Source organism: Nocardia sp. CA-135398, assembly GCF_050955845.1.
In the GTDB taxonomy this organism is placed as follows: domain Bacteria; phylum Actinomycetota; class Actinomycetes; order Mycobacteriales; family Mycobacteriaceae; genus Nocardia.
In genome coordinates this window covers 57,672-173,014 of sequence record NZ_CP192084.1, presented here as the reverse complement: position 1 = coordinate 173,014, position 115,343 = coordinate 57,672, and the positions used below count along the sequence as shown (strand labels likewise).

Genomic DNA, 115,343 nt, shown 5'->3' with positions numbered 1-115,343 from the left:
CTCCAGAGTCTTGTCCTCTGGGACCCAGTCCTTCCGGCGAATGACGACCGATATAACCCGCGGATCGAGCATTGCATCCCCCTGACTGCCACTGCCGAACGCAAGAAGCCTACAGTCCGAGGAATCTCTTCGTCTTCCATTGCGGCACTTTGCTTTTAGAACAGCAAGCTGGCCGCAGCCGTCACCGCGCCGCCACGCTCGATCCGGCCCAGCGCTATGAAAGAGACTGCAAGCAACGATAATTCGTGCATTCTCAAGTTACCGAAGCCGGGCGGAGACTGATCGGAATGGGAGGGACCGGTGAGACCGAAGGTCACAGTCGAGGGGATGAACAGCGAGTGGATCATTGCCTTCAGCCGAGCCGACCACGACCTTCTCAACCTGATGAAAGAGGCGGTTCCCCAGTCTGGCCGCCGATACGACGGCAAGAATCAGCTTTGGCAAATCACCGCCAACGCCCGAGTCATGGCGGACCTATGCACAACATTCGAGCAGCTCGGGGCAGCCGTCGCCAAGCCCGACACGCTGACCCGAAACCGACCCGATGACAGCGATCACGGTGCCGCCGAGCACTGGCAAAAACGGTTCCGAGCCATGGAAGAAGCCGCCCGTTGGCAGCACGAGCGGATCCAGCAACTCGAAGATGAACGCGATGATCTCGCGAAGAAGCTGAAGACAGCAACCAGCCAATCGACTGCCGCGAACAGCTGGGCAGAAATGCTGTTCGCCGCTGTCGGACCAGCCCTGAGCGAGTCTGTCTTCAGGGCCCTCACCAAGTGCCTGCACCCCGACGTGTCAGGAGCGGACCGCACCCTGCAACAGCAACTGAACGCCGCTCGGGAAAGGAGGCGTTCTTGACGACGGGACACGGCTCGGAGGGTGAAACAGAAGGCGGCTCCACGGGTCTCTAACCCGGTTTAGCGCTTCACGATTCGCCTGTTCATTAGCCTGAGCTAACCCACATATTGGGCGCCAACAGACACCGTCGTCGGCGCACCCCCACGACGTTTGGATTCTGAGCCGGGTCGTCCGACAACAGCGGCGATGAGCATCGAGAATGGCTGGCCGCCAACGGGTTCAGAGCATCTGCGAGTGTCAGACACACGGCACGTCCGCCGCAGAGCTAACGGGGGTTCCGCGGAGCCGGCCCCCTGCACGTTGTCGACGACTCGCTACAGCATTGAGTTCGTTGGATCAGTCGGTTGGGGCAGGATCGTCGTTGTCTCGGCCTGGGAGCAACTTGACGTTGGTAGGTTCAGTCAGCGCGCATTCGTCGGCGGCGGGCACGGTGACACCATACGCTTCGCCGTTGCTGTTCAGGATCCCGCGGTTGCGCTACAGATCCAGCAGCCCGAACTCTGATTGGTGACCACCGTCGCCGTGCTTCTCGACGTCCTGGTGGGTTTTGCATCGCCCACCTCCGGTAGCGATTGCGCATGGCCGTCCCTTCGTTGTCATCGCGCCACACTGTAAGGCCGGGTCATGTACATGGCACAGCCCCGATTGACCAGCTGACGTCTGGCAGCGCACTCCGGCCCGCGTAAGCGCGTTGCATTGCACGCCGACTTTCGCGGACTGCTCGCGGACGATTGGACCGCGCGCTATGGGCTTACCGGGCTGTTGTGCGGATCCGCCTGCCTCGAGCACGCCACGTACAGCCAGCCGATCGGCCCGCTCGTTCTGTGGATGCCCGGCATGCCCCTTGACCCACTCCCACTCGACGTCATGGCCTGCACATGCGTCGGCGAGTCTCTGCCACAGATCAGCGTTCTTGACCGGCTCCCTCTTCTTCGTAACCCAGCCGTTGGCTTGCCATTTCGGCAGCCATGAGGTGATCCCGTCTCGGACGTACATGCTGTCGGTGTAAACCCGCACCTTCGATGGCCGTGTCAGAGCTTCCAGTGCTCTAATCGGCGCCATCAGCTCCATCCGATTATTCGTTGTAGGGCCTGGATCACCCCCATAGATTTCTCTTTCGCGCGGTCCGTATCGCAGCACCGCACCCCACCCGCCGGGCCCAGGATTAGGACTGCAAGCCCCATCGGTATAGATCTCCACCTCCACCCCGCGAGATTAGCCCCGCAGCTGTCCACTGCCCAGCGAGGAAGTCAGAAAGCATGTCCTTCTCAGGCCCTCGGCATCGACGAGCGCTTTTGGTATCCCCGGAGCAGTCACTCCCTGCTGGACTGGTGGTTTCATCAACAGCGGCGCCTCTAACGACCACCGTGATCGATGGCTGACTGGCGAGCGCGCCCGGAATTGTTCTCCTGCAATGCCGGTCCCGGCCGGGATCAACGTGTAGCTCGCCGCCACCGGCGAGGGGAAGCTGCTGGCAGCGGCCCGACTCAGGCGGCCCGGCGGCCGCCACGCCGCCAACAGCGTTCGCGGCCTCGGACGTGGCTGAGGTGGCTCTGTCCAGCGGGCATATCCTGGCTGACATCCATCGTCTCGGTGTCGACGGGATCGCTCTGACCACAATTCTCAGTGCATCGCATCGGTGCTTGTGTCGGGCGGACGCCCGTATCAACCGAACCTGGTCTGCGCAGCGAGCGCCCGTGAAATCAGCAGTGGCACAGTTGAATCCGGCGCCTCCTCAATGAGCAAGGTGGACGCTACCGCCCACCGGTTGAAACATTCGCCAGCACATTGCAGGCCCTCATTGGACTGCACTTCTTCAGCACCTGTGAATTGAGCACCCGCGGCGGGCAAACGAATCGCGGAGTTGGCTGCAGCACTTTGAATCCCCCGGCATGTCGGGAGACTTTGATGTTCCCCGGGTTTTTCGGAGTCGCCGGGGGATTCACTTCACCGTTCGTGTCCCGCTCTGTTGAACATACCGCACTGCGTCAGATGGAAATCGAGACCACTCGGACGTTCACCCCCAGATTCCGCAGTAGGTCGTACTGCCGGAACAGGTTCACCTTGGAGAACGTGAACAGGGTGTTCGTCGTTACCGGTTTAGGGCTCGCGATGGCCAGCACGACCTCGGTGGCCGTAGCGTCCAACACCGCTCCGCCTGATACCGATTCGATCTTTCGCATCCATGCTTCGCGGGCACACTCATCATGTGCGAGGGCTTCGGCGGATACCAATGCCTGGGCGAGCAGATGGCTGATGGCGGCAGATTTATCGGCTCGCTTGACGTGTATGAGGATGCCGGGCGGAACGAAGATATCGCACGACTCTATGCCACGCGGGTGGAGCGGCGTATGAATCATCTTCTTGTCCAATAGATATCCGCCGATGACATCCGCGGCGCGAATATTGTAGTCACCTTCCGTTTCCCCCGGGCCCCAGGCGGGCAGCACGATGCTGGCCGGTTGCAACAGAATGTCGTCCGTCCGTTGATCAACGCGTTCGAGATTCCGAGTATCCATGCGATACCAGGCGCCGTTGTGCAGGCAGTAGCGCTGAGCGCCGTCGCGCAGCTCGAATGCGAGCCAGTTCCGGATGGTGACCGGCCACGACACCGCCGAGGTTTTGGTCGGATTCGTTTCACAGTGGAGCTGCAGGGTGATCGAGCGAAGGCGATGCCGAACCGCTTCCGGCGATTGCCCTACGAACCACTTTTGCACGTCGCCGATGTCAGGCGTGCCGTCGAAGACCCGGACTTGGCGGTCACCGAATCCCATTACCTTGCAGCTCACCACTGGACCGTGCACGCCGAGGCGCTCGTGGGGCCAGCTGAGACCGATCGGCTCGTCGGAGGTTCCGAGTAACCGGCTGACGAGACGCTCATGCAACTGGGGCACCTGCGGATGATTGGCTTTCAGTGCCACCAGCTGTTCAATCCCCTCCAGCCCGGGCAGGATCGGGCCGTTACGCATTCCCTGCAGCGTGTTGAGGTCTGAGACCAAACCGGATGCCGTCTTTGCCAGCGGAAGGCTGAGAGAGTCGGCCGCCCGAAGCTGAATATCCTTGTCGCCAACCGTCAATCCATCGATTTGCGCTGTGGCCTCGATGTGGCTGATCACCTCGCAGTACCCATCGACGCCAAGATCCCACATGTTGCTGCCACTCGGCAGCGTTGTCTGATCGGTGCGCGCGCGATGATCGAGGACGGTCTTGGTGACGGACTTGACCTTGTTCGCGCGGGCGGTGCGGGCGACCACTCCGGATCCGAAACGAAAGTCGATCTTGTCCCGGTTGAGTAGTTGGAAACCCACTCCCCAGACCAACGCCCAGAGGTCTGTCGGAGAGGTCTGAACCAGTAGAACAGCTCCCGGTAGTTGGACCTGCAGCGAGACGTGTTCGTCGGTTAGCACCGTCAGATCACCCGCCCATTTGCTGGGGGACTTGAAGTGGCCGGACACCATTAGACCACTCACCGGGCCAATACTCACGTGTCGCCTGCGAAATCCCCGCGGCAGCTTGCACAAGGCCTCTGCGGGTGTGGTTCCTTCCGCGAAGCGGTACAGCGTCGTTCGCTTGGTGGCCGATGTACGGGATGTCATCGAAGTGCCTTCCTTGTCTCTTTCGCTCCTACCCCAACCGCGTTAATAAATCTGCTGCGACATTATCTTGTTAACTCGATCAACACAAGATTCTGTTGACATTCGACTAACGCGGCAGATACGGTCGGCTATGTGACCACGACTGAGAAGCCCCTCGTATCCCTGGTCGACATCTCTGAACTGGCGGGAGTTACGCGGGCGGCCGTCTCGAATTGGCGGCGCCGCTACCCTGACTTCCCCGATCGCATTGAGGGAACAGCGTTAGCCCCGCTGTTCTCGTTATCCGAGGTCAAAGAGTGGTTGCGGCGCACCGGACGCGGGCGAGATGTCTCCGATGAGGTGGGACTATGGCAAGAATTGCGGGCCCAGTTCGGCGACGACATGGTGGCTGGCTTCGCGGCAGTGGGGCGGGAACTTCGAGATACAGGTGAAGGCGGGTTGTCCACTGCCGCAACAACACTGGTGCGGCAACTCGCCAAAGATCGCGGTCCGCTGGAACTTCTATCCGACCTCGCCACACGGTACGCAGGATCCGTCGGGCGCAGCAGCGGAGAGATCGTCTCCACTCCGCTTCTGGTCAGCGTGATAACTCAACTGGCTGGTGATCCGCAGGGGGGCGTACTCGACCCTGCGTGCGGGCAAGGCGACCTTTTGCTGGCCGTCGGAGGCAGAAACACCGAGCGCTCAGGACAAGATGTACGGCCGTCTGCGATCGAGTTCGTAACACACCGTGCCGCACTAGCGGACGAGCCCCTGACAGCCCGAGTCGGCGACACCCTGCGAGATGACCGCTTTCCGGGCGTGCAGGCCCAGCTTGTTGTGTGCGATCCTCCACGCACCCTCACCGACTGGGGCCGGGAAGACCTGCTGGTCGATACGCGGTGGGAGTTCGGCATCCCTCCGAAATCAGAGGGCGAACTGGCGTGGTTACAGCACTGTTTCGCTCATACGGCACCGGGCGGTCGCGCCATCGTGGCGTTGCCATCAGCGGTGGCATACCGACGGTCCGGCAAGAAAATTCGCACCGAGATGGTCCGTAACGGCTACATCGAGGCAATCGTTCAGCTGCCTGCTGGCGCGGTGGCGGGCAGCCCACTTCCCATTCACCTGTGGGTCCTGCGCCGGACCCCGTCCGATGAGGGAGTGCGGATGCTCGATCTGACCGACGAGAATGGTGACATCGACATGGCTTCCGCATGGGAGCACGCGGTCATAGTGTCGGCTGTCGCATTGCTCGATGACGAGGTGGATCTGACACCTGCCCGGTATGTTGGTCCACATGGCGGGGACAACGAGAGCGAATATGCCACGGCACGAATGGAATTCGACCGGCTGCTGAGCGAATTGACCGACGCACTGCCGCACCTCGCGCCAGCACCCGGGTGGGAAAGGTCGATGGCCCTCGATGTCGGTGAGCTGATTCGGCATGGGCTGGTATCGGTTGATGAGGACACTCTGACCTCGCATACCGATCAAATCGACGCAGACTTCCTGCGCGGATTCATCCGCAGCGCCTCGAACACCCGCCGAAACACTTCATCCAGCGGCAGTTTCCGCATCGATTCCCGGGCAGCGAAAGTACCCCAGCTTGATGCGGAGACGCAGCGGACCTACGGCGCGATTTTCAGGCAGTTGGAGGCGGTACAGCACGCCGCTGAACGCCTGGCGAAACTAGCCCGAAACGCCACGCGCCGGGCGCACGATGGACTTACCAGCGGAAATCTCAAGCCTGTTACCGATGAGGAGAACCGGTGAGCTCAACGATGATCGCAGGCCGGTTCCGCCTGACTGGTGCGCTCGGTAGCGGCAATATGGGCGAGGTGCACCGCGCCGAGGACACGCATGCAGCCGATGCCGCATCTGTCGCGGTGAAACTGATCCGGCGCAACCGGTACGGCCAGACCTTCGATTCCGATACCGATCTCAAGATTATCGACAGGTTCGAACGCGAGATCCGCATCATGCGCAAACTCGTACATCCCAATCTGCCTCGCACCATCGACGGCGGGGTCGACGAAAGTGGAATCCCCTATCTCGCGATGGAATTCCTGGATGGTCATACTCTCGCAGATCTGATCGGTGAGGGCCCGCTGCCGATCAGCTGGGTAGCCGCTATTGGAGCCCAGATCGCTGCCGGATTGACCGCTGCCCACGATTCCGATGTCGTGCATCGCGATCTGAAGCCCGCCAATGTGATGCTGGTGCGCGGTGGCGCGGTGAAGGTGCTGGATTTCGGGATGGGCCGGATCCTAGGCGATGTGGAAGATCGCCTGACCAGCACCGGTGTGGCGGTCGGGACTGCTCGTTACATGGCTCCCGAGCAGTGCCGTGCCGAGCGGATGGTGACGCCGGCGGCCGACCTCTATTCGTTGGGATGCGTGCTCTACGAGATGATCACCGGCGTACCGCCGTTCACGGCTGCCTCGTCATACGAGCTCACCAGCAAACACATCAACGACCCGGTGCCGCCAATCGGCCCGCAACGACCAGAGGCTCCCCCTGGGTTGCTGCGCCTCATCGAGCAACTGCTCACCAAGGACCCGGCTGACCGCCCTGACGATGCGCGCACGGTTGGTGAAGCCCTGCTGTCGTTTGCGGTTGGGCAGGAGCAGATCGCGGGCTGGCACAGCTACGATCCGGTCGCGTACTGCAGCGCCGTGACCGTGGCGGAATCTGTTGCGCAAGACGTGATCACGGACAGCGATGTCGAGGAACCGGAACCGTCACCTGGTATCGGCATGGATGTTTTCGGGCTGCATCAGCGGTTGATCAGCGATTACCGGGCTTTCACCGAGGGCGGCCTGATCATCCGTGACCCCGACATCAAGGAATTCGTCCGTAAGGACCTGGAGGCCAAGTCTCAGTGGCCGGACCCCTGGATTTCACTCAACCCGTTCTTCGCATCCGGCGGCCACCTCCTCGAACTGGCCGGCGCGGGCATCCTCCACGAGGAATGCGTGCGAATCTTCCAACGGGACAAGACCGTTGACGGCACCCTCTGCGATGGAACTCCCCTCACGTTGCATCAGCATCAGCGTGAGGCGATCGAAGCCGCCCAGTCTGGTGAGTCCTACGTACTTACCACAGGCACCGGGTCGGGCAAATCCCTGTCCTACATCGTGCCGATTGTCGATCGTGTGTTGCAGGTACGAGACAACGCCGACACAGACAAGCGGGTGCGCGCGATCATCGTCTACCCCATGAACGCCCTGGCCAACAGCCAGCGGGAGGAACTGAAGAAGTACCTCACCGACGGCTACGGCGAGGGCAGGGAGCCGGTCACCTATGCCCGCTACACCGGTCAGGAGGACGAGATCGAGCGGGACAGGATCCGCAACAACCCGCCCGACATTCTGCTGACTAACTACGTCATGCTGGAACTGATGCTTACCCGCCCGGAAGAGCGCAAGTCGCTGATCCGGATGGCAAAGAATCTCAAGTTCCTCGTCTTCGACGAACTGCACACCTACCGTGGACGCCAAGGCGCGGATGTGGCATTGCTGATCCGGCGCGTCCGTGAGGCGTGCCAGGCCGACGCTCTCCAGTGCATCGGCACCTCAGCCACGATGTCGACCGAAGGATCCTTCGACGACCAACGCCGGGTGGTGGCAGAAGTGGCGTCTGCGCTGTTCGGCACAACCATCGCACCTGAACGCGTGATCGGTGAAACGTTGGTGCGGGCCACCGACCCGGAGCCAGAAACCGTTCCAGCCGAACGACTTTCCGCCTCCGCCCCGCGTGATTACGCCAGCCTTGTCAAGGACCCGCTCGCCCGCTGGATCGAATCGTATTTCGGACTTGACGAGGAAACGGAGTCTGGGCGCGTGGTCCGGCAGCGACCCGCCAAGATCGAGACCGCAGCCGCGGAACTGGCGCGACACGGTGGCCTTTCCGCCGAGAAGTGCGCCCGCGCGATTCGCGAGACTCTCGAAGCCGGCTCGCAGGTGAGCCACCCGGTGACCGGACGTCCGCTGTTCGCGTTCCGGCTGCATCAGTTCCTGTCCAAAGGCGACACGGTGTACGTCACTCTCGAGGACCCGCGTTCACGCTCGATGACGCGGGATTATCAACTCGAAGAGCCCGGAACCAGGAAGATCTTCCTGCCGTTGGCTTTCTGCCGCGAATGCGGTCAGGAGTACTTGGCGGTGTTCCGTACCCGCCGCGACGGCTGCTACGTTTACGAACCGCGCAAGAACATCGATGCGACGGGTGGCGACCGTACGGACGGCCATCTGTACATCGATTCGGAGCAGTCCTGGCCGCGCACTGTGGTCGAGGCGATCGAGAATCGGCGGCTGCCCGAATCCTGGCTCGAGCCGGATAAGAACGGCGAGGACACGGTGCGCAAGTCGTATCTGCCGCGCCTGCCTCGTCCTGTGACCGTCGATCCGTTCGGGACAGAAGACGCGGGTGAGCTTCATGCAGTGTTCATTCCGTCGCCGTTCCTGTTCTGCCTGCATTGCGGAGTCAGTTACGAGCAGACTCGAGGTCGCGATTTCGCGCGCCTGGCGTCGCTGGACCAGGAGGCACGATCGTCTGCGACGTCACTGGTGTCCGCGTCGATCGTGCGGGCTCTTAATACGGTACCGGCCGACGCCCTCGACAAGAAGGCGCGGAAACTGTTGTCCTTTGTGGACAACCGGCAGGATGCCGCACTTCAGGCAGGCCATTTCAACGACTTCGTGCAGGTCGCCCAATTGCGTGGCGCCCTGTATCGCGCACTGACGGAGGCCGGAGTCGAGGGCCTCCAGCATGAGGAGCTTGCCTCACGCGTCACTAACGGGTTGAGCCTGAGGCCCGCCGATTACGTCAAAGTCCCCGATCCTGCGCCGGCCTTGGCACGCAACGCTGCCCGTACCCTTCGTGACACCGTCGCTTTCCGCCTATACCTGGATTTGGAGCGCGGCTGGCGGGTGACCATGCCCAATCTCGAACAGACCGGCCTGCTGCGCATCGACTATCCCGATGTGGAATGGACAGCTGCGCAACAGGACCGGTGGAGTAAAATTTGCGCTCCGCTGCGCAACGCCGACAGCGAACAGCGCGCTGAGATCATGCGCGTCCTGCTAGACCAGATGCGCTGGGGCCTGGCCATCGACGTTCAGCACTTCCGCGACGATTTCGATACCCTCAAACGTGCCAGCGAGGAACGGCTACGCGACAACTGGGCACTGTCGGACAGCGATCGACCCCGCATCGGCACCGCATATCCGCAAGGGTCGAAGCCAGGCATGGACCGTTCCAGCTTGTTCCTCTCCGGCCGCGGCAAGTTCGCAAAATATTTGCGACGCAAGCATTTCCGTGGCCTGAAAACCGACGACCTGCAGGTGATCATCGCCGACCTTCTGAAGGTGATGGCAGATGCCGGCCTGGTCACCGAAGTGACCGTGGAACCAACACGGACGGGCCGCGCTCGATATCGCCGAGAACCGGCCCGTGTCGGCTACCGCGTCGCCTCAGCAGCCATGGTCTGGCGCGCCGGCCCCGGGAAATCCGGTGTGCACGATCCGGTAAACCGCACTTACGCTAGCGGTGACGGACCGCGGGTCAACAAATTCTTCCGGCAGCTGTACCAGGAGACCGCCAGTGAATTGGCCGGCATGCGCGCCCTCGAACACACAGCGCAAATCGACCCTGGAAAGCGCAAACAGCGAGAAACTGCCTTCCGCCGCGCAGAGCTTCCGGTCATGTACTGTTCGCCCACCATGGAACTCGGCGTCGACATCGCATCGCTCAATGCCGTGCTGATGCGCAATGTGCCTCCGACGCCTGCAAACTATGTCCAGCGAAGCGGTCGCGCCGGTCGCCAAGGTCAGCCAGCGCTGGTGGTTACCTACTGCGCCAATGGAAACAGTCACGACCACTACTACTTCCGTCGTTCCGAACGGATGGTGGCGGGCAAGGTGCAGCCGCCACGACTGGATCTCGCCAACGAGGATCTGGTCCGGTCACACATCCAGGCCATCTGGCTGGCCGAGACCGGCTTGGCGTTGGGCCGGGCGATTCCGAACGTGATCGAAATCGGCTACGACGAGGATGCTCGTCACCCCGATCCAGCGTTGCCGCTGCACGATCATGTGATCGAGAAGATCATGCGCCGGGATGTGCGGGAGCGCAGTGTACGCGCCGCGCGGACCGCGTTCGGGGAGCTACTGTCGACGTTCTCCACGGAGACAACCTGGTGGGACGACCAGTGGTTGGAGCAGTGCATCGAACACGCTCATGTGAAGTTCGACAATGCGTTCGGGCGATGGCGGATCCTCTATCGCGCCGCACTGATCGACCAGGCCGAACAAAACTGCCGCCGCCTCGACCACACGCTCACCGAACGCGACCGGCAGCTGGCGGCCAGCCGCCGAAAAGAGGCGGAGACACGGTTGGATCTGCTGAAAAACGAAGGCCCGGAAAGCAAGTCGGTGCTGTCCGACTTCAACCCGTACCGGTACCTGGCCAGCGAGGGTTTCCTGCCCGGCTACTCGTTCCCGCGCCTGCCCTTGGCCGCCTACATCCCGTCCGGGCGCGGCTTCGGAGACGGAGACTACCTACAACGGTCCCGGTTCGTCGCCATTCGCGAATTCGGTCCCGGCGCACTGATCTACCACGAAGGCGCCCGGTACCAAGTGGACCGGATTCAGCTCGAATCCGGCACGGGGACCGACGTGGTGACCAGTGCCGCCAAACGCTGCGCCGGCTGCGGCTACCACCATCCGGCCGAGGATCGCGCCGACCGCTGCGAAATGTGCAAAACCCCCCTTCCCGAGCCGACGACCGGCCTGCTCAAGCTGCATACCGTGTACACCAAACTGCGCGAGCGAATCACCTCCGATGAGGAAGAGCGGCGACGGGCGGGTTTCCGATTAATGACCTCCTATCGGTTCAACCGGCACGGTGCGCGGCCCGGCCGCCGAGATGCGCTGGTGTTCAATACGGACCAGCGGATCGCAACGGTTTCTTACGGCGATTCCGCGACGGTCCGGATCACCAATGTCGGCCGGTTGCGTGCGAAAGAGGACGAGCCGTACGGGTATTGGCTCGATCCTGCCGACGGCAGTTGGATGAACGAAGCCGACGCCGCCGACGCCGCCGGCGATACCTCGGAGCTGCGGGTCGCCGACGCCGATGGCAACCAGCGGTACAAGAAACGCGTCCTGCCGTACGTGGAAGATAGCCGCAATATCGTCGTGCTGACCTTGGCCGAGCCGGTGGAACGGCCGGTCGCGCTGTCGGTGATGTTCGCGCTGGAACGGGGTATCGAGGCGCGGTTCGAGTTGGAGGATTCTGAACTGGAAGCCGAACTTCTTCCGCCGGACAACGGACCGCGTGACCGAATTCTGTTCACTGAAGCGGCGGAGGGTGGCGCGGGTGTGCTGCGCCGTTTGGAGGCGGAACCGCATGCTCTGCGAGACGCTGCCCGTGAAGCCCTCCAGATCTGCCATTTCGACGCCGACGGCAACGATCTACGCGGCTCCGGCGCCGAAGGTGCTTGTGCGCGAGGCTGTTACGACTGCCTGCTCACCTACAGCAACCAGCCCCACCACGCCGAGATCGATCGGCATGCGGCGCGTGATCTGCTCAGGCGTCTGGCCGCGGCCGAGACCTGGTCCACCGGGCCGGGGGAGTCCCGCACCGAGCAGCAGCGTCGCCTGGTGAGCCGTGCGGACTCCACGCTGGAGGAAGAGTTTACGAAGTATCTGAAGGACAACGGATTTCGGCTTCCCGATGAGGCACAAGTATTGGTGCCCGGCGCCGCCGCGCGCGCCGACTTCGTCTACTTCCTACCCGGAGGCAATGTCGCTGTCTTCATCGACGGTCCAGTGCACGATCACGCCGACATTGCTGAACGTGACGAGCAGGCCGAGGAGCGCCTGTTCGATCTGGGCTGGGATGTAGTCCGTGTCCGCTACGACGACGCCTGGGACGAGATCGTCCGGAAATATCCCCGCTACTTTGGAGTCAAGGGCTGATGACAAGCAACTTTGCGGTCGGCTCTCTCGTATCGGCGCGGGGACGGGATTGGGTGGTGCTGCCCGAATCCGAAGCCGACATGCTCGTGCTGCGTCCGCTCGGTGGGGCGGACGATGAAATCGCCGCCGTCTTCCCCGGATTCGAGACGGTCACCAGCGCCGCATTCCCACCCCCCACAGCATCCGACCTGGGTGACGCTCACGCTGCCGGACTACTGCGGACTGCATTGCGGATCGGATTCCGTTCCGGCGCAGGACCGTTCCGCTCGCTCGCCGGGATCGCGGTGGAACCGCGGCCCTATCAGGTGGTTCCGCTGCTGATGGCGCTGCGGCAATCCACGGTGCGCCTGCTAATCGCCGACGACGTAGGTATCGGCAAGACCGTCGAGGCCGGGTTGATCGCCGCGGAACTTCTCGCCCAGGGCGACGCCCGGCGGATCGCTGTGCTCTGCTCACCCGCCCTGGCCGAACAGTGGCAGGACGAGTTGCGCAGCAAATTCGGACTCGACGCCGAACTGGTGCTGTCGTCGACCGTGCCGCGCCTGGAACGTGGACTCGAGCTGGGCCAGTCGCTGTTCCAGAAGTATCAGCATGTGGTGGTGTCGACCGACTTCATCAAATCCACCCGCCACCGCGACGAGTTCGTCCAGCACTGCCCGGATTTGGTGATCGTCGACGAAGCCCACAGCTGTGTGGCCTCCGACGAGCCCGGAGCCCGCGACCGCCAGCTGCGATTCGAACTCCTGAACAAGATCGCCCGCACCGACCGGCATCTCGTGTTGGTGACCGCGACCCCGCACAGCGGCAAGGAATCCACTTTCCGGAATCTGCTGGGGCTGCTGCGACCTGACTTCGCCGCCCTCGACATCACCAAGGGCCCAGGTCGAATACTGTTGGCTCAGTACCTGGTTCAGCGTCGCCGCGCCGACATCCGCAAATACCTGAACGAGGAAACCGCCTTTCCGTCCGATCGGCTCATCCTCAACGAGCCCTACCGATTGTCACCCGAATACCGTGCCCTACTCGACGACGCCATCGCCTACGCACGCGACCGGGTTGTCTCCGCCGGCGAATACGGCAAGCGAGAGGCTCGCATCGCCTGGTGGTCGGCAATAGCATTGCTACGGTCGCTGGTTTCCTCGCCACGAGCCGCGGCTCAGACCTTACGCACCCGTTCAGCCGCAGTGCTCGCGGCAACCGCAGAAGAGGCCGATGAACTCGGTGCCCCCGGAGCCCGCGACTATATCGACGCCAATGTGCTGGAGGGGATGGATGTCGCTCCGGGCGCGGCAATGGAGGCGACGGTCAACCGGCTCGCCGAACTCGCCGACCGTGCCGAGAATTTGGAAGGCCCAAAGGCAGATCGTAAACTCGACGTCCTTATCAAACATGTGAAAGCCCTGTTCAAGGAGGGTTATCACCCCATTGTGTTCTGCCGCTTCATTCCTACCGCCGAATACGTGGCGGAATACCTCGACCTCAAGCTCGGCAGGAACACGCACGTCCGTGCGGTGACTGGCACCCTATCCCCGCAGCAGCGCATCCAGCGCATCGACGAACTGGCCGAACAGACCCGTGACGATCCGGCCGCGCGCCGGGTGCTGGTCGCGACCGACTGCCTGTCCGAGGGCGTCAACCTGCAAAATTCCTTCGACGCCGTCGTGCACTACGACCTGGCATGGAACCCGACCCGCCACGACCAGCGGGAGGGCCGCGTCGACCGATACGGACAGCGCCGCGACCAGGTCAAGGTCATCACCATGTACGGCAGCGACAACGGCATCGACGGCAAAGTCCTCGACGTGCTCATCCAGAAGCACCGTCGCATCCGCGACTCTCTCGGCATCTCGGTATCGGTGCCGGATGAGCAGTCGGCCGCGGTCAGCGACGCAATCTGGGAATGGGTACTGATGCGCGGGGAGGACCGGCAGCAGGAAGGCTTGTTCGCCATCGACGATCTGCTGGGCGCGGTCGAAGCGAAAGCCGATGAGCTGGAACACGAATGGATTTCGACCGCCGAGCGGGAGAAGGCCTCCAGGTCCCGGTTCGCCCAGAATGCCATCCGTCTCGACGAAGTGGCCCGAGAAGTGGCCGCCAGCCGGGACGCTCTGGGTGACCCGGGAGAGGTCGGCGAATTCGTTCGCACCGCGCTGACCATGCTGGGTGCCGTCCTGCGAGACGACGGCGCAGGCGGTTTCACCGCGGACTTGTCCAGCTGCCCGCTCGGCGTGCGCGACGCCCTCGACGCCGGAGTCGGGGCAGGTACCGTGTCCAACGGTAAGACGCTGCCGTTCCGTGCTATCGCGGCGGTCACGCGCGGGGAGGCGGCACTGGTGCGCACCGACCCCGTTGTCGCAGCATTGGCCACTTACGTGCTCAACGCGGCTCTCGAAGTGACCGCAGACGATTCCCGCCGCCCCGCCCGGCGCTGCGGGGTGATTCGCACCGACGCGGTCAGCATCCGCACCACGCTCCTGCTGGTCCGCTACCGATTCCACTTGTCCTTGCGATCCCGAAGCGGCAGTAGGGAATTGGTGGCCGAGGACACTCGCGTGTTCGGCTTCGAAGGTGCCGCTGGGGAGGCGGCGTGGCTGTCACCCGATGCGGCCACCGCCTTGTTGTCTGCGGAGGCCACCGTCAATACCGATCCGCTGCTCGGGGAACGCACCATGACCCGCATCCTCGATGGCCTCGCTGACAAGGTCAGTCCCTACCTGGACGAGCGGGGCGTGGAACTGGCTGAACGCCTGCGAAATTCGCATCGGCGCGTCCGTTCCGCATACGGCGAAATCATCGGCGGCGTCGAGGTTCAGGCCCAACCGGGCGCCGACCTTCTCGGTGTGTACGTATATCTTCCGGCCCCGAGGGAAGGACAAGCCTGATGGCGGTGGGACGTGAACGGGGATATTCGGCGGTGCAATCCATCGGCGGCCTCATCCCCGTCGAAATGCTAGACCGTATCGCCAGCGGCAAGGACATCGATGGCTCCAAACCCGCCGACTACGGCGTGGTTGGCATGCAATCGGTACGCGACGAAGCCGAACGCCATTGGGACTACCTCAAATCCGCGTGGCGGGAAATACGCAAAGAACTGCCCTCCACCCGGGACACGGAAGCACCCACCGATCCGCAAGGCATCGCGGTAACACAGTGGCTTGAGCCGCTGTTCGTCGAACTGGGTTTCGGCAGACTCTCCGCCGTTGGACCGGCCGGCATCTCGTCGGACGACAGCGAGAAGCACTTCGCCGTCAGCCACCACTGGAATCATGTCCCGATCCATCTCATCGCGTGGGATGCCAAGCTTGACAAGAAAACCAGCAACGGCTCGGTTCCCGCGCAATCGCTGGTGCAAGAGTGCCTGAACCGCACCAAATCCCAGCTGTGGGCGATCCTCACCAATGGTCGCCAACTACGGCTGCTGCGTGACTCCAGCTCCTTCGCCACCGCCTCCTACGTCGAATTCGACCTCGAAGCCATTTTCGACGGCGAGCTGTTCAGCGAGTTCGTGCTGCTGTTCCGGCTGCTGCACGTCTCCCGCTTCGCTGTCGGAGACGGCAAGCCCGCCTCGGCGTGCTGGCTGGAGAAGTGGCGGCTTAAAGCCATCGAGACCGGTGTGCGGGCGCTGGACCAGTACCGCGACGGTGTGCAGCAGGCAATCGTGGCGCTCGGCACCGGATTTCTCAAGCACGCCGCCAACGACGAGGCGCTCAGCGCGGTCGACAACGAGACCTTGCGCACCGCCCTGCTCCGCCAGGTGTACCGCCTGATCTTCCTGTTCGTCATCGAAGACCGCGACCTCCTGCACGCCCCCGCAGCGACACCGCAAGCGCGCGAACGATACCGGCGCTACTTCTCCACCGAACGCCTCCGGGAACAGGCACGCAATCGCCGCGGAACCGCGCACACCGACCTGTACCGCGCACTGTCGATCGTCCTCTACGCGCTCAGCGACGAAGACGGCCGCCCCGAGCTGGGATTGCCCGGGCTGGGTGGCCTTTTCGACGATCGCCCGGCCGACCGTCCCCTGCGCGGCTTGGTTATTGCGAATCAGTACCTTCTGGATGCGGTTCGCGCATTGGCGCGGGTTTGGGATCCAGACTCCCGCCGATGGAGGCCAGTCGACTATCGCAACATGGACGCCGAGGAACTCGGATCGGTGTACGAATCGCTACTGGAACTGGTGCCTCAACGTACCGCCGACAGCACCTTCGAACTTGTCAACCGACTGGGTAACGACCGCAAGAAGACCGGATCCTTCTATACGCCAACAACTCTCATTGACCCGCTGCTCGACGCCACACTCGACCCTGTCATTGACGACGCCCAGCGCCGTGGCCTTGAAAAGGCGCGAACCGCAGGCGAAGCCGGCCCGACCGAGGCGATCGTCGCCGAACTGCTGTCTATTACCGTCTGCGATCCCGCCTGCGGTTCCGGCCACTTCCTCGTCGCAGCAGCCCGCCGCATCGCGAAACGAGTAGCGGCCGTGCGTGAGAACAACCCAGAACCGACTCCGCCGGCGGTACGACACGCGCTACATGAGGTCATTGGACGGTGCATATACGGTGTCGACCTCAACACGATGGCTGTGGACTTGGCCAAAGTGTCCCTGTGGTTGGAAGCTATGGAACCCGGTGTGGCCCTAGGTTTCCTGGATGCGCACGTCAAGCACGGCAATGGACTGATCGGTGCGACACCGGCAGCCCTGCGTAAGGGCATTCCGGACGGGGCATTCAAACCCGTTGAAGGCGACGACCCGAAAATCTCGAAGTCCTGGGAGATGCTCAACCGGAAGGCGCATGAGGGCCAGGGGGGGCTTTGGGACCTGAACAACGACCCGAAAGTCAGCAATACGTCCTTCGCATCCGAGGTCAGGCGTATTACCCGCACTCACGCTTCACATCTCGCACAGGTTCGGAAGCAAGAGGCCGCCTACGCGGCATGGGGAACATCGGCGGAGTACCAGCATGCTCTACACACCGCGGACGCTTGGTGTGCCGCCTTCCTGTGGTACAAGACTCATGACGCACCGTCGGCCATCACACAAGATGTCTTCCTTTCTCTGCAGGATCCGCACGAGGAATCCGCGCCACAAGCCACTCACGACGAGATCAGGAGATTGCACGACAGCTATCTGTTCTTCCATTGGCATTTGGAGTTTCCCGAGATCTTCACAGTGCCGGAGGATTATTCCGGAGTCGACGTCGATCCAGTCACAGGATGGGTGGGCGGATTCTCCTGTGTGCTGGGCAATCCCCCGTGGGAACGGCTCGAGTGGGAGGATAAGAAATATTTCGACGGCATAGAGCCTTCGATCGCCGCGATCTCGGGAACGGCCCGTGGGCGGCGTATTGCAGAGTGGGAAAAGGACAACCCTGAAGCCGCTGTTCAATACCGAGGCGAGCGACGCAAACTGAAGTCTACTTCGATGTTCGCGGCAACCTCGGGGATATTTCCGCTGTGCGCGAAAAGCCTTACTGCTGGCGGAGTTACAAAACTGCAGGCCGACCAGTTGTTCGTGGAGCGATTTTCGTCGATTGTTGACCCCAATGGACGCTTCGGATGCATCGTTCCGACGGCCATTGCGACAAGCGCTGGCGGCCAGTTTCTTTTCGGAGACTTCACTAAACGTGAAGCAATATCTTCCCTTTACGATTTCGAGAATCGCAACAAGCAGTTCGCGGGAGTGCATTCTGGTCAGAAGTATTGCCTGCTTTCACTCCTCGGCCGGAGCCTTCATGAGACCGCAGCACAGTTCGCCTTTTTTCTCTCGCATGCTGACGACCTCGACGACACTAGTAAGATATTCCCCCTCGATTCGAAAGAAATCGCCCTCCTGAGTCCAAATACTGGCACCCTTCCTATCTTCCGCTCCCGTCGCGACGCCGATCTCACAATCGCCATATATCAACGTTTTCCGGTGTTGCGCGATGAGAGCCCGGGTAGTGGCAACCCATGGCGTATCGAATTCAAGTATCTCTTCAGGAATGCCAATGACGGAGACCTGCTACATAATCGCGAAGAGCTCCTTCGCGATGGGTGGGAGCTCAAGGGAGACATATTCGAGCTCGATGGAAAAAGCATGCAACCCGTCTACGAGGCCAAGATGGTCGACTTCTTCAACCACCGAGCTGCGGACGTCATCAAGAGCGAAACGGCTGTCAATAGACAAAACCAACCCCGGTATCTGGATGAGGATGATCTCCTCGATCCTCACCGCGTCGTTTTTTCCCTAAACTGGATCTCGACTGAGGACGCCATCCCAGTCAAGCGGAAAGGGAAAGAGATTAAGGCGCTGGGTCTGACGCCTCGGCTTAATGAGGTGAGCTGGACGCGACAATGGCTGTGTGGATGGTGCGACGTGACGGCGTCAACGAATGAGCGCACCGCCATCCCAGCCTTTATTCCACGTACTCCCGCCATGCACACATTTCCCTTGATGTTCCCGCATGTGGCACCGAACCTTGTTGCTGCACTGATCGCTGCGCAGAGCTCTCTCGTCTTCGACTTCGTCAGTCGGCAGAAGGTCAGCGATGCCCATATGAAACTGTTCATTTGGAAGCAGCTTCCAGTCCCTACGCCGACGATGCTGAAGCCGCACACGACGTTCATCACACCCCGCGTTCTCGAACTCGTCTACACGGCCTATGACATGGAGGGGCTGGCCCAAGATCTCGGCGACGATGGCCCACCTTTCCGCTGGAATGAGCACCGCCGCACCGAAATACGGGCCGAGTTAGATGCATACTTTTTCCACCTGTACGGGATCGGTCGCATCGATGTGGAATACATCCTCGATACGTTCCAGTCTGACTCGGGCGGCGGACTGAAGAACAACGAGATCGCCAAGTACGGCACCTACCGCACTAAGGATCTGGTTCTGGCGTCCTACGACCGGATGGCTTCTTCCGGTGTCGATCTCGATCATCCGTTGCAGGACGGTGAGAACTACGCCTCACCCTTGGAACCTCCGCCAGGCCATGGCTCCCGCCACCACTGGCGGGAGCCTGCCGTCCGTGACACCGGGGAATGACATGGCTCAGCTCGCAATCCACCGCGATTTCATGCTCGACTTCGCCAAACTCGAACCACCCGTTCAGAAGCGAACCGTCGACCTACTAACGAAGTTCGAGTCGACCAAGAACACCGGCGCCCACCTGGAGAAGATCAAGAACGCCCGCAACAGCCGCTACCGTTCGGTGCGAATCGACGACTTCTGGCGTGGCATCGTGCTCGCCCCGGAGTCCGGCGACCTGTACACGCTGCTGAAGGTCCTCCCGCACGACGACGCCTACCAGTGGGCGTGCCGCCGTTCGATTTCGGTCAACCACGCTGACCATCGCATCGAGATCCGTGACGACGACGCCATGTCCGAGGCGCTCCGAGTGTTCGAGGCATCGGCCGAACACACCTCGTCACGCCTGCTGGCCCACGTGAAAGACAGCGATCTCACCCGCCTCGGCATCGACGAGACCACGTTGCCCTTCGCTCGCGCCCTCACCGACGTGGATCAACTGGAAGCCGCCAAACACTATCTGCCCACCACCCAGTGGGAGGTGCTGTACGGACTTGCCGCAGGTTACACCCCGGACGAAGTCTGGTCGCATCTCGGCGTGAACACCCCCGCTGGCACTCCCGTAGATGTCACCGACCTCGATTCCGCCATCCACCGCAGCACCGACCGTGTGGCCCTCGTGGACGGCCCGGACGAACTAATGGCCGCCTTCGCCGACCCATTCGCGTTGTGGCGCATCTATCTTCACCCCACGCAGCGCGCACTGGCCGAAGCCCACTTCACCGGTCCAGCCCGAGTGACGGGCGGTCCCGGAACTGGCAAGACGGTGGTCGCGCTACATCGAGCCCGCCGCCTCGTCGAACGCGGCGAAGGCAAGGTGCTGGTGACCACTTTCACCGCGAACCTCGCCAGCACGATGGAAGAAGACTTCGACGTCCTCGTAGACGGCAAATGGTCATCTTCGATTGTCACGTTCACTCACGTGGACCGCTTCGCACACCAGGTGGTCAGCACGGAACACGGCCGACTCAGCATCCTCAACCAAGACGAACAGACTGCCATCTGGACCGAGATCGCCGAACGCCTCGAAACGGGCTTGTCCGCAGCTTTTCTCGCCGAGGAATGGCGGCATGTCATTCTGGCGCAACAACTCTCCACGCTGTCCGCCTACCAGGAAACCAAACGCCCTGGCCGCGGCAAGCGACTTGGACCACAACAAAAGGTCCGTGCCTGGGCCGCGATATCCGCATTCGAGCAGGAACTTTCGAGTACCAGTCGGTGGACTCACGAAACCGTAGCCCGCGAAGCCACCCGCCTACTCGCAGAACGCAACGACAAACCGTACCGCCACGTCGTCGTCGACGAAGCCCAAGACCTCAGCCCCGACCAGTGGCGGATGCTACGCGCCGCCGTCCCTCTCGCATCCAACGACATCTTCATCGCCGGCGACACCCACCAACGCATCTACGACAACCGAGTCACTCTCCGTGACGTAGGGATCGCCATCGCTGGCCGCAGCCGTCGCCTTCCCATCAACTACCGCACCACCGCAGAAATCTTGGGCTGGAGCCTTGCACTACTACACGGCGAACAGGTCGACGACATGATGGAGGGCCTCGACTCCATCGCCGGCTCCCGCTCCGATGTCCATGGCCGCACACCCATCTCTATAGGATTCGATTCCGCCACAGCCGAAATCGCCCACATTGTCGGCACACTCCAGAAGTGGACGAACCAGGGCATCGCCGCAGAAGAGATTGGCATCGCAGTCCGAGCAAAGTGGTACGGCCGAAAGATCGAAAAGGCCCTCCGGGCAGCAAACCTAGACGCCGTCCTGCTGGACCAGAACCGCCACCTTTCCGGCATCGCCGTTGCCACCATGCATCGCATGAAGGGCCTCGAATACCGATGCCTGATCGCGGCCGGCGTCAGCGCGAAACAAGTCCCCGAACCCGCAGCTGTAACCCCGGTGGATGAGGACGAACACAGACACCGCCTCGACGTACAACGCGAACGCTGCCTGCTGTTCGTAGCGTGCACGCGTGCCCGAGAACAGCTCGTCGTCACCTGGCACGGACAGCCGAGTGAATTCCTAGCGCACCTGCAGTCTTGAGCGGGGACAGCCGCGGACGGGCGGCGTTCGCGTTCAGCCATCGAGCTCGACGTCGTCTTGGATCGTGGACTCGATGTTGGTAGCTGTTGATTCGGCAAGTCTGTCTCCACAGCCCTGGTTGATAATTCGCGGAACGTCATGGGGCCTGCGCTACCTCAAGAGAGAAGGGGTTGGAAACGCCCCGCGGCAGCGCCTGTGCGGCGGTGAGCAATGACGCGAATCTATGGCTACCCCAAACGTTTACACGACGGATCAAACTCGTCGGTGGGCTGGGGGATACTCGGCGGATGCTTTCTGGGGAGAATCTTGCTGAGCAACGTGATGAGTGGATTGCGACGGTCTGTGAGGGCCTTATCGGCCAGCAGGACGAGCATCCTGCGTTTGGTGCGGTTGAGACCGCTCCCGAGTTGGGTGACCCGGGCTTGACCCGCGCGCTTCTGGTTGCGCGGATTGCTGCTCTGATTGCAGGTGGTCGTACGATCGCCGCTACTGTCGAGGTACTGGTTGACAACAAGACTTCTGCTGCTTTCCAGCCACAGCTGACCGATCTCGTTATGCAGATCTACCGGCGAATGGAGTGGGATGGGGTTGTAGGATCGCGCCAATTCAACGGCGGTACGCGGGTTTGGAGCCCCGAAGACACCTACCAGCTAATGTTGGAACTCTGGTCTGCACGGCAGTTGAGATCGGTTTCCAAGGAAAAGCTGAGGCGAGAATTGGTGCGGCGCTGGGGCGTCGATAACCCCGACTGGCTCGGGAACAGCCGGACCTGGCAGTCGGATCCGCTGCAGAACTATCCCGACGTGTGGGCCACGTTGCGTACGGAGCCCAATACCAGGGTCGGAAATCTCGCTGCGCTCGGCCTGAGCAACACAGTGAGCAATCAGGCTTGGGACCGTTGGGCCGATCGGTTGTCGTTCAGCCCAATACAGGCCAAGCACTTGTACGCGATAGGTGGCGACCTGGTCCGCGGGACTCAGGCACGGCGGGTACTGCGCCATACCGGTGAATGGGGTCTAGAGCTAGAGCGGCACGCGCCCCGGGCCTTGGAAGTAATCGAGAACCTGCTCGAACGTATCTCCGTGGCCGTCGGTGGGCTATGCGCCCTGGAACGCGAGCTGCTGGTTGAGCACTCGTACGAGAGACATTTGCAGGAGTGCTGTCTTGCAACCGCAGCGAATTGGTCCTGCCGCGGGATAGCGTTGCGCCCTTGGTCCTCCGATGACACCTACACGGTGCCCGGTGTATGGGGTGATGGCACCGATGCCGTGCACGGTATGTGGGGGCCGCTGCCCTGGTGGGTGATTACGGTGCGTCACGGCGATCAGGAGAGGGCGGCTGTAGCGACCCTGAACGAGGGGGCTGTGCCTCTCGGGGTTGAGAGTGACCCCGGCACACCCGATCGGCTGACCTTGGTTTGTCGCAGGCCACGGACGGGTGCACCAGGCCTCCGAGCGTCCTTTACATTTGACATGAGCAACCCTGCCCATGCATGTGAGTTGCTGTTGATCGGTCGACGGGGCGGTATCTGTATCGATGTGATCAGGGTGGCTGATTACGATTCGGCGGACCTGGACGACGACAACTCGAAGGACCTGGGGCCGGTCGAGTTGGGCACCTTACGTGTTGAGGTAGGCCGCGAACTGGCCCGATTTCTTACCGAGTTCGCATCGAAGGCTCTCAAGAACGTCCTGCCGGAGCGCTGGAAGCCGGATGGGGCGGGGGAGATTCCTGCGCTCCGTGAGGCACTGGAGCGCTGTGCGCGCTTAGCGGAGGCTGACTGCTCGTCGTTCATGCGTCGGTTACTGGTCACTTCGCAGGAACGAACTGGCCGATGCATTGTGTTGGAAACTGACGACCCGCCAGCAGCCATGACTGGCTTCGCGTCACCCAAGTCCAAGACCAAACGCTCGCCCGAGGACTCCAGTCAGCTGCTGTTACCCCAGCGCCAAGGGGCCGGATTTGTGTACGTTCTCCGTAACCAAGCCATCCCCGGAATGCTCAAGATCGGCTATTCGCACCGGTTGTCGGAGGATCGGGCGGACGACCTGTTCAGCACCTCTGTGCCTTTCCCGTTCGAGGTGTTATATCGGGCTTACACGTCGCGTTCGCGTGACGTTGAGCAGGCCGTTCACAGACTGCTCGCGGCTCATCGTGTCGCTGCGAACCGTGAGTTCTTCCGTGTAACTAGCGAATCCGCAGAGGAGGCGATTCGGTTCTGTCAAGAAATCGTTACCGGAATCGAGAGCTGGGAACCAATGCCGAAAGTGCATTCTTTGCATGCTGGTGACCGGGTCGTTTTGCCGCTCAAAGCCAACCAGTTGTTTATCGTCACGGCCTTCCCCGATGTCTTGGCACCGACCGCCGACTTTGTCGATATCTGGCAGGCGCATTCGGATGGCGACCTGGTCGAATTGCATCTCACCGATGATCCCGGGAAGGTCCACGGCCTGAGCGACAATGACCCGGACGGTGCCGAAGACCCTGTGCCGTATCTGAATCGGGAAAAGACCGCGCCCAATGGATGGCTGCACGGAAGAGAACGGCTGACGGCAGGAGACCGACTCAGCTGGCTCTCACACCCAGACGCGGAAACAGCTCGGCAGGTGACGTTCGAGATCTGCGATCCGTGTCAAGTCACCTACCGAACGTGGAATCCGCAGTCAGGTCCTGACGGTAAGCCGTTGCTGCTGAACTCTGTCACGCGGGATCCGGACGAGGTCAGCAGGGTGGCGTTTGACGACGTACTCACGCTGGGGGCACCCTCCACTTGGGCCCCTCGAAATCCGGACCCGGCATATTGGGTACTGCCAGCGGTGCTCTCAACCAATCCGGAAGACTGGCTGCCACAGCTACGACCCAGCCGTACACGCGGAGGCCCGCCCGCCGCTGCCATAGACGATTGAGTGTTCGGCTGACGTTCACCGCCAAACGCCGAAGAGACAGCATCCCAGGTCGCGAGAACTTTCGGCGGAGCTACCAGCCCCAGCCGTACATCAGTCGCGAACTGCCTAGCACGGCGATGCCCGAATCAGGCGTGCCTGGCGTCCATCAGTGCTTTCGCAGCCCCAACCAGCGCTTGATACTCTCCAAGCATGGGCACCGTCACCATTGAGGTCCTCAGGACTGCGCTGGAACAGTCGTGGTCAGCGGATACAAGTGCGGCCTCGGACTGGACACAAGCGAATCACGCAAAGGGACAGTGCGCCGTCACCGCGTGCGTGGTCCAGGACTACGTCGGTGGCGAGATCCTCAATACAACTGCCACCCTGCCGAGCGGTGAAACAGTCTCGCACTATTTCAATCTCGTCGATGGCGGCATCGTCGACCTCACCCTGCAGCAGTTCCCGGATACGACACGGTTTTCGAAGCCGAAACCGAAAATGAAAGGCTTCGCGTCAACGCGCGAGTTCTGCTTGTCGTACGAGAGCACGAGACAAAGATATTCACTGCTGAATACGCGAGTCGCTAAATACCTTCACGATAGGGACTAGCGGCATCAGAGGGCCGTCCACATCCCAAGAAAGTCTCTCGCCTCTGGAACCGATGAATACGGTCGTAGATCATCAGCGATCTCGTGAAGTGCTCTTTGAAGGCGGGTCGACGCGACCTTAGCGATGTCTTCAAAGTTGTCGGTCAACACGACACATCCCTCGGCAACGTTCGTGGCCCGAATGAAGTTCTGCGCCAAACGGATCTGCCAGGCAGTACGTTCACGGGGATAGACAGCAGTGCCGCCTATTGCCGCCTGCAGATAGGTGGTTGCTGGCTGATGGTTGCCGAGGCGCATGAAGGCCAGTCCGGTCAAACCACTGATCTGCGCTTCAGGCAGATGCGCCAGATAGGCAGGATCCTGCCCTCTGGTCGAATCGTACGCTCGGTGTGCCCGACTCACTGCTGCCTCCATGGCGGTATGATCGCCAATCGCGCTGTGCGCTTCGGCCTCACGGATGGCTGCCAGCGCCCGCAGCTTCGGGCCACCTTGCCTCCTAGCCGCGAGCTGCGCGGCTTCAGCTAACTGCACTCCTTCTCTGGGCCGCGAACCCTCCCGATATGACAACAGGCAGGCATTTATCCAAGCGTGAGCAGCAGCGGTACCCTCACCCGCAGCCGTAGCGGCCTGAACGGCATCGGCATAGTAGCGTCTGGCGTCGCCCCAGCGGCCGGCGTCGTAGTGGACCCATCCTGCGGCAGTCATCATCTCGGCGCCAGCGCCGGTCAGGGCCTTACCGACCTCGTCGCTGTAGCTACCCAGATCCAGCAGCTGTTCGACATACCGCACTTCGTTGGCGGCGACCTCGCACAACCGATCACCACCAGCTATCAGCTGAAGCTCGTGGATCTGATTGACGCTCTTGGCGATTCGCTCGACGTCCGTTTGGCCAAGCCTGACGCCTGCGGAAACCGGCGGAGGGATCTGTCGTCTATCTGCCGCCATCGCAGCACCAACTCCGACCGCCCCCGATTTGAAAAATTGGCGCCGATTCACCTCCGCCTCCTCATCCGACTCCACCGCGAGTATGGCGAGCGGCACTTGCAGAGCTTTCGCCACACGGCGGAGAACGCGCACATCATAAACGGCCGGACCATCATGCTCCAGCTGCGAGACAGCGGGCTGTGTGAAGTGCAGGAGTGCGCCGAGTTCCGCCTGTGTCATACCGATGGATTTGCGTATCCGTCGGATCGTCTCACCGGTCGTCATGTGCATCGTCGGGCTCCCCGCTACATCATGTTGCGTCATGGTTAATGGCGGATCGGCATTGACTATCAAGCGTTTTCACGCCCATACGGACTTTATACCGATTTCCGTATGTTCTAAAACGACTCCCCATTTGAGCGGGAAATAGCCGGTTTCGCGGCCCTACGGTCAGCCCTGGTACCCGGCACCGGGCCGACGCCGGACCCCTTGTCCGGCGCATCGACCCGCCAGAGTCGGCAGGCCGGTGGCGAAACGCCCCCGAGGCCGGGCACCTCCGATCAAGCCCGCCAGACCAGGAGATGCCGAAACGATGGCCACCGCAAATTCCCTTGCCATGTACCAACTCATCGCCCTGTGCGACGCCGCGGCACACGCCGCACCAATGGTGCCGTTCAACCCCGCCCAAGCCCACGAAGTCGTTCAGATTCATCTCGCCTGCCGGGCCAAGAACTGCCCGCGGAAAGCATCCGCGCTCGACACACTGGTCGAAGCCGGCCAGATGGTGCTGTCCACGAGTAAGCCGCGGTGATCGGCCGTGACCAGCACGCATGAGAACGACGCACGGCAGGATCGTCCCCCGAACGCCACAGACGACACTCCAAGTGAGACAACCCCAACATGGGCAGCAGTGACGGCGTTGCCGTCGAGTGAGGTATTGCTGGCGGCCTTCGCCGGGCTACGGCCGCTGCAGAGCAGTGACATCGTCGACGCGGCGGCCGATCTGGTGGCCTGCCAGCGACAATACCGACAGGCGCTCCTGTCCCTCGCAAACGAAAAGACCGGCCATCACAAACTGAAACAGGCTGCCTCGCAGCGGATTTCGGCGCGCGAGGCTATCACGACCCTGATCGCCGTCATCGACGACACCGTCGACCACCGCCAACAACAACGGCGGACAATCGCACCAGCCTCGGCCCCGCCACCAGTCCCGATCACCGGCGTGCCCGAGGGCACTCCGGTCATGGTCGTGCAGACCGAAAGCATCGGGGCGTTGGTTGCTCGGATGGCCGACCTCTGGACACAGGTCCTCGCCGCCGTTGCGACCGATGAGGAGCCGCCCGAGGCAACCCGGTTGGCACAGCTGTGTCAGGGCTATGACTGCCTGGTGGCCGCGATCGAATCCGGCCAGCAACTGGTGCTCGGGCGGTGATCGGTGATGGCACCGCTTCGGCCCGTTCGAGCACCACGTCCACCGCGTCGCATCCGCCACATTCATATCGAATCCGGTGCGCTGAAATTGGATTTCGCTGCCTCGGCCGAGCAAGCCGCCGACGTCGCCGCCGAACTGGCCCAAGGCTTTCCGGAGTTCACTGTCACGGTCGATAACGACGTGGCTGCCGACCTACCACCGCTGCCATGTGCGGCGCTGTGGGACTGACGTTCCTCACTCATCGGGCGCAACCGCCGCGCGGACTATCGACACTCGAAATCTGAAGGGCCACTTCCTCATGCCACTGGACCGCCAGCCGCGGGGCGACGTCGCGTTGGGCACCTCCCCAAGCACGCCAGCCTCCTTCTCGTTGTCACCCGTTGAGGCCGAGCCCGGTCAGCCGCTGCACGGTGCCGGACCCTTCCTGCGGGTCTTCGCCGGGGCAGAAGAACCGACGACGGTGATGCTGCGCTGCGCGCAGCAGTACATCGGCATCCTGCGCGTGATCTACGACCATCGCCGGGATGTTCCCGATGTCGTCCACGAACAACTGTCCATCCTGACCTTCTTGATCGACCACGAAGCCGAAGGACACACGAAGGACATCGCGGTCCAGCCCGACGCTCCGCTCGCGCCTTCGTCGTACGCCGAAATGGTGACGTGGCTGGCCTGGAAATACCTTCTCTACACGCTGCGCCGAAACGATCCCGAGCACGGCGAACGTGATGCGTACATGCTGTCCTGCCACATCGAGGCATTCGACCAGCTGGTCACCGATGTCAGGGCTGGAGGAGTTCGGCTGCCAGACAAAGCTGCCGATGCTCTGCCGCCCCGGGTGCGACTGGATGGCACCGGAGATGTGCACGGGCAACTCCTTACCGCGGCTGGCGGCAGTGACACCGCCGCCAGCTACACAGAGCAGTGACGGTGCCAGATCCGCCGCAGCGCAAGGAGTTCGTCGCGGCGGACGGCGCATTGGCCGAGCGCTGGTGTCATGTCCATCTCATGGAGCTGACCGTCGCGCGGGCAGTGCAACTGCAGCGTATTCACGCAACGCACCGGCCCGACGACTGCTTCGTACACCTCCAGGTCGCGGCGTTCCTGGTGGAAGCAGGCGACGCCTGAGGTTCGCCCCGGAAATGGATTCCACGCCAACAACATTCGGGCATGGACTGCGTCGAGCCATGTCCTGGACGGAGCAACGTATGACTTCCGACGACAGATTGTGGATCAAATATGCACAGCGCCAACGACTTACCGATTTCCGTCTCGGTGATCGCCCGCGTCTGCCGAGCCGCCGGGTGAGGCGGTCATGAGGACGCCGCTGCCTTCCAAAGACATGATCTTGCAAGCATGCGCGGGGACTGTAGCTATCGAGCATCCGGTTCTGCGTGCCGCCTACGAGTTGGCCAGCCTGCACGAGGCTCGTTCGGAAGGGAATGCTGATGTCGCTGCGATCGACATCGAACGGGCTCGATTGGTGGGCCGGATCGATGATTGGGTGGCCTCGGCCAAGCGCCCGGCCTATGACGCTGCGTACCTGCACACTGAGACCATTGGCATGGTGATCGATCGCCTCGCCGAGTTCTCGGTCGATGCCCGCGGCGCATCCGAGCCGAACACTCCGCCGCTGCTGTTGCGTTATGCCCAGCGTCGTCTCACCGAGCTCTGCGTCGCCTACAGCGATTTGTGCTTCGAGATCTCCGCTGGAACCCGCCGACTGCCGGACTTCTCATTCACTACGACAGAAGGAGATTCGACCGACGTGCCGGATCCACGGGACTGAGCGTCATCGGACACTGACTGAACCCCGGGAGTTGGTCCAGGTGGTCTCCTCATCGGGCAGCGCCCAGTTGGTTTTCGACCGAGCAAACACCAACCAAAAGGTGAGGCGCCGCAGCACCCGGTCCCCAAACGGGCAGACACCATCGTCGAGGTTGACGAGGACTACTTCGAGCTCTTCATGATTTCGGCCGATTGTGTAGCAGATCCACTCCGCTTGGCCAAGAGTTTCAGATCAGTGCAAGGATCGGTGGCCGTGCGGGAAGACGAGAAGCTGTTCGACCGGGTGCGTGGGACAATGTTGGGTGGGGCGGTGGGCGATGCGCTCGGATGGCCGATCGAGTTCTTGCAGTTGGCGCAGATCAGGGAGCGGTATGGGGTGGGCGGCGTCACCGACTTCCTGCCTGGCCTGATACCCGGTGTGCCGCAAGAGATTACCTATGACACGCAGATGACGATGTTCACCGCTGAAGGCTTGCTGCGTTGCCCGCCCGGCGCGGATCCAGCTCCAGTGCTGCGGCGCGCGTATCTGCGCTGGCTGACCACCCAGGAGCAAGTCAAGCCCGCGCCCGAACCCGACGGCTGGTTGGCGGGGCGGCAGTTCCTTTATGCGATGCGGTCGCCGGGCCATGCGTGCACGAGCGGGTTGCGGCTCCAAGCCAAGGAATATCGGGCGCCACATCTGCCCGGCGAGTCGGGGCCGGTGAATCCGAATTCGAAGGGATGCGGGACCGTGATGCGGTCCGCACCCTTCGGTCTCGCCGCGCTCGGTCCGCACAAGGCGTTCGACGCCGCGATGCGATGCGCCCAGCTCACCCACGGCCATCCGACCGGCTATCTGGCCGCCGGTGCGTTGGCGGCCCTGATCGACAGCGTGCTGAGTGGGGTCGAACTGCCGATCGCCGTGCGCGACATCATCATCCGTCTCACCTCGATGCCAGCAGACAGCTCCGAAACGGTGTCCGCTCTTGCCGGTGCAATGGCGTTGGCTCATCTTGGTCCGCCGACGCCGGAGCGGGTCGAGCAAGTCGGGCAGGGCTGGGTCGCGGAGGAGTGTCTCGCCGTCGCCGTCTACTGCGCGCTGCACGCGTACCGGACCGGCGACGTGCGTGGCGCACTGCTGCTATCGGTGAACCACTCCGGCGACTCCGATTCCACCGGTGCAGTGGCCGGCAACCTTATCGGAGCGGCCCACGGGTTGTCCGCCCTGCCGCACGAGTGGATATCTGTCGTCGAAGGTCGCGACGAATTGGTCCAGATCGCCGACGATCTCGTCCTGAACTTCTTCTACCGAGACCGCTCCCGCCTCGAAACCCGCTATCCGCTCGACACTTCGGTGAACTGAACTGAGCACCAAGCTGCTTCGAGGGCTTCATTCGCCATCCGCGTCGATTGTCTTCCCCTTGGCTATCATCAGACGCAATGCATGTCGAGTTGATGCTTGATTCTTTGGACGGACTGTCCGTCGGCGACGCTTTGGGACAGCAGTTCCCGATCATGCGCCGATCCATCGCAGATCTTCGGGCAGGTAATCTTCCTGCCGGGCCGTGGGGGTGGACCGACGACACCGAGATGGCCTGCTCCGTGGTTACCGAGCTGTGCAGTCGCGGCCGGATCGACCAGGATCGGCTTGCTAGCGCTTTCGCGCGACGCTTCGACCCGGGCCGTGACTACGGCTTCGCCACGGTCGGCACCTTGCGTCGAGTCCGCGATGGCGTGCATTGGCGCACCGCGGCCGCAGCCGCGTTCGGTGACGAGGGTTCCTGTGGCAACGGTGCGGCCATGCGGGTTGCCCCGCTGGGTGCCTTCTATGCCAGCGATCCGGAAAAGGTTGTCACCGAAGCGGTCCGGTCGGCACAGGTGACTCACCTGCATCCCGAAGGGGTCACCGGTGCCGTCGCGGTCGCACTCGCCGCAGCCCAAGCCGCGCATGCCCGCCTCAACGGGACACGGCCCACACCAACCGAATTCATTACCGGCGTCCTGGATCGTCTCGACCACGGTGACACGACCCGGCTGATCCGCCGCGCCCGCACCCTGCTCGGAGCCCCCGCCGCCGAGGCCGCGAACGAACTCGGCAACGGATCTCTGGTCACCGCGCAGAATACGGTGCCGTTCACGATGTGGGTCGCAGCCACATACCTGGACGACTACCCGACCGCGGTCACCACATGCATTGCCGCAGACGGAGATATCGACACCACCAGCGCCATCGTCGGCGGGATCGTCGCCGCCTACACCGGCAACCGCACCGGACCGATCGTCGGGGTACCCCAGACGTGGCTTGCCGCACGAGAGGCGCTGCCCTACTGGTGCAACAACTCGATCGAACGAACACGCAGGCGCAAGAATTCTGTATTCGGCCGCGCTCGACGATGGCTGTCCGGCACATCGTCGAGATGACCACGATCGACCGGCAGGCATCCGCCGTCCTGTCATCGCATTCGTACCAAGGCGCCCCGCGGCCCAGGATCGGCCTCGGCATGCGCGGCCCGGAAATCCTTCAGCGCTCTACTGTGGCTGGTCTCCATGGTCCTCGGCAGTCTTTCGCAAACGCTCGAGGTCCGCGAGGCAGTTGCGGCGACGAACCGAGATCCACAGCCGCCGTTGGAGATTCAGTCCACCGGAATTGTCGTCCTATCCGACGACTACCTTGCTTCACGAGCGGCCACCGATGCATGGTTCGGATCGAGATGCCCCTGATGGAACCGAACGTGCATGGTCCGCGTCTAACCTACTGAGACCAACACCGACCGACGACTGAGAGAGCAGGTATGGCTGAAGATTCGTCGGCCACCGGGTCACCGTTTGCGATTGTGCCGGACCATGTTTCGGATGCCGGACAGTATGTGCAGCGGACCGCGCAAACTCTCGTCAATGGTGTGCGGTCGGCTGACGCGGACGTGCAGGGGCTGATGACGAGTTGGAAAGGCGCTGCGGCCACCGCCTATGCGACGGGGTGGGAGGAGACCCGCGACGGCGCCCTACAGGTACTCGAGGCCCTGAACACCATGGCTGAATTGCTCGGTGTGGTGGGTGTCGAATACACCGGCACCGACACCACCAACGCCGCCGGGCTGCGGCAATCCTCCCTGGATCTCCCGTAGCTGATTCCGTGTAACCGAACAGGACTGTGGCACATGAGGTATCAGGTCGATCTCGACCACTTGGACGATGTGACCGCCCGCATCGGCGGACTGAACGATTTCCTGCGCGAATCCCTACGCGAGATCGATGAACGCATGGCCGTAATGCAACAGAGCTGGAACGGCCGCGCCGCCGACAAGCAAGCCGAAGCGCACCGGGAATGGGCTACTGCGGCGCAGGAGGTTCGGGAGGGAATCGAGGCTATGCAGGCCGCGGCCCGCACCGCGCACACCGCCTACGGCGATGCTGTCACTGCCAACCTGCGCACCCTGGGGCGCGCGTGACCGTTCTCGATGTCGACACCAGCGTCTACTACGACGCGGGTAACAAGCTCGTCTCGCTGGCCGCCGACTGGTTCGCCTCCGTTGATTCGTTCTGGCCGACCCTCGACCAATGCCAGGCCATGACCGGGTCCTACGACGAGGCCAAGAAATGGGCCAAGACCTACGACACACGTGCCGAAGAGCTATTGGACATGTCCAACGACCTCGCCGAAGCGGTGCACGCCTACGGGTGCGTGTTGCTGGAAATCGGCTACAACCACGCCGTTGCCGAATACAACGCGACGCTCGGCACCGACACCCCGGCACCGGCTAAACCGGCCACCCCCGGCCCAGTGGCATACCTGTGCCGGGTGCCGCTGCCGAGCGCCGGAGGCCCCGGCCAGGGCCTGATCGATGGCGGTGTGAAACTGGCCGAAGCCATCGGAATCACCATCCCCGACGGCAACGTCGATCTGCTCGGTCGAGCCGCCGACACCTGGACCAAGATCGCCGACGCCGAACCCGTGGCAAAAATGGCCGGGGAGTTGGAACGGGTCGCCTGGTCGTTCGAGGCGATTGTCAGCCCCGAATACGAACACATCGATGAAGATCTGCGCGCCCTGCGCGACGCCGCCCTGACCACCACCGCCGCATTCTATGAACTGTCCGCCAGCGCGAAAGACCACCACGACGGCCTGGTCGAGCTGCGCGAAAACATGAAAAAGGTCCTAGAGGACCTGGGCGAAGAGCTGCTCAAAGAACTGCTCATCACTGTCGCAATCGCCATCGCGGCAAGCGTGGTGACCTTCGGTATCGGCGCCGCCGTGGCGAGCGCGCGTGTCGTCGCCATCGCGGCCCGATTCGCGCGCCCCATTCGCGCGCTCATCGATGCATTCAAAGCCGCCAGACTCGGAAAGGGCGTAAAGGCCGAACAGACCCTGGCCAAACATGCGAAAGAACTGAAACGCATCAAGGATTTGAAGGCCAAGGCGACGCCGAAGGTGGAGCCGAAAACGGCACCGACACAGTTCACCGGTGAGATGTCCACCGAGGAACGATGGATGCTGACCCGCGGCCCTAGCCGGGACCTGATTCGCGGGCTGCGCGAAGGGAACCTCACCGCCGATCAGCAGGCGGAAGCCCTCCGGATCAATGCCGCGCTGGATAAGTTACCCCCGTACCAAGGCACGGTGACCCGGCATATTGATTTGACGCCCGAAGAACTCGCCCGATTCCAGCCCGGAGAAACGGGACCGGTGAACGGGTTCATGAACAGCTCCAGCCGCGGCGGTAACGAACTCATGACCAACACCACGAACACCGAATTCCAGATAGTGAGCAAGAGTGGGCGACAAGTCCACGACTACGGCGGGACTCCCGACGAAGTCATGTTCAAAACGGGAACCAATTTCTACTGCGAGAGCAAAGTGCCCGATCCGAAAACGGGTCGCATCATTATCACGCTGGTCGAACCATAGGAGACACACCCATGCCGGAAAAAGTCGGCCGCTTCACCTTCTACAGCCGCGAGGAATCGGAAGCACGAGGCTTGATCCCTTCCGATGAAGAACTGGCGCGCGCTAGAGAGATGCTCGCCGAGTTCAACGAAAAACGCCGCAATGCCCCGCCCGAACCTGCACAGTCACCCTCACTCGGCCTGGGGGAACGCTGGGGAGTCGACAGCCTGATCGGCACCGAATTCGAAGGCTGGACCCGCGACGCGAACGGCCAGTGGTACGACAAGGACGGCCACCCCACCAGCCACGACCGCGACGCCAACCCCGGCAACTGAGCCGCAATCAGCGCGAAGCACAGCACGGCGGGCCGTTCGGCACGCCCTTTTCGCGTCTGACCAGGGCGACCGTGGCGGCGCCCAGTCATCTCGTCTGGCACGAACCCCAGCTGGCAACGTGTAGAGCGTCACCGCTGGCCCGAGCGTGAATCGCTACTGCGACGAGTGGACGTCGGGATCGAGGATGCCACTCGACTCGGCCATGAGATCGGACGTGAGTAGCCGCTGGGAGACAAGTTCCCGATCGCCTGCCCAGGAAAACAGCCGTACCCGACCCCACTTGATCTGCGCGAGCTCTGATCAGTGGCCGAGATCCCTATCGTCCTTGGGTGATGTCGGTTTGTGGCCATTCGTACTATGGGCTCACGTATGTTGGACGCCATGCGAACCTTCTTTCCAACATTGCCGTGCGAGATTTTTGCCTGCGCTCGTGCATCCTAAAGTGGCGAGCACTCGCCGTTTCACCTCGTGCGACTCCGGCATGATGGCTGCGGGCACCTACTGATCTGAACTTCGACGGCTCGACCAGTTTGATTTGAGATACGAAAACAGGGATCCAAAGTCTCGTATTGATGCTTCGCAGAACTGCGGTTCATTGGCGCTAATATCATTCAGCAATTCCCGACCATCGAGTCCGGTGGTCTTTCCATATTCAGTGACGTGGGCGGGTTTGACGATCCAGTTACGTCCGGGCTTCTCCACGCTCCATACGACGGCGCCATCATATGATGCAACCGCAGACCTGATACGCGGACCTACGTCTTCCGGGTCATTGTCGAAGCGCCACACCGCATACGGTGGGGTTCGTCGCAAGTTCGACTTGTCGAATCCTGGATCAATCCCAGCCCACTCAACACGCGCTAACGCTGAGAGGGCCTCCACTACATGCTGGTATAAGTTCTCGACATCGGCTAGCCGCACACTGTCCGCCTTGTATCCTGGTTACGGATGAGGAGCCTGTTGCGATATTCGCGGCGATCGTTGGTCACGGGTGCGGGATGCGAACACTGCTGGGCGGTAACCACTGCCACTGGGTCGAAGCTGGTGAACCCGTCTCTGCCGCCGCGGTAAACCATCGAATGTTCAACTCTGCACGGTATCAGAAACGAGCTGTCGCCATTTCGCTTCAAGTTGATCCATCGGAACAATCGAATTGCAATACTGATCCATTAGCGTTGTCAGTTCTCTGGTATCGGAAAGTTGAATTCCGCAGGCTTCTCTCAGGATATTCATCAGCTCAATTTTATGACCCTTAAATTCGTTGGTCGATGCGAGGTAGGATAGTAGATCGCTCAGAGATGTTCCTTCTTCCACGAGCCGCCGCACCTCGGGATAGACCACGCTTTGCTTACGGTCAGCGGCTTCGAAGTGCTCAGGGAATTTGTGGCTGATGACCCAATAGTCATATTCCTCTCGAGAAGTGGCGCAAAGTTGCTTACCATCGAGCGATATCGCGATGAACTCGGGAGAGTTCGTAATCGCCATAATCCGGGAGGGAAGCCTTTCACCGACGGCGTCCTGGACACATAACCACCCAGCGCGACTACCGCCTGGTCCCGGAAGTACGAGTAGGAACTTGCCTGCATTGTCGTAGAGGGACACGGCCTTGGCCTCGGCATGCCACAGCCTGTCCAACTCACCGAGCGCCTCGTCAGAGCGGTAGGGGACTGTGTACTTCGGCTCCACTTCGCCGCCGTTTACGGCCTGCATTGCTTGCGATGGCGAGGGAACGCCTTCTGTGCTGTCGGAGCACATCGCGAGGCCGATCGATGTCAGTGACTGGCGCAGCTCTTCAGATGGGATCGCCGGAGTACTCATTCGCGGGCTCCTTCGCCTGGGCGGCTACTGGTCCGGTCACTTCTTTCAGTAGAAGAAATGGTGGTCGCCATGCGGCCCATCAATGCTCCCGTATCGCTGGAATGTTTCATTGTATCGACTCCCTCCAGGAGGACCTGGAGAGTTGTCCCATCCGAAGTTGACCCCAGTTTGGGTTGAATCACCTTTGGGCTGTCCGGCGTGAAAGTGTGTTCCGGCCGGATCATCGGTGTGTTCCACGATCACCCGTGACCCTTGCTCCATCTCGAATTGCCTGAAATTCCCCCAGTGCGTCGGATCGGGCGAGTAAAAATGGCCAGGAACATGGGCGTAGCGGACGTCTCCCATTACTGTCCACTCGGCATCAGGAGTCCTTCCGTAGGGGACACCTGCTGCTTCGAAAGCTGCGCGCTCCGCATCGTCTCGTGTTTCGAACCTTTTGCCACATCCCTCGGGAATCAGGCCGAGTGGATCGCTCCAACTGAGTGGGTTGTGTGGATAGGTGTTCGGGTTGGGCGCAGGCGCGAGACCGAGGGGGTCTTGGGTGAGGTAACGGCCCGTGGCTGGGTCATACACGCGTTGGTAGTTGTAGTGCAGACCGGTTTCCGCGTCGTGAATTTGGCCAGGGAAGCGTAGGGGGCTGGCGGCGGTGCCATGCCAGGTGGTCCGTCCCCAGAGATCGGTCGTGGCGGTGGCGGTGCTGTGGCCGTTGCTGGGGTCGATGAGTTCGACAGGGGTACCGACGAGGTCGGTGACGATAGCGAAGAATTCTCGGTCGACCGCAGCCTGGTCGGTCTCTTGCGTGATGGGTGTGTAGCTGCCGGGGTGGTACTGCCAGCGTGTAGTTGCACTGGGCGTGGACTGTTCGATGAGGTGGGTGGCGTCCCAGGTGTAGTCCGTTTGCTCGAGGACAGTGCCGTCGGTAGTGAGTCGCTGTTTGGTGGTGCGGCGGCCGAGCGCGTCATAGGTGTAACGCCACCACTGATGATCCGGGGTCCATACGTCGGTGAGCTGGTCGAAACCGTTGTAGCGGTAGTGCCAAACGTCGGGTTTGTGAGACAGACGAGTAGTGGTCTTGCGGATGAGTCGACCGGCTCGGTCGTAGTGGTAGCGGGTGCGTCCGTCGCGGATGAGGAGATTGTTGCGGTATTCACGCAGGTTGTCGGTACTCGAGTCCTGGCCAGGAGGGATGCCCGCCGTACTGGGCGGCCGAATGGCGTCAGGAGCGTGGGCAACCAGTGTGCTTGCGACGTTGCCCATGGCGTCGTAGCCGTACTGTTCGGCAAGGACGCCGCCGGTGGAGATGCGGGTGACGCGACCGACCGCATCCAGGGCGAAGTCGCGCTGACCGATCACCACACCATCGGAACCGGTTGCGATATGGCCGGTGAGGTATCCGTCGGGACGATAGATGTACTCGTCGGATCGCACCTGCCGTGGTCTGGGGCGCACGGAGGGTCCGAGATCAAGCGCCAGCGAAGTACCCGGATAGGCAGTGACTGCTTGGTGGGTGACGTAGCCGATGCTGGTCAGGATGCGGTCGATTGCGATTTCATCGACACGCCAGCCGATGGGACGGCCGATCGAGTCATGGGTGAAGGTGATGTCGTGGTCGTTGGTTTTGAGGGCTCGGACGCGTCCGGTGAAGTCATAATGCCAGTCAGTAGTGGCGCCGGAGGGAGTGGTTCGGCGCGTTCGGCGGCTCTGTCGGTCGTGTTCGAAGGTCGTGACGGAGTGACCGTCGAGCTTCTGAGAGGCGACGCGCCCTGTCGCGGTATAGACGAATTCCAGAGTGTGAGTGGGGGTTTCGCCGGTCCCGGTGTCGGCGGTGAGGACGCGGCCGGCGGGGTCGCGAGTGTAGCGGACCCATTCGCCTGTGTCGGCGACGATCTGAGTGAGGCGACCGAGGACATCGTGAGTGTAGTGGCGGCTGACTCCCGTTGCCGGGGTGACGGCGGCGACGCGTCCGGCCTGGTCGTGTGCGTAGCTGGTGGTGGCGCCGGTGTAGTCGATCTCGGAGATCAACCGGCCAGCGGGATCGTAAGTGTAGCTCCAGGTTTGGCCGAGGGGGTTGGTGACCGCAGTGAGTCGGCGTTGAGCGTCCCAGGTGTAGCGAGTGGTCGACCCGTCGGGCTCTGTGCGTGTTTGCAGCAGGTCGAAGGCGCCGTAGTCGTAGGTGGTGACAGTGTCGGCGCGGGTGGCGTGGGTTAGGACATTTCCCTCGCCGTCATATGTCCAGGATTCTGTATAGCCGTCAGGGTCGGTGCGGCGCAGCAGTTTTCCATCGGGCCGCCATTCGTAGCGAGTCACGGCGCCGAGTGGGTCGATTACCTCGCAGGGGCGGCCGAAGCTGTCACGCTCGATGGTGGTGACCGCCCCCAGCGGGTCGACCACTCGGACCGGGAGTCCGGCTGTGTTCACCTCGACGGCGGTGCGTGCACCGCCTGCGTCGGTGACCTCGGCAACGGCACCGTTGAGGTGATAGGAGTAGGTCGTCCTGGCTCCGGCAGCGTCCACGGTCGCCGCGAGATCGCCGTTCTTGTTCCACTCCTGGTGCCGAACTGCGCCGTCCGCGTCGGTGAATCGCGTGGGACGGTTACGCCACATGTACGCGATCTCGACGGAATTGCCGTCGGGGCGCAGGATTTCACTAACGTCACCGTCGCGCGTGTAACGGTATTGGGTCACCGTGCCATCGGGTGCGATCACCTTCAGTGGTCGGCGGTCGGCGTTGTAGTCGATGTGGGTACGGCCACCGAAGGGATCGACCAGGTCGCGCAGCCGCAGATCTCGGTCGAAGCCGTGGGTGGTTGTCGCGCCGAGGGAGTCGGTGAGGGTGGTGAGACTGCCGGTGCCGTCGGGGAATTGGAGGTATTCATACTCGGTATCGAGGATTCCGGCGGTTCCGCGCTGGTAGATGACGCGCCCGGCCTCATCGTAGGTGTTGACCATGCGGTTGCCGTTGGAGTCGGTCCAGGACGTCATCCGGTGTTCGACGTCGTAGGTGTAGCTGGTGGTAGAGCCGACGGCATTGATCACTGCCGACAGCTCGCCAGCGTCGTATGTGAATTGCCGTACCGGGGTGCTGGTTTCGACGCCATGTCGGTCGGCGCCCAGGACGGACAGGCCGGTCACCCGTCCTGCGGAGGTTTCGACGCGAACTCGATACCCACCGGAGTGTGAGATTTCCACCGGTGCGCCATCGGTGTCGTAGTGGAAGCGGATTCGGTTGCGGTGGCGATCGGTGATCGCCGAGATCGCGTAGTTGCCCAGGCGGGAGTCGATACCGCCCAACGCGGATTCGGGAGCGAAGTGCCGGACTATTTCGCGGTGCTGATCCCACACCCGATAGCCGCCGACCTCGGTGCGAGTCAATGTCCATCGCTGACCGCCGGTGATCGGTTCTACGGCGACTCCGACCTCTGCGTGGGGGTAGGCCAGCATGATGCCGTCTTCGCCGATGAAGGTGACACCCTCATGCTCGACGACAAGGCGCATGTCCAACGTGGCCGACCAGGAGGGACCGAACCAGCGACCGAATCGGTAGTTCGAGCCGTGCGTGCGACGCAGTGTAAGCGCAAGTACGCCCGGTAGATCGACATCGGTTTCGGGGAGGAGAAATTCGCCGGTCGCGATGTCGACAGGGTCGTCGGAGCAAGTCTTCTGGTCCGGGGTTTGGTCTTTCTCTGGGCCGGATTCCTCTGCCTTGCCGTGCGCCCCGGTATCGGCGTCGGCGCGGTCCTGCGGCGTGGGATTCTCCTGCGCACCATCGTGGTGTGTTGGCTGTTGTTCCGGGGGCAGTGTGTCATGTACGCCCGGTGTTGTGTCGTGGCCGTCCGGATGGGTCGGATTTCCGTCGTGAGTGTTCTGTGGGTCGTTGCTGCCGTGGTCTGTTGGTGTGCTGGGTGAATCGGTGTGGGGAGTTGGGTTGGAGTCAGACGATTGGTGCGGTGTTTCGGGCTCAGTCCGCGGTGACGTGTCGGAATCCGGTCGCGTTGAAGGGGAATCGGGGCGCTGCTCATGTGGTGCGTCGCTCGGGTGCTCGCTGGTTGGATGTGACTGCGATACAGGCTGTTCGGAATGCGCTGGCTGCGGTGAGTCCGGCTGAGCGTGTCCCGGTGTCGGGTTGTCTGGGCCTGGTGTGCCGGAGTCCGGTGTGTGGGTGGGGGTTTCAGGTTGCGGGTTGGTCGTGCCTGGTTGCGTTGGCGATTCGGTTGTCGCGTGTGGTTGTGTGCCGAGCTCGCTGGTGCTCGGGTGGGTTCCGGCGGGGGTACCCGGCTCGCTTGCGGTCGTGGTTGGCGACGGCGCTTCGGTTGTCGGGTGTGTGCTCGTTGGTGCGCCGGATTCGTGCGGGATCGAGGAGGGAGTGTGGGGCGTGGGAGTGCCGCTCGGGGTATGCGGTGTGGTGTGCGGGGCGTGTTCTGCCGCGCTGGCCACGGTGTGGGTCGCTTTGCTGACCTTGGACACGTCGCCGATCTTCTCGACCGCGGACAGCGCTGGTTTGGCGGCGCCCGCGCCGCCGGTGCCGACGGTGGTGATCAGGTCACCGGTCAAAGAGCCGAGGAACTCCGACGGGTTCTTCCGTGCACCGGACAGGATCGAGGACACTGTTGCCCCGGGATCGGCCGCCGCGACCACCAGCCCGGTGCCCAAATCCGACATCCCCGAGAAGTATTCGGCCGGATGGGTCAGGTTGTAGGCATCCATCGGGCTGACCTGACGCACGAACTGCACGATCCCGGTGAAACTGGTCAACAACCCGGAGGTGAAGTTCAGCTTCGCCTGATCCAACGCACCGGATAGGTCCGAGAGATTGTCGGTCCAGCGTTCAGTGAACGGCGGTTCGGTCGGGGCGGCCTCGGTCGCCGCAGCCAACGCCGCCGCAGCAGAGGCTGCTGCGTTGTCACGCTGTGAGCGTGCGCCGCGCAGGATCTCGCGGGCCTCGTTGCGGATCGAGGTCCACGTGTCGGTCAGAGACGTCTTGCGTTTCTGCTCGTCCGACAGGGCGTTCCACTGGTTCTTCTTGGTGGTTTCCTCGGTGTCGGCCGCTTCCCATTTCGCGATCGCATCCGCGGCTTTGGTTTGTGCCGCGGTGACCTCGTGGTACCAGCCATCGAGCACAGCCGATGCTTTGTGCATCGCATCGGCGCCCTCCCACCACAGCTTCGGCTGTTTGGCGAACTCGGTGTGGAACTCCTCAGCAGCCGAGCCGGTCCAGTCCGCGGTGTTGACCGTGCGCAGCGCGTCACCGGTCTTGCCGATCGAATCGCCCATCTTCTGCAGCGCCTCGACCGCGTCGTGGATCGCCGAGGGCTCACCCCGGATCAGCTCTTTCGGATCAGTGGTCTGTCCGAGTTCACGTTCCTTGATTTCACCGCCGGCCAGATCGGCGATCTTGTCGCCGAGGTCGTCGAGGTCCTCCGCGACCCCGTCGGCACCGACCTTGCGCGCCAGCCCCGCCGCCGCATCCAAACCAGCATCGGCAAGCTCACCCGCCTTCTGCGTGGCCGATTCGACGCCGTGCTCGACCGCGTCACCGACCTTGTTGACGAAATCACCGAGACCACTCACCTATTCGCCCCCACCTTGGCCATTCATGATCTCCGCCGCCCGCTCGGCGGCACCGGTATTCCAATGCCTTGGTATCCCTGGTATCGGACCGTTGTTGCCCAACGCGTCCGGGCCCACCGCCTCGATCACCTTGATGTTCGTGCCGATATGAGTGAACGCGTTCTGGAACGACTCGGCGCTGTAATCGGTGTGGCGGATCTGGTTGAACTGATTGTCGGCCAACGTCTCTCCCCACGACCGCGCATCGATCTCTTCCTTCGACAGATGCGGGTTTCCCGTCAGCTGCGTGAACATCTCCTTGAACGTGTCGGAGAACTTCTCATCCATGATGTGATAGCGCCCCGCCGCCAACCCCAACGTCTTCGCGATCTCGTTGCCCGCCTGCACCAACGACCGCACACCCCACGACCATCGCTCGGTGAACGTCTCGAAAGCCTTCTGTACCGACGCTTTACCCGCCTCCATCGGCGACAGGGTCAACAGCGAGAACCCGCGCCCCATCGCCCCGGTCTCCCCAATACCGAGATCGGACAGCTCGCCGATGACACCGGTGATCCCGTCCGCGGCCTGCTGCAGCACCGCGGGGTCGACATTCAGCTGATCCCCCACCCGCTACCTCCCCTCCCTGGCCGAATCGTCCGACACCTGCGGCGGAAACGCGATCGGCGCCGAACCGGTGATATCGACAGCCACCCCCGTCGGCTCCGACCGCCCAGCCGCGTACTCCACCAGCCGCCACCCCAACAACGACTGATACCGGTACTCCTGATCACCGACGACACCCCGCGCAGCCATGTATCGGGCGTACTCCTCGACACTGGTGAACGCACAGATCCAATCGACACCCCCGAGCCGGGACGTGCACAGGCGATCGTCGTCGATTAGCGGCACCAACAAACCCGCCTGCCGGAACGCCGCCGCCAGCACCTCCGGCTGACCGAAACCTGCATAAAAGGCGGCGATCTCCGCCCGCAACGCGCCAACGCCATCGATGTCAGCCAATCGCCTAGCCTCCCCCGCTCACGATCTATCGGCCACCGCCAAACCAAGCCTTCGCAGCATACCTAGCGCTCGCTGCCCGCCGCCCGGTCGACGAACGCTTGCCATCCCCGCTGGAACTTGATGAACGACCACCGGCCAATCGGCTTCGTCCCGATTGCGCCCCAACCGAAGAGCCTTTCCCAACGGCCGGATCGAGGGCAGACACGCCACCGAGCTCGACACGGACAGGCACTTCCGCCCGCTCGCTTCCCCTACGTCACCAGAACCCGAAAGCCGAAGCCACTCAAATAGAAACAGTCCCGAGCACCGAAACCTCTACCCGACCAGAACAAATCGACTTTCCGGACGAACCTCGCGAAGCAGCGTACTGCCGAACCACGATCCGCAATGTAGCTCCGGGCACGGGCATCCTCGGGGCCCAGCTTGCAGATTCGGTGTCCGCGCCCCGAACGCCGATCTGCTTGCGTGACTGACCGCTTCCCGTCAATGGGATCAGCGGGCTCCTTGCGTCTCTAGGCTGTCTGGGGTGAGCGTGTACAACGAACGACTCCAAGATCTGGGCCAGCGAGCGGCGCAACTCATCGACAATGCCGAGGATCTTGATGAATCGACACACGATCTCGTGTACCTCACCGTCCTAGCAGCTGACTTCGACTACCAGGTGAAAACGGTGGCTTCGGACAGCTGATCTACAACCTGGGGCGTGAGCGGCTCGAGCAATGCGACGGCATGCTGCGTGCGGTGGACGCGCCAATCGCGTTGTCCTACTACATACGAGCGCTGACGCGCTGCACTGAGGACTTGGCGGACTTCGATCAATTCATGGCCGACTTCACCACACCAACCAAGGTTGGCCAGGACCTGACACTACTCAGCGTCGAGTACCTCCGTGACGACACCAGCTTCGATGACGAGATCACCGAGTTTCTCGATGTCGTGGATGCCCGCCTCTAACGAGTAAGTCCGAAGTTCGGGGATGCAGCTCCGATCGTGAACGAACAGCAGATTCGCGTGGTCGAGACTATCGAAGCGGCCCTGGAACAGGTGATAGACAACGGTCTTCGCCGCTCCGCGGTCGTAGGGGCTTCCAACGACCAGATCGACAGCTTCGCCACGGCCCAGGGCTTCACCGATGTACCAGTCTCCGTTCGGGCGGTACTGCGGATGGTCGGCAGCGAACCCGGTTTGTGGTTGGGGCCGGCACCCATTTCGGTGTGTACGCGGTTACCGGCGACACCAAGCGATACGCGATCGCATCCCTTGCGACCGTGGAACATACGATGCGCACTCCCGGCCGGCTGCTCGTACTGACCTCACACCGAAGCTACGCGTACTGCGTGATCGACGGCGCGGATCTCCACCTGGACGCCCCCGCAGTATGGGTCATCGTCGAACACGATTACGCCCGCAAAGCTTGGGCGCACGTTTCGGAGTGGTTTACCGACACCGCCTCTGACATCGCGGCCTACCGTGAGCGCGCCGAGATCTTGACCGAGATCGGCAGGACGCCTCGCTGGGCAGGTGCGCTAAACCTCGGCTGACCTTCCGGTCGAACTTTGCGGACTGTCGAGTGGCTGACCTGCGGCCCGAAAGGTTGCCTGGACGGTTCGAGCTGCCGAAGTGTTCGGACCTACGTTGCGGATTTTGGGCGACTTCGACGCCGGGCCCTCGCAGATGAACGACGACACGACAGCGTCATTCGCCCCGGCGCGAAGAACTCAAGTTACGGTCCCCGACATGGACATCGCCCTCGACCCGCCCACGGCAGTGGTGCTCCAATATGTCGATGCCTTCAACAACGGTGACTCGAAGGCGATGGCTGCGCTGTGTGCTGACCCGATGCAGATACTCGACGGTATGTCGCCGCATGTCTGGCAGGGACCGACAGCCAGCGAGGACTGGTGGAGGGACGTGCGTAGGGAGGGCGAGCACGCAGGAGCCTCGGGCTACCACATTGCGCTCGGTGAACCACGCCACGTCGACGTCACCGGTGACCACGCGTATGTCGTTGTGCCCGCCACCATGACGGTCAATCTGCGGGGCAAGCAGGTAACGCAAACCGGCTCACTCTTCACCGTCGCGCTCGGCAAGGTGGGGACACAGTGGCGGCTCACGGCCTGGGCTTGGGCAAAAGGTGCCTGACCGCCCGGCTCGACGGTGCGCCGCCACAGACCACGCTCCAGGCCAGGCACGGGCTCTCCCGCAACAGAGGCCCTACGCCCACAGCACCCACAACCAATATCCCAACTCCACAACCCCCGCACACCGCAACTAATCCCTAAACAAACCAAATATCCACACACACCCTCAAATTCCCCCTCCACACTCAATTACAACAGGCAGACCTTTTACATCAAGGATAACGATTAGATAACGACCAGGGATTTTGGCTGATTTGCCACTAAATAGGCGCGCTTCAACCCTAGCTTTTATACCAGATGTCGTGCTTCCTGGAGGTATGACCGCGACACTTCATAAGGTTGTCGCTGGAAACGGCTACCTCTACTACCTCCGCAATGTCGCCGCGAATGACGCATCGGCTCGCGGCCGGTCCAGCCTGGCCGACTACTACTCGACACGTGGTGAGTCACCAGGGCGCTGGCACGGTGCAGGCTTGGCCGCGTTGGGGATTCAGCCCGGTGACGAGGTGACCGAAGAACAAATGAAAGCCCTGTACGGGCTGGGTCGTCACCCGAACGCCGACCAGATCGAAGACCGCGTGTTCAACGAGGAGATGGACAAAGACGCCAAGCTCAAAGACGCTCACCGCGCAGCCGATAATGCGTCACGGTTAGGGCATCCTTTCCGCGTCTATTCCGATGACAATGAATTCCGGAAACGATGCGCGAAAGCCTACGAAGCACACAATATCGCGCACGGTTCGGACCCTGGTGACGCTATTTCCGACGACGAACGCGCGCAGATTCGCAGCACCATCGCGACGAAAATGTTCACCGAACACTATGGTCGCGCACCCATTGATGCACGTGAATTGTCGGGGTGGGTGGCACGCAACTCGCGACCACCGACGACAGCCGTGGCCAGATTCGACATCACCTTCAGTCCGGTCAAGAGCGTCTCAACACTATGGGCGATCGCCCCGCGAGAGGTCGCGGAGAAGGTCGAAGCCGCCAACCATGCCGCCGTCGATGACGCGCTGCACTGGTTGGAGCACAACGCAACGTACACGCGGCTGGGCCGCAACGGCGTCCGCCAAGTGGATGTCGATGGCCTGGTGGCGGCCCGGTTCGCGCATCGGGAAAGCCGTGCCGGTGACCCTGACCTGCACACACATGTGCTGATCGCCAACCGTGTCCGCACCACCGATGGGCGCTGGCGGACCCTCGACGCTGCGATGGTGTACCAGGCGATCGTCACCGTCTCCGAGATCTACAACACCCGATTGGAGATGCATCTCGAAGAAGCGGTCGGTGTCGAGTTCGCCGAACGTCCCGGTGTGGATCCGTCGAAACGTCCGATCCGTGAAATCATCGACTCACGCTACTGACCTGGTGTTTTCGTGGAGCGGATGACGGGATTCGAACCCGCGACCCTCACCTTGGCAAGGTGATGCGCTACCAGCTGCGCTACATCCGCATGCGCTTGTCGGGCCGGGAGGCCGTGACGACGTGCGCCCAGAACTTTAGTCCGTCACCGCGTCCAAATGAAAATCGGACATTCGCGGTGGCGTATCAGGAAGCGCTCGAGTCCGCGAACCGGGTAAAGGAGGCGGCGTGGTCGGTCGCCCATTCGGCGTAGCTGCGGGGGGCGCGGCCAAGGACTTGGTGGACGTCGTCGGTGAGCGTCGCGTTGCCTCCGGCGCGGATGTAGGCCTGGCCGGCGAGTGCTCCTTCGACGAACTCCGGGGACATGCCGGACGAGATCATGTGTTCGCGCGCAACGTTTTCCGGCAGGTCGACCACGTCCAGCGGATGACCGAGGACCGTCGCCAGGGTGGCGACCTGGTCCGCGCAGGTGAGCAGCGCAGGGCCGGTGAGAGTGTAGATGTGTCCGGAATGGCCGGGCGTCAGCAAAGCCTCGACGGCGACCGCGGCGACGTCGCGTGGATCGATGACGCCCTGGCTGCCGGTACCGGTGAGATTCGGCACGGGCTGGCCGGATCGGATGGCATCGGCCCAGCTCAATGTGTTGGAGGCGAAGCTCGACGGACGCAGAATCGTCCATTCGAGGCCGCTTTCCCTGGCGGCCTGCTCGCCGGGCATATGCCAGGTGCCGACGCGACCGAGTTCGGGATCGCCGGTGCCGATCGCGGAAAGTTTGACGATCCGGCGGACGCCCGCGTCGCGAGCCGTACTGACCAGCGCGCGATCGGTTTCGGCATCGTCGGGGCCGAGGACACCGACGAGGAAGGCGGCGTCCGCGCCGGTCATCGCGGCGGCCATCGAGTCGGGGTCGCGGTAATCGCCCCGGACCACCTCGACCTCGGTGGGCACCCGCTCCGGATTCCGCGTCACCGCGCGCACCGGCACCCCACGTGCGGCCAGCTGACGGACGATTTCACTGCCGATGGTGCCGGTGGCACCGGTGATGACGATCATGAGAAAAGCGTGCCGCCGGTGCTGCCCGGTTCGATAGGAAATTTCGGCACGGCTTCGGGCGCTGTATCCGGCTGTGAGCTGCTTACAGTGGGTCGGGTGACCATGCAGGTAGACCTGATCGAAGCCACGGTGCCCGCACCGGAATCGCTGCGTCCGTGGATCACCGAGCTGGGACGCTTCCCCACCGTCGCCGATGCGTCGCTGCCGTTCACGCATGTGCCGCACGCTGGGACGACCATCGTGGTGCGCGCCGACCGCCCCGACGTATTCGTCCTCGGCCCGCAGACCCGCGCCTCGTACTCCGAGCCCGACAAACCTGCTGGCTGCGCCCGGTTGCGCCTTGCCCCCGGCGCCACCAGGCAACTGCTCGGCGTCCCCGCCGCCGATCTCGCCGATCGTGTCTTCCGCCTCGCCGACCTCCCCGGTGTCGCCGCGGAATTGGCGAACGAACTCGCCACGCTGCCAACGGAAGAGGTGCTGCCGTTCCTGGAAGAGGTTCTCCCACAACGCATCTCCGAAGATGCGAGACAACGCACCCACCGCGAACTGCTCCGCGATGCGGTAGCCGCCATATCCGCAGCACCGACCGTCCGCGGGCTCGCCACCGACCTCGCTGTCAGCGAACGCCAACTACGCAACCTGTTCACCGACGGAATCGGCATCTCACCGAAGCATTTCGCCCGGATCGGCCGGGTCCGCCAGATCCTCACCGATGCGAGCAACACCGAGGCGTCATTGGCCGACGTCGCAGTAGTCCATGGCTACTACGACCAATCCCACATGTCGGCGGACTTCAAAGCGCTGATGGGTGTGCCACCGGCCAAGTTCTTCCAGGGACAGGTGCCCGCACCAACCCCGTGCCGGTCTGCCTGAGCTCAGCGAGTTCGGTGTTGTGCCGCACGAGCGCGACGGCGGGCCATCTCTTCCCGCTCGAGCACCGCCGCCTCGGCGAGGGTGGGCGCGTTGCCGCCGAGGCGGGCCGGAACCCAAGGCGCGCCTTCGGGCATCGGGTAGCCGGTTTGCGCCTGTTCGAGCAGTTCGCCCATCCGGGTACGGATTTCGGCGGTCAGGCCCTCGGTCGGTTCGGCGGGCGGGATCGGATCGCCGATGCGGATGTTGATCGGAAACCGATGGCGACCGAGTTGTTTCGGGAAACCCTTGGTCCAGATGCGGTGCGCGCCCCAGATCACGATGGGAATGATCGGCACATCCGCATCGATCGCCATCCGAGCCGCGCCGGATTTGAATTCCTTCAGTTCGAAGCTGCGGCTGATGGTCGCCTCCGGATAGACCACGACCAGTTCGCCCGACCGCAACGCCTCGACAGCGCGTCGGAATGACGCCGCTCCGGCCGCGCGATCGACGCCGATTGCCTTGCAGTGCTTCATCAGAAAGCCGACGATGCCGTGCTCGAGTTCGGCCTTCATCATGAAGCGGACATTGCGCCGCGAGTTGCGCCCGATCAGCCCGACCTCCATGAAGTCCAGGTAGGCGGTGTGGTTCACGGCGAGTACGGCACCCCCGGTGCGCGGGATCCGGTCCTGGCCGGTGATGTCGATGCGTAGCCCCTGCACCGCGAACATCGTGCGAACCAAGCCGGTGAGGATGTCATAGACCGGTTCCCGCGACATAACTTCCCCTACAGCGAATCCTCGGCCGCCCGGCGCGCCGCCTTCTCCTCGGCCTCGGCGGCATCCATGACATCGGCTTCTTCGAGGGTAGGCGCACTGCCGCCCAACCGTGCCGGTACCCAGTACGCACCGGGTTCGTGCACATAATCCTTCTGCAGATCCAGCAGCATGGCCTGCATGGTGCTGCGGAGTTGGGCCGTGAGTTCGGCGGCGGGCTCATAGGGCTGGATCGGTGCGCCGACGGCAATGGAGATCGGAGTATTGGTGCGGCCCAGACGCTTCGGGAAGCCCTTGGTCCACACCCGCTGAGCGCCCCAGATGACGATCGGAATGATCGGCACGTCCGCCTCGATCGCCATGCGCGCGGCGCCGGATTTGAATTCCTTGATCTCGAAGCTGCGGCTGATGGTCGCCTCCGGATACACGCCGACCAGCTCACCCTTGCGGAGGTATTCGACCGCCGCGAGGTACGAGTCGGCCCCCGCGGACCGATCGACCGGAATGTGCTTGAGCGCCCGCATGATCGGGCCGGAGATGTTGTTGTCGAACACCTCTTTTTTGGCCATGAAGCGGATGTACCGCTTGGGGGTGCGTACCGGCAGACCCGCGTAGGTGAAGTCCATGTAGCCGGTGTGGTTCACCGCCAGGACGGCACCACCACGCGCCGGAATATGTTCAGCGCCCTTGACGCTGAACTTCAAACCTTCGACAAAGAAGACGGTACGGGCAAGCCCGATTATCGTCCGGTAGACGGGTTCCACAATTCCGCTAGCGTAGTCGCTGACTGTCCCATCCGGCAGAGCCGCCGCGACTGCGCGCGTCTGACCCGTCGCTCAACGTCTACGAAAGAGGACCCCCGAAGTGGAACGCGCCCGCCCGATACCGCGTGAACGCGACTGGAAGGACCCGCGCGAACGCGACCGGAGAGGGCTGATGGCCATCATGGGTGCTCTGGCGATGACCGGCGCTGTCCTGCTCACCGGCTGCGATTCCGTATCCGGCATTCCCGGCGACGAGCCGGAGCAAACATCGGCGCCGACCACGACACCGTCCGCCGCGACCACGACCACAACCACGAAGGTTTTGGCGCAGGCGTTCGCGGTGCCGGTCGGTGAGGTTCCGGGCCTGCCCGGCGCGGCCGATGTCGCGGCGCACTTCGGCGCCGTCTTGGCGGGCTCGACGCCAGCCGAATTACGGTCCAAGTGCTGGATGATGGCTCCGGGCAATGTGGCGGATATGGCCACCGAGCAGACGGCGATCCTCAAGGCCCTCGCACAACCCGCGACCACCACGCAGAGCGCCGTCACCTGGCAGAACGCGGGTACGACCGTCACCTTCGATCGAAGCGAACTCGTGGCGGCCACGAAGAATTCATCCCAGATCGTCTGTCCCTGGGTTGCGCAGGACGGGTCGGAAGCCGGACCCAATGAGGCCGATGCCAGGCACACCGTGCGGCGCTATCTGTCCCGCTTCGTCGGCACCCCGCTCGATCCCGCCGATAAAGAGGGAACGTACCCACTGGTCTGCAAGGCGAGCCCGGCGAACTGGGATCCCAACGGAACCGGAAGTCCGACAGCTCCGCCGCTGGCCAACAACCCGGGCAGGCTGACCGGGACCACTAAATTCACCGATCAGGAGATCCGCTCGGAGCGGCTGCGTGCGAGCTACGTCACCGTCGAGGTTCCGGTCACGAACGCCTCCGGTGTGACGCAGACTCGTACCTTCACCCTGACCGCGGGCGCCGAGGGCTACTGCATCGGCGACGTTTCTGCCTAACCACTACCCTTGATGGCTGGTAACGGTCAGGAGGAGCAGCTCGTGCAGATCACCAGCGTCGGACACGCCGGATTCCACATCCGCACCGCGGCCGGATCGATCCTTTGCGATCCCTGGGTCAACCCCGCGTACTTCGGTTCGTGGTTCCCGTTTCCGGACAACACCCAGCTGGACTGGGACGAGCTGGGCAATTGCGATTTCCTGTACGTCTCCCATCTGCACCGCGATCACTTCGACGCGGCGCACCTGGCCGTGCACGTCAACAAGGACGCGACCGTGCTGCTGCCGGACTACCCGGTGCCGGATCTCAGGCGCGAACTGGAGCAGCTCGGCTTCCACAATTTCTTCGAGACCGAGGACTCGGTCAAGCATCGGGTGAGCGGACCCGGCGGCGAGATCGACATCATGATCATCGCGCTGCGCGCACCCGCCGACGGACCGATCGGCGACTCCGGACTGGTCGTCTCCGACGGCGAGACCACCTGTTTCAATATGAACGATGCCCGTCCGGTGGATATGGATGTGCTGCACGACGCGTTCGGGCATGTCGATATCCATCTGCTGCAGTACTCGGGCGCGATCTGGTATCCGATGGTCTACGACATTCCAGCGCGGACCAAGTCGAATTTCGGTAAGCAGAAGCGTCAACGCGGAATGGACCGGGCGCGCAGCTATATCGAGCAGGTCGGCGCCACCTGGGTGGTGCCCTCGGCCGGCCCGCCGGTATTCCTCGACGACGAGTTGCGCTACCTCAATGACGATCGCGGCGACGAGGGCAATATCTTCCCGGATCAGATGGTGTTCCTGGAACAGATGAAGATCCATGGCAACGAGGGCGGGATCCTGATGATTCCGGGTTCGGTCGCCGATGTGCGCGGTGCCGAACTCTCGCTGACCCATCCATTCGAGCCGGGCCTGATCTATGACAACAAGGCCGAATACATCGAACTGATGGCACAACGTCTCGCGCCGGTGCTGGCGGCCGAAAAGGCTTCGTGGGCAACGGATGACGAGCCGCTGCTGGAACCGCTGCGGGCACTGTTCGAGCCGATCATGAAGCAGAGCGATCTGATCTGCGACGGGATCGGCTATCCGGTCGGGCTGGTCATCGGTGACGAAACCGTGGTGCTGGACTTCCCCCAGCGCGTGGTGCGCGCGCCCATCGAGGGTGAAGGCAAGTACCGCTACGGCTTCCGGATCCCGCCGGAACTGGTACGTACCGTGCTGCGCGACAATGAGCCGGACTGGGTGAATACCATTTTCTTGTCCACTCGATTCCAGGCCTGGCGCATCGGCGGCTACAACGAATTCCTGTACACCTTCTTCAAATGCCTCACCGATGAACGGATCGCCTACGCGGACGGCTGGTTCGCCGAGGCGCACGATGATTCCGCCTCAACGGAATTGGCCGGTTGGGAAGTCCAGCGCCGCTGCCCCCACTTGAAGGCGGATCTGTCGAAATTCGGCGTCGTCGAAGGAAATACCCTCACCTGCAATTTGCACGGGTGGCAGTGGGACCTGGAATCCGGGCGGTGCAAAACCTCGAAAGGGCACGAGCTGCGCTCGCGCAAGCTCGTCTGAATATCGGCCCTGGTGCCTTTTGCCGACTGTCGATCGGTTCTGAAATTCGGTGCAATTCGGCCGCTGCCATGCTGGTGGTGACTAGCGTGGGCTCCTACAATCAGGTGCGTCGGGGAATAGCGAAGGAACTCGACGATCGGCGATTCAGGTCCGCGCGACGATTCGCCGGAAGAAGGCACCATGATCACCGACAAGACGCGCGGCATCAGCACGCGCCGACTACTCGCAAATATCACACTGATCGGAGCGGCGATGGCGGCTCCGATGATTGCACTGGCGGTTCCCGCCATGGCGATGCCGACAACCGGACCGGATGTAGTGCAGACAGATAATCCGCACTGTCCTGGCTACGGGCCCGGGTGCAAGGGCGGCGATTGGGGTGGCAATGGGGGCTGGGGTGGGGGTTGGGGTGGCAACGACGGTTGGGGCGGCTGGGGCGGTGGTTCGAGCCAGTGGCTGTTCCCGCCGGGCTGGTTCGGCAGCAGCTGACCGAACGAATCCGAGCGCTGCGAGATAGATCTGCCGGTGATGTCGACCAGCGACGTCGCCGGCCTATGTCCGGGTGGATGGTCTCGAGTTCGGGCGCATCCTCGAGGCCCACCGCGAACAGGCAAGTGCGACAATCGAACTGACCCTGGTGCCGGGAGCACCAGCCATCACGATGCTGGATCGTCCTCGTGACCACATGGCCATGACTCACGTATCGACGCGCTGATGTCACAGCATGGGACCCGCCACGGATGCCGAAGCACGGACGGCTGAGACCGGGCCCGCGCGCTCAACCTTGCGCACACCAGCGCATCGAGGACGGAGCCCATCGGAATCCCGTTCTTCGCGATCGCCGATCCAGCCGCCGGCTGCTGGCTGACGACCCGGCCGACGCTGTTGGTATCGAAGGTGTCCTGGGTGGTTTGGCTGATCTGTGCCGATGTGCCGGTCCAGCCCGCCTGCCGCAACTTGTCCACCTCCTGTGCCGTGGTCAGGCCGACCAGACTCGGCATGTGGCCTCGCGAGCGCATCGTCATGGCGGCACACCAGTGCATCAAGGTCCCGGCGCTATCGGAATTGCAGCGCGGCACATCGGGATCGGCCTTGCGAGCGGAGGGCACCGATGGGTCGAGGCGACGCAATGCGCTGGGTCAGGTTTGTGAGCGGGTCGCGACCAGGACGGCGACGAAGGTGAGGGCGCAGCCGAATACGGCTGTCGGGGAGAGTCCGGCGCCAGTCGGGGTGAGCAGGTCCAGGGTGATCGAGGCCAGGAGTTGGCCTGCCACCGATGTCAGGCCGAGTAGGAGGACGCCGATCCAGCGGACCGTGATGGCGGCCAAGGCGATGAAGGCGACACCGATGAGGCCGCCGAGATAGAGCCATGGCTCGCTGGGGAATTCGCTCGGCCAGCCGGTACCGACCAGGATGCATGCCTCGATGGCGAACAGGGCCGCGGTGCCGATGCCGAAGTTCACCAGGGTGGCGGAGAACGGGCCGCCGACCGCGCCGACGCGACCGTTGACCGCCTGCTGCCAGGCCAATCCGATTCCGGCCAGCGCGGGCAAGAGGATCAGCACAGCGGTCGGTCCGGTGCGCAGCCATTCCGGAACCGCCGCGGAACCGACCGACGCATCGGAACGTCCCGCAACGGCGAGGACGACAGCGACCATGGCCAGCGACGCTCCGCCGACGCGCGAAACAGTGACCGGAGTGCGGCCGTTCGGCGCCAGCCCGAGCCGGTCCACCACCAGACTGCTCAGCAATTGACCGCCGACCGTGGCGACGGTGAAGGCGGTGACTCCGATCGCGGCAACGGTAAGTCCTTGGCACGCAACGAAGAACGCACCGCAGAGCCCACCGAACAACTGCACCGGACGCAGTTCACCATCGACCACCGCCCGCCGCACCCGCACCAGCCCATCCCGCAACCGGCGACTGACCGCGAACGCGATCAGCAACACCACCAGCCCGAGGCCGAAACTGATACAGGCAGCCGCGATCCCATCCTGCAACCGCACCCCCAACGCCCCATTGATCCGGCCCTGCACCGCCACCCCCGCCCCGATGCAGAACCCGAAGGCCAACCCCACCTTCGCCCGCGCCACCATCCCCGCACCGTACCGCCACCCTCGCAATCCCCGACCGAGCCCCAACACACCGCCCCGATCATCATGACCCCCGCCCTCGCCTACGGCGTGCGGCGCGCCACAGCCGCGAGCGCTGTCGCACACCTAGTGATGACCTCGCATAGGCCACAACCTATGCGAGGCAATCACTAGATATGCGCGACCACCATTTGGCCGCATGCGGGTGTGGCTGGCAGTGACGTATTCGGCGGGCGTTCTGTCTCGAGCGCTCAGGTTTCGATGACGGCGGTCAAACCTTCCCGGTGCCGCTGGCGATGGCCACGTCGAGCACCTTCTGCAGCTCGATCAGCGACTCGTGGCGAGGAACTGGCACCGAACGCCATGGGTGCACGATGGTGCGCGGTATCGGTTAGCGAGCTTCCTTTCCGCGCTCGGAACCTCACCGCGAGATCAGCAACCCCGGCACGCGGTTGCGCGGGGTTGGTGACCGCGACCTGGTCGCCGGACCGGCCCGCGGCTAACTGACGGACGAAGCACGACCGAGCGGGAGCAGGCGGCTCCCTGGCATCGTCGGTTGTGGCGCGGGGACCTCATGGACGTGGCCGGCCGTGACCGTGGCGACCAAGGTGGCAGTCGAGGCTGACGGCGGTGTCGAATGCGCGACCTGCGCGATCGTCCACAGGGCGATGCCGGTGAGTACGGGCGCTGAACAACGCCTCACCGATTGCGACCGGCACGGTTCACCGGCGACAATCGCGATCGCGAAGCGTCATTTACCCGGCGCGCAGCGCAGTGCGGGCGGCGTAGGTGTCGTGGCGGGCGTAGGTGCGGTCGCCGCCGTTGCGGGCTATGGAGCCGCGGACCAGTCGGGCGCGGATGCGGGCGCCGAGTCGTTCTTGGAAGCGGGTGGCGCCCGGAATGAGTTGGCGGGGTACTTCCATGGCGCCGTTGACTGCCGCGGTGGCCATGACGGCGCTCTGGAAGAATTTACTGTTCTCCAGCCCGAGGAAGTCGGAGTTGGTCGGGCCGAGGACGATTCGGCCATAGGCGACCATATAACTGGTGATCACGCGGCGAATCAGGCGCTGAGCTGCGGTGTCGGTGCCGACGAACAGCCCACCCGCGGCAGGGACCAGGGCTTGGGCCAGGCGTCGGGAGTCCTCGTCCGGGATGAATTCGGTGTCGGCGAGGATCCAGAAAGCACGCCAGGTATCGGTTTCATTGGTCGGCAGGATTTCGGCGTCGATGCCGAGCAGGAAGCCGACATAGCGCCACAGCTGGAACACCGCATCCTTCTCCTGCGCCGAAAAACGCAGGCCGAGCGCCTGTGCGCCAACCAGATTCGCCATCGAGAACAACCCGAGCGTGCCGACGGTCAGCACCTGGTTCACCGGATGGTCCCAGGCTTGGTAATCCCAATCGGGCCGCCGATTCATGCCCGCGCGCACCAGTGCGTGCATCAGCCGCACCCGCAGCACGCTCTTGTAGCCGACCTGATTGCGTTGCAGCCCACCGGGAGTCGTGACGTCCAGCCACCACTGGGTAGTTTCGGCGAGGCGGCGCGGCGCCATGGCATCGAGGTCGCCGGTGCCGACCAGTGTCTTATCCGCTCGGGAGGCCAGATAGCCGCCCATCAGCGCGAACATGCCCATCGCGATCCCGCCCCAGACACTGGTGCGTTCCACGACCCGGGCACCCCGGTCGATTTTGGTGCGGTCCAGCCAGTACGGGTCCGCCTCGACCTGACCGAAGAATGCCGCCAGCTCGGCGGGGGCGTCCGGCACCGCAGCGATACCGCGCTCCACGGCGATCTCGAACATCCGACGGCCCTCGCCGACCGGCAGCCGCTTGAACATAGCCACCACATCGTCCGCGAGCGGATCCCCGACCTGCGCGAACCGCCGGAACGAATCCCGCTGCGCCGCGGTACAGCGCAGATCGCCGGGGGCCAGCACCGGCACCGCGTACCGGAACGGGAACTCCGTGAACAGCGGCGGAGTCGGCAGGAGCTGGTTGTCATGCGTCATTGCACTTCACCCATCGGAAGAGAGGTTCGTGCCCAGCACGGCCGAGCACATTCTGACAAGACCGTCTCACAAATTCAGATATCTGGCAAGGATCTATGCCAGAATGGACCGCGATGGCAACTACCTCGCGGTCCTACGGCGGCATACCGATCGAACAGCGCCGCGCCCGTCGCCGCGCCGCACTGCTGGACGCCGCGCTCGAGATCATCGGAACCTCGGGATTCGCCAAGCTCACCGTCTCCGGACTGTGCACCCAGGCCAAACTCTCCGAGCGCTACTACTACGAGAGCTTCAGCGACCTCGACACCGTGTTCAGCGAGTTGTTCGACCGCATCGTCGACGAAATCGGTCAGGCCGTGGTCGCCGCATTCATGGGGACCGATGGCGACATCCGCGCCAAGACCCGAGCAGCCATCGCCGCGGCCGTCGACCTGATCGCCGACGATCCACGCCAGGCCCGCATCGTCACCGTCGAGGCGCAACTGAATCCGGCACTGCTCATGCGCCGGGCCGAGGTGATGCGATCATTCGCGGGCATCATGATGGCGGTCTGCGCCGAGGAAATCGGTGCCGAGATCGTCGAAAGTGCCGGTGATCAAGCCGAATTCGCCGCCACCCACCTGCTCGGCGGTCTCTGGGAAACCACCAACAGCTGGCTGGCGGGCACCCTCCCGATCTCCCGCGACACACTGATCGACCGCTCAGCCGACCAATTCCTACTGACCGCAACCCATCTCATCGAAGCGATCCGCGGCTGACAATCGGGGACGGAGCCGTCACACGTCGCCGTGGCACATGGGTGCGGTGTTGCCGCGTACCAGCGGTCGAAAACGCAGGTAGGAGTTGGCGATTGCGAACATCCGGCGGCGCCCGCCGACCGAACATCGCGAGCACATCGTCCGCGAGCGGAATTTGCCAGTCCGCCAACGGGATCGCCCAGACAGAGAAAGCCCCGCCGCCGCGTCACTCCGACGGCCGCAGCAGCTCGCCCCAGCTCACCACCGGTCACTCATCGGCGATCGCTGCCTCGTATTCCGGAGCCGCACCGATACGGCGCGGTAGCGAGGACGGGATCAGCAAGGCAATCGCAAACAAGGATGCACCCAGCAGCGCGACCGTCGTCGACATCGACAACCACAGGGTGGCGATTGCGGCGAAACCGAATACCGCCAAGGCGACAACCTCCGCCGCGAGGCCGGATACCGAGGTGACCGTCGCCCGGGCGGGCCCTTCGATCGCATCCTGCAACCGAGCCCCCGCCACGATACTGGCGTTGTAGACGATGCCGTAGGAAACGCCGATCGCCGTAAAACCAACACCCGCAAGCACATACACCGCGGCTGGCCAGCGGAGAGCAAGACCCGCTACCACCGCACCGCCGACGAACAGCGCCCCACCCAGACCCACCGCAATCGCCATGGCACGCGCCGACATTCCCTCGGTACGCCCGGCCGACACCGAACCCACCAGCGAACCTATAACCGTAATGCCGACCAGCACCGGCACCACCGCCGTCGCCACCCCGACCTCCTGGGCGAGCAACGCGAAGTACTCATCGAAGGCCGTGACCCCGGACAGCAGCGCGCCCAACGCCACCACATTGCGCACAGCACGCACCCGAATCGCCTCCCCCACACCGGTTCGCAGCATGTTCAGATACGTCGCGAGGGGCCGCGCTATCTCGGCGGCGTCCGTCGCCGCGTGTCCTGTCTCCGACGTGCGGTGAACGTGCGGCCCCTGAGCAATATCGCCATCCAACCCGGAAGCACTCGACTCCTCGGCCACGACCGACTCACCTGCTCGAGATATCCCGGACGAACCGTCCTCATCGTCCAGATCCTCGACCGCCGAAGCCGACACAGCCTTCGGCGCACTCGGCAACGAGAGCCCGACCAGAGTGTGCACCGCCGCGAATGCCACGCTGCACCACCCGAGCAACGGATAGCCACCCCAGATATACAACGGCGTCGCACCGAGGATGGCGATTACGATCGCGGCTTCCGACGCCGCCCTGGTATACCCGATGATGCGCGGATACGCCCGCTGCTCGTTCCGGGCGACGAGTTCGTCGTAGAGCAATGCCTCGAACGTCCCCGACACCAGCGCGCCCGAAGTACCCCACAGCACGAAGCCGACCGCGAATCCCAGGTAGGTCGGCAGCACAGTCCAGCACGCGAAACCGGCGGTCAGCAGCACACCGCTCGTGACCAGCAGCCCACGCCGTGACACCGTATCGGCCCACGCGCCCGATGGCACCTCGAGCAGGAACGCGGTCGCCGACCACATCGCAAGCAGGGAAGAGATCTGCCCGGTGCTCAAACCATGATCGGCGAACAACACCGCGTACAGCGCATATAGCGGAATCAGATCACCGATGCCCTTGAAGAGCACCGCACGCACGGTGAGCGCGCGCAGACCGATCCCGCCGGTCAGCGACCTATCGAATCAATAGCCATAGATGAGCAAACGCATATCGTCAGCCTGCCGATCTGTCCCCCGGCCCGTCAAGCGATTTTCAGCCGAGCGGCAGCCAGCCGTTGGCGGTGTGCCGGTCCCCATCACCGAGTTCCCGATCATCGAGTCCAGGACCGACGCGCCCATGATGCTCGTTCAGATCGGTGATCAGCTCCGAAACCGGATGCGAATCGCTGTAGTGGTAGCCCTGTGCCAACGCGAAACCGAGCTCCGTCAGCACCGCAGCCTGGTATTCGGTTTCCACGCCTTCCGCGATAACCTGCAGGTCCAGCGCACTGCTCAGTGCGGCGATCACGCCGAGCAGCGGCGGCGCGGGCGAATCCGAACGGATCGCGGCGACAAACGACTGGTCGACCTTGAGAATGTCGCTGGGCAGGGTGGCAAGGCGGCTCAGTGACGAGTACCCCGTGCCGAAGTCATCGATGGCGATCCGCACACCCCGCTCGCGCAGGATGTGCAGATTGCCGATGGCCGTTTGGGATTCGGCCGCCAACTCGCTCTCGGTCACCTCGAGCACCAGTTGGTCGGCGGGCCAGCCGGTGCTGGCCAGGATATCGGCGACGCGGTCCGCATAGCCGGTCTCGGCCAGTTCCAGGCCGCTGACATTGACATTCAGCGTCAGATCCAGTTGGGCGAAGGTCTCCTGCAGACGAGCCGCATCGGCACAAGCCCGGCGCAAGACCAATTCGTCCAGATCGGAGATGAGGTCGTACTCCTCGGCGACCCGGATCAGCCCCTCGGTGGTGACATCCGGCTGCGCACTCGACGACCAGCGCAGCAGCGCCTCGACACCGACCGCCTTACCGCCACCCTCGGTCAGGCTGACGATCGGCTGGTAGTGCACATCGAGCGCGCCACGGTCGATCGCCTCGCGCAACTCCACCGCCAGCGGCAGCTGCCGCGACGACTCAAGCACCGTCCGATTGCGCCCCGCCTGCTTGGCCCGGTACAGACCGACATCGGCCCGACTGACCAGCAGCGAGCCCGACTCACCCGGCTGCCATGAGGTGACACCGGCCGAACAGCCGGTGGTCACCGATGCCCGCAACTGCTCGGTCAGCAGAATCGCCGCCTGCTCGGTGGTATTCGGCAGCAGCAGCGCGAAGGCGTCACCGCCGTAGCGAGCCAGTCGCTGATCCGGCGCGAGCAATTTCGACCAGGTATCGGCGACCCGCTGCAGCACCGCATCGCCCGCGCGATGGCCGAGGTGATCGTTGATCTTCTGGAAGCGGTCGAGGTCGACGAGCACCAAAGCCAGTCCCTGACCGGTGCGGGTGGCGGTTTCGATCGCGCCGTTCAACGCCCGGTCGAAACCGCGCCGGTTGAGCAGGCCGGTGAGCACATCGATATCGGCCTCGGACGCCATTCGGGTCAGAATGCCGACGACCACGCCGACCCCGAACGTCACACCCGCCGGAATCAACCCGGACCACCACGGCAATGTGGGATGCACCGGCCGCATCGGCATCACCCAAAGGCACATGGCCATAGCGAAGGCTATGTGCGCGAATGCCTGCGGCCACGCGAAGAACAATGCGGCATCACAGGCCACGAATACATAGAAGGAGGCCAGACTGATCGCGCCGACGGTATTCGGGAACGCGTAAACCGCGATTGTCACCAATACCGTCGCGATCGCGACATAACCATGGTGAATCCCATGCGGCAACCGCGGACCCCAGCCGAGCAGGCTGAGTCCGAGCAGCAGCGCCACCGCGGCGGCGGTACCCACCAGCGCTCGATTGCCTTCGCTGCCCGGGGCGATTCCCGTGATCAGCAGGCCGAGCGCGCCCCCCATGACATAGAAGGCGCCGGTGGTCCGGGACATGACCATAGCCGTCGCCAACGCAGACGCGGCCCGCACCCGGGTTCGGGTATCGCCGCGAGACCCGATTCCTCGCACGGGGAATAGCCTAGACATAGAAATTACCTACAGTTGCCACATCCTGTGAATCCGGCATGGCGAACCCCTAGCTATTTACCTGCAGGCAATGTGGGACGGGCTATTTCGAGGTGTTTATCGCGGCGGTGTCAGCACCTCGGTACCGACGAACGGTACCAGCGCGGCCGGCACCCGAACAGAACCATCGGCCTGCTGATGGTTTTCCAGGATCGCCACAATCCAGCGAGTGGTCGCGAGCGTACCGTTCAAAGTGGCTGCGATCTGCGGCTTTCCGTTCTCGTCGCGGTAGCGCACGGCGAGGCGGCGGGCCTGGAAGGTAGTGCAGTTCGAGGTCGAGGTGAGCTCGCGGTAGGTCTGCTGGGTCGGCACCCAAGCCTCGCAATCGAATTTACGCGCGGCCGAACTGCCCAGATCGCCCGCGGCGACATCGATAATTCGGTAAGGCACCTCGACGGCCGCCAGCATGTCCTGCTCCCAGGCGAGCAGGCGCTTGTGTTCGGCCGCGGCCTCCTCGGGCGTGGTGAACACGAACATTTCGACCTTGTCGAATTGGTGCACCCGGATGATGCCGCGGGTGTCCTTGCCGTAGCTGCCCGCCTCGCGCCGGAAACACGACGACCAGCCCGCATAGCGCTTCGGACCGGCGCTCAGGTCCAGAATCTCGTCCGAGTGGTAGCCCGCCAGCGGCACCTCCGAGGTACCCACCAGGTACAGCTCGTCCTCCTCGAGGTGGTAGACCTCGGCGCTGTGCTGGCCAAGGAATCCGGTACCGGCCATGATCTCCGGGCGCACCAGCACCGGCGGAATCATCATGGTGAAGCCGTTGGCCACCGCCTTCTGCGCGGCGAGTTGCAACAGACCCAGCTGCAGCAGCGCGCCGTAACCGGTCATGAAGTAGAAGCGCGCGCCCGAAACCTTCGCGCCACGCTCCATATCGAACAGACCGAGCGATTCGCCGAGCTCCACATGGTCCTTGGGCTCGAAGTCGAATTCCCTTGGCGTGCCGATGGTCTCGAGCACGATGTAATCGTCCTCGCCGCCCGCCGGGGCGCCCTCCTGGACCACATTCGAGATGGCGCGGTGCGCGGCATCCATATCGGCGTCGGCGGCATGCTGGGCGACCTCGGCCTCCTTGACCTTCGCCGACATCTCCTGCGCCTGCTCCAACAGGACGGACCGTTCCTCCGGTGTCGCCTTGCCGATCAGCTTGCCCATCGCCTTGTGCTCGGCGCGCAAGTTATCGGCGGTGGCCACCGCCGCCCGCCGCGCCGCGTCCGCCTCGAGCAGGGCATCGACGAGGGCGGGGTCTTCGCCGCGGGCGCGTTGCGAGGCGCGGACCGCGTCGGGGTTGTCCCGCAGGAATCGGAGGTCGATCATGGGTGACCAGCCTAATGGTCGCGGTATTGCGGTTTCACGCCGATATACCAGGATGCGGACCGGCCAGCGGTATACGCGCGCATAGTTGGCTTGTGGGCACACCTTTCGACGAAACCGCTATTGATAACGCAGTGGCCGATCTGGTCGCGGGTGAGAAAACCTGGGCGCATACCCCGCTGCGGCGCCGCCGCGAACTTCTCGACGATATCCACACCCGCACCGGCCGCTTCTGCCATGAATGGGTGCGGGCCGCGCGCGCCATCAAGGGCCTGGATCCGGACTCGCCGCTGGTCGGCGAGGAGTGGATGTCGGGTCCGATGACGCTGCTGCAGGCCACCGCCGCGCTGTCGGCCACCCTCTCGGCGCTGGAGCATGGGCGCAGTCCGCTCGACGGGGTCGCGCTGGCCGAGGCGCCGGGCGAGCGGGTCGCGGTGCCGATTCTGCCGCTCGATTTCTACGATAAGTTGCTGCTCAGCGGCTTTCACGGCGAAGTGTGGCTGCGTCCCGGCGTCGACGCCGATACCGCGCGCCGACGCGCCGGACTCGCGCAACTCGATCCCACCGCGACCGCCGGCGTCGGCGCGGTTCTCGGTGCCGGCAATATCACCTCCATTCCCCCGCTTGACGTGCTGTACGAGCTCTACGCACACAACCGGGTGGTGGCGCTCAAGCTGAATCCGATCACCGACCCGCTGTTCACGGTGTACGAGATGGTCTTCGCACCGCTGATCGAGCTCGGCGTGCTGCGGATACTGACCGGGGGAGCCGAGGCGGGCGGGTATCTGGTACACCACAGCGACGTCGCGCATGTGCATATGACCGGCAGTATGCGGACCCATGACGCGATCGTCTGGGGTCCGGACGGCAAGGCCGCGGGTCGGCCGCTGCTGGACAAGCCGATCACCAGCGAACTCGGCGGCGTCTCGCCGACCATTGTGGTGCCCGGCGAATGGGACGATGCCGACCTGCGCTTCCAGGCCGAACATGTCGCGACCCAGCGGCTGCACAACGGCGGCTACAACTGCGTCGCGACCCAGGCGGTGGTGGTGAGCGCGGACTGGCCGCAGAAGGACCGGTTCCTCGCCGAGCTTCGGGACGCGATCGAGCGCGCGCCACAGCGCCGGGCCTACTATCCGGGCAGCGACGATCGGGTCGCCGCGGCGCTGGAGTCCTATCCCGATGCCGAGCGGCTCGGGCCGGATCGCGAACGCGTGCTCGTCGAAGCTCTGCCGTCGACCGAAACACCGCTGCTGCGCACCGAATACTTCTCGCCGGTGCTCGGCGTGGTCGAACTGCCGCATACCGGCGGTGAATTCCTGCAGCGCGCGGTCGATTTCGCGAATGACGAGGTGATCGGGACATTGGGTGTCAATGTGATCGCGCACCCGAGCACCATCAAGCGGCTCGGCATCGCCTTCGACCGCGCGGTCGAGCGGCTGCGCTACGGCGCCGTCGCGGTGAATGCCTGGACCGCACTGGCTTTCCTGGCCCCGCGCGCGTCCTGGGGTGCCTATCCCGGCCACACACTCGATGACGTACAGAGCGGAATCGGCGTGGTACACAACGCTTTCCTGCTCGACGATGTGGAGCGCACGGTGGTGAGCGGACCGTTCCGGCCCGCACCGCGGTCGCTGCTGCGCGGCGAGCTGGCGCTGTCGCCGAAGCCGCCGTGGTTCGTCGGCAATGCGACCGCGGCCGCGACGGGACGCAAGCTGACCGAGTTCTACGCGACCGCCAATCCGGCGCGATTGCCCGGCCTGTTCCTGTCCGCATTCCGCGGATGACGCGCCTCGCATAGGTACGACCGGGGCGCTTCGGATCGATTCGACCAGGTCGTAGCACCAGCGAACAGACGCTGACATGATGGACCGCGATGTCTGCTGATGAATTGACCAAGGACCCGCGCGAATCCGAGCCGCCCTCGGGCGCGTCGTCGCGCGCGGAATCGTTCCCGCAGTCGGTGATCATCGACCGCGACGCCGTCGCCGACGGCAAGCTGCATCTGTCCGCGCCGAAGCTGCGTTGGGTATTGCTCGCCGCGGCGGCGGGGGCCGTCATCATTTCGTTGGTCGGTTTGTTCATCACCGGCTACGACAACGACAAGCGCCTCGAGGCGCACAATCCGGGTTCGCCGGGACAGACCGCCCTCGACAAGGAGTTCGGCACCGCGGCCAAGGGCGATTGCCTCAGCTGGAGCAAACAGGACCGCGGCGATCTGGTGAAAGTCGCCTGCTCCAACAAGCATCTGTTCGAGGTCGCGGCCGATGTCGATATGGCCAAATACCCTGGCGTGGAATTCGGTCCCGGCTCACGCTTTCCGGACTCACTGCGACTGACCGAGCTCAAGGAAGAACACTGCACGCCCGCCGTCGCGCAGTATCTGAACGGCAAGTTCGATCCGCGCGGTCGCTATGTGGTCGGCCTGATGTACCCCAGTCCGGACGGATGGAAGCACGGCGACCGAACACTGCGCTGCGGACTCCAGTTCTCCGGTAGCACCGGCACCCCGCTGCCGACCAGCGGCGCGGCCGTCGAGCACGATCAGTCGAAGGTCTTCGACCCGGGCACCTGCCTGGGCATCAATCAGAATCTGCCCACCGATCCGGTGGATTGCGCGCAGCCGCACGCCGTCGAGATCGTGTCCACCGTCGATCTCGGCCAGCACTTTTCCGGTGGCCCGCCCGCCAAGGACGACCAGGACAAGTTCATGGAGGACGAGTGCGGCCGGGCGGCCAACGACTATCTCGGATCACCCGACGCGGTGCGCAATAAGACGCTGACAGTGTTCTTCGACTACCTCGACGCACGCAGCTGGCTGGCGGGCAGCCACAAATTGGACTGCATGATCGGAAAGGGCACCGACCGTGAGGGTTTCGCGCCGATCACCGGAACCGCGAAGGGCGACATACTGATCAACGGCCAGGCTCCGGTGCCGCCGCCGAACTCCGGCCGCTCGACTCCCGCCCCGCTGCCCGGCGCCGCACCGCTGCCACCACAGCCGCAACCGCGCTGATGGCGGTGACCATGTCCGCGGACCGGTTCGAGGAGCTGGTCGGCGATGCGCTCGACCTCATTCCGCCGGAGTTGGCCCGCGCCATCGACAATGTCGTCGTGCTGATCGAACCGCGCAATCCGGAGGATCCGCATCTGCTCGGGCTGTATCACGGAATCGCGTTGACCGAGCGCGATAGTCACTACGGCGGTTCGCTACCCGACACCGTAACCGTCTATCGCGAGGCGATTTTGGATATCTGCGGCGATGAGCGCGAGGTCGTCGAGGAGGTCGCGATCACTGTGATCCATGAGATTGCACACTATTTCGGCATTGACGAAGACCGGTTGCATGAGCTGGGATGGGGCTAGTCTTATCCAAGTTGTGTTCTCGGGGTCGGCTCGCCGAGCGCGAAACCAGCACGGATGACCGGAAGAAACTTGGGGATTCGATGGAACCGATCGCGTTGCTGTCGCGTCCTATCACTCGAAGGGGGAATTCTCGTGGTTCCGCCCCACAGCCACTAGAAGGAGTCGAGTCATGGTTGGACATGTACTGATCTCGCCCGAGGCCATTCTCGCCGCCGCGGCCGAACTCGATCTGGTCGCCGAGCGGCTGGCCGCGGCGTCCATGATCACCGCGCCGGCGACGCACGTGATCCCGTCGGGCACCGAAGAGGTATCGCTGGTCGCCGCCAGCCACTTCAACCAGGGCGCGGTGACCCACGATCATTCCATCGCGCAGGGCATTCTCGAACTGCACCATGCGGCCCAGACACTGCGCATGCAGCTGGCGCAGCATATCGCCGGCGACGTCGTGCGCGCCGCTGGAGTCAACGCCATCCAGGTCTAGCCCGCGCGGCTGTCCTCAACCACCATTCAGACATTCAGGGGAGTTACAAGCATGGTTGCAGGAGTCACCGGGGTTCTGTGGATCGCCCGGCCATCCGAAATCAACTCGGCCACCCTTCACGCGGGCGCACACGCGATCCCGATTTCGGCCGCCGCCACCGCGTGGGGCGCGCTCACCGCCGCCTGGGTCGATGCGACGACCACCGTTGCCCGCGTCATGGCCGAGCTCGGCGTCGGCATGCAGGGCATCAACGGTATCGCCGCGCTCAGCAAGCTGACCGGATTCCTCGGCTGGTCCGAGCAGCAGGGTGTGCAGGCCGCGGCGATGGGCGGCAAGGCAGCCGCGAACGTCATCGCTTACGGCGTCGCCGCGCTCGCGATGCCGAGCCCGCCGGAAATCGCGGCCGTCAATGCCGCGTTGATCGCTTCGACGAACCCGGCCGGCGCCGTCACCGGCGCGTATGAGGCCGCCGAGATCGCCAGGAACGCCATGGATATCCGCGCGGCCCTGGTAATGGAGACCTATGAGGCGGCGACCTCGGCAATGGTGGCCACACCCGCCGAGTTCTTGCCGCCGCCGCCGATCGCCGCGGGCGCGGGCCAGGCCAATCCGAGCGGAGCCGCAGACGCCGCGTTCGAAGCACCCACCGACCCGATCTCGACGGCGGTCGCCGCCGTGCAGGCGTTCGTGTCGAATCCGGGTGTGGCCAGTGCCGCCACGCAGGCCGCGCAGGCGGTCGGATCCGTGGTCAGCACCGGTGTGTCAACGGTCGGCAGTGTGGCGACCAATGCGGTCACCGCGGCGGCGACAAGCACGCCGATGGCCAGCATGGCCCCGATGGCGATGGGTGGCGCGATGGGCGCGGCGGGCAGTGCGGCCGCGACCCGTGCGGTCTCGTTCTCCGGCACTTCGGCCGGGGCGGGCAGCGCCCAGCTCAAACTGCCGGAAGGCTGGGGTACAGGCAGCGTGATCGGCGGCAACACCGCGACAGCGGCACCCGAGACGGTCGCATCTGTCGAAACCACACCCGCCCGGTCGATCAACAGCAGCGCGGGCAACCCGCTGCTGGGCAACCAGGCTCGTGACGCCGACGACGACGAGTCCGAGCACGACAGCAAGGTCGACCTGCGGGCCGATCACTTCACCGATGGCCGCCTCGCCGCCGACGGGGTGATCGGCGCCAACGCCGGGACGGTTGGGTGACCGTCCTCGGTTCTATCGGTGGCCCATCCGCACTCGAGGCGGTTGTGCTGTCACCCGACGAGATCCAGTTTCTCCGCGAGAAGTTGGATCTCGATGACCTCCCGGTTGTGCTGAACGCATACGCCCGCTTCGACAGTGTGCCCGCGCATCAGGCGGCAATGGCCGCCGCGGCCGAGTCGCTCGAACAACGGAACCTGCTGATCGACGGCGGGATTCAGCCCGACCTGGAGGACCGACTTCGGCTGCTGAACCGGCCGCACTGGATCATCGCCATGCGGCTGATCGTCGATGGGTACGTGAGTCGTTTCTGTCTCGCGAAGGGCGACGACCTTTCCGTCGTTGCCCTACGCGGGCCGGACTCGTATGTGATCGACGAAGCGGGAATCGACTTGGCGGGCACCGTGATTGCGGCGCTCGGTACGGCCCAGCCACTCGAGCTCTACGGAATGAATGCACCGACCGAGGAGCTTGCCACGATCTTCGAGGACCTCGGCGATGCCACCGCCACCGCCGCACGACTCGCAAAGGTCGGCAATCCCGCGCAGGACGCGCAAGCCATCGCCTCGGCGGTGGTCGAAATCCATTCGCATGCGCAGATCACCGCCGTGCTGTACGGGGATGGCACCCGCGACATCGTCGAGAACCACATCGCCGTGTTCAACACCCGCCATGGGCGATTCATCTCCACGGCGAGCGTGGCCGACGACGGCACCAAGTGGTCGTCGCTGGCCAGCGGTACGCCCGCCCGCCTGCGCGCCGCAGTGGAGGATCTGATCCATTCCCTACCGGAGCGAGAAGAATTTCCGAGGAATCCTAGTTTGGCCTGAGGGCGCATCCGCTGGGAATTAATGCCCGCTACGCCGCCCGCTGATCTCGAGCCGACTGCGCGCGCTGCGCCAGATCGACACCGATCCGGTATGCCTGGTCGATCAATTGTTCGTGAACTCGCGGGTCGTCGGTCTCGGTGCCGTAGAGAAACTTGATGGATGACTCGGCTATCCCGCAGTATCCGGCAATGCCGTGCACCATCTGGGTCGTCATCGCCTCTTTGTATCGGCGCCGATCGTAAGTGCCTTCATCGAGACCGGCAACTGCGATGAAATGCAAAGCGCTTACTGCACTCTGACCGGTTTCCGAGCTGGTGTCGTATGCCCAGCCTCTGGCGAATACGCGGTCTATCCATCCTTTGGCCAAGGCCGGCATCGACCACCAGTGCACCGGGAAGAGAAGAGCGATTGCCTCGCCCGAATCGAGCAATTCCTGCTCACGCCTGACATCGGCGGGAACCGCGTACCGTAGCCGGTGCACGGCCAGATCCTGCTTGCTGAAGACGGGATCGAATCCCGACTTTGTCAGGTCATGTGTTGTGGCAGTGGTGTTTCCATCCGCCTGAATGCCTCGTTCGACTTCCCTGGCAATAGCCCAGGTAGCGGAGTCGTGATCCGGGTGCGCAACCACCAGTACGACGTTCGGCCGACCATCTTCGTTCGTCATATGGCCAAGCTAAAGTGTGACATCAGCGTCAATGTCAAGGAGTTCTGCCGGATGCGGATCAGCGATCTGAGTCGTATCACCGGCGCGAGTCCTCGGATGCTCCGTCATTACGAGGCCGCCGGTGTCCTCTCGCCGCGGCGGGATCCCAACGGCTACCGGCGTTACCGCCCCGAGGATGTCCAGACCGTCAAGGACATTCGCTGCTTGCTGGCATCGGGACTGTCGCTGACGGAGTCCTCCACGATGTTGCACATTGCGTGCACCGCCCCGTCCAGTGCATCCGAGGACGATCGTGATGCCGTGCTGCGGCAAATCGATGAGCGCACACGCCAATTGGACGCCGCCATCGAACGACTCGTCGCCGAGAAGGCCAACCTGCTCGAGCTCCGCTCCGATATCGAGGCTGACCGATAGCACGAAAGCGCACGGGAGCACTGTGCCCCAACGGGATTCAGCCCATGGGGTCGTCTGCGGTGGGAGAAACTTCGTAGGCGAAGGGTGGAGTGAAGCGGCCCCAGCGGATGCATTCCCAGCCGCCGACGGGCCGAGGGACGAGTTCGATGGTTTCGGTGTTGTCGAGATGGTTGTTGGTAGTGAAGGGCGGTTCCACGCCGCTGAGGTTGCGGGAGACCAGGCGCATGGCGGCGCCATGACTGACCACCAGGATGTCGCCGTCACTGCCATCGGTCAGGTATTTGGTGCGCAGGCCCTCCACGACCGGCAGGAAGCGGGCCAGCACGTCGTATCCGGATTCGCCGCCGGGGACGCGTTCGGCGAGATCGCCTTCGTGCCAAGCTCGATAGATCCGCTGGAAACACGAGTGGGCTTCCTCGGTGTTCAGGCCCTCCAGTTCGCCGACCTGCACTTCGTGGATGTCATCGAGCACCTCGACCGGTATGCCGGTCGCCGCCTCGATGTATCCGGCGGTCTGTCTGGCGCGCAGCGCGGACGAGCAGAACAGTGCCTTCGGCGGTCTCAGCAAACTGGAGCCGAATGTCTTCGCTTGGGCCGCACCGCGTTCGGTGAGCGGTAGGCCGGGAATGCGGGTGTCCAAGATTTTGGCGACATTGCCTTCGGTCTCGCCGTGGCGAACGAGTATCAGTCTGCCGGTCATAGGTCGGCCACCCCCTTACGCAATTGGGTCAGCCACTCGGCGGCCAATTCATCCGAGGGCGGTGGGGTTCCGGTCGCCGAGGTCGCGGGCCAGGAGCCGAGAAAACGGATCCGTGTCGTGCGGTGCAATGCCTTGAGTGCCTCGGCGACCGCGGTGTCGTCGATATGCCCGACGCAGTCCAGGTAGAAGCGGTAGGTGCCCATACCCGTTCGGGTCGGCCGGGATTCGATTCTGGTGAGATCGATACCGCGAGTGGCGAATTCGGCGAACGCGCGCATGAGTGAGCCCGGTTCGTTGAGCAGCTCGAGCACGATCGAGGTGCGGTCCGCACCGGTTGCGGGCGGCGCGACCCGGGGGCGGGTCACCAGCACGAAGCGGGTGATCGCCTGGTCGTGGTCGGCGACCCCCGAGGCCAGCGCCGTCAGACCGAGACGCTCACCGGCCAGCGCGGTGGAGACCGCGGCGTCGGCGCGCCCCGCCGCGACATCCTCGGCGGCCGCCGCATTCGAGGCCGAGGTGTACATCTCGACATGGGGCACCGTGCGCGATATCCAGAGCCGCACCTGCGCCCCGGCGACCGGATAGGCGGCCAGGGTGCGAACATCCGCGAGCTCCGTCCCCGGTCTGGCCAGAATCGCGAAGCTCACCTCGAGTTCGGTTTCGGCGACGATCTGCAGCCGCGGACCGATGGCCAGCGAATCCAGGGTCGCCGATATGGAGCCCTCGACCGAACTCTCGATCGGCACGACGGCACCCTCGACCTCGCCGGATCGGATCAGGTCGAGCGCCGCGCCTTGACTGGGCGCGGCAATCCGCTCGACCGGTCCGTCGAAGGCTTGCGAGGACTCGAGTTGGGCGAGGGCCATCTCGGTAAAGGTTCCGGACGGCCCGAAGTACGCGATTCGCGGCACGGTTACGAGATTACTTCCGTGCGCTGAGGATGCTCAGAGTTCCAGCTAGATCGTCGGGCGCATCGGTTTCGATCGCCAGCAACACGCTGCGCGCCGCCTCGACCGCAGGCGGCTTCAGCGAGGTCAGGAAGGCGATATCGGGCCGGGCCAGCGCCGCCGGAATATCCGCACCGCACAGCGCCGCAACCGTTCCCGCGACGATAGCCAACGCCCGCCCCGCATCGGATGTCCGCGCGATGAACCCGCCATCCGAATGCGCGACCTCGACCAGAAATTCGGCGACCTCCCGATCGGTCACATCGGCGTCGAGAACCCGAACACCCGCCGCCCCGGTCCCCACCGCCCGCACCAGCCCTTCGTCCAAACTCCGCCGCGCCGCCGACGGCGGCGCCAACGACAGCAACACCGGCTCCCCCGCCACCCCATGCGCCGCCTGCGCTCCATCCGCCATACCCCCACCGTAACCATCCCCACCACCGAGGATTCGGGAAGCGGTTGCGGAAAGCACCGGCGTCACTTAGCTTAGGTTTACCTAACCACGTGGTCAGTACTGGAGGTCTGCATGCTCGAGCCGACTGTCGCACCGTCTACCGCTGAGCGGGTCCGGAGTGCGTGTGCCCGTGCGGAGCAGGCGGTATTGGCGATGCCGGGCATTGAACCGACGCCGATTTCGGTGCATCACGTGCGGCAGTGCGGAGATGCGGTGATCGCGGTGCCGACCGCGTCCATGGCGGCGGTACTGGCCGGGAATTCGGGCGAGAGTGGTGCGCCCGCGGTGCTGGAGCTCACCGATCACGCGCCGCTGCCACTGCGGGAACCGGTGCGGGCGTTGGTGTGGTTGCGCGGATGGGTGCGGGCGGTGCCGACACAGGCGCTGCGGGCACTGGCCACCGAGGTCGCCAAGGATCATCCGCATCCCGACCTGCTCGACGTCGGCCACAGCTCGACCCTGTTGCGCGTGCTGATCAACTCCGCGGTGGTGGCCGACTCGACCGGCGCCGAATCCGTCTGCGTCGACGAATTCCGCCTGGCCCAACCGGATCCGTTCTGCGCACTGGAATCCGCCTGGCTGCAGCATATGGACGCCGACCACGCCGACATCATCGCCCAGCTCGCCCGCCATCTTCCGCCGCGCCTGCAGACCGGCGCCGTACACCCACTGGCCATCGACCGCTACGGCGTGACCCTACGCATCGAAGGCCACGACGGCGACCACGATTTTCGCCTCCCCTTCAACTCCCCTGCCGATGACATCGAATCCCTCAGCCGCGCCGTCCGCACCCTGGCGGGCTGCCCCTTCCTGAACGGGCTGCGCCGCATTTGAGCCGACGTCGCGGGCAACCACCCCGCGTCGAAAACCGGTGCGCCACAACCCGTGCGCGAAAATGAAGATCACCCGGCCTCGACCTCAGCGACACACATCACCGAGCAATACGCACCACCGCCCGGGCCAGCGTCGCTGCGGCTCGCACATGAGGCGGCCCAGCAGCCCAACCCGACGGGCCATACCTGGCCGCAGCATATCGACGCCGACATCATCGCCCAGCTCGCCCGCCATCTTCCGCTGCGCCTGCAGACCGGCGCCGTACACCCACTGGCCATCGACCGCTACGGCGTGACCCTGCGCACGAAGGCCACGGCGGCGACCACGATTTTCGCCTCCCCACCAGCTCCGAAGCGATTGGTGAGGTGGCCTCCGCCGAACCGCCGATCAACGCGACGCGGGCACACAGCACCCACCGGAACGACGCGGGCAATAGATTCGGACGCATGCGTGCTGAGACCGGCTCCGGGGACGAGCCCGAGCTGACCGATCGGGAGCGGCTGGGGATTCGGCTGGAAATCCTGGTCGTACTGGTGGTGACGTTCGGGCTGAGTGGGTTGAACGCGGCGCTGTCGTTGCTCGCGAGTGCGCTGTCGCCGGGCGGGGTGCGCGGGCAGACCGTCGCTCTGAATCCGACGCGGGCGGCCCAATCGACCATCGACCTGCTGCTCCAGTTGCTCAGCGCGTTGCGACTGGCCGGGTGGGGGGCGTTGGGGCTGTATCTGTTGTGGCGCAGCGGGATCGGGCCGCGGTTGATCGGATTGGCCAGGGTTCGTTGGCGTTCCGATGTGCAGCCGGGTCTGATCCTCGCGGCGATCATCGGCCTGCCCGGGCTCGGGCTGTATCTGACCGCGCATGCGCTGGGTTTCAGCGTGACGATCGTGCCGAGTTCGCTCGGTGACCACTGGTGGCGATTGCCCGCACTCATCGTGTCGGCCTGTGCGAATGCGGCGGCCGAGGAAATTCTGGTGGTGGCCTATCTCATTACCCGATTGCGCAGCCTCGGCTGGTCGGAGAACCGGTCGCTGCTGGCTTCGGCATTGCTGCGCGGGAGCTATCACCTGTATCAGGGCGTGGGCGGTGGGCTCGGCAATCTGGTCATGGGGGTGATCTTCGGCCGCTTCTGGCAGCGCACCAACCGGCTGTGGCCGCTGGTGCTGGCGCACGCGACGATCGATGCGGTCGCCTATATCGGCTATACATTGCTACGTGGTCACGTTTCCTGGTTGCCGTAACATCCGCCGGTCCACGTGGCGAATTTATCGACAAGCGCTCACCCCGAGCGCACCAGCTTCCGGCCGCTCGTCAAGCCCCCCGACGGCCCTCGAACAGTAGAGTCTGTGTGATGAACGGCGACGACCCCCAGCGCTACGACCGGACGCGCCGGGTGCCGCAACCCTTCGGAAATCCCGGTGCGCAGTCCATGCCGCCGCAGCGGCGCGAACCGCATCCGCCGGGTCGTCGCGGACCCGGTCCGGACCCCAGGCATGTCGACCCCACCAAGGTCATCCGCCGCGACGGGCCGGATTACCCACCGCCACTGGCGTATTCGCAGGTACCGCCGGAAACGCGGGTGCCGCCGCGCAGGCCGCCCCATGCGCCGACGCAGCATCCGCAGCCGTACCACGAACCGCAGCCTCGCGGCGTACCCGGCTATGCGCCGCCCCAACAGCCGCTTCCGTATCAGGAGCCGCAGCACCTGCGGTCGCGTCGTGAGGTTCCCCCGCCGCCGCCCTCCCTGCCGCCGTCGCGCCGCGAGCGCGAACCCCGCCCGCCGCGGCGTCGTCGCAAACTGCACCTGTTCCGCTGGTTCCTCGTGCTGTTGGTGGTGTTGGTCCTCGCGGTGGTGGGTGCGGTGATCAAACTCGACGGTTCGCTCAATCGCATCGACGCCCTGGCCAATTACTCCGACCGCGTCGGCGATACCCCGGGCACGAACTGGCTGCTCGTCGGCTCCGACGGCCGGGCCGGACTCACGGCCGATCAGGAACAGGAACTCGCCACCGGCGGTGAGGTCGGACCCGAGCGCACCGACACGATCATGCTGGTGCACATTCCGAAGTCGGGTTCGACCACCCTGGTCAGCCTGCCGCGCGACTCGTATGTGAGCATTCCGGGCCACGGCAAGGACAAACTCAACGCCGCCTTCGCCTTCGGCGGCGCACCACTGCTGGTGCAGACCGTCGAAACCGCCACCGGCGTGCACATCGACCACTATGCGCAGATCGGATTCGGCGGCTTCGCGGGCATTGTCGACACCCTCGGCGGCATCGACGTCTGTGTGCCCAAGGCCATCGACGATCCGCTCGCGGGCATCGATCTGGCGCCCGGATGCCAAACCCTGGACGGTCCGCAGGCCTTGGGTTTCGTCCGCAGCCGTGCGACCGCCCTCGCGGATATCGACCGGATGAACAATCAGCGGCTGTTCATGGCCGCGCTGCTGAAAAAGGCGACCAGTGCGGGCACGCTGGCAAATCCGTTCACGCTGTGGCCGTTGGCCAGCGATACCGCGAAATCGCTGAAGGTCGACAAGGGCGATCACATCTGGAATCTCGGCCAGCTCGGCTGGGCGATGCGCGGCGATACCGTGGCGACCACCGTCCCGATCGGCGGGTTCACCGATACCGATAGCGGAAATGTATTGCTGTGGGATAAGCAACGTGCCGGTCAATTCTTCGACGACATCGCCAAGGACCAACCGATCCCGGACGATCTGCTGACGAGGTAGCGTCGGGCCTATGCCCGATACCGATGCCGACGAGCCGTTCCCGGACCTGCTGCGCGACCAGATTCGTCGTGGCTTCACCGCCTCGCAGCAGTATCTGGCGGCGGCGGTGTACTTCGATTCGAATCGCCTGCCGCAGTTGGCCAGGCACAGCTACGGCAAATCCGCCGAGCACCGCTCGCATGCACTGCGCATGGTGCAGTACCTGCTGGACCGCAATCTGAAGGTGCAGGTCGGCGGCCTGGACGACGTGCAATCCAGCTTCGAATCACCGCGCGGCGCCGTCGTTTTCCTGTTGGAATCCGAGCGTGCCCGCAATGCGCAGATCACCGAACTGGCCAGCACCGCGCGCGCCGCCGGAGACTACCTCGGCGAGCAATTCATCCAGTGGTTCCTCAAGGAACAGGTGGAGGATGTCGCCGGGATGACCACGCTGCTGACCGTCATCGACCGTGCGGCGGGCGATCTGTTCGACGTCGAGGACTTCATCTCGCGCGAGCTGCGCACCACACCGCGCGCCGACATTTCCGCACCGAGAATGGCGGGCGCGAGTAAGAATTAATTAGGCAATACTAGCCTCAATAAGGCTGCACTTGGATGACACGCGACCTGACCAGCGCTAATGTCGCAACTATGTCCAGCCATCCGGAGTCCCCACGCAGCAAATTTCACGGTCTGCTCCACGATCAGATCCGGCACGAATTCAATGCCGAGCATCAATACATCGCGATCGCGGTCTGGTTCGACAATGCGGATCTGCCGCAGCTGGCCAAGCGTTTCTATGCGCAGGCGGTCGAAGAGCGTAATCACGCGATGATGATCGTGCGTTACTTCCTGGACCGGGATATCAGCGTCGAGCTTTCCGGCATCGACGCCGCGAAATCGCATTTCGAAAATGCTCGCGAACCGATCGCGCTGGCCCTCGCTCAGGAAAAGAATGTCACCGACCAGATCATCCAGTTGGCGAGCACGGCCCGCGAAGAGGGCGATTACCTGGGCGAACAGTTCATGCAGTGGTTCCTGAAGGAGCAGGTGGAGGAGGTCGCCAATATGACGACGCTACTCACCATCGCTGATCGCGCCGGGTCGAACCTGTTCGACCTCGAGGATTTCGTCGCTCGGGAAATGAGTGGTCCGAGCGATGCTTCCGGCGCTCCCTCTGCCGCCGGCGGCAGCATTTAAATTCGCGATTCGACAGGCCCGGCTCGTCGCGACGAGCCGGGCCTGTCGCTGTGCATCGAGCGGGGTCACAACCCCGCGGTCCGCATAATGGCTTATGCGGAGCTCATGGAGCTGAGCAGCGTCTTGAGCAGCGTCAGAATGGCTTCCATGATGGTCCTACTTTCCTCATCATTCGGTGAGATCTCGCTCACCATCACCAGCTTTCGGTGATGCAGAGAACCTAACCGAGCATTGATTAGAAAGGAGGGTGTTTCACAAAATTCTTCGGGATTTTTTTGAAATCACCGCAGGGTGACCTGACGCGACCGCAACCCGTCCCGAGAACGGCGCTCGTCCGCCGAGAGCGGAGCCTCATCGGCCAGCGCCGCCGCCAGGCGTTCCCCGAATTCGATCGCCGGTTTGGTCCACTCGCTGGCATGCAGTTCCGGATCCAGGTCGAAGACCGGAACCAGCAGGCCGTGCGTGCGGAACGAGCCCGCGAAACGGGAGCCCTCACCGAGATGCAGTCCGCCCGACGCGTGCAGCCGCGCCAGCGCCAGCATCAGATCGTCCTCGTGCTCCGGGCGCACCCAGCGCAGATGCGCCTTATCACCGGCATCCACCCACCAGCCCGCGCCGATCGCATCGGGGCCGAGATCCAGTCGCGCGGACGGCATGATCGCCTGCTTGGCCTGTTCGATGGTCGCGGCGACCTGCGGATCGGGCTGCACGCCCTCGGGAACCCACCAGTCGAAGTCCTGGTGCACGGTCAGCTGCAGCTGAGCGTCCGCATCGATCACATCGGCCAAACGCGGTCCGCCCTCGACACTTTCGGCCGCGGTCAGCGATTCGCCGGGCTCAGCGGACTGGGTCCACAGAATGGCCGCCGCGATATCGGCGGCCGGATCCGGCCCCTGGAACTGCACCTGCGTGGCGACGTATCCGGTCGGCGGCTCGCCGGCCCGCACCAACCCGGCGACCGCGCCCGGCAATACCGTGGCCAGTACGACGGAACGCTCCGCCGCGATATCGGACGACAGCGGCAGCGTCGCGGTCGCCGACGGCACGAATTCGCGCAGTGCGACCAGATCGCACTCCGCTGCCAGCCCCTCGAACGGACGCGCACCGGACTGCGCCGCCTGCAGTTCCAGCGCCGCCCGCCGCTCGGCGAGACGCTGGGCCCGGTTCCCTCCGGGCTTCGGACTATTGCGCTTGCTTTTACCCACGGCAGGTCAAACTACAGTGGCTGTGTTGTTTTTGCGGCGCCTGCGGCGCCGCGTGTTCGCGGCCCCCTGGTGTCTCGCGTCCGAGCCGTCGAGACTCGCGACTTCGTCGCATGCGCTTCGACGACTCGGACGCGAGACGGGCCGCGAACGGGTCACTCGTAAGACTCGCTCCACCGTGGTCGCTGAATGGCAGGATCTTCGGCACCTCGAGCGCTCACGTAAGGGCGAGTTGCGGGCCCATGGGCGAATGCCCTCCGACGACTCGGACACGAGACGAGCCGCGAACGGGTCACTCGTAAGACTCGCTCCATTGGGGTCCGGGTCGTTCGGCACCTGATGCACTCGCGTGGGACGGGGTGAGTCCCGGGCCTGCGGCGTATGCGCTTCGACGACTCGCCTGACTCCGGCCGCAGGCATGCGAAGGCCAGATGGGGCGGCGAACTCGGCCATGTCGATGGCCACGAAACGGCTTGGGGCCGAAGCGATTCGACTCAGGCTGGTGCGAGCAAGGCCTTCGTGCGGGCTGGGTGGTTGGTGGCGACCCAGCTGACGCCCAGGTCGGCGCACAGGCGCACATCGTCGGGATCGTCCACGGTCCAGCAGTAGGTGGCGCGGCCCGCGGCGGCGGCCTTGTCCACCAGGTCCGGATGTTCGCGCAGGGTTTTCACCGAGGGACCGACGGCGGTCGCACCGACCGTGGTCGCGGCGCTGCCGCCCAGGTAGCGCGACGATTCGCCGAGTAGAACCGTTGGCAGCAGCGGTGCCGAACGCCGGATCCGCCAGACCGCGGTGGCCGCGAAAGACATGACGACCGCGCGGGAGTGATCGGCGGAGGCGGGGGTGGCGATGCCGAAGCGCTGGAGTTCGGCGAGCAGCTTGTTCTCGACCAGCGCGCCGTAGCGCACCGGATGTTTGGTCTCGATGAACAGCTTGGTCGGCCTGCTGCGCCAGTCGAGTACCAGCTCGATCAGCTCGCTGAGGGTGAGTACCGACGCGGGTGCGCCGTCCGCACCGAAGTCGAGGCCCGCGAGTTCGTCCAGGGTCATTTCGCTGACCAGTCCGGTCCCCGAGGAGGTCCGGTCGACGGTGCGGTCGTGCACGCAGACCAGATGGCCGTCCCTGGTCAGCCGGACATCACACTCCACACCGTCGGCGCCCTCCTGCAGCGCTAGCTCATACGCGGCGAGCGTATGTTCCGGGCGCGCCGCCGACGCTCCCCGGTGCGCGACGACGAACGGTGCGCGACTGCCCTGGCTCACTTGGCCGAAACCTCCTCGTGCTCACGGTGCGGTGTACTTGTTTCCAGCGCGACGGCCTGGGGCTGCTTCGATGCGCCGCCACCCGGGTGCACCGGTTCGATGACGGGCACCGCCGGATCGACGGCGATCACCCACCGGCGCGCGATCCTGGTGCGGCCGAACAGATCACGATCGGTCATCGACCGCTGCACCCAGAGCGTCAGCACCGCGACCCCGGCCGCGACCAGATCGGTGAACGCGGTGAACAGCACACCGTCCGCCTTGGCCTGCAGGGTATCCGCGGTCCGCCACAGCAGGGCCGCGGCCGTGCAGCCGGCGCCGAGCACCCAGCCCACCCACCAGATGCGCACGGCCCGCAGCGTCCGCGGGTCCGGCCGCACGGCGACCGTCTCGGTCAGAAAAACACCGGGCCACAGCAGATTCACCACCGGAATCAGGCAGCCGAGCACGAGCGTCCGAACCAACCGCGGGTCACGGCGACCGACCGCGGCGAAGGCGGCCCGGCGCGTTTCGATCAACCAGCCGAGCATCGCGATCGCCGTTATCAACCCGAGCGCCAGGCCGACCGATGCGGAAAGCCACACCATGGCATCGGAGATGTGCAGCAGCCACGACGGAATCAGTCGGGTGCGGTTGCGCAGCAGGATCAGATAGCGCCCCAGTTCGGCGCAGGCGGCGACCGCGAAAACCGCCGCGGTCGTGATGAGCAGCACACCGGCCCGGTTGGTCAGGCGGTCCAGCGGCCGTTGTGGCGCGGGGGCGGACTCGACCGGCGGATCCAGCAGGCCCCAGCGCGGAATCTGCTGGTAGCGCGGCGTTTCCACCGATGGCCGCGGCCGACCTGAGCTCAGCTTGCGGACGCGCTGATCGGGGCGGCGCGCCACCCACCGGTAATTGCGCCGCTCGGCGGGGGCGTCGATGGGGGCAGGTGACAACAGCACGCCACGGCAGCGCGGGCACCAGTGCATCGGCGTCGTCTGCACGGCCCAGCGCGCGCCGCAGCGCGCACAAGGTTGTACCACCGTACTCACGGCGCCCCTCTCTCTAACCTCAGTAGATCTTCGCCTGGTGATCGCCGTCCGCGACCAATGGTCGACCAACCCGCTGCCATGCCACCATGCCACCGCTGACATTGACCGCGTCGTATCCGATGTGCGCCAGGTACTTGACCACCTCGATGGAGCGGCCGCCCTGGCGGCAGATCACATACAGCTGGGCGTCGTAATCGAGCTCGTCGACCCGGGCGGGCACGTCGGCCATCGGAATATGGATCGCCCCCGGCGCATGGCCGAGCTGCCATTCGTCGTCCTCGCGCACGTCGAGCAGAATCGCCGCCGGGGCGTCCGCCGCGACACGCTCGGTCTTATCGAATTCGTCCGGTACGGCTTCCACCGGCACCGACGACACTTCGGGGCTCGTCACGCTTCGATCCTGCCATGGGTGGCGCTACGCGGGGGAGTTCCGGCCCCGCTATGCCGGTGCCCCACGGGCACTTCACGGCCTCGACATCGGCACGTTACCTCGGGTATGTTCTGTGCTTCTGGATCCTGTCCGATGCCCCGCTCCGGGGTTGCTCGCATATATCTCGGTCGAAGTTATCCACATAATCCACAACTTGATCCACAGCCCACAGCTATCGTCCAGCACACTGGTCACAGGCATCGGCTATCGAGCAGCTGTCGATCTACAAGGGCTGATGCACCGAATCCCGCATCGGGTGGACGATCCCGAGAGATTGCTGGAGCAGGTCGCGGTACGAACGACCGATCCGAGACTCCCCTCCTAGCCATCCCGGAGCGGTCATTCGCCGCCGCTTCGGGATCTGAGGCTGTGCAGGTCCCGATATCTACTTGGACGCCGCCGATCGCGGATCGGTTCCCCAGAAATCCAGAACACCGGCGAATAACCGAAATACCGGGTTCTCGCAGGGGCTGTCGGTAGCCTGGGTGCATGAACGTGAGCAGGGGGCTACTCGACGGAATGGATACAACAGCACTCAACACAGCACTCTCGGAGGCCACATGCCTAGGCGTGGAGGTCGATACCGCGAACGCGCAACTGAGCCTCGACCTGGAGGTATTGACGCTTCCGGTCGAAGGGCCCGCACCCGAGGACTACCGCGTGAAGTTGACCTTCACCAGGGTCAGTCGAGTCGCGGCCTCACTGCGCATTCAGGAATGGGACGATGTGGCGCCCAGGGTGCTGCCGCTACAGCTGGACAATCTGGACGCTGCCATCCGCAGCTTCGGCGGCGGACGACTGCACGGCTGGGAATTCATCGATGTGGACGACAGCGGTTGGGTGCACTGGGGTGAACTGCTCAGCTTCGACACCCAGATCGACTCGCACGCCGCCACGCACGTACTCGAATTCTCCCAGGAGGAGGGCATCGACCCGCGCGAACTCGATGTGCGCGTGTGGTTCGACGACATCACGATTCACGACAGCAACGGCGCCGAAATCCCACTGAAGGAATTCATCGCTGGCGGGGTGCGCTGGTGGAAGGCGCATGACGAGGGCGATCCGCGGGCTATGCGCCCCGGAATCGTCCCCCCGCTCTAGAGCGCCCCTGGAACCGCACACCCGGTCGCCGGGTGTGCGGTCCTGTTTCAGGCACCGAGTCCAACCGGACAGCTGACACCGGTGGCATGCACCGGGCAGTAGCCGCCGGGATTCTTGGCCAGATACTGCTGGTGGTAGCTCTCGGCGTAGAAGAACTCGGGCAGCGCCCGCAGCGGATCCGTCCCGCCCTGTCCGGGCAGTTCGGTGATCTCGGTGGTGATCTCGCCATAACCGGCGGCAGCCAGCCGTTCGCCGAAGGCCTGCGCGGTGCTGCGTGCGAGCCGCGCCTGCGCCGGGTCGACGGTGAAGATCGCCGAGCGGTACTGGGTGCCGCGATCGTTGCCCTGGCGCATGCCCTGGGTCGGGTCGTGGTTCTCCCAGAACCGGCGCAGCACACCGGCGTAGTCGATGACCTTCGGATCGAACACGATCAGTACCGCTTCGGTATGGCCGGTGCGCCCGCTGCACACCTCTTCGTAGGTCGGGTTCCGGGTGTAGCCCCCGACATACCCGACCGCCGTGGTGAAGACGCCGTCGAGTTGCCAGAACTCCTGCTCGGCACCCCAGAAGCAACCCATGGCCAGCACCGCGACCTGCAGGCCTTCCGGAAACGGCGGATGTATCGGCCGACCGTTCACATAATGGGTCTCCGAGACCTGTAGCGGGTCGGGACGACCGGGCAGCGCTTGCTCCCGTGTCACCATCACCGGCTCGGGAAGATGGACCCGTCCGACCAGTTCGTCGTACCAGGACATGGTGCTCATCCGCCTCTCCGCGTATTCAGGCCATACGAGTCGAGTGCCGCACGGCCGGTCTCAGGTCATGCGTGGGTGCCTGGCCGACTTTTCGGCGGACCCAGGCGAGTTACCCATGTACTCACGAAATCAGTCGTACCGTCAGTTGTCCAGCGTTGCCCGGCGGAATGTGGGGGCAAGGACCGCGGTTGCAAACGAGCGGGTGTACGAATGATGGTTGAGTGTGCTCGAGACGGAGGGCACACACGGCCCAGACATTAGGAAGGGACATCGTGGCTGAGTACACGTTGCCAGATCTGGATTACGACTACAGCGCCCTGGAGCCCCACATCTCCGGGCAGATCAACGAGATTCATCATTCCAAGCACCATGCTGCCTATGTCGCCGGCGTCAACACCGCACTGGAGAAGCTCGAGGCCGCTCGCGAGGCGGGCGACCACGGCGCGATCTTCCTGAACGAGAAGAACCTGGCCTTCCACTTGGGCGGCCACGTCAACCACTCGATCTGGTGGAAGAACCTGTCCCCGAACGGTGGCGACAAGCCGGTCGGCGAGCTGGCCGCCGCGATCGACGACCAGTTCGGTTCGTTCGACAAGTTCCGCGCCCAGTTCACCGCCGCGGCCAACGGCCTGCAGGGCTCCGGCTGGGCGGTGCTCGGCTATGACACCCTCGGCCAGAAACTGCTGACCTTCCAGCTCTACGACCAGCAGGCCAATGTGCCGCTCGGCATCATCCCGCTGCTGCAGGTCGACATGTGGGAGCACGCCTTCTACCTGCAGTACAAGAACGTCAAGGCGGACTACGTGACCGCGTTCTGGAACGTCGTCAACTGGGAGGACGTGCAGGAGCGCTTCGCCCGCGCCGTCGGCCAGGCCAAGGGCCTCATCTTCGGCTGAGCTTTCCCGCCCGCGAGCCCGCGAACCGACTCGGTTCGCGGGCTCGTTGCTTAGTGATGTCCGATTAGCACTCTTTGGTACTTGTGTGCCAACTGAGTTTTGGCGCATCCTCGAGAATCCACAGTTCGAGGACGGGCAAAGCCGCCCCCGGTTAGATCACGGGAGGCATCATGCAAACGAACGGACCCATCGGCATCACGCCGTTCCAGGCCCGCGGATCGCTGCGGGGGTTCGTCATCTCCGGACGCTGGCCGGACACCACCAAGGAATGGGCACAGGTATTGGTGCTCGCGGTGCGGGTCGCCTCATATCCGGGATTGCTGACCACTTCGACCGTCTTCGGTGTGCGCGAGGAGCTACCGGATGATCCGGAGCCGGGCACCGTCGGGCTGGTGCTCGCCGAGGGACCGGTGCTCGGCGAGCAGGCGCTCGAACCCGGCCGGTTCGCCGATCATGTGCCACCGGCGCTGTTGATGCTGCATCCGCCCTCGGAGACCCGCCCGTCGCTGCCGGAATGCGTCGGCGTGGCATCCGGATGCGTACTCCTGCCCGGCGTCCCACACCTGGGCCTGGAACACCGGGCCGCCTGGGCCGAAGCCGAATCCGACGGCACCGTCACCTCTCTGGTCAGCCGCGTCGGCCTCGACCCCATCAGCGACCCCGACACCGCGGTCCTCGCCATGCTCCTCGCCGCCTGAACTCCTCGCATAGCCGGTGGCTGCCTCGCACAGGTTGCACGTTGTGCGAGATAGTCGGACGCTCTGCGATGACCTCGCGCGGATTGCCAAGGGCTAGCTCACTTCTTGATGAGAGCGTGCTGCTGGATCTGTGAGGGTACCCGAAACTCGACGGTTGGATTGCCAAACTTATTGTGCGCATTGCGATTTCGGTTACTGCGGGTTGGTGTGAGTGCGGCTGCGGGGGTACAGTCGATGGCAGCGAAGGGGAGTAGCCCGCAATCGCGCTGTCGACATACTGGTCCGCCGCCTCACGAGGGCGCGGACCCGGCCGCGTGAACCGGCGTAGATCCGGTGGGCGAGACCTTCGGCCGAGACAACCATTTCGTTGTCGGCCGGAGTCGTAACCCGATCTTCCGGCCGGAGCCCGGGAGTGCACACCACATGATCGCGACGATATTGCTGAGCGTCGGAATCGTCTTTCTCGCCGAGTTGGGTGATAAGTCCCAGCTGATGGCGTTGACGTTCGCGCTGCGCTACCGCTGGTGGGTGGTGCTCGGCGGCATCGCGACCGCCACCGCCGCGGTACATCTGATCTCGGTCGGGGTCGGCTATTTCCTCGGTGCCGCGCTGCCCACCCGGGCCATCGCCCTGGTCGCCGCGCTGACTTTCCTGGCTGTCGGTCTGTGGACGCTGCGCGAACATTTCGGCAGCGATGATGCCGAAACCGAACCCAAGCCGCCACGTTCGACAACCGCGCCGTACTTCGTAGTCCTTTCGGCATTCCTGCTCGCCGAACTCGGTGACCGCACCATGTTCGCCACCGCCGCCCTGGCCACCGACAACAGCTGGGTCGGCGTCTGGATCGGCTCCACCATCGGCATGGTCGCCGCCGACGCCCTCGCCATCGCCGCGGGCATTCTGGTCGGCAAGCATCTACCGGAACATGTCATCGGCATTTGCTCCGGCCTGCTGTTCCTCTACTTCGGCACCGCGAGCCTGCTCGCCGCCACCAGCCCCGACCTCGGCATGCTGACCAGCGGCGCACTAGCCACCGCCGCCCCGGCCGCAGCAGGCGTTGCCCTGCTGATTCGCTCGCGGCGCGCCCGGCGCAATTCGGAACCCGTCGCGGTAGCCGAACCCGCCGAACAGAGGCGCTGATCGCTCGCGCTGAAGCCGGTCCTTCGGACTGACGCGACATCAGCAGGCATTGCCCTGCTGATTCGCTCGCGGCGCACCCGGCGCAATTCGGAACCCGTCGCGGTAGCCGAACCCGCCGAACAGAGGCGCTGATCGCTCGCGCTGAAGCCGGTCCTTCCGACTGACGCGACATCGCTTCGCCGTAGAGATCGATCAGTGCAGCAAAATTCCGCGCGGGTCCCGAACGCCACGCCAACAGCAGCCGACGGGGCTGTGCTCCGGCCCGCCGTAACCGCGCCACACGCCGTTGTCAGCATGGGAGAAGACCCCGCGCCGCACTGACGGGCATACACAACCGGACCGGCGGTTTCCACCCGGCTTGCTTTTGTACGGCATCAGCCCGGGCGGCATGTCACCAAGCGCGAAATACGCAGCCGCCGCGAGTCGCCCACGCGCGGCCGGTACTGCCATTCAGGCCCGCACTTCGAACTGGTGCATCGCCTCGCCGTAGAGGTCACCGCTGCGGCGGACCAGGTCGAGTAGGGGTTCGCGGAGGGCTCGGATACCGGGTAGGTCGTCGACGGCTATACGGGCGGTGACCATGGCGCTGACGGCGGCGGCGAGGGTTTGGCAGGCGAAACGCTGTTGGTCGGTGCGGGCGTCGAGGACGTCGGCGATCATCGAGACGAAGGATTCCTGCAGTTGGGCTCGGCGGGCGACAGCCTTCGAGCCCACCGCGTAGACCTCGACGAGGTAGAGGCGGGCGTACGCGGGTTCGGCGATCAGCCCGTCGAAATAGGCCTCGAGGATGCGGCCCATCCGGTCGGGATCGGCCGGGTTGGCCGAGTCCCGCGCATCGCCGCTGATCGCATTCGCGACATTCGCGATCAGCAACTCGACAGCCCGCTCGTAGGCCGCCTCGAAACAATCCTCCTTGGAACGGAACTGCTCGTAGAAGGTCTCTCGGGAAACCCCGGCCCGCTTCAGAATGGCCGCGACCGAGGTCCCGACGTATCCGTTCTCGACCATGGCCTCGGCCATCGCGCTCAGGATCCGCTCGCGCTGCGAGGCGATCACCTGCTCCCGAGGCAGGCCGTGTCGCCCCCGCGGGAGTTGGCGTGCGCTGCTGGCGGATTCGGTCATGCAATGGCTCCGAAGGTCGGGCGGACGATATCCGGCTACGCCGGTCGCTCCATTTTGCGGGGTCTGGCCGGTTGGTCGGTGGTGAAGGGCGCATCTTCGGTGCGCGCGATCTCCAACGCCCGCGCCACCCCGCGCCGCAGCGCGATATCGATGACGCGCTGAGCGATCGGCCGGAACGGCAACGCCACCGCTACCCACCAGGGCGACACCACCTGACGTTTACGCCGGGCGATGGCGCGCTCGACCGCATCGATGGCGGGACCGAGCGGTGCGACTCCCGACACCGTGGACCGGCCGAGAATGGCCCGTGCGGCGGCGGTACCGAAGCCGCGCGCAGTCATATCGGTATCGAGTTCGGCGAAATACGCGACCCCGACCTTCGCGCCGGTATGCCTGACCTCGTGCCGCAACGTATTGCCGAGCGCCTCCACCCCGGCCTTCGACGCGCTGTAGGCCCCGACCAGCGGCAGATTCACTGCGGCCGCCAGCGACGAGACGACCAGCGCGTATCCGTTCGGATGACAGATGTGCGGTCCGGCGGCGCGCAGTGTGTAGTAGACGCCGAGCACATTGACCGCCAGCGTCTCCTCGATGACCGCCGGATCCCCGCCGAGCAGCGCCACTTGTTTGGCGATCCCGGCATTGGCCACCACCACATCGAGCCCGCCGAGTTCGGTGACCAGCGTGCTGACCACCCGCTCCACCTGCCGGTGATCGGCGATATCGCAATAGCGCCACGGTGCGTCATCGCATTCGCGCGCCACCTCCGCGAGCAGATCCGCCTCCAGCCCGAGCAGCGCTACCTTCGCCCCTTTCGCGTGCAGCTGCCGCGCCAGCGCGGCCCCGATGCCGCGCGCCGCGCCGGTGATCAGAATCCTGCGCCCGGCCACGGACGAGGCGGAAAACAGGTGCCGACCCGTCACCCGGCCACCACCCCTGATCGAACCGCTTCGCGATGCTGCATAGCTGCGACGATACCAGCCGCGAACACGTATGTTCGCAAATAATTTCCCGTTTATCCGGCAGTGCTATGGGGGGCGGGCATCGGGTGCGAGGGAGTCGTGATCGGCCTCTCATATGGCACCGGTTAGGGTGCAATTGACGAAGGGCCAACTGGCTGTCACGAACGAGAGGACCATCGTGGAGATTTCGGGTTCCGCCGCCATCATCACCGGAGGCGCATCCGGCCTCGGCGCCGCCACTGCCAAGCGTTTCGCCGATCTGGGCGCGACCGTCTTCGGACTCGACGTACCCCAATCCATCGAGCGCGCCGGGGATAACGTGCCCGATGGCGTCACCCTGATCCCCGCCGACGTCACCAGCAATGACGAGGTTTCCGCCGCGGTCGCGCAGGTCGTGGAATCCGGTGTGCCGCTGCGCATCGTGGTGAACTGCGCCGGTGTCGGCTGGGCCGGGCGCATCCTGTCCAAGAACGGCCCGCACGATCTGGAGCTGTTCCGCACCGTCATCACCGTCAACCTGCTCGGCACCTTCAATGTGATGCGGCTGGCCGCCGACGCGATCGCCAAGACCGACACCGTCGACGAATACGGTCAGCGCGGCGTCATCATCAACACCGCCTCGGTCGCCGCGTTCGAGGGCCAGATCGGCCAGATCGCGTACTCGGCCTCCAAGGGCGGCGTGCACGGCATGACCGTCCCGGCCGCGCGTGACCTGGCCCAGTTCGGCATCCGGGTGAACACCATCGCCCCCGGCATCATCGACACCCCGATGCTCGCCGGTGTCACCGAGGAGTACCGCAAGGGCCTCGAGGCCGGTGTGCCCTTCCCGTCGCGCCTGGGCCGCCCGGACGAGTACGCGCAGCTGTCGCAGTACATCGTCGAGCACGACTACCTCAACGGCGAGACCATCCGCATGGACGGCGCCCTGCGGATGGCTCCCCGCTGAGAGCCTGCGGCGCAAGACAACTACGCCCCGTCATCCGCTGGATGGCGGGGCGTTTCGGTGTGGCTGTATCAGGGGGTCGGCTTGTGGCCGATGCCGAGGAAGGCTGTGGTCGAGAGGGGTTTGTGCGGGCGGTAGTTGACGGCCAGGTAGGCGCGCATCAGGGCGACGCGTTCGGCCCACACCTGCTCGCCGACGGTGCGGCGCATCAGCAGCAGCGGGGCGCTGCTGCGCATCATGGTCTCCCACATTTCGTCGGCATCGGCGAAACTCAGTGTGCTGGTGTGACGTTGGATGCTCACACCGGCGAAACCCGCGGTGCGCATCTCGGTCGCGAAGACCTCCGGATTTTCCAGGTTGAGGAAATTGGGTTGAGGTTCTTCGATGGTCGGATCGGCGGCGGCGAAGGCGCCGAACATCATTCGCATGAGCGATGATTCGGCCACCGGCGCCCAACTCGACACCACGGCGGTGGCACCGGGACGCAGCACCCGGAACAATTCGGCGAAACCCTTGGCCCGATCCGGGAAGAACATCAGGCCGAACATCGAGAAACCGGCGTCGAAGCTCGCGTCGTCGAACGGCAGCGCCTGCCCGTCCCCCACCCGCGCTTCGATATTGGTCAGCCCGGCGGCGCGTGCGTCCTCGGTCAGTCGCTGGATCATCGATTCGGAGAAGTCGATGGCCGATACCCGCGCCACCCGTTCGGCGGCGGGCAGACTCAGCGTGCCCGGACCCGCCGCGACATCGACCACCTGTGATCGTGCCGAAAGAGCGGCGAGTTCTAGTGCTTGTGCGGAGAAAGGCGCCACGATCGCGGGTCCGAATTCGGCATATCCGTCGGCGACGAGATCCCACGGTTCGGCGGCGGCAAGCGGGTTACCAGACATCAGCTGACGATCCTTTCGACCGTCCAAGGCTAACCGGGCGATACCCCCGGAACCTACCAACTCCGGCCGATCTCATTGTGCGCCAAGCAGATCAGATCTTGCGTTCGAAGGTGATCAGGTGATGGCCGGGCCCGTTGTAGTCGCGCACCGGTCCGGCGACCGTGAAACCGAGGTGCCGGTGGAAGCCGATCGACTCGTCATTGCCCGGCGAGGTGATCGCCTTCACGATATGGCGGTCATCGGCCCTGGCGATCGCGAAGAACCGCTCGTAGAGCTCGCGCGCGAGGCCGCTCTTGCGGGACTGCGGATCGACGCCGACGAAGTGGATGTAGGCCTCATCCGATTCCGACGGTGAGAGGAAGCCGATCAGGAATCCGGCCAGCCATTCGGTCGGTTCCCGCCGTCCGGCGCCGGGCACCTCGGCGACCAGGCTGGTCCGGTAGAAATGGTCGAGGAACAGCCTGGGCAGGTGCGGTAATACCGAGCGCCCCCACCAGTCATCGATAACGGTGGCGATGGCGTCGTAGTCATCGGCACGTGCGGCCCGGATGACCGGCCCGTTCGCATTAGGCACGTCAGCTAGCCGCCTCCCCGCATATTCAAGCCAGATCAAATGCCACGATAGTCGCGTCGGCGCCCAGCGGTGAATCAGTGCCGGAGCGCAGCCCGTCCCCGACTTGTCCGACAACCTGGCGGGTCGTCGCAGACCTGGTGAGCGGTTCACACAGGTTGGAACCTATGTGAACCGCTCACTGGTTTTGTGTCCTCATTCTTGGCTGGTCGACCTTCAGAGCGTACGGGTCAGCCGCTCGGTGAGGATCTGGGCGAAGCGGGCCGGATCCTTCAGTTCGCCGCCCTCGGCGAGAACCGCTGTGCCGTAGAGCAATTCGGCGGTCTCGGTGAGCTCGGGAACCTTACCCGCGTCGGCGTCGTCCTTGCGGGTGTCGTAGGCGTCGCGCAGACCGGTGACCAGCGGGTGGGTCGGGTTCAGCTCGAGGATCCGCTTGGATTCGGGCACCAGCTGACCGGAGGCGCGATACATGCGCTCCAGCATCGGGGTGAAGTCGAAGACATCACCGACGAGACAGGCGGGCGAGGTGGTGAGCCGGTTGGTCAGGCGCACCTCCTTGACGCTGTCCAGGGTCTTGCCGAGCCAGCCGAGCAGTTCGGCGAAGTCCTTGTCCTGCTGTTCGCGCAGCGATTCGGTGGCCTTCTTCTCCTCCTCGGTCTCCAGATCGACCTCGCCCTTGGCGATGGACTGCAACGGCTTGCCGTCGAATTCGGTGACCGAACCGACCCACATCTCGTCGACCGGATCGGTCAGGATCAGCACCTCGCGGCCCTTGGCCTTGAAGGCCTCCATATGCGGGGAGCTTTCGACCTGCTGACGGGTCTCGCCGGTCATGTAGTAGATGGCGTCCTGGCCGTCCTTCATCCGCTCGACATAGGCGGCGAGGGAGGTCAGCTCTTCCTCGGAGTTGGTCGAGGCGAACGAGGAAACCTGCAGCAGCGTCTCGCGGTTGTCGAAGTCCGAGAGCAGGCCCTCCTTGAGGACGCGCCCGAACTCCTTCCAGAACGTCTGGTACTTCTCCTGGTCCTCTGCCCCCTGCAGTTCCTTGACCGTCGAGAGCACCTTCTTCACCAGGCGCTTGCGGATCATCTGGATCTGCCGGTCCTGCTGCAGGATCTCGCGCGAGACATTGAGCGACAGATCCTGCGCGTCCACCACACCCTTGACGAAGCGCAGGTATTCCGGCATCAGCTCTTCGCAGTTGTCCATGATGAACACCCGCTTGACGTAGAGCTGCACGCCGCGCTTGTGCTCGCGGGTGAACAGATCGAACGGCGCGTGCGACGGGATGAACAGCAGCGCTTGATACTCGAAGGTGCCCTCGGCCTTCATCGGGATGATCTCCAGCGGATCGTCCCAGCCGTGGCTGACGTGCTTGTAGAACTCCTTGTACTCCTCGTCGCTGACCTCGCTCTTCGGGCGAGTCCACAGCGCCTTCATGGAGTTGAGGGTCTGCTCCTCGAGAATCGTCTTCTCGGTCTTCTCCTCGCCCTCACCCTCGGTGACGGTCCGCTCGACCTGCATGCGGATCGGCCAGGCGATGAAGTCGGAGTACTTCTTGACGATCTCGCGGAGCTTCCACTCCAGGGTGTAGTCGAAGAGGTGGTCGTCCTCGTCCGGGGTCTTGAGCTGCAGCGAGACGGCGGTGCCCTGCGGTGCCTCGTCGAGGGTTTCGATGGTGTAGGTCGAGCTGCCCGCGGCCGACTCCCAGCGGGTGCCCTCGGTCTCGCCCGCCTTGCGGGTGGTCAGGGTGACCTTGTCGGCGACCATGAAGGTCGAGTAGAAACCGATGCCGAACTGGCCGATCAGCTCCTCGGCCGCCGCATCGGATTTGGCCTCGTTGAGCTTCTTGCGCAGCTCCGCGGTGCCGGATTTGGCCAGTGTGCCGATCAGATCGACCACTTCGGCGCGGGACATGCCGATGCCGTTATCCCTGACCGTGAGGATCCGGTTGTCCTTGTCGACCGCCAGCTCGATATGCAGATCGGCGGTGTCGACGTGCAGATCCTTATCGCGGAAGGACTCCAGCCGCAGCTTGTCCAGCGCGTCGGAGGCGTTCGAGATCAGCTCCCGCAGGAACGTGTCCTTGTTGGAGTAGACCGAATGGATCATCAGCTCGAGCAGCTGATGGGTTTCTGCCTGGAACTCGAGTTGTTCGACGTGCTCTGTCACGTCGCGATGGTACCGCTGCGGCTATCCGACATCCGCCGACATCTGCCCGAAGTCGGCCAAGCCGGGCACCTCGATGTCGGCGCGGTGCGGATCAGCGGCCCGTGCGGGGCGTGGATGCATCCATTCGCGCAGCACCATGGTGGCCCGCACATCGTCCTCGTTGTACTCCAGCAGCCGGGTGCGCTGACTCGGATCGGGTTCGCCCTCGTAGCCGACGGCCAGCCGGTACCAGCTCATCGACGCCTCGCCGCCCGCCTCCGGATCGCGCCAGGAGAAACCGGCCACCGGAGCGATCTTCTTGAGCCCCTTGCCATTCGGGCAGATGAACTGATCGGAGACGGCCTGGAACATATCCACCCACTGCGGTTCGTCGACGAACGCGCGCACCTGCTCGACCGTCGGCACCCCGGGCCGACCCGCGAACCGGCGCGCCGATTCGTAGAGCCATTTGTCCTCGGCGGTACGCGAATAGCAGTAGGCGGCAAAGGTTTTCCCGGCCGCGATGGCTTCGGCGCGCACGGTCATCAGCCAGGTCCAGAATTCGCCGAAGGAACGGCCCTCATCCTCGGTGGGCAGCGGATCCCAGGTGACGAACGGACGGTACACGCCGTCGAGCAGCGTGCCCCACAGATATGCGCCGTACTCCTGGAAGCTCTCCAGATCGACATCCACCTCGACATCGGCCCTGCGCACCCAGACCCGCTCGACCCGGCGCACCAGCGGCGCGCCCGCGAGCCAGGCGCGGGCGGTCACCACGGCCTCGTCGAACGGTCCGTGCTGCCAGTCCTCCGGATCGTCGCCGACCCAGGCGGCCAGATCGTCGATGGTCTCGACGCCGTGCCCGCGCAGCACCTCGGCGCGGGAACCGGGCGCGACCAGGCTCACGTCACGATGTTCGGTCAGCCAGCCCTCGCAGCTCTGACCGGCGACCCGCGCCTCGTCGGCGGGCGCTTTACGCGTCCACCACGGGCACTGGCGGCATTCGGGCACCTTCGACGGAACCGTCGGCAATTCTCCGCGCACCACCGCGATTCGGTCGGCATAGCGCCGGTCGTAATCGGCGAGCAGTGGGCCGAGATCGTGCACGAGAATGCGGTCGAAGTGGTAGCCGATCACGCCGCCGACCAGCGCCGGACTGGCCAGACCGTGCCGCTGCAGCATCCGGTACAGATGCGCGAGCCGCTGTTGATCACGGGGCTGCTGGCGCAGTTTGCGATGTGGATCCGGTTGCGGATCCCAGTGATACGGATCCGAGGTGGTCGGGTGGAAATCGGCCGGTTCGGGCTGACGCGGATCGGTGACCTTGTGATTGACCACGATGACCGGGATGTAGCCGCCCCGATCGCGATCACGCAGCAGGATCTCCGCACCGCCGCGGCGGCCGGTGTCCGGTTCCTGGGGCAGCAGTGCGCCCCAGATGTGTTGTGCGCCTTCGGCACACGCGCGCATGGTGGCCGCGGCCCGCTCCCCCGCGCGCAGCGTCGGATCGATGACCACCCAGTTGTCCGGATCCGCGGCGATCAGTGCCTCGCGCACCCGGGTGCGATGCGCGGTCGCCGCCTCCCGGCGCTGGCGGACCCCGGCATCCTCGATCACCCCGGTCAGCAGGTCCGGATGCGCGGCATTCAGATGCAGTCGGTGCCGACAGCCGATCAATGCTCTGGCATCGACGAATGCGGTCGGCTCGGCGGATATCGGGGCGGGCTCGCTCGGCATCGACGCGGGCTCGGCGGGCATCGACGCAGTATTCACCTCGGCCTGCCGCTCGTCGGCTACGCCTTCGTGATTGCGACCGTCGCGGTCACCGCTGCCCGAATACACATACGCAGTATGGTCCAGACCCCTGACAACTCCGCGAACCGCCTGACATGAGGTCGCCGAGTACACCCTGAACTCGCGTGGTGCACCTGTGGGCGGCGTGATAGACCTATGCACTGGTAGTCCTGCAACGGAATGATTCAATATCACTCGACCCGTTCGGAGCGAGTCTTACGAGCGACGTTCGCGGCCCGTCTCACGTCCGCGCGAAGGCGCGGCCATTCGCCGAGACACCAGGGGGCCGCGAACACGCCGCGCCGCAGGCGCGGCAAATCAGACACAGGAGGGCCTTCGATGGGGTTGTTCACGAAGCGCAAGCGGCGGCCGAGCCGCAGGGCCGAGGCGAAGGCCCTCAAGCACAAGGCCGCCGTGGAGGCGAAACTCGGCGCCAGGAACGACCGCAAGGCCCGCCGCGCGGAGGCCCGCACCCAGCGCAAGGTCGCCAAGGCGCAGATCGCCGCATTGCAGGCCGAGGAGAAGGCCGCACTGAAGGTGGCCGCCAAGGCCGAGCGGGATCCGTTCACCGCGAGCCAGGTCAGCAAGTACCTCGGTGTCGCCCGGGTGCTGGTGCCCGTGCTCGCGCCGCTGGCCTACCGTGCCGCGACCTACATCCGCGGCCGGATCGATACCCGTCGGGCGCATCAGCTCGGCGTCGGCGTCGAGCAGCTCGGTGATTTCAGCGGACACGGCGGTCGGCTGCAGGCGCGGATCTCCAATACCGAAGCCGCCCTGGACAAGATCGGCGCGCAGTCCGGCGACAAGGCGAGCAAGGGTGAGACGCAGAAATTCGTTGCCGCCACCCAGGATCGACTCGGCAATCTGACCGCCGCGATCCGGACCGCGGAGCAGATGCCCGCAACGCGTCGTCGCGCCGTGCACGCGTCGATTTCGAGCGAGCTGTCCGGTATCGAGGCGGACGTGTTGGCGCGCCTCGGCGTCGGCTGATCCATCCGATGTCCCCCGACCAGCCCTCCGGCAGCCCGCGCGGCTGTCTGGTCGGCGGTCTGGTCGGTGCGCTCGCCATCGCCGCACACGGTGCGGGCGGTGGCGGATTTCCGGATTCGGCCGAATCCGCACTGCTGCTTGTTGTTTCGGCGTCGATGGGATGGGTCGCCGGGCAGCTGTGGCACACCGACGGCCGTTGGGCCGTACTCGGTCCGCTCGCGCTCGGACAGCTGGCCGGACATGCGGTGCTATCCGGGCTGATCGACCACAGCCACACCCACGCCGCCGCACCGCGACTCGACCCGTATCTGCCCACCGGCTGGATGCTGTCGGCGCACTTGATCGCAACACTCGGCTGCGTCGCTCTGATCCTGCTGGCCGAGCGGCTCTATGCATTGGCCTCCAGCGTCATTCGCGCGGTTTCCACCGCCGGATCACCGCTCGCACTCACCAGCCCGCCGCGCTGGTCCAATCCCATTCTCCGGCACTACCGCTTTCATCCGAACGGCGCGATCGGTCCGCGCGCGCCACCGGTGTCGGCCTGACCCGCCACACCCAAACCTCTTCGGACAGAAAGCACTTCATCCATGCGTACGCAGATCACGCACGCCTGCACGACGGTGGCCGCCGCCGGTTTCGTGCTCCTCGCGGGTGGCACCGCCTCCGCACATGTCACCGCCGACGCACCCGGCGCGACGCAGGGCAATTACTCGGTGATCACCTTCAAGGTCCCGACCGAATCGGAGACCGCGAACACCACGGGGCTCACTGTCGCCCTGCCCAACCTCAAGAGCGCTCGCACCGAACCGATTCCGGGCTGGAGCTCCAAGGTCGGTCGAAATGACAAGGCCGAGGCCACCTCGGTCACCTGGACCGCCGATCCCGGCACGCCCGGCGTCCGGCCCGGCCAGTTCCAGCGCTTCGTCCTCTCGGTCGGCCCGCTGCCGACCCAGGAGATGGTCAGCTTCCCGGCCACCCAGACCTACAGCGACGGCAAGGTCGTCGAATGGGATCAGCCGATGGGCGCCGACGGTTCCGAACCCGAGCATCCCGCACCGATGCTCACCCTGGCGGCCGCCGCCGGTGACGGCGATGGCCACCACGTCGGCAGTTCGGCCGCCGCCTCGGCGAAGTCGAAGGACACCGACAGCACCGCGCGCTGGCTGGGCGGCATCGGTCTCGCGCTCGGCCTGCTCGGCGTGGCGCTCGGTCTGGGCAATGTGATCCGCGGACGCCGGGCATGAGCGAGCGCGGCACCGCCATGCGCCGCGTGGTCGCCGGACTGGTCGCGGGCCTGCTCTTGCTGAGCATGGGTGCGCTCGCGGCCGGAACGGCGGCGGCCCATTCCACGCCGGTCAGCAGCGTGCCCGCCGACGGCGCGAGCGTCGAAACCGGTCCGGAGCGGGTGAGCATCACCTTCAACGAGCCACTGCAGGAAAGCTTTCCGGCTCTCACCGTGGTGGGGCCGGACGGGAATCTGTGGTCCAAGGGCGACCCGAAGGTGGACGGCCCGACCGTCAGCGTCACGGTCGGCGAACTCGGCCCGACCGGCGTCTACAAGATCGGCTATCGGGTCACCTCCGCCGACGGCCATCCGGTCAAGGGCGAGCTGAGCTTCACCCTGACCAAGGCGGGCAACGGTAGCCCGGGCCCGAAAGCCAACGGCCAGAACAACTCCGGCGGTGCCGATGACTCCGACGGAATTCCGCTGTGGGTCTTCATCATCGGCGCGGTCGTGCTGTTCGGCGGCGGTCTGGCATTCGCCCTGTTCGGCGGCTGGAGCCGCAAATCGTAGTGGTGAGAAGAGCACACCGGTGAACAAGGTGCAGCCGACGACCGGCGGCGGGAATGCGCAAGCTCTGCTGCTGGTCGTCCCGGCCGGGCTGCTGGGCGTGGCGCTCGCGCTGATCCTGGCCGTCCCGGCCCCCGCACAGACCGAGAGCGTTGTCCGGGTGCTGGCGGACTGCACCGGGGCGACCGTGCTCGGTCTGGCCGCACTGCCCCGGCTGCACGATCGGCTGCGGCCGCCGTGGCGGGCGACCGCGGTGCTGGCCGGGATCTGGTGTGTCACCGAATTCACGGTGCTCGTCTTCGAGGCGGCCGCGGTCGTCGGCGTGCCCGTCGGCAAGCTCAGCGGTCGGCAGTTCGGCAGTTTCCTGGTCGAGATCAGTGGCGGTCAGGTCGGTATCGCGGTGCTGATCGGCAGTGGTGCGGTCGCCTGCTATTCGGCGATGGCGTTCCGCCGACCGGAGACCGCATCGGCCGACCTGGTGCTGATCTTCGCCGCGGTGGCGCTGGCGCTGCGGCCGATCACGGGGCATATGTCGCAGCAACCGTTCGGCTCGGTGCTCGCGGCGGTGCACGCGTTGGCGGCGGCGTCGTGGTTCGGGTTGCTGGTCGCGCTGGCACTGGTGGTGCGCACCCGAGGCGAGTGGGCGGTGACACTGCCGCGGTATTCGGCGGTTGCGCTGCCGCTGGTCGGCATCGTCGCGGTTACCGGTCTGGTCAACGGGTTGGTGCGGGTGGGTGGGATCGCACCGTTCGTGACGACCGGCTACGGCCGCATTCTGCTGGCGAAAACCCTTGTGCTGGTTGCCCTGCTGGCCCTGGGCTGGTGGTGGCGACGGGCCTGGGTACCGCAGGCGACGGGGCATCGGATGACTGCGGATTCCTCGCTGCGGCGCGCGGTTATCGAGGTGGCGGTGATGGCCGTGGCCTTCGGACTGGCGGCGACACTGGCGGTCACCGCCTGACGCTTGCAAATGCAAGCAGCCTCTGGCGGGCAGATAACAACCCGTTACAGTTGTGCCCATGACCGAGGTGAAGATCGTCGAGGACTGTGCGGCATCAGCCGAAACAGCCTTCGCGTATGTCAACGACTACCGGAATCTGTCGCGTTTCATCACCGAGGTCCAGGACTTCACGCCGATCACCGAGCAGGTCGAGGGCGTCGGCGCGACCTTCGACGGCACCATCAAACTCGGCCCCGCCGCGCTGCATTCGCGCCTACAGGTCGTGCGGTGGGAAGAGAACTACGCGATCGCGGTGAAGTCGATCAAGGGTTTCGAGATCGAATCGACCTTCCTGTTCCATGCCAAGGGCACCGACAGGTGCACGGTCGACGCGATCGTCGACTATCGCGTGCCGGGCGGAATCGCGGGCAAGGTGCTGGGCAAGACCATCGAGCCGTTCGTGAAGATCGCGGTGAAACACTCCACACACAACCTGACCACCCAGATCGCCGAATTCCACGCAAGCCGGCAGGGCTAGCCGGAACTTGTCCTCGCCGGTCCGGGCGGAGGATGCTTGGCACCATGGCCGACCGAACGACACCGACATTTCCACAGCGCATCGCCTACATCTGCGGACGCACGCTGCCGGAGTCGATGTCGGCCTGGGTACTCGAGGATCTGACCGGTCCCGGTGCGGCCCGGCGCTATCTGCTGCGCTTCCTCATTCCGATGATCCCGGTACTGAGTCTGTTCCTGCTGGTACCGGGACCGAAATGGATGGGCCTGGCGATGATGGCGCTGCTGTATCTGCCGCTGATCTATTTCACCGCCGCGCTGATGTATGTGTATCGGAGGGCGCGTCTGGTCAAGCATGGCCTCGATCCGGCACTGGCCGACTCCGCGTCCAGCAAGCGCGCGGAAACCGAGCGGCTGGACTACGAACGACGCCACGGTCGCGCCTGATTCCGGCTGGCGAATATGCGCCGAACCTGGCGGTGACGCATATCACAGGCATAGCCTGGACATATGAAAGGACATATGAAACGCCCCACGATAGGCCAGCGGATCTCATACGATCTCGGCCGCGAGCTCCCCGAGGAGCTGCACGAGTGGGTCATCCACGACCTCGTCGGGCACGGGGCCGAGGTGCGCTATCTCGTCCGGTTCATCGTTCCATTCATCCCGCTCTTGCTGGTCCCGCTGCTGTTCCCCGGGCCGATCGCACTGAAGATCGGCGTGATCATCATGATGGTCGTGCCGCTCGTCGTGTTCACCGTGGCGCGCAGCTATGTCTGGCGCCGCTACCGGATGCGGCAGCACGGCCTCGATCCGCAATGGATCGACCACAACAAGATGCGCGAAACCGAGCGGATCAAGTACCAGATGCATTACGGGCACCGCTAGCGACACAGCCTTGCGCGGGCGCCCATCGGCCAGCGCTAACCGTCAGCACTCGCTCAACCACCACGGAGCGAGTCTTACGAGCGACTGTTCGCGAGACACAGGGGGCCGCGAACACGCGGCGCCGCGGGCGCTGCAAAATGACACAGTGACGGAATCGCAGAACGCCATTGCCACCGCGGACCTCGCCGACGAGATCGGCCCCGAAATCCGTAGCTGCGATACGCAGTTCATCCAGTTCGGCGGGCGCGCGGAGTTCTCCGGGCGCATCACCACGATCCGCTGCTTCCAGGACAACCTGCTGGTCAAGCAAACCCTGAGCGAGCCGGGCAACGGCGGCGTGCTCGTCGTCGACGGCGGCGCCAGCGTGCACACCGCACTGGTCGGCGACATCATCGCCGGGCGCGGTGTGGCCAACGGCTGGTCCGGCGTCATCGTCAACGGTGCGGTGCGCGATTCGGCCATCCTGCGCACGCTCGATATCGGCATCAAGGCACTGGGCACCAACCCGCGCAAGAGCACCCAGACCGGCAGCGGCGACCGCGATATCCCGGTCGAATTCGGCGGCGTTACCTTCGTGCCCGGCCATATGCTCTACAGCGACCACGACGGCATCGTGGTCCGTGCTTGAGACCGAGCGACTAGTCCGCCGCCACCCTGGCCTTGTGACCGGCGATGGCCACAATGTCGCCGATATGCAATTGCCGTCCGCGACGCAGTTCCACCTCCTCGTTCACCCGTACCAGACCCGCGGCGATCACGGTCTTGGCCTCCGATCCGGAATCGATCAGATTGGCCAGCTTGAGGAACTGACCGAGTCGAATGACGTCGTCATCGATCGGCACATCGACTGCATCGGACATGGGATACATCCTTACTCCGTCGCCGTCGAACCGGAAATCCCACCCCCATCCGCGGTGCGAACGACCGGCGATGACGCACCCGTAACCGACATGCCCGGGTGGTCTTCGAGCACCACCACCGCGGCACCGTACACACTGGTGCTGTGACAACCACGCACGCCCGGCAACATCTCGACACCGAAGCACCCTCGGAAAGATCGGCACCACCGGTTCCGCATCGCGGACACGGACGGCTGCGCGAGGTCCCGCATATCGCGGGTCTGATCCTTGGTGTGTTCGCCGTGCTCTGCTTCCTGTGGAGCCTCTCGCCCGGCCTGCGATATCTGACGCATGTGCCGCGTCGCTACATCGACCTGTACTACTTCGACGCACCGGATACCAGCCTCGTGTGGGCATTGGTGGTCGGTCTGCTCGCGGGGGCGACGGCCAGCCGCAAGCGGATCGCCTGGTGGTTGCTGCTCGGCTATATCGGGCTCTACGCGCTGGCGAATGTGCTCGAATTCGCCGACGAGGCCAATATGCACGCGCTGGTGGCCGCGATGGTGCAGATCGTCGCGATCGGCGTGCTGCTCGCGTCCTGGCGGGAGTTCTACACCAAGGTGCGCCGGGGCGCGGGCTGGAAGGCGCTGGGCGTACTGGCCGGTGGTCTCGCGGTCGGCTGTCTGCTCGGCTGGGGTCTGGTCGAACTGTTCCCCGGTTCGCTGCCGCGTGGTGTGCAGCGGCCGCTGTGGTCGGTCTATCGGGTCACCGCCGCCGTCCTGGTGGACAACGAACATTTCGACGGCCATCCGCGCCCGTTCGTCAACTTCCTGCTCGGTCTTTTCGGCGCCATCGCACTGTTGGCCGCGGTGGTCATCCTGCTGCGCTCGCAACGCGCGGGCAATGCGATGACCGGCACCGACGAATCCGCGATCCGCGGTCTGCTGGAACGCTCCGATGTCGAGGATTCGCTCGGCTACTTCGCGACTCGGCGCGATAAGGCGGTGGTGTTCGCGCCGAGCGGCAAGGCGGCGCTGACCTATCGCGTCGAATTGGGCGTCTGCCTCGCCAGTGGTGATCCGATCGGCATTCGCGAGGCCTGGCCGCAGGCGATCGATGCCTGGCTGCAACTGGCCGACCAATTCGGTTGGGCCCCAGCGGTCATGGGCGCCAGTGAACTCGGTGCGACGGCGTACCGGCGGGCCGGACTTTCGGCGCTGCGTCTCGGCGATGAGGCAATTCTCGACACCAGGACCTTCTCGCTCGCGGGCCCGGAGATGAAGCAGGTCCGCCAGGCCGCGAACCGGTTGCGCAAGCACGGGATCCATGTCCGGATCCGCCGCCATCGCGATATTCCGGCCGAGGAATTCCGGCAGGTGATCGCGCGTGCGGATGCCTGGCGCGATACCGAAACCGAGCGCGGCTTCTCGATGGCGCTCGGCCGCCTCGGCGATCCGCTCGACGGCGAGTGCCTGCTGGTGGAAGCGGTGAACCCGCGGGACCAGGTGCTCGGCATGCTGTCGCTGGTGCCGTGGGGACGCACCGGTGCGTCACTCGAGCTGATGCGCCGAGATCCACACGGCCCCAACGGTGTCATGGAGCTGATGATCTCTCAGCTCGCGCTGACCTCCGAACAGCATGGCATCACCAAGGTTTCGCTGAACTTCGCGGTATTCCGCTCGGTCTTCGAGGAGGGTGGACGCATCGGCGCTGGACCGGTGCTGCGGCTGTGGCGCGGTGTGCTGCTGTTCTTTTCGCGTTGGTGGCAGTTGGAGGCGCTGTACCGGTCGAATGTGAAGTATCAGCCGCACTGGGTGCCCCGGTTCTTCCTGTTCGAGGAGCGCAGGCAACTACCCCGGGTGGCCATGGCCAGTGCACTCGCGGAGGGCTTCCTACCGCGCTTCGGCAAGGACCCCGAGACCATTACCCACACCGGTCTGCACAGCGCGGTTCCGGCGGGCATCACCGGACTGCACGCCGACGGCAGTCCGCCGGATCTGCCGGAAAACGTCGGGGTGGAACAGCTTCCGCGCCGCCCCGAGCAGGTGCGGGTGCGCATGGACAAGCTCGAACGGCTCACGGCCGCCGGTGTCGACGCCTATCCGGTCGCCTATCCGCCGACGCATACCGTTGCGGCGGCGCGTCGTTCACCGCGCGGCACCACGGTGCGGATCTGCGGCCGACTGTTGCGCATCCGCGATTACGGCGGGGTGATCTTCGCGGTGGTCCGGGACTGGACCGACGATATCCAGCTGGTCATCGATCGCGATCGGGTCGGCGCCGAACGCAGCGCCGAATTCGGCGAATTCTTCGATCTCGGTGACCTGATCGAGGTCAGCGGTCAGATCGGGCACAGCCGCCGCGGCGAACTCTCGCTGCTTGCCGCGGACTGGCGGATGATCGGCAAATGCCTGCATCCGCTGCCGGACAAGTGGAAGGGCCTGGCCGATCCCGAGGCCAGGGTGCGTCAGCGCTACGTCGATATGGCGATCAATCCCGAGGTCCGCGAGGTGCTGAGCAAGCGCACCGCGGTGGTGCGCTCGCTGCGGGATTCGTTGAACGCCTGGGGATATCTCGAGGTGGAGACCCCGATCCTGCAGAAGGTGCACGGCGGCGCCAATGCGACACCATTCCTCACCCATATCAATGCCTATGATCTGGATCTGTATCTGCGGATCGCGCCCGAGCTGTATCTCAAGCGGCTGTGCGTCGGCGGTATGGAGAAGGTCTTCGAAATCGGGCGCAACTTCCGCAACGAGGGTGTGGACTTCAGCCACAATCCTGAGTTCACCAGCCTGGAAGCCTATGAGGCACATGCCGATTACGAGCGGATGATGCAGCTGGCCCGCCAGCTCATCCAGAACGCCGCGCAGGCCGCCAATGGCGCGATGGTCGCACTGCGTCCCAAACCGGACGGCTCCTTCGAAGAGGTGGACATCTCCGGGGAATGGGCGGTGAAGACCGTGCACGGCGCGGTATCGGAGGCGATCGGCAGCAAGATCACCCCGCGGACCACACTCGATGAACTGCGCGAGCTCTGCGATAAGGCGGAGGTGCCCTATCAGCACGGCTGGGATGCCGGACAGGTCGTGCAGGAAATGTATGAGCATCTGGTCGAATCCCGTACGGAGAAGCCGACTTTCTACATCGACTTCCCCACCTCGGTCTCCCCGCTGACCCGCGCGCACCGCAACATTCCCGGCGTGACCGAGCGCTGGGATCTGGTCGCCTGGGGTGTCGAATTGGGTACGGCCTACAGCGAACTCACCGATCCCATCGAACAGCGGCGCAGGCTCACCGAACAATCGATGTTGGCGGCCAACGGCGATCCGGAGGCCATGGAGCTCGACGAGGACTTCCTGCAGGCGCTCGAGCACGCGATGCCGCCGACCGGTGGATTGGGGATGGGCGTGGACCGCATCGTCATGTTGATCACCGGACGCAGCATTCGCGAGACGCTGCCGTTCCCCTTGGTGAAGCCACGCTGAAACCTCCGTGTCGAGAATTTCATTCTGAAGGATTTGCAAACATAGAAGGACTTCCCAAGCGGTATTCGCCCGCTAGTCTTGACAACTCGGCCCCGGGAGGAGGCCGTTACCTTCGACAATGGGATGCATATGTACCTTGATCTGCTGACCAATACCGCCCTGCTGGACCCGCAGGTCTGGGCCAGCGCGGACACCTGGACCAACTCCGACACCCTGGCCTCGGCAGTGGAATTCGCGGCCAAGAAAAAGAAGAAGAGCAGCAGCGGGCTGATCATCGGCGGCATCTGCTGCCTGGTCGTCGTCGCGCTGATCGTCGGCGGCATCTACCTGCTTACCCAGCGCAAGAAGCAGCAGTAAGCGCGAGAGAACGGCCCGGCTCGCCAATCGCGAACCGGGCCGTTTCGGTATTTCCGGACTAGATGGCGGTGCGTTCGGAGGCCACCTCGGCCTCGAGCAACAGTTCGTCATCGAGTTCGTCGTGCGGCTGCGCCGGAACCGACTTCAGCACCACCACCGCCGCGACCAGCGCGGCGACCACCAGTGCGACGCCGATCCAGAACGCCAGGTGGAATCCGTTGGTGAGCGCCACATTCGGCGCGGCACCGTCCTTCAGCAGATGTTCGGTCTTGCTCGCCGAAAGGGTGGCGAGCACCGCCAGACCGAGCGCGCCACCGACCTGCATGGTGGTGTTCGCCAGACCCGAGGCCAGACCGGCTTCCTGCGGCTCGACCCCCGACATCGCCAGATTCATCAGCGACGGGAAGGCCAGACCCGCACCGGTACCGAACAGCACCATCGGACCGAAGATATCGATCCAGTAGTTGCCGTCCACCGGCGCCTGGGTCAGCCAGAGCAGCGCGGCGAGAATCAGCAGCAGACCGGGAATCAGCACCTTGCGGGCGCCGAAGCGCATCACCAGATGTTCGGAATAGCGCACCGACAGCAGACCCATGATCGCCGCGACCGGGAAGAAAGCCGTGCCGAGCTGGATCGGCGAATAGCCGAGCACCTGCTTCAGATACAGCGAACCCATGAAGAACATGCCGAACATACCCGCCACGGTCAGCACCTGGATCACATTGGCGCCGGACAGATTTCGTGAGCGGAAGATCTTCAGCGGCATCAGCGGGGTGACCGCCGTCGCCTCCCGCGCGATGAATCCGGCGAGCAGTACCAGCGCGGCCGCACCGAGTCCCAGCGTGGCCGGATCGGTCCAGCCGTATTCGGCGGCCGGCTTGACGATCGTGTAGACGCCGAGCATCAGCGCCGCGGTGATCAGCACGGCGCCGGGCACATCCGCGCCGTCCTTCAGTCCGGCGCCCTTGTCCTTGTCCAGGATCTTCAGCGCGCCGAGGCCGACGGTAATGCCGATCGGCAGGTTGACCAGGAAGATCAGCCGCCAGTCCAACGCGGTCAGGAAACCGCCGAGCAGCAGGCCGATCGCACCACCGGCCGACGCGACAAAGGCATAGCGACCGATCGCCTTGGCCTGCTCGCGCGGGTCCGGAAACATCGCGAAGATCATGCCGAGGATGACCGCCGAGGTCATGGCGCCGCCGATGCCTTGCAGGAAGCGGGCCGCGATGAGGGTCACCTCGTTGACGGCCGCACCACACAGCGCCGAGGCCAGGGTGAAGACCACCAGACCGGACAGGAACATGGTGCGGCGACCGATGAGGTCACCGAGTCGACCGGCCAGCATGAGCAGGCCGCCGAAGGAGATCAGATATCCGTTCACCACCCAGGCCAGACCCGATGGCGTGAAGCCCAGGTCGGTCTGGATATCCGCGAGCGCGACATTCACGATCGTCGCATCGAGCACGATCATCAGCATGCCGCCACACAACACATAGAGGGCGAGCCAGCGCTTACTGTCCGCACCGGACGAGGCGTCCCCCACCTGTCTATGTCGTTCTTTTGCTTCCGTCACCACAGACGCCTTCCACCCGAAGATCGTTACTGTGGCACGCTAGCAATGGTTAGTCCTAAAAGACAACTAATTAATTCAGTTGAAGAATCGACTGATATGCTGTAGCCCATGACTATTGCCCCGGAGCAGCGCGCGAAGCGCAGCTACCACGACGCCTGCGGTGCCGCCCGCGCGCTCGACCTGGTCGGCGAGCGCTGGACCCTGCTCGTGGTGCGCGAACTGCTCCTGGGCCCCAAACGCTTCACCGATCTGCGCGCCGGACTCCCCGGCATCAGCCCCAATGTGCTCTCCCAGCGCCTCGACGAACTCGTCCAGATCGGCGTCGTGCACAAGCGCAAGCTGCCGCCGCCGGTCGGCGCCGCCGTCTACGACCTCACCGATTGGGGTCGCGAACTCGATGACGTGATCGTCGCGCTGAACCGCTGGGGCGCCCGCACCCCCAACAGCTACAGCTGCTCCGACATGTCGACCGATTCGCTTGTGGTCACCCTGCGCACCTCCTTCCAACCCGAGCGGGCGGCAGGAGTGCGCGCCGACTACGACCTGTACTTCACCGGATCCGATTCCGGCACAGACGAATTCCACGCCGTAGTCTCCGATGGCACCATCACCATCACCCGCGGCGCCTCCGGCACCGGTGCCATCGCCATCCACACCACCGTCCCAGCCTTCATCGCCGTCGCCTTCCACGGCCGAGCGCTGGCCGACACCATCACCAGCGGCGAAGCAAAGATCTCCGGCGACGTCGCCGCCGCCGAACACTTCATCAACTTCTTCGAACTGCCAGCGGAATGTAAGGGAACCGCGACAGCCTGACCGCGGGGTGCCGATCCGGGCAGGGGTTAAAGCCGAAGTCTATTCTCGAGCAGCGAGATGACGAGCATGTGAAAGTCCGCCTGCGGACTCACGAAGACAAGGCTCCCGTCGATCAGTTCGGTATGCGGGGGCAGGTCGGGCAGGCGGTCCAGATCCTCGGCGACAAAACCGCCCGGCGGCGGGCGCAGCCACTGCGGAAACGGTTCGACGGTCATGACTTCGAGTATGGCACCCATACGTCGCTTAATCCCCCTAGTGCGAATGAACACCGATCATACGGCAGAGTGGGCGGGGTGCAGTTGATTCTCGTTCGTCATGCTCAGCCGCTGCGAGTGCAAACCGAGGGCGGTCCCGCCGATCCCGGGTTGGCGCCGGTCGGCCTAGAGCAGGCCGAACGGGTGCCTGCGGCGTTGGCTCAGCATCGGATCAGCCGGATTGTGAGCAGTCCGCAGCGGCGGGCGCGGGAGACTGCCGAGCCGACCGCGGCGAAGCTCGGGCTGCCGGTGGATGTGATCGATGATCTCGCCGAATACGATCGTGACCTGCCCGCCTACATTCCGATCGAGGATGCCAAGGTCGAATTCTCGGCCGTCTACGAGCGGATCAAGTCCGGACATCTGCCCGATCAGATCGACGGGCCCGCATTCATCACCCGGGTGCGTGATGCCGTCACTTCGATCGCCGCGCATACCGATCCGGCCGATACGGTGGTCGTGTTCGCGCACGGCGGGGTGATCAATGTGCTGCTGCAGGAGGTGCTCGGCCTGGCCCGGCCGCTGACCTTTCCGATCGACTATTGCTCGATCACCCGGATCCTGTTCTCCCGCAGCGGCCGACGCACCGCGGCGACCGTCAACGAGAACGGCCACGTGTGGGATCTGTTGCCGCGCAACATTTCACAGCAACCTTGACGGTTGTTCCCAGACTCTTGCATTCACAGTCGACTGCCAGACGAGTCGCACCTCGATCCCAGTGACGGAGCCTTCGATGGGACGGGTGAGCCGCCGTAGCGACTGCTTGCAGGTCGCTCGAAACAATCAGCACCAGCGACTCACGATCCGCGAGAAAGGAACCGTTTTGCTCTCCAAGACAAGGCGTATCGTCGTCCGGGTTGCAGTCGCAGGCGCGTTGATCGCCGTACCACTCGGCGCACTCGCCGGCACCGCCTCCGCGGCCGAGCCCGATGCGTCCGCCCAGTCGGTATCGGATCAGATTCCGTTGCAAGGTATCGAGATCGACCGGCATCACCACCATCACAACCACCTCGGTGATGGCGGTGACGACCAGGGTCCATGGTTCCCGGGGCCGGATAATGGCCGCCCCGGCCCCGGACCGCAGCCCTTCCAGCAGTTCCCACCGCCGACCGGCTCCGCAGGCTGATCCGGGTAGCAGAAAGCGAAAGGCCACCCCTCCGCCGGGAGAGGTGGCCTTTCGCTATGGGTGAGACCAGGAATCAGGCCATGCCCGCGATCCAGTTGTGCATCCAGGAGATGGCGGTCTGCCCGCCGCCCACCGGGTAGCTGCCGTAGAGCGTATGCGCGTGCGAGTTGTAGAACCGCTCCAGATCCTTCGCCCGCTGCTGGTTGGCGGATTCGGTGAGCTGGGACTGCAGCGTCGGGATGCCGCCCAGGCTCATCAGGTCGTTCATGATGGCGCCCGCCTCGAGCTGGTAGCGCCAGAGGTTGGCCGGATTCGCCTCGGAGGTCTGCGCGAGGAAACCGGCGAACCGGGTCACGAAGTCGTCGGGGGCAGTTGCGCAGTAGAGGTCGTCGAGCGCGCAGATGGTGCGGGTGCGATCGCTGAGCCAGCCGAAGCCGCCGACCCGAGCGCCACCGGCGCCCGCGCCCGGCGCGACCGGTCCGACCTGAATGTCGGTGGGCGAGCGGCGCGGATCGGAGATCAGTCCGACTCCCGCGATCCGGTCGGCCGGAATCGGGCTGAGGCCGGTACCGATTTCGGCGGCGAGGTCGCCCGCCGCATCCGCACCCTGGCTGTAGCCGACGAGCGCGATCTTGGTGCCGCCGCAGCGCTGCACCATATCGGTGGCAAGGCCGCGGGCGCGATCGGTCGCTTCCTTCTTGGACGCGCCGTAGACATCGCCTTCCCACGGGAACGCGGTCGCGGCATACGTCACGTAGTCGACGTCCACCGACCGGCCCAGGTTATTGGTGACGCCGGACAGCATGCCGGGCTGCGGCGTCTTATCCTTGCCGGTCTCCCAAGTGCCGGGAACCGCAACCACATACAGGCTCGGGCAGCCCGGGTCGGCCGTTACCGAACCGCTACCAAGGACCACGCCGGATGCAACAGCCGCGCACGCACCGATGGCGGCGGCAACCTTCTTCAACCGCATACTGCTCCAGTTCAAAACATCGCCCCTTGCGAGAGCAAGCACCGACAGTTGTTTTAACCGTGCTGACCTCGGCGGATGTCGGTCCAGTGCATACCGGGTCACCCACCGGTACGACATGCACGTCACAACCCACATCCCAAGATCACGCACCACGCCGCAGATCACAATAAGGCAACGCCTCGAGCTACGCCATTCGAACCCGTGACCGTGTCCGATTCCCGTCGCCGGGTATGCCGAAAACGGTTCCGCTCAGCGACCTTCCGCGCGCGGCCGAGTTCGAATACGTACAGGGGCAAAAGCCCGGCACAAATAAAGGCGCCTGTGGACCGAAATCCACAGGCGCCCTTCCGCTCCGGTAAGAGAGGTCTAGCGTTGCGCGACCGCCGTCGGCGCAATCGGCGCGGGCAGTGCGGTCTCGCCCTCGAGGAACTTGTCGGCCGCCGAGGCGGCGGCGCGACCCTCCGCGATGGCCCAGACGATCAGCGACTGGCCGCGGCCCATATCACCGGCGACGAAGACGCCGGGGACATTGGTCGACCAGTTCTTATCGCGCTGGACATTGCCGCGCTGGTCGTAGCCGACGCCGAGACCTTCGAGCAGGCCCGGCTTCTCGGGTCCGGTGAAGCCCATGGCGAGCAGCACCAGATCGGCCTCGAGGGTGAAGTCGGTGCCCTCGACCTTCTCGAAGCGGCCGTTGACCATCTTGACCTCGTGCGCCTCGAGCGCGCTGACCTTGCCGTCCTTGCCGACGAACCGCTCGGTGTTCACCGAGAACACGCGTTCGCCGCCCTCCTCGTGCGCCGAGGAGACCCGGTACATGAGCGGGTAGGTCGGCCACGGGGTGGAAGAGGCGCGCTCCTCCGGCGGTCGCGGCATGATCTCGAACTGGTGGATGCTGGCCGCGCCCTGACGGTGCGAGGTACCGAGGCAGTCCGCACCGGTGTCACCGCCACCGATGATGACGACCTTCTTGTCCTTCGCGTGGATCGGCGGCAGACCGTTCTCGTCGGTGACATCGTCGCCGAGCTGCACCCGGTTGGCCCAGGGCAGGAATTCCATCGCCTGGTGGATGCCGTCCAGATCCCGGCCCGGGATCGGCAGGTCACGCGCCAGGGTGGCGCCACCGGCCAGCACGATCGCGTCGTACCGCTCACGCAGCTGCGCCGCGGTGATGTCGACACCGACGTTCACCCCGGTCTTGAAGACGGTGCCTTCGGCCTCCATCTGCGCCAGACGGCGGTCGATGAAGCGCTTCTCCATCTTGAATTCCGGAATGCCGTAGCGCAGCAGGCCGCCGATGCGGTCGGCGCGCTCGAAGACGGTCACGGTATGACCGGCCCTGGTCAGCTGCTGTGCGGCGGCCAGACCGGCCGGGCCGGAACCGACCACGGCGACCTTCTTGCCGGTCAGGCGGGTCGGGTAGACCGGGGTCACCCAACCCTCGTCGAAGGCATTCTCGATGAGCTCGACCTCGACCTGCTTGATCGTCACCGGATCCTGGTTGATGCCGAGCACACAGGAGGCCTCGCACGGCGCCGGGCACAGCCGCCCGGTGAACTCCGGGAAGTTGTTGGTCGCGTGCAGCCGGTCGATGCCCTCACGCCACTGGCCCCTGTAGACCAGGTCGTTCCACTCCGGGATGAGGTTGCCCAGCGGACAGCCGTTGTGACAGAACGGAATACCGCAGTCCATGCACCGGCTGGCCTGGGTCTGCAGGGTCTGATGCGGGAAACCCTGCTCGTAGACCTCTTTCCAGTCCATCAGGCGCAGCGGAACCGGACGACGCGTCGGCAGTTCCCGTTTGGTGTGCTTCAGAAATCCTTGCGGGTCAGCCACGTGCAGCCCCCGAATAGTCACAGCGCCTCGTCGACATCATCTTTAGAACTCTCTGGTCAGCCACGTGCCGCCTTGAATGGTTACAGCGCCTCGTCGACATCATCTTTAGAACTCTCTGGTCAGCCACGTGCCGCCTCCATAATCGCCTCATCGACATCCGTGCCGTTCTTCTCGGCTTCGGAAATCGCGAGCAGAACCTTCTTGTATTCGCGCGGCATAACCTTCACGAAGTGGTTCACCTGCTGCGACCAGTCGCTCAGAATGCGTTCGGCGACAGCCGAACCCGTCTGATCGCGGTGCTCGGTGATGATGTCGCGCAGCCAGGTGAAGTCGTCACCGGCGAGCTGCTCGACCGCATCGGCCTGCTCCGGGTTGAGCCTTGCCTCGAAGGTGCCGTTCGGGTCGTATACGAAGGCGACACCGCCGGACATACCGGCGCCGAAGTTGCGGCCGGTCTCACCGAGGATGACCACCCGACCACCGGTCATGTACTCACAGCCGTGGTCACCGACGCCCTCGACCACCGCGGTGGCGCCGGAGTTGCGCACGGCGAACCGCTCGCCGACCACACCGCTGATGAAGGCCTGGCCGCTGGTGGCGCCGAACAGGATCACGTTGCCCGCGATGATGTTCTGCTCCGCGACGAATTCGGCCGGTGCGTTGAGCGACGGGCGCACGATGATGTGGCCGCCGGAAAGCCCCTTGCCCACATAGTCGTTCGCGTCGCCCTGCACGCGCAGCGTGATGCCCGCGGGCACGAATGCGCCGAAGCTGTTGCCCGCGGAACCGGTGAAGGTGATGTCGATGGTGTCGTCGGGCAGGCCCGCGCCACCGTAGAGCTTGGTCACCTCATGGCCGAGCATGGTGCCGACGGTGCGGTTCACATTCGTGATCTTGGTTTCGAACTTCACCGCCTGACCGCGCTCGAGCGCATCGGCGCTCTGCGCGATCAACTGCACGTCCAGCGCCCGGTCCAGGCCGTGGTCCTGGGTCTTGGTGCAGTACCGGTCCTGGCGCATGAATGCCGTCTCGACATCGTCGAGGATCGGCGACAGGTCCAGCTTGCTGGCCTTCCAGTGCTCCTTGGCCTGGGAGGTGTCGAGCATGTCGACCCGGCCGATGGCCTCGTCCAGGGTACGGAAGCCCAACTCCGCCAACAGTTCCCGGACCTCTTCGGCGACGAACAGCATGAAGTTCTCGACGAATTCCGGCTTGCCGGTGAAGCGTTCGCGCAGCACCGGATTCTGCGTCGCGACACCGACGGGGCAGGTGTCGAGGTGGCAGACCCGCATCATGATGCAGCCCGAGACGACCAGCGGCGCGGTGGCGAAACCGAATTCCTCGGCGCCGAGCAGCGCGGCGATCATTACGTCGCGGCCGGTCTTCATCTGTCCGTCGACCTGCACGACGATGCGATCGCGAAGTCCGTTGAGCAGCAACGTCTGCTGGGTCTCGGCCAGGCCGAGCTCCCAGGGACCGCCCGCATGCTTGAGCGAGGTCAGCGGCGAGGCGCCGGTACCACCGTCGTGGCCGGAGATCAGCACCACGTCCGCGTGCGCCTTCGACACACCCGCGGCGACCGTGCCGACACCCGGCTCCGCAACAAGTTTCACGTGAATCCGTGCCTGCGGGTTCGCGTTCTTCAGGTCGTGGATCAGCTGCGCCAGATCCTCGATCGAGTAGATGTCGTGATGCGGCGGCGGCGAGATCAGGCCGACGCCAGGCGTCGAGTGCCGCACCTCGGCGACCCACGGGTACACCTTGTGCGCGGGCAGCTGACCGCCCTCACCCGGCTTGGCGCCCTGGGCCATCTTGATCTGGATATCGGTGCAGTTGGTCAGGTAGTGCGCGGTGACACCGAAGCGACCCGAGGCGACCTGCTTGATCGCCGAACGCCGCCAGTCACCGTTCTCCTCGACCTCGAAGCGGGCCGGATGTTCACCGCCCTCACCGGAATTCGAGCGACCACCGAGGCGGTTCATCGCGATCGCGAGGGTCTCGTGCGCCTCGGAGGAAATCGAGCCATAGCTCATCGCACCGGTGGAGAACCGCTTGACGATGGCGCTGGCCGGTTCGACCTCGTCGATCGAAATCGGCTTGCGCTCACCGGTCTTGAACTTGAACAGACCGCGCAGCGAGGCCAAACGCTCGGACTGGTCGTCGACCAGCTTGGTGTACTCCTTGAAGATCGAGTACTGACCACTGCGGGTGGCGTGCTGCAGCTTGAAGACGGTGTCCGGGTTGAACAGGTGGTATTCACCCTCGCGCCGCCACTGGTATTCACCGCCCACCTCGAGTTCGCGGTGCGCGCGCTCGTTGCGGTTCTCCAGGAATGCCACGGTGTGCCTGGCCGCCACATCGGCGGCGATCTCGTCCAGACCGATGCCGTCCAGATGCGAACGCAGACCGGTGAAGTACTCGTCCACCAGCTCCTGCGAAAGGCCGATGACCTGGAACAGCTGCGCACCGGTGTAGGAGGCGATGGTGGAGATGCCCATCTTGGACATCACCTTCAGCACGCCCTTACTCGCGGCCTTGTTGTAGTTCGCGACCGCCTTGCGGTAGTCGGCGGCCAGATCGCCGGTGCTGCCCGGCATCTGGAGTCCGCCGCGCTCGAGCAGATCCTCGATGGTCTCGAAGGCCATGTACGGGTTGATCGCGGCCGCGCCGAAGCCGACCAGCATGGCCATGTGGTGCACCTCGCGGGCGTCACCGGCCTCGACGACAAGGCCGACCATCGTCCGGGTCCGTTCCCGCACGAGGTGGTGGTGCACGGACGCGGTCAGCAGCAGCGACGGAATCGGCGCCAGCTTCTCATTGGACTCGCGGTCGGACAGCACGATGATCCGCGCACCGCCCTCGATGGCGGCCGAGACCTGGGTGTTGATGGCCTCGAGCGCCTTGCGCAGGCCCTTGCCACCCTTCTTCACCGGATACAGACCATGCACGACCACCGAGCGCAGCTCCGGATGCGAGCCATCGTCGTTGATGTGGATGAGCTTGGCCAGCTCGTCGTTGTCCAGGATCGGCTGCGGGATGGTGATCTGGTGACAGGACTCCGGTCCCGGATGCAGCAGATCGGCCTCCGGGCCGAGGGCCCGGCGCAGGCTGGTCACAACTTCTTCCCGGATCGCGTCCAACGGCGGGTTGGTCACCTGCGCGAACAGCTGGGAGAAGTAGTCGAAGAGCAGGCGGGGGCGCGAGGACAGCACCGCGATCGGGGTGTCGGTGCCCATCGAGCCGAGCGCCTCACCGCCGGTCTTGGCCATCGGCGAGATCAGCAGGTTCAGTTCTTCATTGGTGTATCCGAAGATCTGCTGGCGGATCAGCACCCGATCGTGCGACATGTGCACATGCGGACGGTCGGGCAGATCGGCCAGCTTGGTGACACCGGCGTCGAGCCATTCCTGGTACGGGTGCTCGGCGGCCAGCTGGCTCTTGAGCTCCTCGTCGCCGACGATGCGGCCCTGCGAGGTGTCGACCAGGAACATGCGACCCGGCTGCAGCCGAACCTTCTTGATCACCTTGGCCGGATCGATATCGAGGACGCCGACCTCGGAAGCCATGACGACCAGACCGTCATCGGTGACCCAGACGCGGCTGGGCCGCAGGCCGTTGCGGTCGAGCACGGCGCCGACCACGGTGCCGTCGGAGAAGCACACCGATGCCGGGCCGTCCCACGGCTCCATCAGCATCGAGTGGTAGCGGTAGAACGCCCGCCGCTGCGGGTCCATGGTCTCGTTGCGTTCCCAGGCCTCGGGAATCATCATCAGCACCGCGTGCGGCAAGCTGCGGCCGCCGAGGTGCAGCAGTTCCAGCACCTCGTCGAAGCGGGCGGTATCGCTGGCCCCCGGGGTACAGACGGGGAAGATCTTCTTCAGGCGGTTGTTGCCCGCCTCGTCGATGCCGAAGACATCCGAGCGCAGCAGCGCCTCGCGGGCGCGCATCCAGTTCTCGTTACCGGTGACGGTGTTGATCTCACCGTTGTGCGCGACCCGGCGGAACGGATGCGCCAGCGGCCACGACGGGAAAGTGTTGGTGGAGAACCGGGAGTGCACGATGCCGAGCGCGGATTCCACCCGGCTGTCCTGCAGGTCCAGGTAGAACGCGCGCAGCTGCGGCGTGGTGAACATGCCCTTGTAGACGAAGGTCTGACCGGACAGGCTCGGGAAGTACACCGACTCCTTGCCGACCGCGCCCTCGCCCGCGCCGGCCTTGCCCAGTTCGTGCTCGACGCGCTTGCGCACGACGTAGGCCCGACGCTCCAGATCCATGCCCGAGAGCTGTTCGGCCGAACCCTTCGGCGAGCCGATGAAGATCTGACGGAAGGTCGGCATGGCGTCGCGGGCCAGCGCACCGAGGGTGGACTCGTCGGTGGGCACCTCGCGCCAGCCGAGCACGGCCAGGCCCTCGGATTCGACGATGCGCTCCAGGCCGTAGGCGGCCTTGGTCGCCTCGCGGCGCGCCTGCGGCAGGAAGGCGATACCGGTGGCGTAGGAGCCCTCCGGCGGCAACTCGAAATCGACCACGGCGCGGAAGAACCGGTCCGGAATCTGGATCAGGATGCCCGCGCCGTCACCACTATTGGGTTCGGCACCTGCGGCACCACGGTGCTCCAGGTTCAACAGAGCCGTAATAGCCTTGTCGACGATGTCGCGGCTGCGGCGGCCGTGCATGTCGACGACGAATGCGACACCGCAGGCGTCGTGCTCGTTCGCCGGGTCATAGAGCCCGATGGGTCCGGGGGACCTGTGGCCAGGAAGTTGCGTCATGCCTCTGCCTTCAAGAAAGTCGGCCTCGATGAATCGGCCTATGGGAAAGGGGCCTTTCGTCGATTGCCTCCGTCAAGACTGCGCCTGTACGTTGCGAAACCAGCCGCGCTGATGGTCTTCTTCGTGCAGTCACGTCTCCAGTTGTCCACCCGCTGCGATGACGTAGGGGTGCTCGTCGGTAACGGAACGCTTACGTGTTCCTTACCTCCGCACGGGTGCGCGCCCGCTACGCTTGGGCACCGGATTTCCGAGCCCCGAGCGGGCGCTATTGCCGAACCTTGTTGTGTTCGGCGTAAGAGCAAACGATAAGTCAGGTCCTGGGCCCAACCAACTCAGGCCATGCTAATAACCGGGTCTAGCTGGGCTTCTTCAATCGGTCCTCCACGTGTGCGCGTTGTCCAGTGTAAAGCAGCGAACGCGGTGCGATCGATCCCCTTGGCACCGGGTGCCAACCAGCGAGAACGGGCGCCCATGGCCCGCGCCACACCACACCCCGCACCCCGAGAACCGGCGCTCACCTGCATCGAAGTGGATTTCCCTGCACGCGTCGAGGCAAACCCGATTCGCGGTGGCTAACTGATCAGCGGGCTGGATGAGAGATTTCCGACAGGGGTGTGACAAGCACACCATCCGATCCGACCGTCCGGACTCTTTTGCCCGATGTGGGATTCAGCACATTTCCAGCAATCGAGTTCGAGTGGTTTACGACACATTTACGTGCGGCGACACGCGGTGCCGGATGCTTGCGGCTTGCAGCACACCCGACTAGGGGCCGCACAGCGCGGTGGCGGCGCGGACCAGAGCTGCCTGATGCAGCGCGTCACGGCCGGAGCCGAGCACCCCGAAAACGGGCGATACCAGGCGCTCGACACAGTTCGGACCGGTGAGCTCGGCGCGGCGCAGTGCGAGTTGGTCGACGATTTCGACGTTCACCCGATCGATCACCGGGCGCACGGACGCCAGATCGGGCGGCGTGCTCGGCACCACGGCCGGATCGAAGCGCCAGCGGGTGACCAGGCCGCGCTGGACGATTTTGTTGGCCTCGATCTGGCCGTAGAACACCTGGTGGATCCAGCTTTCCGGAAGCCCGCGGTCGGCCCCGAGGCGCGCCATCGCGTCGTAGACCTGCGCCTCGCGGGCCGGATCGTCGATCGAGGGTTCGCCGCCGTTCTGCGCGGCGGTCGCCCACTTCGCCGCGGCGACGGCATCGGCGGTATCCAGGCGTTCGGTCACCAGCGCGACGATGCGGTCCAAGCCGGGATCGTCGTCG

98 protein-coding genes, 1 tRNA gene and 1 pseudogene (1 of these 100 only partly in view) are annotated in these 115,343 nt (G+C 64.4%); 61 read left to right on the top strand and 39 right to left on the bottom strand.

Going from position 1 to position 115,343, the window contains the following annotated elements:
- Positions 1 to 327: 327 nt before the first annotated feature.
- Positions 328 to 858 (top strand): hypothetical protein, encoded by a 531-nt coding sequence (locus ACQP1T_RS00760; RefSeq protein ID WP_433758014.1) that lies wholly within the window; start codon positions 328 to 330, stop codon positions 856 to 858.
- Positions 859 to 1,635: 777 nt separating this feature from the next.
- Here the strand turns inward: ACQP1T_RS00760 and rnhA are convergent.
- Together rnhA and ACQP1T_RS00750 are read right to left on the bottom strand one after the other, a co-directional pair.
- Positions 1,636 to 2,064: pseudogene (rnhA, locus tag ACQP1T_RS00755) on the bottom strand (ribonuclease HI); the annotation flags it as partial.
- Between the two features lie 782 nt (positions 2,065 to 2,846).
- Positions 2,847 to 4,454, bottom strand: coding sequence for a DUF6119 family protein (locus ACQP1T_RS00750; RefSeq protein ID WP_433758013.1), 1,608 nt, complete (start codon positions 4,452 to 4,454; stop codon positions 2,847 to 2,849).
- 132 nt (positions 4,455 to 4,586) lie between these two features.
- Between ACQP1T_RS00750 and ACQP1T_RS00745 the strand changes: the two genes are divergently transcribed.
- From ACQP1T_RS00745 to ACQP1T_RS00715, 7 genes are all read left to right on the top strand, one after another.
- On the top strand, positions 4,587 to 6,209 hold the full coding sequence (locus ACQP1T_RS00745; RefSeq protein WP_433758012.1) for an N-6 DNA methylase: 1,623 nt from the start codon (positions 4,587 to 4,589) through the stop codon (positions 6,207 to 6,209).
- An 8-nt stretch (positions 6,210 to 6,217) separates the two neighbouring features.
- A complete protein-coding gene (locus ACQP1T_RS00740) occupies positions 6,218 to 12,418 on the top strand; it encodes a protein kinase domain-containing protein (protein ID WP_433762556.1) in 6,201 nt (2,066 codons plus the stop codon).
- Positions 12,418 to 15,300, top strand: coding sequence for a helicase-related protein (locus tag ACQP1T_RS00735; protein WP_433758011.1), 2,883 nt, complete (start codon positions 12,418 to 12,420; stop codon positions 15,298 to 15,300). Before ACQP1T_RS00740 ends, ACQP1T_RS00735 begins: the two co-directional genes overlap by 1 nt.
- Complete coding sequence (locus ACQP1T_RS00730) at positions 15,300 to 19,448, top strand: Eco57I restriction-modification methylase domain-containing protein (RefSeq protein WP_433758009.1); 4,149 nt, start codon at positions 15,300 to 15,302, stop codon at positions 19,446 to 19,448. The genes ACQP1T_RS00735 and ACQP1T_RS00730 overlap by 1 nt, the downstream gene beginning before the upstream one ends.
- The gene (locus ACQP1T_RS00725; RefSeq protein WP_433762555.1) at positions 19,396 to 21,543 is read left to right on the top strand and encodes a UvrD-helicase domain-containing protein; all 2,148 of its coding nucleotides are present in this window, start codon (positions 19,396 to 19,398) and stop codon (positions 21,541 to 21,543) included. Before ACQP1T_RS00730 ends, ACQP1T_RS00725 begins: the two co-directional genes overlap by 53 nt.
- Before the next feature lie 287 nt (positions 21,544 to 21,830).
- On the top strand, positions 21,831 to 24,449 hold the full coding sequence (locus ACQP1T_RS00720) for a GIY-YIG nuclease family protein (RefSeq protein WP_433758008.1): 2,619 nt from the start codon (positions 21,831 to 21,833) through the stop codon (positions 24,447 to 24,449).
- A 189-nt stretch (positions 24,450 to 24,638) separates the two neighbouring features.
- Positions 24,639 to 25,037 (top strand): YunG family protein, encoded by a 399-nt coding sequence (locus ACQP1T_RS00715; protein ID WP_433758007.1) that lies wholly within the window; start codon positions 24,639 to 24,641, stop codon positions 25,035 to 25,037.
- Positions 25,038 to 25,042: 5 nt separating this feature from the next.
- Here the strand turns inward: ACQP1T_RS00715 and ACQP1T_RS00710 are convergent, their stop codons facing one another.
- Entirely contained in the window at positions 25,043 to 26,251 is a 1,209-nt protein-coding gene (locus tag ACQP1T_RS00710; protein ID WP_433758005.1) for a helix-turn-helix domain-containing protein, read from the bottom strand.
- 301 nt (positions 26,252 to 26,552) lie between these two features.
- Between ACQP1T_RS00710 and ACQP1T_RS00705 the strand changes: the two genes are divergently transcribed.
- The 12 genes from ACQP1T_RS00705 (at position 26,553) to ACQP1T_RS00650 (ending at position 34,376) form a co-directional block, all read left to right on the top strand.
- Positions 26,553 to 26,771: a hypothetical protein gene (locus ACQP1T_RS00705; protein ID WP_433758004.1), complete on the top strand. Its 219-nt coding sequence runs from the start codon at positions 26,553 to 26,555 to the stop codon at positions 26,769 to 26,771.
- A 99-nt stretch (positions 26,772 to 26,870) separates the two neighbouring features.
- Complete coding sequence (locus tag ACQP1T_RS00700; RefSeq protein ID WP_433758003.1) at positions 26,871 to 27,392, top strand: hypothetical protein; 522 nt, start codon at positions 26,871 to 26,873, stop codon at positions 27,390 to 27,392.
- Positions 27,393 to 27,398: 6 nt separating this feature from the next.
- Positions 27,399 to 27,620 (top strand): hypothetical protein, encoded by a 222-nt coding sequence (locus ACQP1T_RS00695; RefSeq protein WP_364349209.1) that lies wholly within the window; start codon positions 27,399 to 27,401, stop codon positions 27,618 to 27,620.
- A gap of 142 nt (positions 27,621 to 27,762) precedes the next feature.
- Entirely contained in the window at positions 27,763 to 28,317 is a 555-nt protein-coding gene (locus tag ACQP1T_RS00690; protein WP_433758001.1) for a hypothetical protein, read from the top strand.
- 2 nt (positions 28,318 to 28,319) lie between these two features.
- Positions 28,320 to 28,517, top strand: coding sequence for a hypothetical protein (locus ACQP1T_RS00685; RefSeq protein ID WP_433758000.1), 198 nt, complete (start codon positions 28,320 to 28,322; stop codon positions 28,515 to 28,517).
- A 187-nt stretch (positions 28,518 to 28,704) separates the two neighbouring features.
- Positions 28,705 to 29,178, top strand: coding sequence for a DUF4254 domain-containing protein (locus tag ACQP1T_RS00680; RefSeq protein ID WP_433757999.1), 474 nt, complete (start codon positions 28,705 to 28,707; stop codon positions 29,176 to 29,178).
- A 252-nt stretch (positions 29,179 to 29,430) separates the two neighbouring features.
- The gene (locus tag ACQP1T_RS00675; RefSeq protein ID WP_433757998.1) at positions 29,431 to 30,519 is read left to right on the top strand and encodes an ADP-ribosylglycohydrolase family protein; all 1,089 of its coding nucleotides are present in this window, start codon (positions 29,431 to 29,433) and stop codon (positions 30,517 to 30,519) included.
- 77 nt (positions 30,520 to 30,596) lie between these two features.
- Positions 30,597 to 31,577, top strand: a complete 981-nt coding sequence (locus ACQP1T_RS00670; RefSeq protein ID WP_433757997.1) for an ADP-ribosylglycohydrolase family protein — start codon at positions 30,597 to 30,599, stop codon at positions 31,575 to 31,577.
- A gap of 371 nt (positions 31,578 to 31,948) precedes the next feature.
- Positions 31,949 to 32,281 carry a WXG100 family type VII secretion target gene (locus tag ACQP1T_RS00665; protein ID WP_433757996.1) on the top strand — a complete coding sequence of 111 codons (333 nt, stop codon included), beginning with the start codon at positions 31,949 to 31,951 and terminating at the stop codon, positions 32,279 to 32,281.
- Positions 32,282 to 32,314: 33 nt separating this feature from the next.
- Positions 32,315 to 32,605: a WXG100 family type VII secretion target gene (locus ACQP1T_RS00660; protein WP_433757995.1), complete on the top strand. Its 291-nt coding sequence runs from the start codon at positions 32,315 to 32,317 to the stop codon at positions 32,603 to 32,605.
- 236 nt (positions 32,606 to 32,841) lie between these two features.
- Entirely contained in the window at positions 32,842 to 34,062 is a 1,221-nt protein-coding gene (locus tag ACQP1T_RS00655; protein ID WP_433757994.1) for an ADP-ribosyltransferase, read from the top strand.
- Positions 34,063 to 34,073: 11 nt separating this feature from the next.
- Complete coding sequence (locus ACQP1T_RS00650; protein WP_433757993.1) at positions 34,074 to 34,376, top strand: hypothetical protein; 303 nt, start codon at positions 34,074 to 34,076, stop codon at positions 34,374 to 34,376.
- A 1,083-nt stretch (positions 34,377 to 35,459) separates the two neighbouring features.
- Here ACQP1T_RS00650 and ACQP1T_RS00645 read toward each other — a convergent pair.
- From ACQP1T_RS00645 to ACQP1T_RS00630, 4 genes are read right to left on the bottom strand one after another with little or no spacing between them, the layout of a single operon-like run.
- Entirely contained in the window at positions 35,460 to 36,194 is a 735-nt protein-coding gene (locus ACQP1T_RS00645; RefSeq protein ID WP_433757992.1) for a hypothetical protein, read from the bottom strand.
- A gap of 45 nt (positions 36,195 to 36,239) precedes the next feature.
- Positions 36,240 to 41,762: a putative T7SS-secreted protein gene (locus ACQP1T_RS00640; protein ID WP_433757991.1), complete on the bottom strand. Its 5,523-nt coding sequence runs from the start codon at positions 41,760 to 41,762 to the stop codon at positions 36,240 to 36,242.
- Complete coding sequence (locus tag ACQP1T_RS00635; RefSeq protein ID WP_433757990.1) at positions 41,763 to 42,371, bottom strand: type VII secretion target; 609 nt, start codon at positions 42,369 to 42,371, stop codon at positions 41,763 to 41,765.
- Positions 42,372 to 42,374: 3 nt separating this feature from the next.
- Positions 42,375 to 42,764: a hypothetical protein gene (locus ACQP1T_RS00630; RefSeq protein ID WP_433757989.1), complete on the bottom strand. Its 390-nt coding sequence runs from the start codon at positions 42,762 to 42,764 to the stop codon at positions 42,375 to 42,377.
- 526 nt (positions 42,765 to 43,290) lie between these two features.
- Here ACQP1T_RS00630 and ACQP1T_RS00625 point away from each other — a divergent pair.
- The 5 genes from ACQP1T_RS00625 to mobF all read left to right on the top strand — a co-directional run bounded on the left by ACQP1T_RS00625 (position 43,291) and on the right by mobF (position 46,272).
- The gene (locus tag ACQP1T_RS00625; protein ID WP_433757987.1) at positions 43,291 to 43,452 is read left to right on the top strand and encodes a hypothetical protein; all 162 of its coding nucleotides are present in this window, start codon (positions 43,291 to 43,293) and stop codon (positions 43,450 to 43,452) included.
- Positions 43,449 to 43,718, top strand: coding sequence for a hypothetical protein (locus ACQP1T_RS00620; RefSeq protein ID WP_433762554.1), 270 nt, complete (start codon positions 43,449 to 43,451; stop codon positions 43,716 to 43,718). Before ACQP1T_RS00625 ends, ACQP1T_RS00620 begins: the two co-directional genes overlap by 4 nt.
- A gap of 326 nt (positions 43,719 to 44,044) precedes the next feature.
- The gene (locus tag ACQP1T_RS00615; RefSeq protein WP_433757986.1) at positions 44,045 to 44,305 is read left to right on the top strand and encodes a hypothetical protein; all 261 of its coding nucleotides are present in this window, start codon (positions 44,045 to 44,047) and stop codon (positions 44,303 to 44,305) included.
- Positions 44,306 to 44,501: 196 nt separating this feature from the next.
- Complete coding sequence (locus tag ACQP1T_RS00610; RefSeq protein WP_433757985.1) at positions 44,502 to 44,906, top strand: nuclear transport factor 2 family protein; 405 nt, start codon at positions 44,502 to 44,504, stop codon at positions 44,904 to 44,906.
- Positions 44,907 to 45,150: 244 nt separating this feature from the next.
- A complete protein-coding gene (gene mobF / locus ACQP1T_RS00605) occupies positions 45,151 to 46,272 on the top strand; it encodes a MobF family relaxase (protein WP_433757984.1) in 1,122 nt (373 codons plus the stop codon).
- Positions 46,273 to 46,285: 13 nt separating this feature from the next.
- Here the strand turns inward: mobF and ACQP1T_RS00600 are convergent.
- Positions 46,286 to 46,361, bottom strand: a tRNA-Gly gene (locus ACQP1T_RS00600).
- 95 nt (positions 46,362 to 46,456) lie between these two features.
- A complete protein-coding gene (locus ACQP1T_RS00595) occupies positions 46,457 to 47,323 on the bottom strand; it encodes an NAD(P)H-binding protein (RefSeq protein ID WP_433757983.1) in 867 nt (288 codons plus the stop codon).
- A 102-nt stretch (positions 47,324 to 47,425) separates the two neighbouring features.
- On the opposite strand from ACQP1T_RS00595, the gene ACQP1T_RS00590 reads away from it, so the two are divergent.
- Positions 47,426 to 48,196, top strand: coding sequence for a helix-turn-helix domain-containing protein (locus ACQP1T_RS00590; RefSeq protein WP_433762553.1), 771 nt, complete (start codon positions 47,426 to 47,428; stop codon positions 48,194 to 48,196).
- A gap of 2 nt (positions 48,197 to 48,198) precedes the next feature.
- Here the strand turns inward: ACQP1T_RS00590 and ACQP1T_RS00585 are convergent, their stop codons facing one another.
- Both ACQP1T_RS00585 and ACQP1T_RS00580 read right to left on the bottom strand, forming a co-directional pair.
- Positions 48,199 to 48,954, bottom strand: coding sequence for a lysophospholipid acyltransferase family protein (locus ACQP1T_RS00585; RefSeq protein WP_433757982.1), 756 nt, complete (start codon positions 48,952 to 48,954; stop codon positions 48,199 to 48,201).
- Between the two features lie 8 nt (positions 48,955 to 48,962).
- The gene (locus ACQP1T_RS00580; protein ID WP_433757981.1) at positions 48,963 to 49,715 is read right to left on the bottom strand and encodes a lysophospholipid acyltransferase family protein; all 753 of its coding nucleotides are present in this window, start codon (positions 49,713 to 49,715) and stop codon (positions 48,963 to 48,965) included.
- 100 nt (positions 49,716 to 49,815) lie between these two features.
- Between ACQP1T_RS00580 and ACQP1T_RS00575 the strand changes: the two genes are divergently transcribed.
- The 3 genes from ACQP1T_RS00575 to ACQP1T_RS00565 all read left to right on the top strand — a co-directional run bounded on the left by ACQP1T_RS00575 (position 49,816) and on the right by ACQP1T_RS00565 (position 52,800).
- Positions 49,816 to 50,730 (top strand): hypothetical protein, encoded by a 915-nt coding sequence (locus ACQP1T_RS00575; protein WP_433757980.1) that lies wholly within the window; start codon positions 49,816 to 49,818, stop codon positions 50,728 to 50,730.
- Between the two features lie 42 nt (positions 50,731 to 50,772).
- On the top strand, positions 50,773 to 52,311 hold the full coding sequence (locus tag ACQP1T_RS00570; protein ID WP_433762551.1) for a Rieske 2Fe-2S domain-containing protein: 1,539 nt from the start codon (positions 50,773 to 50,775) through the stop codon (positions 52,309 to 52,311).
- A 180-nt stretch (positions 52,312 to 52,491) separates the two neighbouring features.
- A complete protein-coding gene (locus ACQP1T_RS00565) occupies positions 52,492 to 52,800 on the top strand; it encodes a hypothetical protein (protein WP_433757979.1) in 309 nt (102 codons plus the stop codon).
- Between the two features lie 167 nt (positions 52,801 to 52,967).
- Here the strand turns inward: ACQP1T_RS00565 and ACQP1T_RS00560 are convergent, their stop codons facing one another.
- From ACQP1T_RS00560 to ACQP1T_RS00550, 3 genes are all read right to left on the bottom strand, one after another.
- On the bottom strand, positions 52,968 to 53,336 hold the full coding sequence (locus ACQP1T_RS00560; protein ID WP_433757978.1) for a PASTA domain-containing protein: 369 nt from the start codon (positions 53,334 to 53,336) through the stop codon (positions 52,968 to 52,970).
- A gap of 114 nt (positions 53,337 to 53,450) precedes the next feature.
- A complete protein-coding gene (locus ACQP1T_RS00555; RefSeq protein ID WP_433757977.1) occupies positions 53,451 to 54,407 on the bottom strand; it encodes a DMT family transporter in 957 nt (318 codons plus the stop codon).
- A gap of 752 nt (positions 54,408 to 55,159) precedes the next feature.
- The gene (locus ACQP1T_RS00550; protein ID WP_433757976.1) at positions 55,160 to 56,413 is read right to left on the bottom strand and encodes an oxygenase MpaB family protein; all 1,254 of its coding nucleotides are present in this window, start codon (positions 56,411 to 56,413) and stop codon (positions 55,160 to 55,162) included.
- A 113-nt stretch (positions 56,414 to 56,526) separates the two neighbouring features.
- Here ACQP1T_RS00550 and ACQP1T_RS00545 point away from each other — a divergent pair, with 113 nt between their 5' ends.
- Positions 56,527 to 57,171 (top strand): TetR/AcrR family transcriptional regulator, encoded by a 645-nt coding sequence (locus tag ACQP1T_RS00545; RefSeq protein ID WP_433757975.1) that lies wholly within the window; start codon positions 56,527 to 56,529, stop codon positions 57,169 to 57,171.
- Positions 57,172 to 57,418: 247 nt separating this feature from the next.
- Here the strand turns inward: ACQP1T_RS00545 and ACQP1T_RS00540 are convergent, their stop codons facing one another.
- The 3 genes from ACQP1T_RS00540 to serS form a co-directional block, all read right to left on the bottom strand.
- Positions 57,419 to 58,804, bottom strand: coding sequence for an MFS transporter (locus ACQP1T_RS00540; RefSeq protein ID WP_433757974.1), 1,386 nt, complete (start codon positions 58,802 to 58,804; stop codon positions 57,419 to 57,421).
- Positions 58,805 to 58,928: 124 nt separating this feature from the next.
- Positions 58,929 to 60,716, bottom strand: a complete 1,788-nt coding sequence (locus ACQP1T_RS00535) for a putative bifunctional diguanylate cyclase/phosphodiesterase (RefSeq protein ID WP_433757973.1) — start codon at positions 60,714 to 60,716, stop codon at positions 58,929 to 58,931.
- 189 nt (positions 60,717 to 60,905) lie between these two features.
- On the bottom strand, positions 60,906 to 62,168 hold the full coding sequence (serS, locus tag ACQP1T_RS00530) for a serine--tRNA ligase (protein WP_433757972.1): 1,263 nt from the start codon (positions 62,166 to 62,168) through the stop codon (positions 60,906 to 60,908).
- Between the two features lie 92 nt (positions 62,169 to 62,260).
- On the opposite strand from serS, the gene ACQP1T_RS00525 reads away from it, so the two are divergent.
- The 6 genes from ACQP1T_RS00525 to ACQP1T_RS00500 all read left to right on the top strand — a co-directional run bounded on the left by ACQP1T_RS00525 (position 62,261) and on the right by ACQP1T_RS00500 (position 68,042).
- Positions 62,261 to 63,952 carry an aldehyde dehydrogenase family protein gene (locus ACQP1T_RS00525; RefSeq protein ID WP_433757971.1) on the top strand — a complete coding sequence of 564 codons (1,692 nt, stop codon included), beginning with the start codon at positions 62,261 to 62,263 and terminating at the stop codon, positions 63,950 to 63,952.
- An 89-nt stretch (positions 63,953 to 64,041) separates the two neighbouring features.
- Entirely contained in the window at positions 64,042 to 65,181 is a 1,140-nt protein-coding gene (locus tag ACQP1T_RS00520; protein WP_433757970.1) for a septum formation family protein, read from the top strand.
- Positions 65,181 to 65,531 carry a metallopeptidase family protein gene (locus ACQP1T_RS00515; protein ID WP_433757969.1) on the top strand — a complete coding sequence of 117 codons (351 nt, stop codon included), beginning with the start codon at positions 65,181 to 65,183 and terminating at the stop codon, positions 65,529 to 65,531. The genes ACQP1T_RS00520 and ACQP1T_RS00515 overlap by 1 nt, the downstream gene beginning before the upstream one ends.
- 169 nt (positions 65,532 to 65,700) lie before the next feature.
- On the top strand, positions 65,701 to 66,012 hold the full coding sequence (locus ACQP1T_RS00510) for a PE domain-containing protein (RefSeq protein WP_062981181.1): 312 nt from the start codon (positions 65,701 to 65,703) through the stop codon (positions 66,010 to 66,012).
- Between the two features lie 51 nt (positions 66,013 to 66,063).
- Complete coding sequence (locus tag ACQP1T_RS00505; RefSeq protein ID WP_433757968.1) at positions 66,064 to 67,215, top strand: PPE family protein; 1,152 nt, start codon at positions 66,064 to 66,066, stop codon at positions 67,213 to 67,215.
- Positions 67,212 to 68,042: an ESX secretion-associated protein EspG gene (locus tag ACQP1T_RS00500; RefSeq protein ID WP_433757967.1), complete on the top strand. Its 831-nt coding sequence runs from the start codon at positions 67,212 to 67,214 to the stop codon at positions 68,040 to 68,042. Before ACQP1T_RS00505 ends, ACQP1T_RS00500 begins: the two co-directional genes overlap by 4 nt.
- Positions 68,043 to 68,070: 28 nt before the next feature.
- Here the strand turns inward: ACQP1T_RS00500 and ACQP1T_RS00495 are convergent, their stop codons facing one another.
- A complete protein-coding gene (locus ACQP1T_RS00495) occupies positions 68,071 to 68,709 on the bottom strand; it encodes an NAD(P)H-dependent oxidoreductase (protein WP_433757966.1) in 639 nt (212 codons plus the stop codon).
- On the opposite strand from ACQP1T_RS00495, the gene ACQP1T_RS00490 reads away from it, so the two are divergent.
- Positions 68,710 to 69,123 (top strand): MerR family transcriptional regulator, encoded by a 414-nt coding sequence (locus ACQP1T_RS00490; protein WP_433757965.1) that lies wholly within the window; start codon positions 68,710 to 68,712, stop codon positions 69,121 to 69,123.
- 37 nt (positions 69,124 to 69,160) lie between these two features.
- Here ACQP1T_RS00490 and ACQP1T_RS00485 read toward each other — a convergent pair whose 3' ends face one another.
- From ACQP1T_RS00485 to ACQP1T_RS00475, 3 genes are read right to left on the bottom strand one after another with little or no spacing between them, the layout of a single operon-like run.
- Positions 69,161 to 69,823, bottom strand: a complete 663-nt coding sequence (locus ACQP1T_RS00485) for a histidine phosphatase family protein (protein WP_433757964.1) — start codon at positions 69,821 to 69,823, stop codon at positions 69,161 to 69,163.
- Positions 69,820 to 70,734, bottom strand: a complete 915-nt coding sequence (pheA, locus tag ACQP1T_RS00480) for a prephenate dehydratase (protein WP_433757963.1) — start codon at positions 70,732 to 70,734, stop codon at positions 69,820 to 69,822. Before pheA ends, ACQP1T_RS00485 begins: the two co-directional genes overlap by 4 nt.
- Before the next feature lie 10 nt (positions 70,735 to 70,744).
- Positions 70,745 to 71,185, bottom strand: coding sequence for a hypothetical protein (locus ACQP1T_RS00475; RefSeq protein WP_433757962.1), 441 nt, complete (start codon positions 71,183 to 71,185; stop codon positions 70,745 to 70,747).
- A 111-nt stretch (positions 71,186 to 71,296) separates the two neighbouring features.
- Between ACQP1T_RS00475 and ACQP1T_RS00470 the strand changes: the two genes are divergently transcribed.
- The 5 genes from ACQP1T_RS00470 (at position 71,297) to ACQP1T_RS00450 (ending at position 75,965) form a co-directional block, all read left to right on the top strand.
- Positions 71,297 to 72,058, top strand: a complete 762-nt coding sequence (locus ACQP1T_RS00470) for a DUF2470 domain-containing protein (protein WP_433757961.1) — start codon at positions 71,297 to 71,299, stop codon at positions 72,056 to 72,058.
- Between the two features lie 446 nt (positions 72,059 to 72,504).
- Positions 72,505 to 73,293, top strand: coding sequence for a CPBP family intramembrane glutamic endopeptidase (locus ACQP1T_RS00465; protein ID WP_433757960.1), 789 nt, complete (start codon positions 72,505 to 72,507; stop codon positions 73,291 to 73,293).
- A 110-nt stretch (positions 73,294 to 73,403) separates the two neighbouring features.
- Positions 73,404 to 74,786 carry an LCP family protein gene (locus tag ACQP1T_RS00460; protein ID WP_433757959.1) on the top strand — a complete coding sequence of 461 codons (1,383 nt, stop codon included), beginning with the start codon at positions 73,404 to 73,406 and terminating at the stop codon, positions 74,784 to 74,786.
- Between the two features lie 10 nt (positions 74,787 to 74,796).
- A complete protein-coding gene (locus ACQP1T_RS00455; RefSeq protein WP_433757958.1) occupies positions 74,797 to 75,345 on the top strand; it encodes a ferritin in 549 nt (182 codons plus the stop codon).
- Positions 75,346 to 75,416: 71 nt separating this feature from the next.
- Positions 75,417 to 75,965 (top strand): ferritin, encoded by a 549-nt coding sequence (locus ACQP1T_RS00450; RefSeq protein WP_062981203.1) that lies wholly within the window; start codon positions 75,417 to 75,419, stop codon positions 75,963 to 75,965.
- A gap of 281 nt (positions 75,966 to 76,246) precedes the next feature.
- On the opposite strand, the gene ACQP1T_RS00445 is transcribed toward ACQP1T_RS00450, so the two are convergent.
- The 4 genes from ACQP1T_RS00445 to ACQP1T_RS00430 all read right to left on the bottom strand — a co-directional run bounded on the left by ACQP1T_RS00445 (position 76,247) and on the right by ACQP1T_RS00430 (position 79,851).
- Positions 76,247 to 77,170: a DUF5926 family protein gene (locus ACQP1T_RS00445; RefSeq protein ID WP_433757957.1), complete on the bottom strand. Its 924-nt coding sequence runs from the start codon at positions 77,168 to 77,170 to the stop codon at positions 76,247 to 76,249.
- Between the two features lie 491 nt (positions 77,171 to 77,661).
- On the bottom strand, positions 77,662 to 78,429 hold the full coding sequence (locus ACQP1T_RS00440; RefSeq protein WP_433757956.1) for a glycerophosphodiester phosphodiesterase: 768 nt from the start codon (positions 78,427 to 78,429) through the stop codon (positions 77,662 to 77,664).
- The gene (locus ACQP1T_RS00435; RefSeq protein ID WP_433757955.1) at positions 78,426 to 79,460 is read right to left on the bottom strand and encodes a DUF4328 domain-containing protein; all 1,035 of its coding nucleotides are present in this window, start codon (positions 79,458 to 79,460) and stop codon (positions 78,426 to 78,428) included. Before ACQP1T_RS00435 ends, ACQP1T_RS00440 begins: the two co-directional genes overlap by 4 nt.
- Before the next feature lie 19 nt (positions 79,461 to 79,479).
- Positions 79,480 to 79,851: a rhodanese-like domain-containing protein gene (locus ACQP1T_RS00430; RefSeq protein WP_040685721.1), complete on the bottom strand. Its 372-nt coding sequence runs from the start codon at positions 79,849 to 79,851 to the stop codon at positions 79,480 to 79,482.
- Positions 79,852 to 80,379: 528 nt separating this feature from the next.
- On the opposite strand from ACQP1T_RS00430, the gene ACQP1T_RS00425 reads away from it, so the two are divergent.
- Complete coding sequence (locus ACQP1T_RS00425; RefSeq protein WP_433757954.1) at positions 80,380 to 80,991, top strand: hypothetical protein; 612 nt, start codon at positions 80,380 to 80,382, stop codon at positions 80,989 to 80,991.
- Positions 80,992 to 81,038: 47 nt separating this feature from the next.
- On the opposite strand, the gene msrA is transcribed toward ACQP1T_RS00425, so the two are convergent.
- On the bottom strand, positions 81,039 to 81,746 hold the full coding sequence (gene msrA / locus ACQP1T_RS00420) for a peptide-methionine (S)-S-oxide reductase MsrA (RefSeq protein ID WP_433762550.1): 708 nt from the start codon (positions 81,744 to 81,746) through the stop codon (positions 81,039 to 81,041).
- Positions 81,747 to 82,018: 272 nt separating this feature from the next.
- Here msrA and ACQP1T_RS00415 point away from each other — a divergent pair, with 272 nt between their 5' ends.
- From ACQP1T_RS00415 to ACQP1T_RS00405, 3 genes are all read left to right on the top strand, one after another.
- Positions 82,019 to 82,642, top strand: coding sequence for a superoxide dismutase (locus ACQP1T_RS00415; RefSeq protein ID WP_040685719.1), 624 nt, complete (start codon positions 82,019 to 82,021; stop codon positions 82,640 to 82,642).
- Positions 82,643 to 82,812: 170 nt separating this feature from the next.
- Positions 82,813 to 83,340: a peptidase gene (locus tag ACQP1T_RS00410; RefSeq protein WP_433757953.1), complete on the top strand. Its 528-nt coding sequence runs from the start codon at positions 82,813 to 82,815 to the stop codon at positions 83,338 to 83,340.
- 423 nt (positions 83,341 to 83,763) lie between these two features.
- Positions 83,764 to 84,480: a TMEM165/GDT1 family protein gene (locus ACQP1T_RS00405; RefSeq protein ID WP_433757952.1), complete on the top strand. Its 717-nt coding sequence runs from the start codon at positions 83,764 to 83,766 to the stop codon at positions 84,478 to 84,480.
- Positions 84,481 to 84,930: 450 nt separating this feature from the next.
- On the opposite strand, the gene ACQP1T_RS00400 is transcribed toward ACQP1T_RS00405, so the two are convergent.
- Together ACQP1T_RS00400 and ACQP1T_RS00395 are read right to left on the bottom strand one after the other, a co-directional pair.
- Positions 84,931 to 85,602: a TetR/AcrR family transcriptional regulator gene (locus ACQP1T_RS00400; protein WP_433757951.1), complete on the bottom strand. Its 672-nt coding sequence runs from the start codon at positions 85,600 to 85,602 to the stop codon at positions 84,931 to 84,933.
- Between the two features lie 35 nt (positions 85,603 to 85,637).
- On the bottom strand, positions 85,638 to 86,525 hold the full coding sequence (locus tag ACQP1T_RS00395; protein WP_433757950.1) for an SDR family NAD(P)-dependent oxidoreductase: 888 nt from the start codon (positions 86,523 to 86,525) through the stop codon (positions 85,638 to 85,640).
- Positions 86,526 to 86,742: 217 nt separating this feature from the next.
- On the opposite strand from ACQP1T_RS00395, the gene ACQP1T_RS00390 reads away from it, so the two are divergent.
- A complete protein-coding gene (locus tag ACQP1T_RS00390) occupies positions 86,743 to 87,510 on the top strand; it encodes an SDR family NAD(P)-dependent oxidoreductase (protein WP_433757949.1) in 768 nt (255 codons plus the stop codon).
- A gap of 68 nt (positions 87,511 to 87,578) precedes the next feature.
- On the opposite strand, the gene ACQP1T_RS00385 is transcribed toward ACQP1T_RS00390, so the two are convergent.
- From ACQP1T_RS00385 to ACQP1T_RS00370, 4 genes are all read right to left on the bottom strand, one after another.
- Entirely contained in the window at positions 87,579 to 88,397 is an 819-nt protein-coding gene (locus ACQP1T_RS00385) for a methyltransferase domain-containing protein (RefSeq protein WP_433757948.1), read from the bottom strand.
- A 91-nt stretch (positions 88,398 to 88,488) separates the two neighbouring features.
- Entirely contained in the window at positions 88,489 to 88,971 is a 483-nt protein-coding gene (locus ACQP1T_RS00380) for an N-acetyltransferase family protein (protein WP_433757947.1), read from the bottom strand.
- A 213-nt stretch (positions 88,972 to 89,184) separates the two neighbouring features.
- On the bottom strand, positions 89,185 to 91,140 hold the full coding sequence (gene htpG / locus ACQP1T_RS00375) for a molecular chaperone HtpG (RefSeq protein WP_433757946.1): 1,956 nt from the start codon (positions 91,138 to 91,140) through the stop codon (positions 89,185 to 89,187).
- Positions 91,141 to 91,161: 21 nt separating this feature from the next.
- The gene (locus ACQP1T_RS00370) at positions 91,162 to 92,961 is read right to left on the bottom strand and encodes a TM0106 family RecB-like putative nuclease (protein WP_433757945.1); all 1,800 of its coding nucleotides are present in this window, start codon (positions 92,959 to 92,961) and stop codon (positions 91,162 to 91,164) included.
- 291 nt (positions 92,962 to 93,252) lie between these two features.
- On the opposite strand from ACQP1T_RS00370, the gene ACQP1T_RS00365 reads away from it, so the two are divergent.
- From ACQP1T_RS00365 to rraA, 9 genes are all read left to right on the top strand, one after another.
- The gene (locus tag ACQP1T_RS00365; RefSeq protein WP_433757944.1) at positions 93,253 to 93,903 is read left to right on the top strand and encodes a DUF6474 family protein; all 651 of its coding nucleotides are present in this window, start codon (positions 93,253 to 93,255) and stop codon (positions 93,901 to 93,903) included.
- Between the two features lie 8 nt (positions 93,904 to 93,911).
- Entirely contained in the window at positions 93,912 to 94,448 is a 537-nt protein-coding gene (locus tag ACQP1T_RS00360) for a hypothetical protein (protein WP_433757943.1), read from the top strand.
- Positions 94,449 to 94,490: 42 nt separating this feature from the next.
- On the top strand, positions 94,491 to 95,147 hold the full coding sequence (locus ACQP1T_RS00355) for a YcnI family copper-binding membrane protein (protein WP_433757942.1): 657 nt from the start codon (positions 94,491 to 94,493) through the stop codon (positions 95,145 to 95,147).
- Positions 95,144 to 95,698 (top strand): copper resistance CopC family protein, encoded by a 555-nt coding sequence (locus ACQP1T_RS00350; RefSeq protein ID WP_433757941.1) that lies wholly within the window; start codon positions 95,144 to 95,146, stop codon positions 95,696 to 95,698. Before ACQP1T_RS00355 ends, ACQP1T_RS00350 begins: the two co-directional genes overlap by 4 nt.
- A 19-nt stretch (positions 95,699 to 95,717) precedes the next feature.
- On the top strand, positions 95,718 to 96,656 hold the full coding sequence (locus tag ACQP1T_RS00345) for a copper resistance D family protein (protein WP_433757940.1): 939 nt from the start codon (positions 95,718 to 95,720) through the stop codon (positions 96,654 to 96,656).
- Positions 96,657 to 96,714: 58 nt separating this feature from the next.
- The gene (locus ACQP1T_RS00340) at positions 96,715 to 97,173 is read left to right on the top strand and encodes an SRPBCC family protein (RefSeq protein ID WP_433757939.1); all 459 of its coding nucleotides are present in this window, start codon (positions 96,715 to 96,717) and stop codon (positions 97,171 to 97,173) included.
- A gap of 44 nt (positions 97,174 to 97,217) precedes the next feature.
- Positions 97,218 to 97,598: a DUF5313 family protein gene (locus tag ACQP1T_RS00335; protein ID WP_433757938.1), complete on the top strand. Its 381-nt coding sequence runs from the start codon at positions 97,218 to 97,220 to the stop codon at positions 97,596 to 97,598.
- 75 nt (positions 97,599 to 97,673) lie between these two features.
- Positions 97,674 to 98,039: a DUF5313 family protein gene (locus tag ACQP1T_RS00330; RefSeq protein ID WP_433757937.1), complete on the top strand. Its 366-nt coding sequence runs from the start codon at positions 97,674 to 97,676 to the stop codon at positions 98,037 to 98,039.
- Positions 98,040 to 98,184: 145 nt separating this feature from the next.
- A complete protein-coding gene (gene rraA, locus ACQP1T_RS00325) occupies positions 98,185 to 98,667 on the top strand; it encodes a ribonuclease E activity regulator RraA (RefSeq protein WP_433757936.1) in 483 nt (160 codons plus the stop codon).
- Positions 98,668 to 98,677: 10 nt separating this feature from the next.
- Here rraA and ACQP1T_RS00320 read toward each other — a convergent pair whose 3' ends face one another.
- Positions 98,678 to 98,899: an RNA-binding S4 domain-containing protein gene (locus tag ACQP1T_RS00320; RefSeq protein ID WP_433757935.1), complete on the bottom strand. Its 222-nt coding sequence runs from the start codon at positions 98,897 to 98,899 to the stop codon at positions 98,678 to 98,680.
- Positions 98,900 to 99,042: 143 nt separating this feature from the next.
- On the opposite strand from ACQP1T_RS00320, the gene lysX reads away from it, so the two are divergent.
- Both lysX and ACQP1T_RS00310 read left to right on the top strand, forming a co-directional pair.
- The gene (lysX, locus tag ACQP1T_RS00315) at positions 99,043 to 102,366 is read left to right on the top strand and encodes a bifunctional lysylphosphatidylglycerol synthetase/lysine--tRNA ligase LysX (protein ID WP_433757934.1); all 3,324 of its coding nucleotides are present in this window, start codon (positions 99,043 to 99,045) and stop codon (positions 102,364 to 102,366) included.
- Positions 102,367 to 102,489: 123 nt separating this feature from the next.
- On the top strand, positions 102,490 to 102,723 hold the full coding sequence (locus ACQP1T_RS00310) for a hypothetical protein (protein ID WP_157110190.1): 234 nt from the start codon (positions 102,490 to 102,492) through the stop codon (positions 102,721 to 102,723).
- Positions 102,724 to 102,781: 58 nt separating this feature from the next.
- On the opposite strand, the gene ACQP1T_RS00305 is transcribed toward ACQP1T_RS00310, so the two are convergent.
- On the bottom strand, positions 102,782 to 104,296 hold the full coding sequence (locus ACQP1T_RS00305; protein WP_433757933.1) for an MFS transporter: 1,515 nt from the start codon (positions 104,294 to 104,296) through the stop codon (positions 102,782 to 102,784).
- Between the two features lie 108 nt (positions 104,297 to 104,404).
- On the opposite strand from ACQP1T_RS00305, the gene ACQP1T_RS00300 reads away from it, so the two are divergent.
- A complete protein-coding gene (locus ACQP1T_RS00300) occupies positions 104,405 to 105,112 on the top strand; it encodes a winged helix-turn-helix transcriptional regulator (protein WP_433757932.1) in 708 nt (235 codons plus the stop codon).
- A gap of 26 nt (positions 105,113 to 105,138) precedes the next feature.
- On the opposite strand, the gene ACQP1T_RS00295 is transcribed toward ACQP1T_RS00300, so the two are convergent.
- Positions 105,139 to 105,327: a hypothetical protein gene (locus ACQP1T_RS00295; protein ID WP_433757931.1), complete on the bottom strand. Its 189-nt coding sequence runs from the start codon at positions 105,325 to 105,327 to the stop codon at positions 105,139 to 105,141.
- A 78-nt stretch (positions 105,328 to 105,405) separates the two neighbouring features.
- Here ACQP1T_RS00295 and ACQP1T_RS00290 point away from each other — a divergent pair, with 78 nt between their 5' ends.
- Together ACQP1T_RS00290 and ACQP1T_RS00285 are read left to right on the top strand one after the other, a co-directional pair.
- On the top strand, positions 105,406 to 106,023 hold the full coding sequence (locus ACQP1T_RS00290; protein ID WP_433757930.1) for a histidine phosphatase family protein: 618 nt from the start codon (positions 105,406 to 105,408) through the stop codon (positions 106,021 to 106,023).
- A gap of 166 nt (positions 106,024 to 106,189) precedes the next feature.
- Complete coding sequence (locus ACQP1T_RS00285; RefSeq protein WP_433757929.1) at positions 106,190 to 106,492, top strand: hypothetical protein; 303 nt, start codon at positions 106,190 to 106,192, stop codon at positions 106,490 to 106,492.
- 73 nt (positions 106,493 to 106,565) lie between these two features.
- Here ACQP1T_RS00285 and ACQP1T_RS00280 read toward each other — a convergent pair whose 3' ends face one another.
- The 4 genes from ACQP1T_RS00280 to aroQ all read right to left on the bottom strand — a co-directional run.
- Positions 106,566 to 107,465 (bottom strand): cutinase family protein, encoded by a 900-nt coding sequence (locus ACQP1T_RS00280; RefSeq protein ID WP_433757928.1) that lies wholly within the window; start codon positions 107,463 to 107,465, stop codon positions 106,566 to 106,568.
- Between the two features lie 366 nt (positions 107,466 to 107,831).
- Complete coding sequence (locus ACQP1T_RS00275; RefSeq protein WP_433757927.1) at positions 107,832 to 109,301, bottom strand: glutamate synthase subunit beta; 1,470 nt, start codon at positions 109,299 to 109,301, stop codon at positions 107,832 to 107,834.
- A 119-nt stretch (positions 109,302 to 109,420) separates the two neighbouring features.
- On the bottom strand, positions 109,421 to 114,073 hold the full coding sequence (gene gltB / locus ACQP1T_RS00270; protein WP_433757926.1) for a glutamate synthase large subunit: 4,653 nt from the start codon (positions 114,071 to 114,073) through the stop codon (positions 109,421 to 109,423).
- Positions 114,074 to 114,838: 765 nt separating this feature from the next.
- On the bottom strand, positions 114,839 to 115,343 hold the 3' portion of the coding sequence (gene aroQ, locus ACQP1T_RS00265; RefSeq protein ID WP_433757925.1) for a gamma subclass chorismate mutase AroQ. It continues 50 nt past the right edge of the window; only the last 505 of its 555 coding nucleotides appear in the window; its start codon lies beyond the right edge, outside the window — the gene reads right to left on this strand; the stop codon is at positions 114,839 to 114,841.

Coding starts and splice junctions, on each gene's coding strand:
- ACQP1T_RS00760 (WP_433758014.1), top strand. CDS start 328: ATGAACAGCGAGTGGATCATTGCCTTCAGCCGAGCCGACCACGACCTT.
- ACQP1T_RS00750 (WP_433758013.1), bottom strand. CDS start 4,454: ATGACATCCCGTACATCGGCCACCAAGCGAACGACGCTGTACCGCTTC.
- ACQP1T_RS00740 (WP_433762556.1), top strand. CDS start 6,218: ATGATCGCAGGCCGGTTCCGCCTGACTGGTGCGCTCGGTAGCGGCAAT.
- ACQP1T_RS00735 (WP_433758011.1), top strand. CDS start 12,418: ATGACAAGCAACTTTGCGGTCGGCTCTCTCGTATCGGCGCGGGGACGG.
- ACQP1T_RS00730 (WP_433758009.1), top strand. CDS start 15,300: ATGGCGGTGGGACGTGAACGGGGATATTCGGCGGTGCAATCCATCGGC.
- ACQP1T_RS00725 (WP_433762555.1), top strand. CDS start 19,396: ATGGCTCCCGCCACCACTGGCGGGAGCCTGCCGTCCGTGACACCGGGG.
- ACQP1T_RS00720 (WP_433758008.1), top strand. CDS start 21,831: ATGCTTTCTGGGGAGAATCTTGCTGAGCAACGTGATGAGTGGATTGCG.
- ACQP1T_RS00715 (WP_433758007.1), top strand. CDS start 24,639: ATGGGCACCGTCACCATTGAGGTCCTCAGGACTGCGCTGGAACAGTCG.
- ACQP1T_RS00710 (WP_433758005.1), bottom strand. CDS start 26,251: ATGCACATGACGACCGGTGAGACGATCCGACGGATACGCAAATCCATC.
- ACQP1T_RS00705 (WP_433758004.1), top strand. CDS start 26,553: ATGGCCACCGCAAATTCCCTTGCCATGTACCAACTCATCGCCCTGTGC.
- ACQP1T_RS00695 (WP_364349209.1), top strand. CDS start 27,399: ATGGCACCGCTTCGGCCCGTTCGAGCACCACGTCCACCGCGTCGCATC.
- ACQP1T_RS00680 (WP_433757999.1), top strand. CDS start 28,705: ATGAGGACGCCGCTGCCTTCCAAAGACATGATCTTGCAAGCATGCGCG.
- ACQP1T_RS00670 (WP_433757997.1), top strand. CDS start 30,597: ATGCATGTCGAGTTGATGCTTGATTCTTTGGACGGACTGTCCGTCGGC.
- ACQP1T_RS00665 (WP_433757996.1), top strand. CDS start 31,949: ATGGCTGAAGATTCGTCGGCCACCGGGTCACCGTTTGCGATTGTGCCG.
- ACQP1T_RS00660 (WP_433757995.1), top strand. CDS start 32,315: ATGAGGTATCAGGTCGATCTCGACCACTTGGACGATGTGACCGCCCGC.
- ACQP1T_RS00650 (WP_433757993.1), top strand. CDS start 34,074: ATGCCGGAAAAAGTCGGCCGCTTCACCTTCTACAGCCGCGAGGAATCG.
- ACQP1T_RS00645 (WP_433757992.1), bottom strand. CDS start 36,194: ATGAGTACTCCGGCGATCCCATCTGAAGAGCTGCGCCAGTCACTGACA.
- ACQP1T_RS00615 (WP_433757986.1), top strand. CDS start 44,045: ATGCGCACTCCCGGCCGGCTGCTCGTACTGACCTCACACCGAAGCTAC.
- ACQP1T_RS00610 (WP_433757985.1), top strand. CDS start 44,502: ATGGACATCGCCCTCGACCCGCCCACGGCAGTGGTGCTCCAATATGTC.
- ACQP1T_RS00595 (WP_433757983.1), bottom strand. CDS start 47,323: ATGATCGTCATCACCGGTGCCACCGGCACCATCGGCAGTGAAATCGTC.
- ACQP1T_RS00590 (WP_433762553.1), top strand. CDS start 47,426: ATGCAGGTAGACCTGATCGAAGCCACGGTGCCCGCACCGGAATCGCTG.
- ACQP1T_RS00585 (WP_433757982.1), bottom strand. CDS start 48,954: ATGTCGCGGGAACCGGTCTATGACATCCTCACCGGCTTGGTTCGCACG.
- ACQP1T_RS00565 (WP_433757979.1), top strand. CDS start 52,492: ATGATCACCGACAAGACGCGCGGCATCAGCACGCGCCGACTACTCGCA.
- ACQP1T_RS00560 (WP_433757978.1), bottom strand. CDS start 53,336: ATGACGATGCGCTCGCGAGGCCACATGCCGAGTCTGGTCGGCCTGACC.
- ACQP1T_RS00555 (WP_433757977.1), bottom strand. CDS start 54,407: ATGGTGGCGCGGGCGAAGGTGGGGTTGGCCTTCGGGTTCTGCATCGGG.
- ACQP1T_RS00550 (WP_433757976.1), bottom strand. CDS start 56,413: ATGACGCATGACAACCAGCTCCTGCCGACTCCGCCGCTGTTCACGGAG.
- ACQP1T_RS00545 (WP_433757975.1), top strand. CDS start 56,527: ATGGCAACTACCTCGCGGTCCTACGGCGGCATACCGATCGAACAGCGC.
- ACQP1T_RS00535 (WP_433757973.1), bottom strand. CDS start 60,716: ATGTCCCGGACCACCGGCGCCTTCTATGTCATGGGGGGCGCGCTCGGC.
- serS (WP_433757972.1), bottom strand. CDS start 62,168: ATGATCGACCTCCGATTCCTGCGGGACAACCCCGACGCGGTCCGCGCC.
- ACQP1T_RS00520 (WP_433757970.1), top strand. CDS start 64,042: ATGTCTGCTGATGAATTGACCAAGGACCCGCGCGAATCCGAGCCGCCC.
- ACQP1T_RS00515 (WP_433757969.1), top strand. CDS start 65,181: ATGGCGGTGACCATGTCCGCGGACCGGTTCGAGGAGCTGGTCGGCGAT.
- ACQP1T_RS00510 (WP_062981181.1), top strand. CDS start 65,701: ATGGTTGGACATGTACTGATCTCGCCCGAGGCCATTCTCGCCGCCGCG.
- ACQP1T_RS00505 (WP_433757968.1), top strand. CDS start 66,064: ATGGTTGCAGGAGTCACCGGGGTTCTGTGGATCGCCCGGCCATCCGAA.
- ACQP1T_RS00495 (WP_433757966.1), bottom strand. CDS start 68,709: ATGACGAACGAAGATGGTCGGCCGAACGTCGTACTGGTGGTTGCGCAC.
- ACQP1T_RS00490 (WP_433757965.1), top strand. CDS start 68,710: ATGGCCAAGCTAAAGTGTGACATCAGCGTCAATGTCAAGGAGTTCTGC.
- ACQP1T_RS00485 (WP_433757964.1), bottom strand. CDS start 69,823: ATGACCGGCAGACTGATACTCGTTCGCCACGGCGAGACCGAAGGCAAT.
- ACQP1T_RS00475 (WP_433757962.1), bottom strand. CDS start 71,185: ATGGCGGATGGAGCGCAGGCGGCGCATGGGGTGGCGGGGGAGCCGGTG.
- ACQP1T_RS00470 (WP_433757961.1), top strand. CDS start 71,297: ATGCTCGAGCCGACTGTCGCACCGTCTACCGCTGAGCGGGTCCGGAGT.
- ACQP1T_RS00465 (WP_433757960.1), top strand. CDS start 72,505: ATGCGTGCTGAGACCGGCTCCGGGGACGAGCCCGAGCTGACCGATCGG.
- ACQP1T_RS00460 (WP_433757959.1), top strand. CDS start 73,404: ATGAACGGCGACGACCCCCAGCGCTACGACCGGACGCGCCGGGTGCCG.
- ACQP1T_RS00455 (WP_433757958.1), top strand. CDS start 74,797: ATGCCCGATACCGATGCCGACGAGCCGTTCCCGGACCTGCTGCGCGAC.
- ACQP1T_RS00450 (WP_062981203.1), top strand. CDS start 75,417: ATGTCCAGCCATCCGGAGTCCCCACGCAGCAAATTTCACGGTCTGCTC.
- ACQP1T_RS00425 (WP_433757954.1), top strand. CDS start 80,380: ATGAACGTGAGCAGGGGGCTACTCGACGGAATGGATACAACAGCACTC.
- msrA (WP_433762550.1), bottom strand. CDS start 81,746: ATGTCCTGGTACGACGAACTGGTCGGACGGGTCCATCTTCCCGAGCCG.
- ACQP1T_RS00410 (WP_433757953.1), top strand. CDS start 82,813: ATGCAAACGAACGGACCCATCGGCATCACGCCGTTCCAGGCCCGCGGA.
- ACQP1T_RS00405 (WP_433757952.1), top strand. CDS start 83,764: ATGATCGCGACGATATTGCTGAGCGTCGGAATCGTCTTTCTCGCCGAG.
- ACQP1T_RS00400 (WP_433757951.1), bottom strand. CDS start 85,602: ATGACCGAATCCGCCAGCAGCGCACGCCAACTCCCGCGGGGGCGACAC.
- ACQP1T_RS00385 (WP_433757948.1), bottom strand. CDS start 88,397: ATGTCTGGTAACCCGCTTGCCGCCGCCGAACCGTGGGATCTCGTCGCC.
- ACQP1T_RS00365 (WP_433757944.1), top strand. CDS start 93,253: ATGGGGTTGTTCACGAAGCGCAAGCGGCGGCCGAGCCGCAGGGCCGAG.
- ACQP1T_RS00360 (WP_433757943.1), top strand. CDS start 93,912: ATGTCCCCCGACCAGCCCTCCGGCAGCCCGCGCGGCTGTCTGGTCGGC.
- ACQP1T_RS00355 (WP_433757942.1), top strand. CDS start 94,491: ATGCGTACGCAGATCACGCACGCCTGCACGACGGTGGCCGCCGCCGGT.
- ACQP1T_RS00350 (WP_433757941.1), top strand. CDS start 95,144: ATGAGCGAGCGCGGCACCGCCATGCGCCGCGTGGTCGCCGGACTGGTC.
- ACQP1T_RS00340 (WP_433757939.1), top strand. CDS start 96,715: ATGACCGAGGTGAAGATCGTCGAGGACTGTGCGGCATCAGCCGAAACA.
- ACQP1T_RS00335 (WP_433757938.1), top strand. CDS start 97,218: ATGGCCGACCGAACGACACCGACATTTCCACAGCGCATCGCCTACATC.
- ACQP1T_RS00330 (WP_433757937.1), top strand. CDS start 97,674: ATGAAACGCCCCACGATAGGCCAGCGGATCTCATACGATCTCGGCCGC.
- ACQP1T_RS00320 (WP_433757935.1), bottom strand. CDS start 98,899: ATGTCCGATGCAGTCGATGTGCCGATCGATGACGACGTCATTCGACTC.
- ACQP1T_RS00310 (WP_157110190.1), top strand. CDS start 102,490: ATGCATATGTACCTTGATCTGCTGACCAATACCGCCCTGCTGGACCCG.
- ACQP1T_RS00300 (WP_433757932.1), top strand. CDS start 104,405: ATGACTATTGCCCCGGAGCAGCGCGCGAAGCGCAGCTACCACGACGCC.
- ACQP1T_RS00295 (WP_433757931.1), bottom strand. CDS start 105,327: ATGACCGTCGAACCGTTTCCGCAGTGGCTGCGCCCGCCGCCGGGCGGT.
- ACQP1T_RS00280 (WP_433757928.1), bottom strand. CDS start 107,465: ATGCGGTTGAAGAAGGTTGCCGCCGCCATCGGTGCGTGCGCGGCTGTT.
- gltB (WP_433757926.1), bottom strand. CDS start 114,073: ATGACGCAACTTCCTGGCCACAGGTCCCCCGGACCCATCGGGCTCTAT.